The sequence below is a fragment of the Vibrio sp. 10N.247.311.47 genome (assembly GCF_041467535.1).
Taxonomy (GTDB): Bacteria; Pseudomonadota; Gammaproteobacteria; order Enterobacterales; family Vibrionaceae; genus Vibrio; species Vibrio crassostreae_C.
This window is the reverse complement of the sequence record NZ_JBFSUR010000005.1, coordinates 1-115,343: the sequence shown is the minus strand read 5'-3', so window position 1 is coordinate 115,343 and position 115,343 is coordinate 1. Positions and strand designations below refer to the sequence as shown.

General features: G+C 41.3%; 96 protein-coding genes and 18 pseudogenes. 66 read left to right on the top strand and 48 right to left on the bottom strand.

What is annotated here, in order from left to right; all coding sequences use genetic code 11:
* Window positions 1–309 precede the first annotated feature (309 nt).
* From AB6E51_RS05285 to aroG, 4 genes are all read left to right on the top strand, one after another.
* Window positions 310–663 (top strand): hypothetical protein, encoded by a 354-nt coding sequence (locus AB6E51_RS05285; protein ID WP_017068634.1) that lies wholly within the window; start codon window positions 310–312, stop codon window positions 661–663.
* Window positions 664–763: 100 nt separating this feature from the next.
* Complete coding sequence (locus AB6E51_RS05280; protein ID WP_017068633.1) at window positions 764–1,435, top strand: DUF3313 domain-containing protein; 672 nt, start codon at window positions 764–766, stop codon at window positions 1,433–1,435.
* Between the two features lie 13 nt (window positions 1,436–1,448).
* The gene (locus AB6E51_RS05275; protein WP_004730103.1) at window positions 1,449–1,664 is read left to right on the top strand and encodes a DUF3820 family protein; all 216 of its coding nucleotides are present in this window, start codon (window positions 1,449–1,451) and stop codon (window positions 1,662–1,664) included.
* Window positions 1,665–1,977: 313 nt separating this feature from the next.
* A complete protein-coding gene (gene aroG / locus AB6E51_RS05270; RefSeq protein ID WP_017061746.1) occupies window positions 1,978–3,030 on the top strand; it encodes a 3-deoxy-7-phosphoheptulonate synthase AroG in 1,053 nt (350 codons plus the stop codon).
* A 110-nt stretch (window positions 3,031–3,140) separates the two neighbouring features.
* Here aroG and AB6E51_RS05265 read toward each other — a convergent pair whose 3' ends face one another.
* The 3 genes from AB6E51_RS05265 to AB6E51_RS05255 all read right to left on the bottom strand — a co-directional run bounded on the left by AB6E51_RS05265 (window position 3,141) and on the right by AB6E51_RS05255 (window position 7,372).
* Window positions 3,141–4,565 (bottom strand): phosphomannomutase CpsG, encoded by a 1,425-nt coding sequence (locus tag AB6E51_RS05265; RefSeq protein WP_102332022.1) that lies wholly within the window; start codon window positions 4,563–4,565, stop codon window positions 3,141–3,143.
* 15 nt (window positions 4,566–4,580) lie between these two features.
* The gene (locus tag AB6E51_RS05260; protein WP_017061744.1) at window positions 4,581–6,116 is read right to left on the bottom strand and encodes a mannose-1-phosphate guanylyltransferase/mannose-6-phosphate isomerase; all 1,536 of its coding nucleotides are present in this window, start codon (window positions 6,114–6,116) and stop codon (window positions 4,581–4,583) included.
* Window positions 6,117–6,202: 86 nt separating this feature from the next.
* Window positions 6,203–7,372 (bottom strand): mechanosensitive ion channel family protein, encoded by a 1,170-nt coding sequence (locus AB6E51_RS05255; RefSeq protein WP_065585022.1) that lies wholly within the window; start codon window positions 7,370–7,372, stop codon window positions 6,203–6,205.
* 186 nt (window positions 7,373–7,558) lie between these two features.
* On the opposite strand from AB6E51_RS05255, the gene AB6E51_RS05250 reads away from it, so the two are divergent.
* Together AB6E51_RS05250 and AB6E51_RS05245 are read left to right on the top strand one after the other, a co-directional pair.
* Window positions 7,559–8,215 (top strand): TrkA family potassium uptake protein, encoded by a 657-nt coding sequence (locus tag AB6E51_RS05250; protein ID WP_019820412.1) that lies wholly within the window; start codon window positions 7,559–7,561, stop codon window positions 8,213–8,215.
* Between the two features lie 19 nt (window positions 8,216–8,234).
* The gene (locus AB6E51_RS05245; RefSeq protein ID WP_017065604.1) at window positions 8,235–9,602 is read left to right on the top strand and encodes a TrkH family potassium uptake protein; all 1,368 of its coding nucleotides are present in this window, start codon (window positions 8,235–8,237) and stop codon (window positions 9,600–9,602) included.
* Window positions 9,603–9,700: 98 nt separating this feature from the next.
* On the opposite strand, the gene msrB is transcribed toward AB6E51_RS05245, so the two are convergent.
* Complete coding sequence (gene msrB, locus AB6E51_RS05240) at window positions 9,701–10,843, bottom strand: peptide-methionine (R)-S-oxide reductase MsrB (protein WP_102332024.1); 1,143 nt, start codon at window positions 10,841–10,843, stop codon at window positions 9,701–9,703.
* Between the two features lie 200 nt (window positions 10,844–11,043).
* Between msrB and AB6E51_RS05235 the strand changes: the two genes are divergently transcribed.
* A complete protein-coding gene (locus AB6E51_RS05235) occupies window positions 11,044–11,442 on the top strand; it encodes an OsmC family protein (RefSeq protein WP_017064824.1) in 399 nt (132 codons plus the stop codon).
* A gap of 173 nt (window positions 11,443–11,615) precedes the next feature.
* Here the strand turns inward: AB6E51_RS05235 and AB6E51_RS05230 are convergent, their stop codons facing one another.
* The 4 genes from AB6E51_RS05230 to phnW all read right to left on the bottom strand — a co-directional run bounded on the left by AB6E51_RS05230 (window position 11,616) and on the right by phnW (window position 16,562).
* Window positions 11,616–12,686 (bottom strand): OmpA family protein, encoded by a 1,071-nt coding sequence (locus AB6E51_RS05230; RefSeq protein ID WP_017064823.1) that lies wholly within the window; start codon window positions 12,684–12,686, stop codon window positions 11,616–11,618.
* Between the two features lie 440 nt (window positions 12,687–13,126).
* The gene (gene phnX / locus AB6E51_RS05225; RefSeq protein WP_102332026.1) at window positions 13,127–13,945 is read right to left on the bottom strand and encodes a phosphonoacetaldehyde hydrolase; all 819 of its coding nucleotides are present in this window, start codon (window positions 13,943–13,945) and stop codon (window positions 13,127–13,129) included.
* A 92-nt stretch (window positions 13,946–14,037) separates the two neighbouring features.
* On the bottom strand, window positions 14,038–15,459 hold the full coding sequence (locus AB6E51_RS05220) for an aspartate aminotransferase family protein (RefSeq protein WP_102332027.1): 1,422 nt from the start codon (window positions 15,457–15,459) through the stop codon (window positions 14,038–14,040).
* Window positions 15,459–16,562, bottom strand: a complete 1,104-nt coding sequence (gene phnW / locus AB6E51_RS05215) for a 2-aminoethylphosphonate--pyruvate transaminase (RefSeq protein WP_102332028.1) — start codon at window positions 16,560–16,562, stop codon at window positions 15,459–15,461. The genes AB6E51_RS05220 and phnW overlap by 1 nt, the downstream gene beginning before the upstream one ends.
* A gap of 350 nt (window positions 16,563–16,912) precedes the next feature.
* Between phnW and AB6E51_RS05210 the strand changes: the two genes are divergently transcribed.
* The 6 genes from AB6E51_RS05210 to AB6E51_RS05185 all read left to right on the top strand — a co-directional run bounded on the left by AB6E51_RS05210 (window position 16,913) and on the right by AB6E51_RS05185 (window position 24,436).
* Window positions 16,913–17,923, top strand: a complete 1,011-nt coding sequence (locus AB6E51_RS05210; RefSeq protein WP_372058055.1) for a putative 2-aminoethylphosphonate ABC transporter substrate-binding protein — start codon at window positions 16,913–16,915, stop codon at window positions 17,921–17,923.
* A 200-nt stretch (window positions 17,924–18,123) separates the two neighbouring features.
* Entirely contained in the window at window positions 18,124–19,545 is a 1,422-nt protein-coding gene (locus AB6E51_RS05205) for an FAD-dependent oxidoreductase (protein ID WP_372058054.1), read from the top strand.
* A 227-nt stretch (window positions 19,546–19,772) separates the two neighbouring features.
* On the top strand, window positions 19,773–20,882 hold the full coding sequence (locus AB6E51_RS05200) for a putative 2-aminoethylphosphonate ABC transporter ATP-binding protein (RefSeq protein WP_017067332.1): 1,110 nt from the start codon (window positions 19,773–19,775) through the stop codon (window positions 20,880–20,882).
* Window positions 20,883–20,903: 21 nt separating this feature from the next.
* The gene (locus AB6E51_RS05195; RefSeq protein WP_372058053.1) at window positions 20,904–22,613 is read left to right on the top strand and encodes a putative 2-aminoethylphosphonate ABC transporter permease subunit; all 1,710 of its coding nucleotides are present in this window, start codon (window positions 20,904–20,906) and stop codon (window positions 22,611–22,613) included.
* Between the two features lie 67 nt (window positions 22,614–22,680).
* On the top strand, window positions 22,681–23,385 hold the full coding sequence (gene phnR / locus AB6E51_RS05190; RefSeq protein WP_029235340.1) for a phosphonate utilization transcriptional regulator PhnR: 705 nt from the start codon (window positions 22,681–22,683) through the stop codon (window positions 23,383–23,385).
* Window positions 23,386–23,521: 136 nt separating this feature from the next.
* Window positions 23,522–24,436, top strand: coding sequence for a multidrug transporter (locus AB6E51_RS05185; protein ID WP_372058052.1), 915 nt, complete (start codon window positions 23,522–23,524; stop codon window positions 24,434–24,436).
* Window positions 24,437–24,558: 122 nt separating this feature from the next.
* Here AB6E51_RS05185 and AB6E51_RS05180 read toward each other — a convergent pair whose 3' ends face one another.
* The 3 genes from AB6E51_RS05180 to AB6E51_RS05170 all read right to left on the bottom strand — a co-directional run bounded on the left by AB6E51_RS05180 (window position 24,559) and on the right by AB6E51_RS05170 (window position 28,806).
* Entirely contained in the window at window positions 24,559–25,341 is a 783-nt protein-coding gene (locus AB6E51_RS05180; RefSeq protein WP_372058051.1) for a siderophore-interacting protein, read from the bottom strand.
* A 200-nt stretch (window positions 25,342–25,541) separates the two neighbouring features.
* Window positions 25,542–27,020, bottom strand: a complete 1,479-nt coding sequence (locus tag AB6E51_RS05175) for a peptide MFS transporter (protein WP_069601584.1) — start codon at window positions 27,018–27,020, stop codon at window positions 25,542–25,544.
* 415 nt (window positions 27,021–27,435) lie between these two features.
* Entirely contained in the window at window positions 27,436–28,806 is a 1,371-nt protein-coding gene (locus AB6E51_RS05170) for an L-serine ammonia-lyase (protein ID WP_102393582.1), read from the bottom strand.
* A gap of 356 nt (window positions 28,807–29,162) precedes the next feature.
* Here AB6E51_RS05170 and AB6E51_RS05165 point away from each other — a divergent pair, with 356 nt between their 5' ends.
* Window positions 29,163–30,041: a YdcF family protein gene (locus AB6E51_RS05165; RefSeq protein ID WP_372058050.1), complete on the top strand. Its 879-nt coding sequence runs from the start codon at window positions 29,163–29,165 to the stop codon at window positions 30,039–30,041.
* A gap of 4 nt (window positions 30,042–30,045) precedes the next feature.
* Here AB6E51_RS05165 and AB6E51_RS05160 read toward each other — a convergent pair whose 3' ends face one another.
* Entirely contained in the window at window positions 30,046–30,168 is a 123-nt protein-coding gene (locus AB6E51_RS05160) for a hypothetical protein (RefSeq protein WP_017059520.1), read from the bottom strand.
* A gap of 38 nt (window positions 30,169–30,206) precedes the next feature.
* The gene (locus AB6E51_RS05155; RefSeq protein ID WP_017059521.1) at window positions 30,207–30,467 is read right to left on the bottom strand and encodes a DUF333 domain-containing protein; all 261 of its coding nucleotides are present in this window, start codon (window positions 30,465–30,467) and stop codon (window positions 30,207–30,209) included.
* A 302-nt stretch (window positions 30,468–30,769) separates the two neighbouring features.
* On the opposite strand from AB6E51_RS05155, the gene AB6E51_RS05150 reads away from it, so the two are divergent.
* From AB6E51_RS05150 to AB6E51_RS05130, 5 genes are all read left to right on the top strand, one after another.
* A complete protein-coding gene (locus tag AB6E51_RS05150; RefSeq protein ID WP_017059522.1) occupies window positions 30,770–31,288 on the top strand; it encodes an NUDIX hydrolase in 519 nt (172 codons plus the stop codon).
* A gap of 228 nt (window positions 31,289–31,516) precedes the next feature.
* Window positions 31,517–33,280: an ABC transporter ATP-binding protein gene (locus tag AB6E51_RS05145; RefSeq protein WP_017059523.1), complete on the top strand. Its 1,764-nt coding sequence runs from the start codon at window positions 31,517–31,519 to the stop codon at window positions 33,278–33,280.
* A complete protein-coding gene (locus AB6E51_RS05140; protein ID WP_372058049.1) occupies window positions 33,274–35,058 on the top strand; it encodes an ABC transporter ATP-binding protein in 1,785 nt (594 codons plus the stop codon). The genes AB6E51_RS05145 and AB6E51_RS05140 overlap by 7 nt, the downstream gene beginning before the upstream one ends.
* 235 nt (window positions 35,059–35,293) lie before the next feature.
* Window positions 35,294–35,560 carry a hypothetical protein gene (locus AB6E51_RS05135; protein ID WP_017059525.1) on the top strand — a complete coding sequence of 89 codons (267 nt, stop codon included), beginning with the start codon at window positions 35,294–35,296 and terminating at the stop codon, window positions 35,558–35,560.
* Window positions 35,561–35,676: 116 nt separating this feature from the next.
* Window positions 35,677–36,111: a hypothetical protein gene (locus AB6E51_RS05130; RefSeq protein ID WP_017064806.1), complete on the top strand. Its 435-nt coding sequence runs from the start codon at window positions 35,677–35,679 to the stop codon at window positions 36,109–36,111.
* Between the two features lie 80 nt (window positions 36,112–36,191).
* On the opposite strand, the gene AB6E51_RS05125 is transcribed toward AB6E51_RS05130, so the two are convergent.
* Entirely contained in the window at window positions 36,192–36,707 is a 516-nt protein-coding gene (locus AB6E51_RS05125; protein WP_082151303.1) for a cytochrome b, read from the bottom strand.
* 276 nt (window positions 36,708–36,983) lie between these two features.
* Between AB6E51_RS05125 and AB6E51_RS05120 the strand changes: the two genes are divergently transcribed.
* Window positions 36,984–37,823, top strand: a complete 840-nt coding sequence (locus AB6E51_RS05120; RefSeq protein WP_017067625.1) for a tetratricopeptide repeat protein — start codon at window positions 36,984–36,986, stop codon at window positions 37,821–37,823.
* 161 nt (window positions 37,824–37,984) lie between these two features.
* Complete coding sequence (locus tag AB6E51_RS05115; RefSeq protein ID WP_065584577.1) at window positions 37,985–39,250, top strand: peptidoglycan DD-metalloendopeptidase family protein; 1,266 nt, start codon at window positions 37,985–37,987, stop codon at window positions 39,248–39,250.
* A 201-nt stretch (window positions 39,251–39,451) separates the two neighbouring features.
* Here the strand turns inward: AB6E51_RS05115 and AB6E51_RS05110 are convergent, their stop codons facing one another.
* Together AB6E51_RS05110 and AB6E51_RS05105 are read right to left on the bottom strand one after the other, a co-directional pair.
* On the bottom strand, window positions 39,452–39,772 hold the full coding sequence (locus AB6E51_RS05110; RefSeq protein ID WP_004730185.1) for a heavy metal-binding domain-containing protein: 321 nt from the start codon (window positions 39,770–39,772) through the stop codon (window positions 39,452–39,454).
* A gap of 36 nt (window positions 39,773–39,808) precedes the next feature.
* Entirely contained in the window at window positions 39,809–40,756 is a 948-nt protein-coding gene (locus AB6E51_RS05105) for a LysR substrate-binding domain-containing protein (RefSeq protein WP_017064800.1), read from the bottom strand.
* A 91-nt stretch (window positions 40,757–40,847) separates the two neighbouring features.
* Between AB6E51_RS05105 and AB6E51_RS05100 the strand changes: the two genes are divergently transcribed.
* Entirely contained in the window at window positions 40,848–41,873 is a 1,026-nt protein-coding gene (locus AB6E51_RS05100; RefSeq protein WP_372058048.1) for a DMT family transporter, read from the top strand.
* Between the two features lie 42 nt (window positions 41,874–41,915).
* Here AB6E51_RS05100 and AB6E51_RS05095 read toward each other — a convergent pair whose 3' ends face one another.
* Complete coding sequence (locus tag AB6E51_RS05095; protein ID WP_372058047.1) at window positions 41,916–44,939, bottom strand: HD domain-containing phosphohydrolase; 3,024 nt, start codon at window positions 44,937–44,939, stop codon at window positions 41,916–41,918.
* Window positions 44,940–45,260: 321 nt separating this feature from the next.
* On the opposite strand from AB6E51_RS05095, the gene AB6E51_RS05090 reads away from it, so the two are divergent.
* From AB6E51_RS05090 to AB6E51_RS05075, 4 genes are all read left to right on the top strand, one after another.
* The gene (locus tag AB6E51_RS05090; protein WP_017059533.1) at window positions 45,261–46,007 is read left to right on the top strand and encodes a phosphatase; all 747 of its coding nucleotides are present in this window, start codon (window positions 45,261–45,263) and stop codon (window positions 46,005–46,007) included.
* A 144-nt stretch (window positions 46,008–46,151) separates the two neighbouring features.
* A complete protein-coding gene (locus tag AB6E51_RS05085; protein ID WP_017059534.1) occupies window positions 46,152–46,547 on the top strand; it encodes a cytochrome b562 in 396 nt (131 codons plus the stop codon).
* Between the two features lie 301 nt (window positions 46,548–46,848).
* On the top strand, window positions 46,849–47,199 hold the full coding sequence (locus AB6E51_RS05080) for a hypothetical protein (RefSeq protein WP_017064798.1): 351 nt from the start codon (window positions 46,849–46,851) through the stop codon (window positions 47,197–47,199).
* 111 nt (window positions 47,200–47,310) lie between these two features.
* Window positions 47,311–48,846: a PepSY-associated TM helix domain-containing protein gene (locus AB6E51_RS05075; RefSeq protein ID WP_372058046.1), complete on the top strand. Its 1,536-nt coding sequence runs from the start codon at window positions 47,311–47,313 to the stop codon at window positions 48,844–48,846.
* A 94-nt stretch (window positions 48,847–48,940) separates the two neighbouring features.
* Here the strand turns inward: AB6E51_RS05075 and AB6E51_RS05070 are convergent, their stop codons facing one another.
* Window positions 48,941–49,324, bottom strand: a complete 384-nt coding sequence (locus AB6E51_RS05070; RefSeq protein WP_017067620.1) for a VOC family protein — start codon at window positions 49,322–49,324, stop codon at window positions 48,941–48,943.
* Window positions 49,324–50,256: a LysR family transcriptional regulator gene (locus tag AB6E51_RS05065; RefSeq protein WP_017059538.1), complete on the bottom strand. Its 933-nt coding sequence runs from the start codon at window positions 50,254–50,256 to the stop codon at window positions 49,324–49,326. Before AB6E51_RS05065 ends, AB6E51_RS05070 begins: the two co-directional genes overlap by 1 nt.
* A gap of 455 nt (window positions 50,257–50,711) precedes the next feature.
* On the opposite strand from AB6E51_RS05065, the gene AB6E51_RS05060 reads away from it, so the two are divergent.
* The 3 genes and pseudogenes from AB6E51_RS05060 to AB6E51_RS05050 all read left to right on the top strand — a co-directional run.
* Entirely contained in the window at window positions 50,712–51,905 is a 1,194-nt protein-coding gene (locus AB6E51_RS05060; RefSeq protein WP_017064793.1) for a glycine C-acetyltransferase, read from the top strand.
* A 110-nt stretch (window positions 51,906–52,015) separates the two neighbouring features.
* Window positions 52,016–53,047 carry an L-threonine 3-dehydrogenase gene (gene tdh, locus AB6E51_RS05055; RefSeq protein WP_017059546.1) on the top strand — a complete coding sequence of 344 codons (1,032 nt, stop codon included), beginning with the start codon at window positions 52,016–52,018 and terminating at the stop codon, window positions 53,045–53,047.
* A gap of 139 nt (window positions 53,048–53,186) precedes the next feature.
* Window positions 53,187–53,327, top strand: a pseudogene (locus AB6E51_RS05050) (L-threonine 3-dehydrogenase); the annotation flags it as partial.
* Window positions 53,328–53,438: 111 nt separating this feature from the next.
* Here the strand turns inward: AB6E51_RS05050 and AB6E51_RS05045 are convergent.
* Complete coding sequence (locus AB6E51_RS05045; RefSeq protein WP_102332073.1) at window positions 53,439–54,476, bottom strand: tyrosine-type recombinase/integrase; 1,038 nt, start codon at window positions 54,474–54,476, stop codon at window positions 53,439–53,441.
* A gap of 133 nt (window positions 54,477–54,609) precedes the next feature.
* Here AB6E51_RS05045 and AB6E51_RS05040 point away from each other — a divergent pair, with 133 nt between their 5' ends.
* The 4 genes from AB6E51_RS05040 to AB6E51_RS05025 all read left to right on the top strand — a co-directional run bounded on the left by AB6E51_RS05040 (window position 54,610) and on the right by AB6E51_RS05025 (window position 59,633).
* On the top strand, window positions 54,610–54,990 hold the full coding sequence (locus tag AB6E51_RS05040) for a hypothetical protein (protein ID WP_102332045.1): 381 nt from the start codon (window positions 54,610–54,612) through the stop codon (window positions 54,988–54,990).
* A 315-nt stretch (window positions 54,991–55,305) separates the two neighbouring features.
* On the top strand, window positions 55,306–57,432 hold the full coding sequence (locus AB6E51_RS05035) for a P-loop NTPase fold protein (protein ID WP_102332046.1): 2,127 nt from the start codon (window positions 55,306–55,308) through the stop codon (window positions 57,430–57,432).
* Between the two features lie 443 nt (window positions 57,433–57,875).
* Window positions 57,876–58,718, top strand: a complete 843-nt coding sequence (locus AB6E51_RS05030; protein ID WP_102332047.1) for a hypothetical protein — start codon at window positions 57,876–57,878, stop codon at window positions 58,716–58,718.
* Window positions 58,719–59,234: 516 nt separating this feature from the next.
* Window positions 59,235–59,633: a hypothetical protein gene (locus AB6E51_RS05025; protein ID WP_235612476.1), complete on the top strand. Its 399-nt coding sequence runs from the start codon at window positions 59,235–59,237 to the stop codon at window positions 59,631–59,633.
* A gap of 331 nt (window positions 59,634–59,964) precedes the next feature.
* Here the strand turns inward: AB6E51_RS05025 and AB6E51_RS05020 are convergent, their stop codons facing one another.
* On the bottom strand, window positions 59,965–60,591 hold the full coding sequence (locus tag AB6E51_RS05020) for a phage repressor protein CI (RefSeq protein ID WP_102332048.1): 627 nt from the start codon (window positions 60,589–60,591) through the stop codon (window positions 59,965–59,967).
* 91 nt (window positions 60,592–60,682) lie between these two features.
* Here AB6E51_RS05020 and AB6E51_RS05015 point away from each other — a divergent pair, with 91 nt between their 5' ends.
* The 5 genes from AB6E51_RS05015 to AB6E51_RS04995 all read left to right on the top strand — a co-directional run bounded on the left by AB6E51_RS05015 (window position 60,683) and on the right by AB6E51_RS04995 (window position 63,785).
* On the top strand, window positions 60,683–60,895 hold the full coding sequence (locus AB6E51_RS05015) for a hypothetical protein (protein WP_029203682.1): 213 nt from the start codon (window positions 60,683–60,685) through the stop codon (window positions 60,893–60,895).
* 114 nt (window positions 60,896–61,009) lie between these two features.
* Window positions 61,010–61,558 (top strand): phage regulatory CII family protein, encoded by a 549-nt coding sequence (locus tag AB6E51_RS05010; RefSeq protein ID WP_102332049.1) that lies wholly within the window; start codon window positions 61,010–61,012, stop codon window positions 61,556–61,558.
* 335 nt (window positions 61,559–61,893) lie between these two features.
* On the top strand, window positions 61,894–62,211 hold the full coding sequence (locus AB6E51_RS05005) for a hypothetical protein (RefSeq protein ID WP_102332050.1): 318 nt from the start codon (window positions 61,894–61,896) through the stop codon (window positions 62,209–62,211).
* On the top strand, window positions 62,208–63,374 hold the full coding sequence (locus AB6E51_RS05000) for a replication initiation protein (protein ID WP_102332051.1): 1,167 nt from the start codon (window positions 62,208–62,210) through the stop codon (window positions 63,372–63,374). The genes AB6E51_RS05005 and AB6E51_RS05000 overlap by 4 nt, the downstream gene beginning before the upstream one ends.
* 174 nt (window positions 63,375–63,548) lie before the next feature.
* Window positions 63,549–63,785, top strand: coding sequence for a hypothetical protein (locus AB6E51_RS04995; protein WP_102332052.1), 237 nt, complete (start codon window positions 63,549–63,551; stop codon window positions 63,783–63,785).
* Between the two features lie 11 nt (window positions 63,786–63,796).
* On the opposite strand, the gene AB6E51_RS04990 is transcribed toward AB6E51_RS04995, so the two are convergent.
* Window positions 63,797–64,369 (bottom strand): DUF2913 family protein, encoded by a 573-nt coding sequence (locus tag AB6E51_RS04990; RefSeq protein ID WP_102332053.1) that lies wholly within the window; start codon window positions 64,367–64,369, stop codon window positions 63,797–63,799.
* A 140-nt stretch (window positions 64,370–64,509) separates the two neighbouring features.
* Between AB6E51_RS04990 and AB6E51_RS04985 the strand changes: the two genes are divergently transcribed.
* The 3 genes and pseudogenes from AB6E51_RS04985 (at window position 64,510) to AB6E51_RS04975 (ending at window position 65,360) form a co-directional block, all read left to right on the top strand.
* The gene (locus AB6E51_RS04985; protein WP_102332054.1) at window positions 64,510–64,767 is read left to right on the top strand and encodes a type II toxin-antitoxin system Phd/YefM family antitoxin; all 258 of its coding nucleotides are present in this window, start codon (window positions 64,510–64,512) and stop codon (window positions 64,765–64,767) included.
* Window positions 64,755–65,048 (top strand): annotated as a pseudogene (locus AB6E51_RS04980) (type II toxin-antitoxin system RelE/ParE family toxin). Before AB6E51_RS04985 ends, AB6E51_RS04980 begins: the two are co-directional and overlap by 13 nt.
* A gap of 54 nt (window positions 65,049–65,102) precedes the next feature.
* Window positions 65,103–65,360, top strand: coding sequence for a hypothetical protein (locus AB6E51_RS04975; protein WP_102332055.1), 258 nt, complete (start codon window positions 65,103–65,105; stop codon window positions 65,358–65,360).
* A gap of 576 nt (window positions 65,361–65,936) precedes the next feature.
* Here AB6E51_RS04975 and AB6E51_RS04970 read toward each other — a convergent pair.
* Entirely contained in the window at window positions 65,937–66,152 is a 216-nt protein-coding gene (locus AB6E51_RS04970; protein WP_102332057.1) for a Fic/DOC family N-terminal domain-containing protein, read from the bottom strand.
* 190 nt (window positions 66,153–66,342) lie between these two features.
* Here AB6E51_RS04970 and AB6E51_RS04965 point away from each other — a divergent pair, with 190 nt between their 5' ends.
* From AB6E51_RS04965 to AB6E51_RS04955, 3 genes are all read left to right on the top strand, one after another.
* Window positions 66,343–67,116 carry a ParA family protein gene (locus AB6E51_RS04965; RefSeq protein ID WP_102332058.1) on the top strand — a complete coding sequence of 258 codons (774 nt, stop codon included), beginning with the start codon at window positions 66,343–66,345 and terminating at the stop codon, window positions 67,114–67,116.
* A 16-nt stretch (window positions 67,117–67,132) separates the two neighbouring features.
* Window positions 67,133–67,432, top strand: coding sequence for a hypothetical protein (locus AB6E51_RS04960; protein WP_102332059.1), 300 nt, complete (start codon window positions 67,133–67,135; stop codon window positions 67,430–67,432).
* A gap of 494 nt (window positions 67,433–67,926) precedes the next feature.
* Window positions 67,927–68,436, top strand: a complete 510-nt coding sequence (locus tag AB6E51_RS04955; RefSeq protein WP_102332060.1) for a hypothetical protein — start codon at window positions 67,927–67,929, stop codon at window positions 68,434–68,436.
* Window positions 68,437–68,645: 209 nt separating this feature from the next.
* Here the strand turns inward: AB6E51_RS04955 and AB6E51_RS04950 are convergent.
* Window positions 68,646–68,846 (bottom strand): annotated as a pseudogene (locus AB6E51_RS04950) (IS3 family transposase); the annotation flags it as partial.
* A complete protein-coding gene (locus AB6E51_RS04945) occupies window positions 68,797–69,087 on the bottom strand; it encodes a transposase (protein WP_102332062.1) in 291 nt (96 codons plus the stop codon). The pseudogene AB6E51_RS04950 and the gene AB6E51_RS04945, both read right to left, overlap by 50 nt.
* A gap of 96 nt (window positions 69,088–69,183) precedes the next feature.
* On the opposite strand from AB6E51_RS04945, the pseudogene AB6E51_RS04940 reads away from it, so the two are divergent.
* Window positions 69,184–70,339, top strand: a pseudogene (locus tag AB6E51_RS04940) (IS110 family transposase).
* Window positions 70,340–70,564: 225 nt separating this feature from the next.
* On the opposite strand, the gene AB6E51_RS04935 reads toward AB6E51_RS04940, so the two are convergent.
* The 12 genes and pseudogenes from AB6E51_RS04935 to AB6E51_RS04880 all read right to left on the bottom strand — a co-directional run.
* Window positions 70,565–70,753 carry a transposase gene (locus tag AB6E51_RS04935; protein ID WP_372042840.1) on the bottom strand — a complete coding sequence of 63 codons (189 nt, stop codon included), beginning with the start codon at window positions 70,751–70,753 and terminating at the stop codon, window positions 70,565–70,567.
* Between the two features lie 23 nt (window positions 70,754–70,776).
* The gene (locus AB6E51_RS04930) at window positions 70,777–71,166 is read right to left on the bottom strand and encodes a hypothetical protein (protein ID WP_133154268.1); all 390 of its coding nucleotides are present in this window, start codon (window positions 71,164–71,166) and stop codon (window positions 70,777–70,779) included.
* Between the two features lie 5 nt (window positions 71,167–71,171).
* Window positions 71,172–71,432 carry a hypothetical protein gene (locus AB6E51_RS04925; protein ID WP_102332064.1) on the bottom strand — a complete coding sequence of 87 codons (261 nt, stop codon included), beginning with the start codon at window positions 71,430–71,432 and terminating at the stop codon, window positions 71,172–71,174.
* A 190-nt stretch (window positions 71,433–71,622) separates the two neighbouring features.
* Window positions 71,623–72,331: pseudogene (locus tag AB6E51_RS04920) on the bottom strand (IS3 family transposase); the annotation flags it as partial.
* Window positions 72,303–72,783 (bottom strand): annotated as a pseudogene (locus AB6E51_RS04915) (ATP-binding protein); the annotation flags it as partial. The pseudogenes AB6E51_RS04920 and AB6E51_RS04915, both read right to left, overlap by 29 nt.
* 10 nt (window positions 72,784–72,793) lie before the next feature.
* Window positions 72,794–73,894 (bottom strand): annotated as a pseudogene (gene istA, locus AB6E51_RS04910) (IS21 family transposase); the annotation flags it as partial.
* Window positions 73,895–73,927: 33 nt separating this feature from the next.
* A pseudogene (gene tnpC, locus AB6E51_RS04905) lies at window positions 73,928–75,455 on the bottom strand (IS66 family transposase).
* 59 nt (window positions 75,456–75,514) lie between these two features.
* Window positions 75,515–75,868, bottom strand: coding sequence for an IS66 family insertion sequence element accessory protein TnpB (gene tnpB / locus AB6E51_RS04900; protein ID WP_102332065.1), 354 nt, complete (start codon window positions 75,866–75,868; stop codon window positions 75,515–75,517).
* Window positions 75,865–76,176: pseudogene (gene tnpA, locus AB6E51_RS04895) on the bottom strand (IS66 family insertion sequence element accessory protein TnpA). Before tnpA ends, tnpB begins: the two are co-directional and overlap by 4 nt.
* An 801-nt stretch (window positions 76,177–76,977) precedes the next feature.
* Entirely contained in the window at window positions 76,978–77,313 is a 336-nt protein-coding gene (locus tag AB6E51_RS04890; RefSeq protein ID WP_102332066.1) for a hypothetical protein, read from the bottom strand.
* A 517-nt stretch (window positions 77,314–77,830) separates the two neighbouring features.
* Window positions 77,831–77,966, bottom strand: a pseudogene (locus AB6E51_RS04885) (site-specific integrase); the annotation flags it as partial.
* Window positions 77,967–78,541: 575 nt separating this feature from the next.
* Window positions 78,542–78,838 (bottom strand): annotated as a pseudogene (locus tag AB6E51_RS04880) (IS3 family transposase); the annotation flags it as partial.
* Window positions 78,839–78,968: 130 nt separating this feature from the next.
* On the opposite strand from AB6E51_RS04880, the pseudogene AB6E51_RS04875 reads away from it, so the two are divergent.
* From AB6E51_RS04875 to AB6E51_RS04845, 7 genes and pseudogenes are all read left to right on the top strand, one after another.
* A pseudogene (locus AB6E51_RS04875) lies at window positions 78,969–79,831 on the top strand (transposase).
* A gap of 1,101 nt (window positions 79,832–80,932) precedes the next feature.
* The gene (locus AB6E51_RS04870) at window positions 80,933–81,142 is read left to right on the top strand and encodes a hypothetical protein (RefSeq protein WP_102332067.1); all 210 of its coding nucleotides are present in this window, start codon (window positions 80,933–80,935) and stop codon (window positions 81,140–81,142) included.
* 94 nt (window positions 81,143–81,236) lie between these two features.
* A complete protein-coding gene (locus tag AB6E51_RS04865) occupies window positions 81,237–82,160 on the top strand; it encodes a hypothetical protein (protein WP_102332068.1) in 924 nt (307 codons plus the stop codon).
* A 3-nt stretch (window positions 82,161–82,163) separates the two neighbouring features.
* The gene (locus AB6E51_RS04860) at window positions 82,164–84,191 is read left to right on the top strand and encodes a cysteine peptidase family C39 domain-containing protein (RefSeq protein ID WP_102332069.1); all 2,028 of its coding nucleotides are present in this window, start codon (window positions 82,164–82,166) and stop codon (window positions 84,189–84,191) included.
* Window positions 84,178–85,299: an efflux RND transporter periplasmic adaptor subunit gene (locus tag AB6E51_RS04855; RefSeq protein WP_157938690.1), complete on the top strand. Its 1,122-nt coding sequence runs from the start codon at window positions 84,178–84,180 to the stop codon at window positions 85,297–85,299. The genes AB6E51_RS04860 and AB6E51_RS04855 overlap by 14 nt, the downstream gene beginning before the upstream one ends.
* Window positions 85,299–87,197 carry an ATP-binding cassette domain-containing protein gene (locus AB6E51_RS04850; RefSeq protein WP_102332071.1) on the top strand — a complete coding sequence of 633 codons (1,899 nt, stop codon included), beginning with the start codon at window positions 85,299–85,301 and terminating at the stop codon, window positions 87,195–87,197. Before AB6E51_RS04855 ends, AB6E51_RS04850 begins: the two co-directional genes overlap by 1 nt.
* A gap of 92 nt (window positions 87,198–87,289) precedes the next feature.
* Window positions 87,290–88,546 carry a TolC family protein gene (locus AB6E51_RS04845; protein WP_162299043.1) on the top strand — a complete coding sequence of 419 codons (1,257 nt, stop codon included), beginning with the start codon at window positions 87,290–87,292 and terminating at the stop codon, window positions 88,544–88,546.
* Window positions 88,547–88,642: 96 nt separating this feature from the next.
* Here AB6E51_RS04845 and AB6E51_RS04840 read toward each other — a convergent pair.
* Together AB6E51_RS04840 and AB6E51_RS04835 are read right to left on the bottom strand one after the other, a co-directional pair.
* Window positions 88,643–89,253, bottom strand: a pseudogene (locus tag AB6E51_RS04840) (hypothetical protein).
* Window positions 89,254–89,420: 167 nt separating this feature from the next.
* Window positions 89,421–90,281 carry a LysR family transcriptional regulator gene (locus AB6E51_RS04835; RefSeq protein WP_235612483.1) on the bottom strand — a complete coding sequence of 287 codons (861 nt, stop codon included), beginning with the start codon at window positions 90,279–90,281 and terminating at the stop codon, window positions 89,421–89,423.
* Between the two features lie 135 nt (window positions 90,282–90,416).
* On the opposite strand from AB6E51_RS04835, the gene AB6E51_RS04830 reads away from it, so the two are divergent.
* Together AB6E51_RS04830 and AB6E51_RS04825 are read left to right on the top strand one after the other, a co-directional pair.
* Complete coding sequence (locus AB6E51_RS04830; protein ID WP_102333157.1) at window positions 90,417–91,934, top strand: arylsulfatase; 1,518 nt, start codon at window positions 90,417–90,419, stop codon at window positions 91,932–91,934.
* A 54-nt stretch (window positions 91,935–91,988) separates the two neighbouring features.
* Entirely contained in the window at window positions 91,989–93,284 is a 1,296-nt protein-coding gene (locus AB6E51_RS04825) for an anaerobic sulfatase maturase (RefSeq protein WP_102333156.1), read from the top strand.
* A 631-nt stretch (window positions 93,285–93,915) separates the two neighbouring features.
* On the opposite strand, the pseudogene AB6E51_RS04820 reads toward AB6E51_RS04825, so the two are convergent.
* Both AB6E51_RS04820 and AB6E51_RS04815 read right to left on the bottom strand, forming a co-directional pair.
* Window positions 93,916–95,057: pseudogene (locus AB6E51_RS04820) on the bottom strand (IS4 family transposase).
* 148 nt (window positions 95,058–95,205) lie between these two features.
* A pseudogene (locus AB6E51_RS04815) lies at window positions 95,206–95,753 on the bottom strand (transposase); the annotation flags it as partial.
* Window positions 95,754–96,006: 253 nt separating this feature from the next.
* On the opposite strand from AB6E51_RS04815, the gene AB6E51_RS04810 reads away from it, so the two are divergent.
* Window positions 96,007–96,708, top strand: coding sequence for an EAL domain-containing protein (locus AB6E51_RS04810; RefSeq protein WP_102333155.1), 702 nt, complete (start codon window positions 96,007–96,009; stop codon window positions 96,706–96,708).
* 12 nt (window positions 96,709–96,720) lie between these two features.
* Here the strand turns inward: AB6E51_RS04810 and AB6E51_RS04805 are convergent, their stop codons facing one another.
* The 6 genes and pseudogenes from AB6E51_RS04805 to AB6E51_RS04780 all read right to left on the bottom strand — a co-directional run bounded on the left by AB6E51_RS04805 (window position 96,721) and on the right by AB6E51_RS04780 (window position 101,167).
* Window positions 96,721–97,665: a helix-turn-helix domain-containing protein gene (locus AB6E51_RS04805; protein ID WP_102333154.1), complete on the bottom strand. Its 945-nt coding sequence runs from the start codon at window positions 97,663–97,665 to the stop codon at window positions 96,721–96,723.
* 106 nt (window positions 97,666–97,771) lie between these two features.
* Window positions 97,772–98,419 (bottom strand): annotated as a pseudogene (locus AB6E51_RS04800) (transposase).
* Window positions 98,420–98,681: 262 nt separating this feature from the next.
* A complete protein-coding gene (locus tag AB6E51_RS04795) occupies window positions 98,682–98,951 on the bottom strand; it encodes an Lpp/OprI family alanine-zipper lipoprotein (RefSeq protein ID WP_102333153.1) in 270 nt (89 codons plus the stop codon).
* 321 nt (window positions 98,952–99,272) lie between these two features.
* A complete protein-coding gene (locus tag AB6E51_RS04790) occupies window positions 99,273–99,578 on the bottom strand; it encodes a hypothetical protein (protein WP_102333152.1) in 306 nt (101 codons plus the stop codon).
* 377 nt (window positions 99,579–99,955) lie between these two features.
* Window positions 99,956–100,573, bottom strand: a complete 618-nt coding sequence (locus tag AB6E51_RS04785; RefSeq protein ID WP_102333151.1) for a response regulator transcription factor — start codon at window positions 100,571–100,573, stop codon at window positions 99,956–99,958.
* Window positions 100,574–100,981: 408 nt separating this feature from the next.
* Entirely contained in the window at window positions 100,982–101,167 is a 186-nt protein-coding gene (locus AB6E51_RS04780) for a hypothetical protein (RefSeq protein WP_102333150.1), read from the bottom strand.
* A gap of 301 nt (window positions 101,168–101,468) precedes the next feature.
* On the opposite strand from AB6E51_RS04780, the pseudogene AB6E51_RS04775 reads away from it, so the two are divergent.
* A pseudogene (locus tag AB6E51_RS04775) lies at window positions 101,469–102,030 on the top strand (transposase); the annotation flags it as partial.
* 39 nt (window positions 102,031–102,069) lie between these two features.
* On the opposite strand, the gene AB6E51_RS04770 reads toward AB6E51_RS04775, so the two are convergent.
* Complete coding sequence (locus tag AB6E51_RS04770; RefSeq protein ID WP_268811442.1) at window positions 102,070–102,201, bottom strand: hypothetical protein; 132 nt, start codon at window positions 102,199–102,201, stop codon at window positions 102,070–102,072.
* 352 nt (window positions 102,202–102,553) lie between these two features.
* Between AB6E51_RS04770 and AB6E51_RS04765 the strand changes: the two genes are divergently transcribed.
* From AB6E51_RS04765 to AB6E51_RS04720, 10 genes and pseudogenes are all read left to right on the top strand, one after another.
* Window positions 102,554–105,919: an Ig-like domain-containing protein gene (locus tag AB6E51_RS04765; RefSeq protein WP_372050126.1), complete on the top strand. Its 3,366-nt coding sequence runs from the start codon at window positions 102,554–102,556 to the stop codon at window positions 105,917–105,919.
* An 842-nt stretch (window positions 105,920–106,761) separates the two neighbouring features.
* A complete protein-coding gene (locus AB6E51_RS04760; RefSeq protein ID WP_102333148.1) occupies window positions 106,762–107,304 on the top strand; it encodes a hypothetical protein in 543 nt (180 codons plus the stop codon).
* A gap of 108 nt (window positions 107,305–107,412) precedes the next feature.
* On the top strand, window positions 107,413–108,057 hold the full coding sequence (locus AB6E51_RS04755) for a hypothetical protein (protein ID WP_102333147.1): 645 nt from the start codon (window positions 107,413–107,415) through the stop codon (window positions 108,055–108,057).
* A gap of 1 nt (window position 108,058) precedes the next feature.
* A complete protein-coding gene (locus AB6E51_RS04750; RefSeq protein ID WP_102333146.1) occupies window positions 108,059–110,815 on the top strand; it encodes a CS1-pili formation C-terminal domain-containing protein in 2,757 nt (918 codons plus the stop codon).
* Window positions 110,816–110,830: 15 nt separating this feature from the next.
* Entirely contained in the window at window positions 110,831–111,583 is a 753-nt protein-coding gene (locus tag AB6E51_RS04745) for a hypothetical protein (protein WP_102333145.1), read from the top strand.
* Window positions 111,584–111,585: 2 nt separating this feature from the next.
* The gene (locus AB6E51_RS04740) at window positions 111,586–112,665 is read left to right on the top strand and encodes a hypothetical protein (RefSeq protein ID WP_102333144.1); all 1,080 of its coding nucleotides are present in this window, start codon (window positions 111,586–111,588) and stop codon (window positions 112,663–112,665) included.
* A gap of 3 nt (window positions 112,666–112,668) precedes the next feature.
* Entirely contained in the window at window positions 112,669–113,430 is a 762-nt protein-coding gene (locus AB6E51_RS04735; RefSeq protein WP_102333143.1) for a hypothetical protein, read from the top strand.
* A 54-nt stretch (window positions 113,431–113,484) separates the two neighbouring features.
* The gene (locus AB6E51_RS04730; RefSeq protein ID WP_102333142.1) at window positions 113,485–114,108 is read left to right on the top strand and encodes an AcfA family outer membrane beta-barrel protein; all 624 of its coding nucleotides are present in this window, start codon (window positions 113,485–113,487) and stop codon (window positions 114,106–114,108) included.
* A 575-nt stretch (window positions 114,109–114,683) separates the two neighbouring features.
* Window positions 114,684–115,040, top strand: a complete 357-nt coding sequence (locus AB6E51_RS04725) for a hypothetical protein (RefSeq protein WP_102333141.1) — start codon at window positions 114,684–114,686, stop codon at window positions 115,038–115,040.
* Window positions 115,041–115,078: 38 nt separating this feature from the next.
* Window positions 115,079–115,343: pseudogene (locus tag AB6E51_RS04720) on the top strand (hypothetical protein); the annotation flags it as partial.

Below are 115,343 nucleotides of genomic sequence, written 5' to 3'. Positions count from 1 at the left end.
TGTAGCCAACCAGTTTTATAAATGCGAATCAATCGATTGAAATGTGGAATGCCAATCTCGAACTTTTAATTCTTGATACAAATTAACTTGCTATATGTTTAGTTCGTTAACGTATAAACTATTGATATAAATAAAGAAAGCATTTGATCTAATCGTTTTAGTGAATGACTTTGGGTTGTTTCGCTTCGCTCTGTACAACAATTGTGCACATATCAAAACCAAACCTTTGGTTTCCACTAACCGAACCCTGACACGCCATGTATGAAAAACCGGACAATTGATTGGTATGAATTATATAAAGGAGCCAGTATGGAATTCACAGAACTAGACAGAGACGCGTTGTATCAAACGTGGATGTCACAAAAATCGAGAATGCGAATTACGCAGATGGAGTTTTCAAAAAAGCTAGGCATGAACCAGCTTGATTTCTCAAGAGTGCTAAGAGGGGAGACGCCATTAACCATGTCTTTCATTAGTCATTTTTGTCGTTTACTTCATTTGGAACCAAGGAATGTATTCCCCTCGCTAAAAGAGGTCAATGAATCGGGGCCTAAAGTGGTCTACCTGAAAAGTAGAATGAGTGTTGATGGTGAGATCCAAAATGCTTATATTGAAGGAAATCAGGTAATTGTAGAGTACGCACACACTGTTCAACATGATTAATTTTAGAGTTAGCTCTGATTTTTAACCCCCTTTTTCTACAACCTTTTCACATAGGGTATGTCATACTTAATTAGATTCCTTAATTTTGACTAAGTGCGTTATGAACCCTTTAAAAGTCCTTTTGCTTGTTGCAACCAGCATTTTCTTGCTTGGTTGTGCAGGCGGCCCAATTAGAACCGCTACTAAATTTACCAGCTACGAAGATTTTCAGGCTGGGCCTGACGGAGGCGTCGACTTGGTTTGGGCAAGGGTTGGGCTACGTGACGCGCAGCGTTTGAAATCCAAGTTAGATGACTACGATTCTGTAGTGATCGACCAAATTTTTGTTTTAGCAGAAGAAGGTTCGTTGGATCAGGAAGAGATTCAGGAACTCACTGAGCACATGGTTGCGCGCTTGGAAGATAAAATATCGCCTCATAAAACGATTGTCGATGAACCGACAGGAAAAACGCTCCGCTTGAGTATCGCTCTGAGTAACGTTGAAACGCCCAATCCGCTCTTAGCTGTAACGAGCAGCGTTCTGCCGTTTGGCCTTGCGATGTCAACCATATCTAAGGTCACGACTGGTGAGCACACCAATGTTGGGAGTGCGAGTGTAGAGTTATTGGTCAGTGATGCTCAAGAGGGCACACCACTGTTTGCAGCCATCGACCGTGAAGCGGGTAACAAAGATTTTTCAACCATGATTGATTCGCTGGATGATGCCAAAGACGCGATCAACTATTGGGTTGAACGTTTAGGTGATACTCTACACAACATAGATGACGCATAGTAAAGACCGAATAATGCTAGAGAAAGAGAACCTGATTAAGTTGGCTCGAATGCAGATGCCATTTGGAAAGTACGCGGGTCGTACACTGATTGACTTACCTGAAGAATATTTGCTGTGGTTTGATAAAAAGGGATTCCCGTCTGGTGAACTCGGCGATTTATTGAAACTGTGCCTTGCTCTGAAAATTGAAGGGCTTGATAGTGTCGTCAAGCCATTGAAAAGAATGTAATTAAATAAAAGCTCACGCTGATCACGTGAGCTTTTTTGTTTTTGAGTTCGACACAATTTTACATGCATGATGTAGCTTGAAGAATGGCTCTTCTTACCTTGCTATAAAATACGCAATCGATAGTGTGTAAATAATGGTATACAGGGTGTTTTAAATATAAAACACAAAAAAAATTGCGTTTATTTTTAATTAGTGATTGAAACTAGAGTTTTTACTAGTTAAGTTACAGGGAACAAGAAGATTAGTGCTGATAGAAAGTGACGTGAGACAACGTACATTCAGCTCAAGGATAGAAAAAAGGAAGAAGTAAGCAATGTTCCAGACTGATGATGTAAGAATTAACAAAGTAAAAGAGTTATTACCCCCTGTTGCTGTTTTAGAAAAGTTTCCAGCGACAGAAGTTGCTTCTTCTACAACCTTTGAAAGCCGCAAAGCGATCCACAATATTTTAGAAGAGAGCGATGATCGCTTGCTTGTTATTGTCGGCCCATGTTCTATTCATGACACAGAAGCTGCTCTTGAGTACGGTAAACGTTTGAAAGTGTTGCGCGACGAACTTGGTGATAACCTTGAAATCGTAATGCGTGTTTACTTTGAAAAACCACGTACAACTGTTGGTTGGAAAGGTCTAATAAATGACCCGTACATGAACGATACGTTCAAGCTAAATGATGGCCTTCGTCTAGGACGTAAGCTACTGCTGGACCTAACTGACATGGGCATGCCAACGGCAAGCGAATTCCTAGACATGATCACGCCTCAATACGTTGCTGACCTAATCAGCTGGGGTGCAATCGGCGCACGTACTACAGAATCTCAAGTTCACCGCGAACTGGCTTCTGGCCTATCTTGCCCAGTTGGATTTAAGAATGGTACTGATGGCAACATCAAGATTGCAACAGATGCTATTCGCTCTGCTAGCGCTTCTCACCACTTCTTATCAGTAACTAAGTACGGTCACTCAGCTATCGTTGAAACAGCAGGTAACCCTGATTGTCATATCATCCTACGTGGTGGCAAAGAGCCAAATTACAGCGCAGAACACGTTGGTAAGATTAAAGAAGAGCTAGCAGCTTCTGGTCTTCCACAAAAAGTGATGATCGATTTCAGCCACGCAAACAGCTCTAAGCAGTTTAAGCGTCAAATGAACGTATCTGATGACGTAAGCGCACAAATTTCTGGTGGCGACAAAGCTATCTTTGGTGTGATGATTGAATCTCATCTTGTTGAAGGTCGCCAAGACCTGGTTGAGGGCAAAGCTGCAACGTACGGCCAATCTGTTACTGATGCGTGTATTGGTTGGGAAGACACTGAAACAGTACTTCGCCAGCTGGCAGACGCTGTTGAAGCTCGTCGTAACAAATAGACTAATTACAGTCAGCGATTAAGCTACTGAAAATTCAAAGCCCTTAGTTAGCAACAGTTAATAAGGGCTTTTTTGTGGATCTTAGTTGAAAACTGGAAGTGTCTGTATTCTTAAATGAGAAAAGACAGTAACTCGTCGACTTTAAGTGACAGTAAAGCTTTATCTTGTTTGGTTTCAACGTTAAGGCGTATTAATGGCTCGGTATTGGACTTTCTTAAGTTGAAGCGCCATGAGCCCATATTCATGCTGATTCCGTCTGTGTGATCGATCTCAACGGCATGATCTTGGTAGTGCGATAACACGCAAGCCATGACCTGCTCTGGGTCTGAGACTCTTCGATTGATCTCCCCGGAAGAGGGGAATCTATCTATACTAGTACTCGTTAATTGGTGAAGAGATTGTTGAGTTTTCGACATCAGCTCGATAACCAATAGCCAAGGAATCATGCCTGAATCGCAATATCCAAAATCACGAAAATAATGGTGTGCGCTCATTTCGCCCCCATAGACGGCATTCGTTTCACGCATCTTCTCTTTGATCAGTGCGTGTCCTGCTTTAATTCCAATCGCTTTTCCACCATGCGTTTTTGCGATTTCAATTGTGTTCCAGGTCATGCGCATATCGTGCAATACAGTCGTGTTAGGCTGTTTGACCAAGAATGCTTCAGCAAGCAACCCTACAATGTAATAACCCTCGATGTAATTGCCTTGCTCATCAAAGAAAAAGCATCGGTCGAAGTCTCCATCCCAAGCAATTCCAAGGTTGGCAGAATGCTCTAAAACGGCATCTCGAGTGGCTGCTTGGTTCTCTCTAATCAAAGGGTTTGGAATACCATTTGGGAAGTTTCCATCAGGGTTATGATGAACTTTGATGAAGGTGATAGGGACACCGAGTTCGTTAAATTTATTATCTAAAGCATCAATGATATGTCCTGCAACACCGTTCCCAGCATTAACCACAATCTTCATCGGTGACAGCTTTGATGGGGTTATGTACGAGAGTAGGTGCTCGACGTACGGAGCAAGAATACTGTTCGATCTACTAGAGTTACTTGGTTGTGCATGAACGAACGGTAAATTGCAGTTCAGCTCTTGATTAAGTTCTTCAATGCGTCGTTTGATTTCATCTAAACCACTGTTTTTACTGATAGGGCTAGCGTCTACACCGACCATTTTCATGCCGTTGTAATTGATTGGGTTGTGGCTGGCTGTGATTTGTATTCCGCCAATCGCTTTTAGGTAACGAGTCGCAAAGTAGACCTCTTCAGTGCCAGTCATACCTAGATCAATGACGGTAATCCCTGACTCGATTAAGCCTTTGGTCATGGCTTCTTGTAATGACAGGGAGGTTTTGCGGTTATCACGACCAATCACTACCTGCGCCAAACCATCGAGTGAGGTTTCAGGCTTAGCGGATAGGACGTATTCGCCAAATGCCTTACCGAGCAGGTAGGCGAGTGGCTCATTGATTTGTTTACCAATGACGCCGCGGATATCGTTGTTCTTAAAGCAGTTTAGGTCTAATGTTGGTTTCATCGATTTGTCGCTGCTTTATTTCGTTTGGTTGTGCTTTGATGAGTGGACTTGTTGCTTGCGCACGTCTCGCCTATAACTGTCTTGATATCGAATGATGTCGCCTTCACTTAAATGACTGCCTGTTTGTACTTCAATCATCTCGAGTGGGAGATCCCCTGGGTTCTCTAGGCTGTGAATATGACCTAAAGGGATGTAAGTGGATTGATCTTCTTCAACCAGATAGGTTTTCTCATTGTTGGTCACTTTCGCAGTACCCGCCACGACTACCCAATGTTCCGCTCTATGGTGGTGCATTTGTAACGACAACTTGTGACCGGGTTTAACGGTGATACGTTTAACTTTGTCGCGCTTGCCTAGGTCGATAACATCGTATTTACCCCAAGGTCTAAACACCTCACGATGATGCACATGTTCTGTGCGACCCGCTTGATTTAGTTGACTGACAATCGATTTAACACCCTGAACCTTGTCTTTATTTGCAACCAATATAGCGTCTTTGGTTTCGACAATAATCAGGTTGTCGACACCTACCGTCGCAACCAGCTTATTTTCAGCATGGATGTAGTTGTGTTGAGAGTCGACGGTTAACACATCACCTTCAATGACGTTATTGTGCTGATCTTTTTCGCTTACATCCCAGATCGCGGACCATGAGCCAATATCGTTCCAGCCGACATCCATCGGGATCACCGCGGCGTGCGAGGTCTTTTCCATCACGGCGTAATCGATTGAATCACTTGGACTGCTTTTGAATGCTTCAGCGTCTATACGGATAAAGTCGAGGTCGGTATTTTGCGTTGCAAGAGCGAGTTTACAAGCCGCTACTATCTCAGGGTGGTGTTCGGCGAGTTCTTCAACATAGCGTGATGCCTTAAACATGAACATGCCACTGTTCCATAAGTATTGTCCTGAGCGGATGTACTCTTCTGCTGTTGCTGTGTCTGGCTTTTCTACAAAGCATTCTATGGCGAAGGCGTGATTGATTGGCTGCTCTGTTCCATTAGTATCAGTTTGAGCACTGGAGGAAAGAGGCTCTCCCTGCTTGATATAGCCATAGCCAGTCTCTGGGGAGCTAGGTGTTATACCGAATGTCACCAGCTTGCCTTGTTTTGCATAATCAACACCACGACTAATCGCTTGTTGGAATTCAGAGGTTTTCGCGATGTGATGATCAGCAGCCAGCACTAACAAGATAGGGTCGGATGCGCTTTGTTCATTAAGCGGTGGTTTACTTAAAGCCTTTAGGGCGGCAAGCGCAATGGCTGGGGCTGTATTTCTACCGACTGGCTCTAGCAGAATACCACTATGTTGAATGTTAGCTGATCGAGCTTGTTCAGCGGCAATAAAGCGATGCTCTTCATTACAGATAATGAATGGGGCATCGCATTTACTATCCATCAAGTGCTCTTCAAGGCCTTGCAGGCGTTGAAGTGTGTGCTGAAGCATTGACTGGTCGCCGGCAATATTGAGAAATTGCTTAGGGTAAAGCTCGCGAGACAGTGGCCAGAGACGACTTCCGGAGCCGCCGGCTAGAATGACAGGTAAAATCATAGCGTGGTAATTAGGTGCATTAGAATACTGCCATCATATTACCACGCTTCACGCTTATTACTTATCGATAACCAAGAAGGATATGACTATCGATGACCTTCCGTAGGGGAGTTCAACATGTCTTTGGGATCGCTAATATTCTGATTATCACCTAGGCTTTGAACGCTGTTATGATCTTGAACATTAGAAAAGTCTTGAGGGTCAATCTTGAGTGTCTGTGTTGGGAACGCGATGTCTGCATTGTGTTTATGAATAATCGCCAGAACCTGTAACAGAACGTCTTGCTTCACTTTGTGGTACCTGATCCAGTTGACTGTTTTTGTGAAGGTATAGATAAAGAAGTTGAGCGTTGATGGCCCAAATTTGTCAAAGTTAACGATCAACGTCTGTTTGGCATCAATATCTGGGTGGGTCTCGAGCATGGTTCTTACATCATCAACAATGAGCGCCAATTTGTCTGCATCTTGATAACGAAGACCAAAGGTTTCATTGATTCTACGATTCAACATTCTCGATGGATTCTCTACCACAATACTACTGAACACCGAATTTGGCACGTACAAAGGACGCTTATCAAAAGTGCGGATGATCGTCATGCGCCAACCAATGCGTTCGACAGTGCCTTCGATTTGACGATCGGGAGAACGTATCCAATCACCGACTTTAAAAGGGCGGTCGAAGTAAATCATCATGCCACCGAAGAAATTCGACAGTAAGTCCTTAGCCGCTAAACCGACGATCAAGCCACCAACACCACCAAAGGTGAGTAAGCCTGATAGGCTGAGTCCAAACGCTTGCATGATTGTCAGGCCGCCCATGACCATAAAGAACAGACGAGCTACTTTTGCAATCGCCTGTACAGTTGTCTCATCCCTGTTTTTTTGCTCTAAGACGTATGCTTCAGCATTGGTGATCATTCGTAAGGTGAACCAAACGAAGGTACATATGATCAATATGTGCTTGAGAGTTTTTAACCAGTTGATTTCATTGCCAAACTGATCTTGAAGAATCAACCCGATAGATACGGTCGCTGGCCAACACCAAAGTAACGTACTGACAGGGGTTTTCAGTGCCTCTAGTAGTAGGTCATCCCAGTGAAAGTGGGTTCTCTGTACCAGAACTTCCAAGCGATTATGGATAATTCGCCAAGCTACCCAAGCGAGAAAACTCGCAATAGTGATGCATAGGACGCTGTTTGCCCAATCACTATGGCTCTGGTTGATGTAGGTTTGTACTTGGGTTATGAATTCATTCATTGTGTGTGCTGCCGCAGAAATTATGAATTGGAAATTAGCAGAAACTCGAGTTGTTCTCTACCTTTATAAATCAAGCGATTATGACAATAGTATAACCTTATTCTTGCAGAACTAACTTTTTTTGAGATAGAAACTAATGTAGGTTTGGCTATCCCGTGTAATTAAAATTTCTAAACAGGATTTCAAATGAGCGACAAACAATATGCAGTTATCGGTTTAGGGCGATTTGGTCTGTCTGTTTGCAAAGAGCTACAAAGTTCAGGGGCACAGGTACTGGCCGTCGATATTGATGAAGAGCGAGTGAAAGAAGCAGCGGCTTTTGTTTCACAAGCGATTGTTGCGAACTGCACGAGCGAAGAGACGGTGAAAGAGTTAAGACTCGATGATTACGATATGGTGATGGTGTCGATAGGCTCTGACGTTAACTCAAGCATTCTAACGACTTTGGTGGTGAAAGAATCTGGAGCAAAAGCAGTCTGGGTTAAGGCGAACGATAAGTTTCACGGCAAGATTCTCTCTAAGATTGGTGCTGACCATATCATCATGCCTGAACGAGATATGGGCATTCGTGTTGCGCGTAAAATGTTGGATAGACGCGTTCTCGAATTTATCGACCTTGGCAGTGGCTTAGCGATGACGGAGATTGTTATTGGTTCTAAACTGTTGGGTAAGAAACTTGGCGATCTTAAGCTGTGTAAAGAAAATGGTGTTGAGGTACTTGGCTTCAAGCGAGGGCCGAACCTCACTAAAGCACCAGAATTGGATGTGAGTTTAGAAATTGGGGATGTGGTGATCATCGCTGGGCCGAAAGAGACCTTATCTAGAAAGCTACGCAATTGGTAATTGGCAATAAGGTAACAGTATGAATTCGTTAAAACGAAAAGGTACTTTCTACACGCTTAAGAGTGATAAAAAGCCACGTAAAGGCTCTGAACCTAAGATTATCCTTACGAGCTTCTTAGGCGTACTTATCCCCTCTGCAATATTGTTGACGATGCCTGTATTCTCTGTGACAGGCCTAAGTTTTACGGATGCACTGTTTACAGCAACCTCGGCGATCAGTGTGACAGGATTAGGTGTTGTCGATACCGGTGAGCATTTCACCTTGGCGGGTAAAATCTTACTGATGTTCTTGATGCAAGTCGGCGGGTTAGGGCAGATGACTCTATCTGCGGTACTGCTTTACATGTTCGGTGTTAGGTTAAGCCTTAAACAACAAGCACTCGCGAAAGAAGCGCTTGGCCAAGATCGTAAGATTAACCTTCGTAAATTGGTTAAGAAGATCATCATCTTTGCATTAGTGGCTGAATTTATCGGTTTTGTATTGCTCTGCTTCCGCTGGGTACCTGAGATGGGATGGTCAACGGGCAGTTTTTATGCTCTATTTCATGCGATATCTGCATTCAATAACGCAGGTTTTGCACTGTTTTCAGACAGTATGATGAGTTTTGTTGATGATCCGCTGGTGATCTTCACCTTAGCTGGCTTGTTTATTTTCGGTGGGCTAGGCTTCACAGTCGTCGGCGACCTATCGAGTAACTGGCGTAAAGGTTTTCGACATCTTCATTTACACACCAAGATTATGCTAACCGCCACTCCGACTCTATTGTTGGTAGGTACGGTATTGTTCTGGCTGCTAGAAAGAAATAACTCAGCAACCATGGAAGGGTTATCGACTCAAGGACAGTGGCTAGCCGCATTTTTTCAGTCGGCAAGTGCTCGTACTGCTGGCTTTAATAGTGTGGATTTGTCTCAGTACACACAGCCTGCGTTGCTGGTAATGATTGTACTGATGTTGATTGGTGCAGGTTCTACCTCAACAGGTGGTGGTATTAAGGTTTCGACCTTTGCAGTAGCCTTTGTCGCAACGTGGACCTTCCTCCGTCAGAAAAAGCACGTGGTGATGTTTAAGCGCACTGTGACTTGGCAAGCGGTAACAAAGTCATTGGCCATTATTGTGGTAAGTGGGGCGTTATTAACCACCGCGATGTTTTTGTTAATGCTTACTGAAAAGGCAGCGTTTGATCGAGTCATGTTTGAGGTGATTTCAGCCTTTGCAACGGTTGGCTTAACCGCTGGCTTAACCGCGAACCTGACTGAGCCAGGTAAATACATCATGATTGTTGTTATGGTGATTGGACGTATCGGCCCCCTGACCTTGGCTTATATGCTAGCTCGCCCAGAACCTTCCTTGTTGAAATATCCAGAAGACACGGTGTTGACTGGTTAATTAGGTTCACGGGCTGATAAATAAAGCTCTGTAAATAAAAACAAAGCCAGCGATATGCTGGCTTTGTTGTTATAGGCTGTTCGTTAAATGCTGAATGCTTAGCCCTCAAACATCTCAACGTATTCCTCATAGCCTTCTTCTGCTAATTTATCCGCTGGGATAAAGCGCATTGCGGCTGAGTTCATGCAGTAACGTAAGCCTGTTGGTTTTGGACCATCTTTAAATACATGTCCCAAGTGAGAATCACCAAACTTACTGCGAACCTCTGTTCTTGGGTAAAGCAGTTTGTAGTCAGTAGTTGTGACGACATAAGCCTCGCTGATTGGCTGTGTAAAGCTCGGCCAGCCTGTGCCTGACTTGTATTTGTCTTTTGAAGAGAACAATGGCTCCCCAGTTACGATATCAACGTAAATACCTTCTTGCTTGTTATCCCAGTATTTGTTGTCAAATGGGCGCTCAGTAGCGTCTTCTTGCGTTACATCGTATTGAAGTGCTGTAAGCTTCGCTTTGATCTCTGCATCAGACGGTTTTACGTATGTTTTAGCATTCGCTGTCGCATTCTTACTGTCGATGATCTGACGTAGTGTTTTAGGGTTGTCCTTTCTATCATCACCGAAGATCTTATCTAGGTACTGATCGCGGCCAGAAGCATAGCGGTAGTAGTTATAACGAACCTTACTCTTCTTGTAATAATCTTGGTGATAATCTTCTGCTGGCCAGAACTTCTCAAATTTTATCAGTTCTGTTTTTAGTGGTGCACCAAAGATATTAGCTTTGTCGATCTCCATCATGAAGTTCTGAGCAACATCTTTTTGTGCTTGGTTATGATAGAAAATAGCCGGTCGATAATGACGGCCTCGGTCTACAAAAGAACCTTTGTCATCGGTTGGGTCGATGTGTCGGAAGAATTGGTCAAGAACCTGTTCGTAGCTAACCACATCAGGGTTATAGGTCACGTTGATCACTTCGATGTGACCTGACTTACCCGAAGAGACCTGTTTGTAGGTTGGGTTTTCCAGTTCACCACCAGAGTATCCAGAGATAACGTCGGTCACGCCTGTCAGTTTTTCTAGATCGGATTCTGTACACCAAAAACAACCACCAGCCAGTGTCGCGATTTCAGTTTTACCTGAACTAGCCGTTTTATCCATTGTATTGGCAGTGCCAGTCTGGCTTACAAACAGCGAAATCAGTGGTAGTGTAACCACGAGTGATACCAATATTTTAGATAATTTATTCATAGATACCTCATCTTGACGTTTTTCTCATTCGATTTTGAATGTACGAATAGAGACAGGTTTTAGATGGAAAAAATTACACTATTCATGAAAAAAATATCTCAAATAGAAAATCTTGCTCATAAATGCCGCCAGTAGTAGGGTGTAGGCATTGATATAAAATACCAAATAATGATGACGTTTTCGTACATCTAAGGAACAACATGCAAGCAGAAGTTAAATGGGTCGAAGGCTTTAAATTCCTCGGTCAATCTCAATCAGGCCATTCTATTGTTATGGATGGAAGCGGCGGTGCTACTGCGCCAAGCCCGATGGAAATGGTGTTAATGGCTGCTGGTGGCTGTAGCTCTGTTGATGTAGTGGACGGTTTGAAATCTGCGGGTCAAAGCATCACTGGTTGCAATGCAAAGCTTGAAACCAAACGTCGTGAAACAGCGCCGAAAATCTTTACTGTGATTAATATTCACTTTGAAGTGTCTGGTGACAACCTTGATCCTGAGCAGGTCGCTAAGGTGTGTGCGGATTCATTAGAAAAGTACTGTTCTGTATGTCTAATGTTGGGTGCTGGCGTAGAGATGACTCATAGTTGGGAAATCGTCTAGTCTTCTGATTGTACAGCTTGGCGGTAGGCTAATCTTTACGGCTTACGGCTTACGGCTTACGGCTTACGGCTTACGGCTTATCGCTTACGGTTTTTAGGCATAGCCAGACAAAGAAAAGGGCGGAGCACTTTAAAGTGCTCCGCCCTTATTATTTTAACTAAGGTAGAGTGCTATTATTCAGCAGCTTCTACGATAACTTCTTCAACTTTGACTTCTTCTTGGTATTCAAAACCAGGGATCGTTGCGTCAACACGACGGTTTTGAGCACGACCTTCAGCTGTAGCGTTTGATGCAATTGGATTCTCTTCGCCTTCACCTGACGCTGTAATACGGTCTGCTTCAATGCCTTGCTCTTCGATGTATGCGGCTACAGCAGCAGCACGTTTCTTAGAGATCATTAGATTATACTCAGCTGCACCTGTTGAGTCGGTGTGACCAACAACATCAACTGATGATTGAGGGTGAGCTTTAAGTACTTCAACTAATGGCATTAATGCAATTTTACCATCTGTAGACAGTTCAGTACTGTTTGTCTCAAACATACCTTGAGAGAAGCTCTCAGTTTGCGCTTTAGTAACAACCACGGTTGTCTTCTCTTCAACAACAACTGCTGGTTCTGTGATTGGCTCAGATGGCGCTTGAGTCACTGCTACTGCAGAAGCTGTTGCAGCCGCCGCTGATGCTGTTGTGTTGCCAGTACCGAAGTTGTAGCTAACACCAACTGATAGTAGATTCGAGTTCAGGTCTTGAACGTAGTTGTCGTCGAAATCATCAAAGTATTGGTATTCAACACGTAATGCCCAATCAGAAGATAGTTGCTTCTCTACACCGATACCAGCAGAAAGAACGACGTCATCCTCGCCACCGTGTGAAATGTAAGCAGGACCTGCTTTAAAGAATACGTCAAACTCTTGTTGTACTGCTAGGCGGTACATTGGAGTTAGCGAGATTGCGATCAGTGGATCGCTGAACGCAGCTGTTGTGCCGTTCTTTGAAAAGCTTGTCTTGTAGTCGCCAAGGAAGTCTGAGCTTAGCTCAATACCAAACTTGTCATTAAAATTGTAGCCAGAGTAGATGCCTGCACCAATTGCATCATCATCACACTTTTCACCGCTTACGCATGCGCTGTCTAGCCAGCCCACGCCCACTTTTGCACCCACGTAAGTCGTTGCAGCAATAGAAGGCGCTGCTGCTAGGCCTGAAGCGGCTACAACAGCACACATGATTTTTGACAGTTTTTTCATAATTTTTTCCTTGGATTAACTCTTATTTTTATCTGAACTTACCAGTAAAACGATCACTTATTGGGTTACGACACTGCTTATAATAAGTAAATCAAGGTGTTGGTTCAGGTGAACCTGTTTCTTTCTCAGTACTTATATTGTTAATCTGATTGCGTATTGGAGTCAATGAAATTGTTAAATATTATATATTTAAGATGCCTTTATTGTTGATTTTATCATTTGTTGGAATGTTTATGTTTAAGCTATAGCCTAGCCTCGTCTATTTACCAGTGGCGCTACGGGTAATAAGTAAAAAACTTGCGCTTTATCATGCTTATAAAACAAAAATCCCCACCCAATATGTATAACTCGAATGAGTACATGATTGGATAGGGATTTGAATTAAAGCGATTAGAGATGTTTTTCACGTACTTTACGTCACGTGAACATCTCGCTTTTGCTTATGGGCGCTCTCCTGCCAGTAAACGCTGTTCAATATCTGCAATGACGCCTGGTAGGTCTGCAATGGTATCGATCAAGTAGTGCGGGTTTGATTCGTTTAGCCTAACGCTTGCTTTTTCACGTGCAGCTGTAAGTGTTGTCTCGTCTGCATCTAAATATTCTTGATACGTTAAGCCTGCTTCGTTCCCCGATAATACAAGTCCAACTGTCCACATGCCTGCGTTGTGACCCTCATCGATCCCCGGTGCTGCGTCGTCTACTTTTACACACGCAGCAACGCTAGTTACACCTAGATCGATTACGTTTTTCAGTGCCATAAATGGAGCAGGGCGACCACCTTGAGGTAAGTCATCGGTCGCTACCACGTTATCTGGTCGGTAACCGTAATCTGCAGCAGCAGGAATTAAAACATCCATCACTTCACGTGGGTAACCTGAACAAGACCCGATCTTCACGTTCTTCTCTTTTAGGTTATTGACCACTTCTATCGCATTCAAAATAGGTGCTGCGTGATCGGCTACTTTCGCTTTTTGAAGAGGCATGAATGCCGCGTAGATCGCGTCAACGTCTTCACTTGTCATGGAGCGTCCGAACTGAGCCTTCCAACGAGCGTCAACAGCTGGAATTCGACCCACTGCTTGGATGTGGTCCCATTTGCCGATCCCCATAGGTTCACGCGCTTCAGCTAAGTCGATGTCAAAGTCGAAACCTTGTTTGAATGCTTCAACGAAGATGCTAGTTGGAGCAAACGACCCAAAATCAACGATAGTGCCGGCCCAGTCAAAGATAACCGCTTGGATAGGTGATGTCGTGTTCATAATAGTGTCCTATTTTTGTGTCACTCCCAGTTCAAAGTTCTGGGAAACAAATGGTTGTTTAAGGTTATTGGTTTAAATGTTGATTTCGAGAATTAAAGGTATTCAAAATCTTTGCAGACTTTGGCTATCGCTTTTTCGAATACAGACAGAGCGACTTCTAGCTCGCTACGGCTGATGATCAATGGTGGGCTCAATTGAATCACGTTACCTTGTGAAACCTTAAAGCTCAGGCCATCGTTCAGACATTGGTAAAGTACTGCTTCTGCTTCATCGAACGCTCGGTTTTTGGTGATATGGTCAGTGACCAATTCCACTCCCCAAAGCAGACCGATGCCGCGAACGTCACCAATGACTGGGTATTTCTCTTTCATTTGAAGCAGTTGTTCACGCACGAATGCGCTGTCCGCTTGTACTTTTTCAAGTAGATTTTCTTGCTCAATCACTTCCATCGTAGCCAGTGCCGCTGCGCAGCCAATAGGACTTTTCTCGTGGGTGTAGTGACCAAGTGATACTTGCGCTGCCGTGTTGTATTTGTCTTTAGTGACCATGGCTGCAATTGGAACCAAGCCCCCGCCAAAACCTTTACCGATACAAAGAATGTCAGGTTCGATATCAAAGGCCTGGTGAGTGAACCATTCGCCACTACGACCCATACCGTTTGGAATGTCGTCGATGATCAACATGACGTTATGCTTATCGCAGATCTCACGGATGCGCTTCCAGTAAGCTTTGCTTGGAACCTGAACGTCTGTGTTACGCACTGCTTCGGCAATGAAGGCTCCAATGCCACCTTCTTTTTCAATCACATACTCTAAATAGTCGGCATAGTGAACGTCGCATGCAGTTTCGTTTGCATTGACTGCGCTATTCTCGTTAAACGGGAAAGCGCCACGATAAGAGACGGCTGGTGGAATGCGTTCTACGCCAGCCATTAACGGGCCCATGCCTTCGCGGAAACAAGCTTCACCACCCACTGAAATTGCGTCCAGTGACGCGCCATGGAATGAGTCCCACAGTGAAACGACCTTGAAGTTGTTGGTGACATGTCGAGCCAGTTTGAGTGCCATGCCGATAACCGAAGTACCACCCGGTGCAAACAACACGCGGTTCAACTCACCACCGCAGATCTGTGTCAGCTTTTCAGCGCATTGAACGGCTGTTTCATTGGTAAAGCGACGTGGTGAAAACGGCAATGAAGCCATTTGTTGAGTCACTTTATTAATGATATGTGGATGGCCATAACCCAATTGATGAACATTGTTACCGTGAAAGTCCATGTACTTCTTGCCCGTCGCATCTTGAATGTAGATGCCTTCAGCTGCTTCAAGTGTGTCTAGACAAGGCGTTGACATCGCTTGATGAAGAAATACGTCAGAGTCACGTTTTAACATCGCTTGAGTCGCATCATCGTTTAGCGACTCGTTCCATTTCTCACGCGCTGGCGTGGTGTTCACATCGCCTTCGCTTCGAAAGTGTGTCGCCTTTAGAACAGAATCTTGATTGGCCATCGTCATTATTTGATGTCCCAGTACATAGCATTCTTAATTGCGTCAATTAGAGCTTCAATGTCTGACGGATACACTTCACCGATGTTACCGATTCGGAAGCAGTCGGCGTTTGAAACCTTGCCCGGGTAAATCACAAAACCTTGTTCTTTCAAACGGTCATAGAATTCCTTGAATTGGTAATCGCTATGAGTTGGAGAATAGAAAGAGGTGATAATCGGTGAATGAAGTTCATCATTTAACAGAGGTTCAAAACCAAGAGAGCGCATACCTGCAACCAGTGTGGTTTGGTTTGTTTGGTAGCGATTATGACGAGCTTCGATACCACCTTCCTGTTCCAATTCAAGTAGAGCTTGATAGAAAGCACGCACTGTATGCGTCGGAGAGGTAAAACGCCATTTACCGAGGTTGCTTTCCATGCAGTGCCATTGGTCAAACAGATCAAGGCTTAATGAACGAGCTTGGCCTTTGCACTTTGCCAGTTCCGATTGCTTAGCAATAACAAAGCCGAAGCCCGGTACACCTTGGACGCACTTGTTTGCAGAGCTGATCATGTAATCGATACCTAAGTCAGCGATATCCATAGGGATGCCACCAAAGCTCGACATTGCATCGAGAATGACGGTTTTGTTGTGCTGTTTTGCCAATTTGGCAATGTCTTCAATTGGATTCAGCATGCCTGTCGTGGTTTCACAGTGCACAATCGCAACGTGAGTAATGTCTGAATCCATGGCCAATGCCGTTTCCATTTCGTTCAAGTCAGGCTGTGATGTTTCACCTGGGGAAACGACATGGCATGGAATGTTTAAGTATTCTGCGATTTGAGCAATACGAGCGCCGTACGCACCGTTATCAACAACAAGAAGCTTACCGTTGTTAGAGATAACGCTACCGATTGTTGCTTCTACCGAAGCGGTGCCGCTACCTTGCATTAATACGCTTGTATATCCCGCTTGCTTAGTCGCTAAAGTCACTAGCTTGCTACGAATCACTTCAACAACGTCTTTGTTGTATTCATCATCCCAAGTACACCAATCTTTTAACATCGCTTGGCGAACGGTTTCAGAAGTAGATAAAGGGCCCGGTGTCAGCAGTAAGTATTCGTTTCTCATGTTCAATTCTCGTGATTTGTATTTTGGACTATACCAGTATTTGCAATTACTTTAACAACCAATTTAAACGGTCGTAAATAGCCCAAACGTTATTTTCACAAAAGCTTCATATTCAAATTTGTCACTTGTGTTGAGAAATTTTCCGATCTTTAAATTGCCATTTTTTGTTCATTTAATCGTCATAAAAGCCAGTTAGCTTAATACTCGAAATCTGGTACATACCAATGCAAAGGTGTGTGTTAACAACCTAAATGAATTTATGGATATAGAAGCCTCTAGATGGAGCTTCTAGCCTTAACAACTTTAACCTTGGCAATTCCTAACCTTGGCATCGGGCCTGACTGGAGAAAATGATGAAAAACCGTTTTATGAAAGGATCACTTGCAGCTTTAGTTACTCTATTGGCTGGTAATGCTTATGCAGCACAGGAAGTGACGGTTTACACCGCTTTTGAAACTGACATTTTAGCGAAGTACAAAAACGCATTTGAAAGTGAAAACCCAGACATCAACATCAAGTGGGTACGTGATTCAACTGGGATCATGACGGCAAAATTATTGGCCGAAAAAAACAACCCGCGTGCAGAGGTAGTTTGGGGACTTGCTGGTTCTTCAATGGCACTGCTTAAAGAAGAGGGCATCCTGAAACCTTATATGCCTCAAGGTGTAGAAGCATTACGCGCTAACCTTAACGACCCACAGTCTACTCAAGCTTGGTACGGTAATGATGCATTCTTCAATGCAGTTTGTTTCAACGAAGTGATGGCTAAGCAACTTAACTTACCTGCACCTAAATCTTGGGATGACCTAACCAAGCCTATCTATAAAGGCCACATTGCTATGCCAAACCCAGCATCTTCTGGTACGGGCTACATGCAGGTTTCGGCTTGGTTACAAAACATGGGTGAAGACCAAGGTTGGAACTACATGCAGAAGCTAGACCAAAATATTGCTCACTACACGCACTCAGGTTCTAAGCCATGTGTTCAAGCGGGCATGGGTGAAGTCGCTATCGGTATTTCTATGGCGAGCCGTGGCGCTAAGCTGAAAACTCAAGGCGCTCCACTTTCAGTGATTACACCTGAAGGCATCGGCTGGGAATCTGAAGCGGTAGGCCTTGTTAAGCCTTCTGATGCAGCACAACGTGTTATCGATTGGTCTATTTCTAAAGCGGCAAATGAGCTTTACATCGAAATGTACCCAGTTGTTGGTCACCAAGATGTGACAGGCAAAGCAGAGAACTTCCCTAATGTAGAAAAGAACATGGCAAAAATGGACTTCGCTCGCATGGGCAGTGAACGTGCAGACGTTCTTAAAACATGGTCTGAGAAGTTTGACGCTAAATCAGAGCCAAAATCTTAATCTGCTGAGCTTTTTAGTTCATGAGCTCCTTGGTTAATTATCTACCGAGCTTATTAGACACATGGTTTATTAGATATATGGCTTATTAGACACGTAGTCCATTAGATATGCAGCTCATTAGAAGTTAGAGATCAGTAAAGGAAGGCTTCGGTCTTCCTTTTTTAGTTTTACGCCTTTAGGTTTTAAGTAAGGTACAACAAATGACAAAGCACTACTCATATTGGTTCAAGCAAGCGTTAGAACAAGAGTTTGGCAACATCAATGAGGGGCTAGATTCGGCGAAGTCGCTCCAAAAAGACGTCAACTGTGATATCGCCATTGTTGGCGGTGGCTATACGGGTTTATGGACGGCGATTTTAATCAAACAACAGCAACCCGAAAAGCATGTTGTCGTGATTGAAAAAGGTCTATGTGGTAGCGGTGCTTCTGGTGCGAACGGCGGTTGCATGCTGACGTGGTCAACTAAGTATCCGACGCTGAAAAAGCTCTACGGAAAAGAACAAGCGAAATGGTTGGTTAAGGAATCGGAAAAGGTTATATACGAGATTGAAGCCTTCTGTAACGAACACAAGATTGACGCGCATCTATATCGAAGCGGTACTTACTACACGGCGACCAATGAAGCGCAAAAGGGTGGAATGGAGCCTGTTGTTAATGAGCTGGTTAAGCAGGGTATCAATAGCTGGAAGAAGTGCGACAATTCTTTGGCTGATAAAGCGGGATCTGATCGCCACATTGAGGGTTACTACTCAGAAGCTGCGGGTAGTGTGCAGCCAGCGTTATTGGCGAGAGGCTTACGCCGCGTTGCGATCGAATTGGGTGTCGAAATTTACGAAAATACAGAAATGACTTCTCTTGATTACGGCTCACCAGTTCGCGTCCAAACTAAGGGTGGGACGATAACTTCCGATAAAGTGATCTTAGCGCTCAATGCGTGGATGCTCGATCACTTTAAAGAGTTCAAACGCAGCATAGTGGTTGTCTCTTCCGATATGGTGGTGACCAAGCCTATTCCTGAAAAGCTCAAGCAGTTTGGTCCAGAGAAAGGGGCAGCGGTGGTAGATTCGCGTATCTTTGTCCACTATTACCGAGATACCCAGGACGGACGACTCATGTTGGGCAAAGGCGGCAATAAATTCTCGTTTGCGAATCAGGTTGAAAGCATGTTCAACCAAACGACTAGCTACCTACCGATTCTCAATCAATCGTTCCAAAAATTGTTCCCTAAATTGGAACAAAGTGAATTCGATTACAACTGGTCTGGCGGCTCAGATCGTTCGGTCACCGGATTGCCATTTTTCGGTAATCTAAAAGGCCAAAGCAACATCTATTATGGGCTTGGTTACTCTGGAAATGGCGTTGCTCAAACCCGTATGGGCGGGAAGATTTTGTCAGCAATGGTACTCGATATCGACAATGCTTGGACGCGAAGCGGTTTAACTAAAGGCCCATTAGGACACTTCCCGCCAGAGCCATTCCGTTGGGTAGGTGCGATGATAGTGCGTGATGCGGTACGAAGAAAAGAGAACGCGGAAGATTCGGGTAGCACGCCATTGTGGCTAGATAAACAGTTATCCAAACTCGCAGGTGCGGCGGGCAAAGCCGACAAGGTTGAATCATAGATTAATCTAGCGTTTAAATTAGAAGTTTACATTGAGGCTCTCAGTGATTTATGGGCAAGTCACTGAGGGCTTTCAACGTTGAACTAACTTTCAATGTTGAACAAATAGCAATTTTTAATGCTTATTATATCTGCAATATAACTGTCATTTAGCTTCTATAAATTTGTCACTCAACTGCAATATTCTCAGTATAAATTTGGTATATACCATGTAGAGAGTGCTGTAGTATGAGCAACCAAACTTATTTGAATATTGAAAACGTTGTAAAGCAATTTGGCCAATTTACAGCGTTAAAAGACATCTCCCTATCGATAGATAAAGGCGAGTTCGTCTGCTTCCTTGGCCCATCTGGCTGTGGAAAAACCACCTTATTACGTGCGATTGCAGGCCTAGACTTACCAACGTCAGGTTCTATTGAGCAGAACGGTAATGATACGACCTTCTTGCCACCAGAAAAGCGCGACTTTGGCATCGTGTTCCAGTCTTACGCTTTGTTTCCAAACCTCACTGTGGAAGAAAACATTGCGATTGGGCTGAAAAACCAAGGCATGTCGACCAAAGAAGCCCTTGAGACGGTTGAGTCTTGGTTAGAGACGATCGGCTTACCAACGTCTGGTCAGAAATTTCCAAATCAGCTATCTGGTGGACAGCAGCAGCGTGTTGCTCTGGCTCGCGCATTAGCCTTGTCTCCAGGCTTGTTGCTACTCGATGAACCGCTTTCTGCGTTGGATGCGAAGGTAAGAACACACCTACGTGATGAGATCTGCCAACTGCAACGCAAATTGGGTATCACCACTATTATGGTGACGCACGACCAAGATGAAGCGTTAACGATGGCAGACCGTATTGTCGTGATGAATCATGGTGTTATCGAGCAGGTCGGTGCTCCTCAAGAGATCTACCAAAAACCTGTCAGTCGTTTTGTGGCTGAGTTTGTTGGTAGCATGAACTTTATTCAAGCTTCTGTTGCGGCTCAAGGCAAGATGCGTATTGCTGAGTCAATGCTGCCGTTACCTGGCTTAGATAATCTCACGCCAAATCTGGGTGATGTTTTTGATATTGCCGTTCGTCCAGAGCAAATCCAGTTTGTTGATCGTTTTAGTGAATCCTTGCCAGTGAGAATCGTATCAAGCGAATTCTTAGGGGCGTTTTATCGTGTTGAGTGTCAATTGCAACATGACTCAACGGCGAAAGAGATCATCGTTGATGTACCCGTCAAAGAGTTCAACCGATTGAAGCTGCGTCGCAGTGATATTCGTTACGTGGCGTTTGATCAAGAAGGCCTTAGAGCTTACTCATCGAAAAGCCTGCAAGTGATGAAAGACGAGGCGGCGTAATCAATCATGGAATCGACTCAAATGATGCAATCTAAGCTGCTAATTCAACGACGAGTACAACCTTTTTTGGCTCGGTTAAGCAAAGACAACGTAATTCTATTTGGGCTGTTGGCCTTTTTGTCTGTGGTCATGACGTTGTTTATCCTGATGCCACTGTGGGCAATGTTGAAAAAGAGTGTTCAGAACGCAGACGGTGAATTTGTAGGTTTACAGAATTTCGCTACGTATTTTGCGTCTCAAAGCCTGTGGCAGTCGGTAGGCAATACCTTCACGCTTGGATTGCTAGTGACCGTAGTCGTGGGTGTCTTGGCGTTTGGTTATGCCTATGCGCTAACTCGTTCATGCATGCCTTTTAAGGGGCTTTTTCAAGTACTGGGTTCTGCGCCTATTCTTGCTCCGTCACTGCTTCCTGCAATCAGTCTTATCTTCTTATTTGGTAACCAAGGTATCGCTAAAGAAGTCTTGGGGGGCAACTCGGTTTATGGTTTGATTGGTATCTCACTGGGCTTGATATTTTGGACGTTTCCACACGCCTTGATGATTCTGACCACCTCATTAAGAACCTCTGACGCTCGCCTTTATGAGGCAGCACGTGCACTCAATACTTCATCGTTAAAAACTTTCTTTATGGTGACGTTACCTGCGGCAAAATACGGCTTGATCAGTACCCTGATCGTTGTGTTTACGCTGGTGGTTTGTGACTTTGGTGTGCCAAAGGTGATAGGTGGTAGCTACAACGTGTTATCGACTGACATCTTTAAGCAGGTGGTTGGTCAACAGAACTTCTCTATGGGTGCAGTAACCAGTATCTTGCTGCTATTACCTGCGTTGCTTGCGTTTACCGTTGACCGCTGGGTTCAAAAGAAACAAAAGAGCTTGTTTGATACTCGTTCTGTCGCGTACCAACCTGAACCTAGTTCACTACGTGATGGCTTATGTTTCCTTTATTGCACCATCATCTCTGCTGCTGTGGTTATTGTGTTGGGCATGGCGATATACGGTTCGATGGTCACCTTCTGGCCTTGGAACAAAGCGCTGACGCTAAACAACTACAACTTCGCAGAAATGAGTACTTATGGTTGGGCGCCATTCTTCAACTCCTTAACGCTTGGTGCTTGGACTGCGGTTATTGGTACTGTTCTGATTTTCTTAGGTGCATACTGCATTGAGAAAGGTCGCGCCTTCGGTCCTGTTCGTCAAGCGATGCAAATGCTCAGCGTTGTTCCGATGGCCGTTCCGGGTATGGTGCTGGGTTTGGGTTATATCTTCTACTTCAATGATTTGAGTAACCCACTTAACTTCTTGTATGGCACGATGGCGTTCTTGGTGATTAATACCGTGGTTCACTACTACACGGTAGGGCACATGACGGCGTTAACGGCATTGAAACAACTGCCTTCCGAAATTGAAGCAACAGCGGCTTCGGTAAACTTACCGCAATACAAGCTGTTCTTTAAGGTGACGTTACCTGTTTGTCTGCCGGCGATTTTAGATATTGCGACATACCTGTTTATTAATGCACTTACCACGACATCTGCGGTAGTATTCTTGTATTCTACCAATACGATTCCAGCGTCAGTATCAGTACTGAATATGGACGATGCAGGTCAAACCGGTGCAGCAGCAGCGATGGCGGTGATGATCATGATATCTGCAGCGAGTGCGAAGTTGATTCATATGCTAATCAACAAGTTATTCGATAAGCGCACCCAAGCTTGGCGTAAACGCTAGCGAACCACTTATATTGCAGTTGGCCAAGGAGTGGCTGACGACAAGAACAAGAATGAAAGGAAATGAAGTGCAGTACGTAAAAATCAAAGATGTCATCGTAGAGCAGATAGAGTCGGGGATGTTAACACCACGACAGAAGCTGCCTGCGGAACGTAAGCTGGCTGAATCGTTTGATACGACTCGAGTTACCTTACGCGAAGCCTTGTCTTCACTTGAAGCGGAAGGGCGCATTTATCGAGAAGACCGACGTGGTTGGTTTATCTCTCCCGAGCCGCTTCGTTACGATCCAACACAAACGCTGAACTTCACCAATATGGCTCTATCGCAGAATCGACAGCCGAAAACTGAGTTGGTGGCGGCGAAAGGAATGTTAGCAACCAAGGAGGCGACTCGGCTTCTTGAGTTACAACCTTTCTCGGACGTTTATCGAGTAGACAGAGTTCGTTATCTTGAAGATAGGCCGGTTGTGTATGTGACCAACTACATTCGACCAGAGTTGTTCCCTAACTTGCTTGATTATGACTTGTCTAAATCGTTGACGGACATCTACCGCGAACACTTTGGTGTGGTGTATCAGAAGATCCGTTACCGAGTGAGCACAACGTCTTTACTTGGCGAGACAGCGCAAGCCCTGCGTGCGACTTCTGGCTCACCTGCAATGGTTGTTGAGCGTGTTAACTACAATCAAAACGGCGATCTGATTGACTGTGATATTGAGTATTGGCGTCATGACGCGATCAGTATTGAGTCAATCGCGCAGCTAGAGCGCTAGTCATACGTTAGAACGTTAGCATATCTGCAATTATGCAGGATTGCCCAATTGAAAAGTTCAAAGGTCTCTTATTCGGAGGCCTTTTTATCACCTGTTGTCAGCCGTTGTGCTAATTCATCTATAATTTAGGAATGAAATGGAATTCTCTGCCATCGTCATCGTGACTATTTCGGCTTTGCTTCACGCGGGTTGGAACGTTCTAGGTAAATCGAATCAAGGATCGGGCTCGTCTTTCTTCTTAGCCTCTGGCTTTGCCGCTGCTGCGATATTGACTCCCTATTTGATTTGGTTCATTTACAGTGTCGGCTTTGTGGATATCACGCTTTTATTCTGGAAGCTACTTCTTTTAAGTGGTATTTGCCAAATCATCTATTTAATCGGCTTAGGTGTAGCCTACAAGCAGGCCGATATTGGGGTGATTTACCCGATGGCACGAGCGCTGCCCGTGTTGATGGTGGGTTTAGGCACGGTGTTGATAGGCTATGAGCTGTCACCTAATCAATGGTTTGGCTTCACCTTGATTACCTTGGGTTGTTTGTTTGTACCACTTAAGAAGTTTTCAGATCTTAGGTTAAAAGCGTATCTCAACCTTGGCGTACTGTGGGCGTTAATCGCGGCCATTGGTACCACGGGCTATTCCATCATTGATAAAGAAGCGCTTCTGTTACTCGATCCTTTGAGCACACCAGTTATAACTAACAAGCACACCGCGATTTTCTACCTAGGCATTCAGTTTTGGGCGATTGTGATTCCGCTGAGTGTTTGGTTATTCGTAACCAACCAAAGAATCGAGTTTACTAATGCGTGGATACTACGTAAGAAAGCCACAGTGGCCGGTATCATGATGGCTTCGACCTATGGCTTAGTGCTGTTTGCGATGACCATGACTGAAAATGTCAGCTTGGTTGTTGCTCTTAGGCAAGTGAGTATCATTTTCGGCGTAGTGATGGGGATCTACTTTTTAAAGGAAAAGTGGCACGCGACTCGCGGTGTAGGCGTATCTCTAATTATTGCTGGCTTAGTTATCTCATTGACTAAAAAGATCGCCTGAGTGATTGGGGATTTGTGAATAGGTATCTCTATTAAGTTAAATGAAAAAACGCCCTTAGCGAAACAAACTTCGTTAAGGGCGTTTTCTCTTTATCTAGTAAAAAGCTGTAGGTAGTAAAAGACTTACCCCGCTAAATCTTGAGCATCTTGCTGTTTCAACACTTTGTGGCCATCTTCAGTGACACCACGTTTCCAGTAGCTGCTGATGTAGATGTTCTCTTTCGCGACTTCTTTTTCGTTGCGGAAGTATTGTCTTAGCTCACGCATGCTTTCAAATTCACACGCTGTCCATATTGAAACCTGACCTTCTAACCATTCTGTGTTGCGCACGGTTTGTGAAAGTGACTCTGAGGTTTCATCTTCAATCAACCAGGTTACTTTGATACCTTGAGGAGTCTCAAGTACCTGCTTATCTGCTGCTGAGTTGATCTGAATGATAGCGTGACCAGTTGCTGTTTCTGGGAGCGTTTTTACTTTTGCAGAAAGCGCAGGTAGGGACGTCATGTCTGCAACTAAGAAGAACCAGTCTGACTCTAGGTTAAGCCCCTGAATTAAACCAGGACCAGCCACTGAAATAGTGTCACCCACTTTCGCGTTCATTGCCCACCTTGCAGCAAAGCCACACTGCAAATCTTTAGTGATGTGACGAACGAAATCGACTTCAATCCACTGCTCTACAGGATTGTACTGATGAATGGTGTAGGTACGCATGGTTGGGCGCTCACCTTCGTTTAGCTGGCTTAAATCAGTCGTGCCAAGTGGCGAGAATAAAAGCTTGATGTAGCCGCCGGCACATTCTGTTGGGTATTTACTTAATCCCTCACCGCTAAGCGTTATGCGCTGCATGTTTGGAGTAATTGTTGAGGTTTGAGTAACGGTTAATGTGATAGGGCTAGGCTTGCTCATATAAGGCTCTCTTAGATTTGGATTTCCACATCATAATCCTGAACTAAAAAACACTCAATACTAATAGTTATCATTTACTTTTGTTTACACATGTACTACCTAACTTATACGACAGATCCTATTGAGAAACGGATCCTACAAAAAAGAGCCCTTTAGAAAACTAAAGGGCTCTTAGGATTGGTTTGACTCAGCGAACAGAATTAGCTGTTTGCTTGCTCTAGTTCAATCGTTTCTTCAGCGGCTTTCGCAGCTTCTAGCATCTTACGAATAATGAACGATGCTGCCATTGCGATACCTACCATCACGACGGCAAGAACAGTCAGCATTTGGAAGTAATCACCGTAAACCGTTTGCACGATCTCTTGTGTGATCTCTTGACCTTTCTCTAGTGCAATAGACGTTGAGAATACCGCGCCAACAATGCCTGATAGTGCGATAGCAACAGAGAACAAGCTTACTGAGAAGTTTTCAATGTGCTTAGGTGCAACAGACAGGATGAAGGCTACAACCATTGAACCTACAATCACTTCACCGAATGCTAGGAAGAAGTGAATCGCTAGGAAGACTTCTGGGCGGATCAGAACATCGTCACCCACTGTCGTTACTGCCATCGTAAGGATACCGAAAGCGATAGCCGTAAGGATGAAAGAGAAACCGACTTTGGTTGCAGTTGAGAAGTTAATGTTTTTCTTTTCTAGGCTAGAGAAGATACCCGCGATGATAGGACCAGCAACCATACACCATAGTGGGTTCATTGCCATTGAAGCTTCAGGTGCAACAGGGATAAAACCAAATAGATCGCCACGCATTGTGTTGATCGCTACCATTGTCATCGAAGTCATCATCTGACCGTAGTACACGAAGAAACATGTCGTCAGGAATGTGATGATTAAAATAGTGCCCATTTTCAGCATGTCTGATTTCTTCGATTTCAACATCAAAGAAACAAAGTAGACGATTGCTGCACCGCCAATTGCGTATACGATGTTTTGGCCAATATCCATGTTCGAGAACATGAAGAATACCAAGCCAATCATAGCGGCAGAAAGACCAAGGAACGCTGCCCAGTTTTTAGTGCTTACTGGTTTTTGGTCGATTTCAGCACTTGCTTCAACAAGGCCTTTGCGAACAAAGATCATCATCAGAAGCGCAGCACCGGCTAGAACCGCTGAAAGAAGGAAACCACCGTGGAAACCAACAACAAGTACTAGCATTGGGAACAGGTATTGGCCTAACAGAGCACCAATATTGTTTACTGAGTAGTTGATTGGGTAGCAGTTCTCAAAATCTTCTTGAGTTTTGAACGTGCGTTTGTAAAGACTTGGGTAAGAAGGGGACATCAAACCACGTGCATAACTTGCTAACGCAATACCACATAATGCCATCGGAACATTGGTTGCTGCTGCACCAAGTACCAGTAGAACGTAACCACTTGCGAACCCTAGGAAGGCAATGGTTAAAGATCGGTAAGCGCCTAAAAACTTGTCGGCGATAAAGCCACCTGCGATAGCAAATAGCGGTCCGATTGCAGAGAAAGCACCAACAACCATCATGGTGTCGGCTTCATTGTAGTTCAGATCTTCAAGGAAGAAACGAGTCAAGATCACCATGACGCCATAGAACGAAAGTCCGAACATCATTTGGCAGAACATCATTGATTTGTTTAATCTATTCCACATTATTTTATTCTCACGTTTGTATTAATATGTAGTGTAATTACCCGATTATAATATCATTAGTAGTAATACATAAACTGAAACATCTGTCCCAAACAGAACTATACTCGATATATCTTTTCTTATGAGTGCATTCATATTTCTCATGAATGAGATTTGCAACGTTAGATTTTGCAAGTGGATGCATGGCGGTATGAAATTTAGCCATCATCATTTGTGGCTAAGTAATGAACTAATAAAGGGAAAGTTAGAGGTAGTCATTCTGTAAGTTATTTTGAGTGAGTATCACTTTCAATTAGCTGTTGGGCTTTAGCCAATAAAAAAGCCAGCTTGGTGGCTGGCTTTGTTGAGATATTGAAAACTAAGTTTACAAGCATGCTGTCTCTATAGAGGCTTTCTCCACTCGTGTTCCTGTCTTTTATTCACAAGGTGGTGCCATGTGGATCACGGCTAGGCCGCCTAGAGAAGTTTCACGGTACTTCTTGTTCATGTCTTTACCTGTTTGATACATGGTCTCGATAACCTTGTCTAACGAGATAAGACACTTGCTGGTACGTTTCAACGCCATGCGCGATGCATTGATGGCTTTCATTGCACCCATTGCGTTACGTTCGATACATGGCACCTGAACAAGGCCACCGATCGGATCGCATGTCATGCCCAGTGAGTGTTCCATCGCGATCTCAGCGGCAATACAAATCTGTTCGTTGCTACCACCACGTAGGGCAGTTAGGCCTGCTGCGGCCATTGATGAAGAAACGCCGACTTCACCCTGACAACCTACCTCTGCGCCAGAAATCGAAGCGTTGGTTTTGTATAAGATGCCGATTGCGCCAGAGACTGCCAAGAAGTCTTTAAGCTGCTTGGTGTCTAGCTCCTTGATGAAACGATGGTAGTACATCAATACCGCAGGTATAACCCCAGCCGCACCGTTGGTCGGTGATGTCACGACCTGACCGCCCGCTGCATTCTCTTCACTCACGGCAAAGGCAAATAGGTTAATCCAATCCATGATCTCCATTGGATCGTTTTCAATCGAGGCATTCGCTTCAAGCTTTTTAAGCAGAGCAGGTGCTCGACGAGTGACTTCTAGGCCGCCATCAAGGATGCCTTCTGTGTCAAAGCCACGCTGCATACACAGAGACATCACCTTCCAAATTTGGTCGGCTTTCCGGTCAATCACATCCATACCTTGGAATGAAACTTCGTTACGTAGAATTAAGCCACCAAGGCTCAGTCCTTGTTGTTCGGATAGTTCAAGTAACTGATCAGCGGAAGAGAAAGGGAACTCAACTTGTGTTTCTGCTTCCTGTTTGCCGTTTTGTAGCTCATCAGCGGTTGCGATAAAGCCACCACCAATCGAGTAGTAGGTTTCCATATCCAGAAGGCTGCCGCTTTCGTCAAAGGCAGAGATAGTCATGCCATTTTCATGCAACGGAAGGTTAGTTTTGTGGAAGAGCAGATCGCTTTCTACATCGAAATAAATTTCATGGTTACCGCTAACCAATAGAGATTTATCTTCAATCGCCTTACGCATTGCTTGGTTAGCACTGGTGATTTTAATGGTGTCGGGGCGGTTACCTAGCAAACCTAACAAGGTCGCTCTGTCTGTGTGGTGACCAATACCCGTCAATGATAACGAGCCGTATAAGTCGATTTGAATACGCTTCACTTGCTTAAGCTGAGCATCAATTTTTTGGGTAAAGTTAAACCCAGCGATCATTGGTCCATTTGTGTGGGAGCTGGATGGTCCAACCCCAATTTTGTAGATATCAAAAATAGACAGCATAGTAACTTCCTGTGAAGACGGTTCGATGGACGAACTCTGTGTAAAATTTGTATTTGGTTAGTTGCACTTCTTTGAGTGAACCTGTTCTGTGGTTGAAACAGTTATGCGATAGAGCGTATTCATTGATTGAAAGGGCTCTTTTATCGACTAGTGCTAACAAGCATAGAGCGATGAAATACAAGAGCGTGCTATGTTTGCTGTAAAGCGACACGTTTATTCTTGTATTACCTAAGATGTCGCTATCAATAGTGAGCATTATTGCGAGCAACATATAAGAATTTCAAAATACTTTTGTTAACAAGTATTGTATACATAATTCACTCCATCTAATCCCCAAAACGAGACTTGAACATAAAATGAGCATTAATCACCTCCTTATTGTGCTGGGTAAGCGACTTAATGAGAATAAATTGACTGATGAAGGAATCAGTCGAGTTGATGCTTTGGTTGAGTATCTGGCGGAGCCTTTGGTAGAAGAGTCGAATCAGCAAACTGCGGTAGCATTTTGTGGTGGGCTAACAAAAGGGCAAACACTGTCTGAAGCCGACGCGATGCACCAGTACTTTAGAAAGCTTGAAAAGCAGCGTGAACATCCGTTTTCTTTAGGGGCGATTTTGCTCGAGCAGCACTCGACCAACACTGTCGAGAACATACAGAACTTGGCCTCAGAGTTGATTGCAAGCGGGCTGTTTACTCGCGGGCAAAGTGTGCAAGTGACATTCGTTTCGAATGACTACCATTTACAACGTATATTCGAGATTCAATCGCTCATGGGCGAGCAAGGTTTGCTTAAAGTTCTCATCGAGAAGTGTTCCGCACTTGGGGTAGAGCAGCAAATAGATCGCAGGTTGGAGGCTCATGTTGCGGTGCCATACCCACATCAAAGTGCTCAGGGGCAATTGTTTCTGTTGATGGACGTACTGACGACCTACCGAGTTTATCTTGAAGGTGTTTGTGCGGGCGCATTTAAGCGAGATTTAGAGTTGGTTAGACGAGAGCCAGAAAGACTGTCTTTGGAAGCATTGATCACTGCCAAAGAGCTCGTTGGACGTTCATCTGACTTTGACATTGTGGAGAGTTTACTCCCAGCATTGGAGCGCTGTATCCAGCAGACTTCAGTGGGTACCGATGTAAAAAAAGTCAGGGAATACCTAGCTCTACTAGATACTAACCTGACTTTATTGAACCGTTATTTAGATCCGGAATCGGATCACACACATCGCTGGTGGCGATAGGTGATTATTTCTTTCTCGTGATGCCAATAACGGTCTTTAAACTCGCAAAGGCAATCAGACAGTAAGCTAGAAGCTCAGTGCCTTCTTCAGCGATGTTTTTAACCGCTCGAACGTAATCATCGCCCATAACATTGTGCCAGAAGGCTCATGTGTTTTTTACAGTGATTAACTTTGGTTTTCTGAATCTTGCTCATGGTTATTGCGGTAGTACTCCCACTGTTCAATGCGCTCGCCGTCATCGAATACACAGTAAGTTGTACGCTGATTGTTTTCAGTAACCGTGTCTAATTCACCGTCCTGTTGAACACAATAAACCGCTGCTGGGTTAGCGACTGAAACACGTTGGCCCTCGCTATATTCTGCATAGTCGTTTGCACAACCGCCTAATACAACGGCACATACAGCCATCAAACCAATTTTCTTCATGTCTATCTCCTACGTGATAACTCTATAATCGAATGCGTTAAGTTCTACAGAACCAAATGAGAAGCTCTATGAAATTAGTATATTTTAGATTTCAGAAAAGGTTGTCCTAATTTGGTCAAGATATTGAAATAGGTTGATATTTCTTCATGTTTAACGACTTTTTGAGTGTTAGATCAAGCTAAGTGGATTCAAGTTACCGTAGGAATATCCCCGTCCGATCCGTTCTGGTTAGCGGTTGTGAACCTCGAATCTATTGATGATTATGATATGATGCCGCCAAATTCAGTAGAGCAGTCAGAATCATGAGACACCTAAAAACAACCATCCATCCTGATATCGACCATCTAGACAATAAAACGGTCTATAAGCGCAACGCTGCCCGTGCCATTGTGTTAGATGGTGAAGACATTCTGATGCTGTATACAGAGCGTTATCACGACTACACCATTCCTGGTGGTGGTTTGGATGAAGGGGAAGATGTGATCGCAGGTATGGTTCGTGAACTCGAAGAAGAGACTGGCGCGAAGAATATCCATAGCATCAAGCCGTTCGGCATTTTTGAAGAGTTTCGTCCTTGGTACAAAGATGATGCAGACATGATGCACATGATTTCTTACTGCTACTCATGCAAGATCGATCGTGAGCTTGGTGAAACGGCTTACGAAGATTATGAAGTGAAAAACGGGATGAAACCGGTGTGGATGAATATCCATGAAGCGATCGCTCATAACGAAAAGACCATGGCAGAGAGCCCTAAGAAGGGCATGAGTATTGAACGTGAAACCTTTTTGCTGCATTTGATTGCCAAAGAGATGCTTTAGCCGTTATCAATACTAGCCTGCTAAGCTATTTATTTGCCGCCACTTTTGGCGGCAAAGTTGTTTCTAGCAATGCTAAAATTTAATACCCGAAACTAATTATTGAATATGGTTGATATTGTCAACTAAGTGTTTTTGATGTATCTTTACCTCAGCGATGAACCTATCTAGCTTAACTGCCCGGTTATATCGTTAAATCTCGCTGTGAGCCTGCCCTAAACAAAGAATACTATGAATAAAAGACAGTTTATTGCCCATTATCTGCGCATGAATCGCACCTCGTACTTATTGGCGATTGTGTTCATCTTTCTCGTTAACTGGTTACAAGTAGAGATCCCTCGCTATATCCAATTGGCGATAGATTTGATTGATGATGCCTCTTCAACTGGCCACCAACAGCTTCAAACCTATGTTTGGATTGTGGTCGGGATGTCGGTTGCCATGGTGGTGGTGAGAATTCTGTCTCGTATCTATGCGCTTAATCCGGGGCGAATTACAGAGGCCGCACTTAAAAGTACACTTCTACAAAAGTTGAATCGCTTACCGAGCAGCTTTCACGAACGCTTTGCTTCGGGTCGACTGATCTCGATTATCAACAATGACCTTAGTGGCATTCGACTGCTGTTTGGTGTCGGCTTCTTGCAGTTCTTCAATGCCTTGCTTGCGTTGTCGTTGACGCCTCTTTACATGTGGCGTATCTCACCAGAATTAACGCTTTATTCGATCATTCCTATCTCAATCGCTTTTGTGATTTTCCGTGTGGGCTTCAAGCGTATGAAAACGCTGCATTTAGAGCACATGAAGCGTCTACAAAACCTGTCTGCTCAGCTAATGAGTTACCTGTCTGGGATTGATCTCATTAAGAGCCAGCAGATGTCACCTTGGGTGAAAGCCGAAACTGAAAAGCTGAACCAGTTATTGCTTGAATGCCGCCTTAAAATTACACGCATTCAAGTCTTCTTTATGCCGGTACTCGACTACGCCAATGACCTGATGAAAATCATCATTCTTGGGCTTGGTGGCTACATGTTAATGAGACAGGAACTCACACTTGGTGAGATTACCGCCTTTCTGACTTACTCGGTTTTGCTCGCTATGCCATTGATGCAACTTGGCAGAATCGCGACCATTTATCAGCGAGGCATGGTCGGTATCCAAAGTGCACAAACCATTCTTAATGCCAAAGTCCCAGAGCTAGATGAAGATAAGCTGACTGAACTAGATGTTGAATCACTGAAGGGAAAAACGTTTTCTGTTCGCAACCTCAGCTTCAGCTATTCAGGTGAAGAACGCGTGATTCTCGATGACATCAGCTTTGATATTCCAACAGGTAAGAAAGTGGGTGTGTTAGGCGGGATCGGAGCGGGTAAAACGACATTAGTGAACTGCTTAAACCACCACTTGGATGTACCACAAGGTTCTGTTTTCCTTGGTGAAAGAGATGTCACTAGCTTCTCACGCAGTGACTTACGCCGTTACGTGAAAACCGTGACTCAAGACCCTTACCTGTTTTCAGCAACCGTCGAAGACAATATCCGCTTTGGTAGCCTAGATACCGATTTGGCAAAGAGTCAGGTTGATGAAGTGCTAGAGCTCAGCCAGTTGGCTAGTGATGTGACACGTTTTGAACACGGCGATCAAACCTTAGTCGGTGAGAAAGGGATCATGTTGTCAGGTGGTCAGAAGCAGCGCTTAAGTATTGCGCGTGCTTTATTGCAACCCACCGACCTGATCATCATGGATAACGTTCTATCGGCTGTCGACTATGAAACAGAACGTAAGATCTTGGAAGGTTTGTTTAAACGTTTGGAAAATCAATCGGTTCTTGTGGTTTCACACCGCGTTAATGCCCTTGAATATATGGATGAAGTCATCGTGTTGAACGAAGGTAAAGTGATCGCGAAGGGCGACCACGCCACGTTATTGAAAACCTGTGATTACTATTACGATACATGGCAACTACAGCAGAATGAAACGGAGGCAGCAGCATGTTAAAACGTGTTGATCTCAAGTACCTCAAGCACTTTTTTAAGTTTGCTAAGAAATACAAAGGCTCTGCGATTCTGGGCATCGCTATGCTTCCTCTTTCTGTCATCACGAGCTTGTTGTTCCCTTGGCTGATCATTCAAGTGATCGATGTTCACCTGAGTCACGGGGATATGGATGGACTGCTCGAGTACGTCTTCTATCTCGTTGCCGTGCTGGTGGCGAGCTATGTGGTGGATACCACCTATTCGTACAACCTACGTAAAACCGGGCAATACACGATAACTGACATGCGCTCAGTGTTGTTTGCTCGCGTGCTCAAACTGCCACGCAGCTATTTTGATAACACACCGATTGGCGCAACGCTTTCACGATTAACCAGTGATTTGGAAACCATCGGCGAGACGTTTGTTCAGTCGGTTGTCGGGCTAGTTAAAGACAGCATCAATACCATTGCTCTGTTAGTGATGATGTTCTTTATTGATTGGCAGTTAACGATGATTGTATTGATCATTATGCCACCAGTGATGTACTTGACGGTGTATGTGAGAAACCGACTTCGTGCTTTGTATAAGGTGACTCGTTCTTCTTTGGCTCGCAGTATTGGCTTTTTACAAGAAGTCTTATTTGGCATGAAAACCGTTCAGATGTACCGAGCAGAAGAGCAAGTCGAGCAACGCTACCAAGGCTATACCGATGAGTTTTTAAGAGCGCAGAAGAAGATCAATAAATACGATGCGATTTTGTTCTCGTTTATCTCTGGCATCACCTCCATCACTATCGCGATTATGATCTGGTATGGCTCTGAGCAAGTGTTAGAAGGGGCGCTCACCTTGGGTGTGCTGATTGCGTTCATCAACACCTTAGAGAAAGTGTTTGTTCCGATTCGTGACTTTACTTCGCAGATCGCTTCGATTCAGAGTTCATTTGCAGCGTTTGACCATATTGAAGAGCTGTTTGTTGAGCCGACTGAAGAAGAAGGGCGCAACCTGTTGTCATCTAACAAGGTTGAGAAGCAGCTTGAACAGTTTGTGAGCCTAGAGTTTAAGAACGTAAGCTTCCGCTACAAAGACGACTCTCCCTACGTTCTAAAGAATGTCTCGTTTGTATTGGAGAAAGGGCATCAAATCGCCCTTGTGGGTTCGACGGGTTCGGGCAAGTCGACGATTCTGCGTCTGATCTCTAAAACCTACCAAGATTATGAAGGCAGCATTTTGTTGAATGGAATAGAGCTGTCACAGATCTCAAGTGAAGACTCTGCTCATTTGTTCTCAATGATGATGCAAGACGTGCACTTATTTGAAGAGACCATTCAATTCAATATCGCGCTGGGCAAAACGCATCTATCTAGAACTGAGGTTGAACAGGCGGCGCGCTATGTTTATGCCGATAAGTTTATTGAACAATTGCCACAAGGTTATGACTTCCACTTGGAAAAGAACGGCTCTAACTTGTCTGTAGGGCAAACGCAGCTTATCTCGTTCGCTCGAGCGGTTGCACAGGGTGGTCAATTGATGATGCTTGACGAGGCGACCAGTTCGGTAGATTCAATCACCGAAGACCTGATTCAAAAAGCAATGCAGCGCCTTTTCAAGGAAAAAACTGTGATTGCGATTGCACACCGTTTGAGTACCGTTCGTCACTCAGATACGATTTTGGTGTTGGAAAAGGGTGAAATTGTTGAGCAAGGTAATCATCAACAGCTGGTGGCACACAATGGTATTTATGCTGGCTTGTTACAAGAATCGATTGTAGAAACGGGCGATTCTCAAGTAACGGTTGCCTGATCACCTCAAATCAGGTTTACCGTTATCGATACTATGAATTGGTGTTGCTTATGTTTCACCAATTTCTATTCTTTTCTAGTATTCCCAGTAGCTTAGGGAAAATAAAACATATTTTACGATTATTAATATGTTATGATCTCCCTACTACTAAAGGGGTGTCTTAGGGCATCGGGATGTATGCAAGCAAAAAGAACCGGCTTGTGTCAGTCACTTTCTGGCGAATATGGAATCGAAAATGTTGTTGGAAGAAGTTGTAGAAATTATCGAATTAACCGACTCAGACCATTTATCTCAAGCAATGGAACTGTTTAACGAGCATGGTTTTGTTGATGCTGAGTCTTTACCTTTTATGAATGTTGTTTTTGAAACAGCACCAGATCAACTTGCGAAGAAGCTGTCGCAGATTGGTTTTAAAGGTTTAGTGCAAGTCGAAAAGAATGAAGATGCATCAGGCTTCACCATTATTGATGCTGACCGTGTTCTGCTAAAAGATTCTGCTTAGTCGAAAGGCTCTGCTTAGCTGCAAGATTCTTCTTAATAACAAGAATAAGATTCAGCTTAGTGAAAAGACTCTATCCAGTTCAGTAACACCCGTTATGATTATTTGAGGTTAACACAGTGACAACAGCAACCGTTTCATCAACAGAACAACATATTTCCAACGAACATGCACTTTTAGGTGCATCGTTATTAGCGTCTCAAAAAGTTGAGTTGGCTCTGTTCAGTGTGATCTCTAAATTAGCTAAAGCCCTATCAAAAGAGCAGCAACAGTCATTAGGTTTGGATTTGGATACCTTTTTAAGGGAGAAGCCAAGTGAACAAGCCTCGACTCTGAGCCGCTACGAAAATACGTTTGGTGAACAACTTCCTTTGAAGGCTAATGAACTCAACGATTTTATTTATCATCGAAACTTGGTCACTCGTGGCTTTTGGCGTGTGACTGGTGCTGATGTTAAAGGCGGTGAGAAACTTGCTAACCCAGAGCTTTATTTAAAAGAGTTCTTGGCTAAATGTGAATACTGGCAAGTGATGATTGATACTCAAACCAAGTAATCAAATTGAAATAAGAAAGCCATAGCGAACATGCTATGGCTTTTTTGTTGTTTGTGCAAATTGTCTTGAATTCTTTGAATCTAGAGCATCATCTTCAATACATAGTTCCTAGAGACAAAGTGATGTTTAAGTGCGGCACTGATATGCAGCACAATTAAACAGGCTAGGGCAATACAACTGGCACGATGTAAATAGAAAAAGAAGCCGTTGATTGCAGAGTCGGTAATTAGATTATTTACGCTCACTAACCAAAATAAAGAGTACGGTTCTTTTAGCATTAAGTAGCCGGTGCTGAAAACCATAAACATCACAAGATACATCAAAGAGTGTGCAAGCTTGGCAACGCATTTTTGCCCTTCAGGCACAGAGGTTGGCATGCTTGGCGACGAGCGAAAGTGGCTCCAGATATAACGAACCACAAGCAGTGGCGTCGCAACGGTCGCCAATGACATGTTGAGCACTGACAGAAAAGAAAACAGCTCTGGATGACTGGTGACATAGTGCATCACATACCCTGCGATCGTTGCATAGATGATTACAGAAGCCATTACCCAGTGCAGTACACGGCTTACTAAATCGTATCGTGGATTATTCAAATTAACCTCGTTCTGATCGTTATTAATATAAGATTCATCTCGATGCAATAAACCATTTTTCGGTATATTCGCATCGCGAATTAATCATATAGAACAGTATTACGCGGTATTTTTATAATTTAGAAATTAATGATGTTGCTTCAGGTGTTTTATAATTATCAATGATGTTTTAGAGTGTTAATTCCAATATGGACATAGCAAACTTGTCGACTTCCTAGCTTGTATGCCTATTACGAGATACAGTTAGTCTAAATATAAACATATAAGGAATGTATAATGCTTCGAATCTTATTGGTTGCAGTTATCTCGGTGTTCAGCACGATGAGTTTTGCAAGCGAAGATGTTAAGTACTCGGAACAAGAGTATTTGGATAGACCGCTGATGGAACGCTATATCTTGGATGAGTTGAAGCAGCTTCGAATGGAACAGCAGGATCTTGAAAGACGCTTGACCATTCAGATGACTGACCGGGAACTGACTGTGGCAGACAAGTCTCTGAATTACGCCAATGTAACCGTAACCTACTTCTTCTACATTATTGCTGGTGTGGCCTCTCTTATCGCGCTGGTGGGTTGGCAATCCATCAAAGAGCTTAAACACACAACTCAAGACATGGCTGATAAGCGACTTAATTCTATCGCTCAAGACTATGAGAAGAAGTTTAATGTTCTTGAACGGGATCTTAAGCGCAAGACCAGAATCATTTCCGACAACAACCGCGAAATTGAAATTATCAATGAGATTCATAACCTATGGTTGAGAGCACAGAACGCACAAACGGCAGAGCAAAAAATTGAAATCTACGATGAAATACTGAAGGTTCGTCCTGGAGATTTAGAAGCACTTACTGCCAAAGCTGACGCTGCTATGGATATACAGGAATACCACTGGGCAATGAGTCTTTGTAACCGTGTATTAGAAGTCGATGACCAAAATGCTCATGCCTTGTATCAACGTGCTTGCGCCTATGCTCGATTAGGGGCAGAAGGTCAAGCTATCGATGACTTAGAGCGCGCTATTGAAGCCAGTGGGTCCATGAGAGAGCTGCTAACTGAAGAGCCGGACTTTGAGATGCTGCGAGGCTTAGAACGCTTCGAAGTACTTCGTGAAGAGTAATATGAGGTAAAGATCCGTGTTAACTAAGGTGGTGGGCTTTGCATGCTCACCATACTTTCACACCTATCGCGCTATGGTTTCTTACATTTCATTTATTTTTTTGATTTAATTGTTATGTTATAACACTTTCTAAGTTCCTCGTTATAACCGCTAAGTATTTTATGAAGTTCCTCCGTATTGGTCTGATCGTTACTGCGATCAGCGCATTTTCCCTTGCTGCTTTGCTCTCTTTTCACTCCAAACCAGCACCAGAAATCTCTATCAAAATAACACCTTACCAAGGTTCTCAACCTAATGATAAGGAAGTCATCGACTCGCAAGCGACTCCCAACTCTTTGGTTAAGGTCCATTATTTTGTGAAAGTTGGCGATACGCTAAGCAACATCTTTTCGTCATGGCAACTGCCATATGGAACCGTTCAAAAGGTGATGGAAGCGGATCTGGAGTCTTTGAAACTCGACACAATAAAACCTGGTGACCATCTAGAGTTGCTTTTGGATAGTGACTCAAAACAGCTTGTGGAGCTGATTTATCACGAGAGTTTGGTTGAGCAAGCAGCCTTTACTCGAAATGATGATGGAAGCTTTAATTACCAATTCCATGAAATGCCTGGCGAATGGAAAGAAAAGCTCTATACGGGCACCGTTCATGGCAGTTTTTCAACGTCAGCATACAAAGCGGGATTAACAACCGCCCAGATCGCCAATATTACTCGAACGTTAAGAGACAAGATTAACTTCTCAAAGCAGTTAAGAGCGGGCGATGAGTTTAATGTGTTGGTCAATGAGCAATACACAGGCGACCATCTAACAGGAAAAACAGAGATCCAGGGCATATCGATTAGGTTACGAGGTAAGGAAGTGGCCGCGTTTCTTGCTTCAGATGGACGCTTCTACGACAGAGAGGGTAACAGCCTTGAGCAAGCGTTCAATCGCTACCCAATAGACAAACAATTCCGAAGAATTACTTCGCCATTTAACCCATACCGTAAGCACCCAGTGACCGGACGTATATCTCCGCATAATGGTACTGACTTCGCAACACCCGTAGGGTCGCCAGTTTATTCAACCGGTGATGGTCGAGTTATTGCTATTCGTAACCACCCGTATGCGGGGAAATACATAGTGATTGAGCATAACAGCGTTTACAAAACTCGCTATCTGCACTTGAGCCGATTCTTGGTTAAGAAGGGGCAACAGGTTAAGCGTGGGCAGAAAATTGCGTTGTCTGGCACGACTGGTCGCGTAACCGGGCCGCATTTGCATTTTGAAGTGCTGGTGCGTGGAAGAGCGGTGGATTCGATGAAAGCGAACTTACCTTTAGCAAGTTCTATCTTACCTGAAAATAAAGGTGCATTCTTGGCGAGAGTTGCCTCGTTTGATGACATGCTCTCCGGGCAAAAGGTTGCACGAGTAACATCAAGCTAAGTATCAGCTTATAACTGTTCTAACCCTTTGGTGGCTAGTCATCAAAGGGTTGGAACGAGTTTTCATTAGGCTGCCTGATTGCTCAATAGCTTAATAGATTAAGTGCTCAACATCTTATGTGCCCAAGTGCTCATGTGTTGAGATCTTAAGTGACTAAGTGACTAAGTGACTAAGTGACCAAGCGATTGAGCGACTAGGCGATTAAGCGACGACAACCGCCGTGCCACTAGCAGAGACCATCAACATGCCATTACCTGTTCCCAAGACTTCGTAATCAATATCTACGCCTACCACCGCGTTGGCACCCGCTTCAATCGCTTTCTGTTCTAACTCTTTGAACGCGTAGTTACGTGCTTTTTCCAGTTCTTTCTCGTAGGTGCCAGAACGTCCACCCACAAAGTCACGAATTCCTGAAAACATATCTTTGAAAACGTTCACCCCTAGAATGGCTTCTCCGGCAATAACCCCTTTGTAATCGACAATGCGCTTGCCTTCGACTGATTGTGTGGTGGTAATAATCATAATGGCCTCTTGTAAGCTTGCTGAGCTGTCACTCGCTTATTGATTGATAGTTTGGTCTTGCTCTTGAATGTCATCGTTCAGTGCTGTCTCTGAGCGTGTGAATTCATGTCTTAACCATGTTCTCAGTTTTAGCACACTTTCTTGTTTTAATTTGTTTTTTGGGCAAACAAAGTAAAAATCTTGGTGCGGGTTAGCAACCGGTTTACCCAGTTCGACAAGCATCCCATGGCTGATATCATCTTTCACAAACAAGCGATGCGTTACTAGTACGCCTAACGAACGAATTGAAGCTTGCACCGCTTGAATGGAGACATCGAATGTCAGGTTGCTATGGAATGTGGGCATTGGGATTTGGTAATTGTCGCACCACACTTGCCAGTCGTGTTGTCGCCTGAGGTTAAAAACGCCAATGGTCGGGTTTTGTTTGACGAGTTGTTCGACGCTCAATCCGGTCTGGTTTTTTAATATCGTAGGGCTACACACCAAGACTAGGTCATCGTCGCCCAGTTTCTCGCTGTAATATTGTTCCCACTCGTTGGGTTTGCCATGTACAAGCGCAACATCGACCCCTTCCTGCTCGATATCGAAAGGGCCAGTTAGCGTCGAAATGCGGATATCAAGTGAGGGAGCGAAGGCTTGGAAGTCGGGAACTCGTGGGATCCACCAGTGCATCGCTAGCGAATTGACCATGTTGAGGGTAATGCGGTGGTCGTTAGGCGTTCTGGCAAGCTCTTCGGTCGCCTCTATCACTTGCTCAAGTGCGGGAGCAACTTTGCGGTAATATCGCTTACCTGCGGCATTAAGAACAACACGACGACCGACTCGTTGAAACAGAGGCTTGTTGACCAGTTGTTCTAACGACTTTATCGCTTGGCTTACCGCAGAGTGACTGACGTACAATACCCGCGCGGCGTCGGTCATGCTGCCAGTCTCAGCAACAGCAATGAAAGCATAAACGGATTTAAGCGGAACGAGTTTTTTCATTGGTAAGTTTTCCTTACAGTTATAGTTAATATTACTCGCTATTTTTCATTACGTCACGCCTCTAAAATAGATGTCATAGGAGGTGATAATTATGTCTGATATTACCAAGGCGACGACTTTCATGTTGTTGTCGACGTTCAGTTTGTCTTTAAGTGGCTTGATGGCCAAGTATCTATCTGAAGTGATGCCCACTTCGTTACTCAGTTTTGTGCGTTTTTTGTTACCCAGTCTGTTTTTATTTCTTTTCCTGACCTTTTACAAAATCAGCAAGCCGACACGAGAAATGTGGAAACCTTTGGTGATGCGGGCGATCTTTATGGTGGCGTGTCAGTGGTGTTTCCTTACTTCACTGCAAACCTTAACGCTTGTTGAAGGGGTTGTGTTGTTCAGTACGGGGCCTCTGTTTATTCCATTGTTAGAAAAGTTAATATTTAGAACCAAGATTCATACAACGACGATAGTGTGTTTAGCTGTCACCTTTGTTGGCGTAGTGATGATGGCGGGGGATTTGTCGCAGTTTGAGTTGGGTTCGGAGTTCTTTAGACCTGCGCTTCTGCTTGGGCTTCTCGCGGGGGTATTTAATTCTGGCTCGCAAGTGAGTTTGTACCGAGCGTCTAAAACCAGCCTGACTCCGGCAGAGCTTAACACGTGGACCTTTTTAGTTGCGGCAATTATTGTGATACCAATGGTGGTGTTTACTTCACTTTCTGCGGTGCCCGATGTGCTTGAAAGTGCTGAAAAAGGCTTCGTGTCGGCGTTACTGTCTTTTGACGATTTACGCTGGATTGTTCTCGGATCACTTGGTCTTGCAATGTTTACCATCAATACCCAAATCTTCCGTTCCAAGGCGTATAAGCTTGCAGACAGTGGCTCCCAGTTGGCACCTCTGATTTTTACTAACATGCTGTTTAGCGCGCTTTGGCAGGGCTTGTTCTTTGATGATGTGTTTTCTACACAGCAGATGATTGGCATTAACCTGATTGTTGTGGCGAGCATTACCAACACACTATTAGCGAAGAGACACAGCAAAGAAAAAGCCAAGCAAACGCCGCGAGTCACAGGGGCTGTAGCGACTGTAGTGGACGTTGCGGTGTTGGATTCTGCGGCTAAAAGCTAATCATTGACCTTATAGCCTAAAGACTAAATGGTTAGCTCAAACTTAAAATAATGAGCGTATGTACTCTTTTACTCGGTCGATGTGTTCGTGCGGGTCAATCTCGCAGCGTTGGTTCATTTCTAGGAATCGCTCAGCGTATTTATCGTAGATTTTGTTTTCCAAAAACAGTAAATACAACTTGGGATCGATATGACCGCTGGTGGCCATGTCGGTCATGATGTTGAGTGATTCGCTTAAGAGTTTACCTTTCTTATAAGGGCGATCACTAGAGGTGAGCGCTTCAAAGACATCAGCAATTGCCATTGCTCTCGACGGCAGAGGTAACTGGTCTTCGTTTAAGCCTCTTGGGTATCCCTTACCGTCGATACGTTCGTGGTGTCCGCTGGCGATATCCGGAATGTTTTGAAGGTAAGGCGGGTAAGGCAACTTGTTGAGCATGGTGAAGGTTTGGATAATATGATCGTTGATCATGAAACGTTCTTCATCGTTTAGCGTACCACGGCGTACTTTCAAATTGTGCAGTTCACCTTGGTTGTATTTAACTTCTCCGGGCTTAAGTACAAACGCTTCTTGCCATACATCGGCAGGGTTAAAGCCATTGTCCCAAGGTATTTTATGCTCCGGTTTGTCGGCAAGCAGAGGCTCCATGACAGGCAAACCCTTTTCCTGACTTGTTGGCTCAGTTCTCTCTTTCTCAACCGACTCTTTTTGGGTGTTAAATCTCTCTTTTTCAGACCAAGACAAACCCAATTGATCATCCAGTGTACGTTTCCATTGGCGTTTGGCTATTTGATCTAAGCGTTCTAGCTGCTCTTCCGTCATAGATTCGCCGCCAAGATTACACTCAGCAACGAAGGCAAACTCCTCATCCAGTTCAGACAGGCTTTGTTCGAGTATTTTGAGTTGTTCTTCTTGTAGTGCACCGTTCGCCATCGCTTTCCAGTAATCGGTTTCCGCTTGCTGTTTCAACAACTCAAAACGCATTCGCACTTCGTGGATTCGGTCGTAAATGGTTTCCAGTTTTGTTGCCTTATCTACCACATATTCAGGCGTGGTCACCTTGCCGCAGTCATGAAGCCAAGCGGCGAGCATCAACTCTTCCCACTGTTTACTGTCCAATGAGAATTGCGGGTAATAGCGGTCATCATCTATGGTTGCTTGAGTTAGCCATTTGGTGAGCTCAGGCACTCGTTGGCAATGCCCGCCCGTATAAGGTGACTTGGTATCAATCGCCGATGCAATCAGCTCAATAAAGGCATTAAGCATGTCTTTTTGTTGCTGCATTTGGTCGATGTTGTCTTTCGCTATTTCCGCAAAGCTGAGCAACTCTCTTAAAAAGGCGTGCTTGTCTGCCTGCATCTTGGTAATTGGTCTCTCATAGCCAATTGCCACAATCCCTACCAACAGTTTCTCTCGGTTTAATAGTGGAAATAGGTACAGGTCTGAATTGAAGATCGAATCTTGGTAATAGTTGAGAACATTGTCTTTTCGGTTCAAATGGATCGTCTCACCAGATTTAAGCTGACACAGCAACCAAGGCGTGTGTTTGATGAAGTCATTGATGTCGGCCTTAAAAGGAAGAATGGCAAGGTTGGCTGCCGTATCAAACACGTCTTTCTCTTTGGATTGAGTGAAAAGGACAATGGTTTCTGCTTTGGTAATTAAATAGCTTTGATGAGCAATGTTCTTGGCTAAGATCGAAAACTCCTGATTCCCGGCGGTGTCTCGAAGTAGGGTAATCAGATCATGAAGCGTGTGTTCCATTAGCTCAATCGAGTGGGCGAGGTTAGCCACTTCTTGAATCATGCTTTTGGGATAATGAGTACGCCTGAAGTCGAACCGAGCGATGTTGTCGGTGAGTTGCATCAGCGTATTGAGCGGCTGAGACAGTCGATTAGCAACAAACCATACGATAGCGAAGCAGATGAACAACATCCCAATCGCGACCGCAACTTGCTTGTCTCGCATCGAGATAAGATCAGCGAGCAGCTCATTGTGTGGCGTCGCTTCTGCCAAGTATAAGGTGACATTTTGAGTCAGTTGAACCGGCGTTAGCGTTAGTGCCCAAGTGTTTAAGTTGTACTCAACGTTTTTTAGATTGAGGTTAAACTTCTCTTCATCAGAGATAAGCGGCGCAATAACGGACGCTTTCAATGCTTCCATCTGTTCACGTTTGGGCACATTAAAGAAGCTTTGGTCTTGCTCACTGCCAGAGAGATTCCCCGTCGTTTGGTTGTTCGTTTGCTCAGTTTTACTTGTGTCATCAGATTGGGAGTCAGGCTTGGGTACTGATAGCTCAAGTTGATGCTGACCGAGAAGATTAAAATGTTGATCGAACAAGGCGAGTCGGGTTTGCGGAGAATAAGCTAATTCACTGATCTGAGAAGAGAGGGAACTCAACGTAAAGTCGGCACCAACCACATGCTTGCCATCGGCAGAACGCCTAGAGAGCGTAATACCATTGGTTTGCAGGAAATAGAACAGATAGGGTTCAGAGAATTGTATTGAGCCGTCAGGCTTTGCGTTACGAAACCAAGGACGAGTTGTGGGGTTGAACTTACTCTCTGCTTGTCGAGTACTGATCACTTGATGTGCGCCATCAAGATAGGTAATAAAGTTTTCACCGTCTAGATTGGTGCTGCTGACCATCATGGTCGCTTTAGCGGGCGCGCTGTTTTCGGCTCTCTGTTTATTGGTGCTTAATGGACGAAAGATTCTGAAGTCACCATCTTCAGAACCATAAAATAGAGCGACCAAATTGGTGTTTTGCTTGAAGATGATATCGACCGAAGCAAGCCAAGAGTCTTTTTCGACAGCGGAAGCTTGATGAGCAACAAACGGGCTCACCGCCATCACATTTAAGGTTGTGATAACAGGGGCAATGGCTTGTTTAAATACTGATTCCAGTTTGTCGCGGTGCTCATTACTGATCTCGCGCACTGTGCCTAGCAGCAGCTCTTGGGAGTGCCGATAACTAATCGAAATCAATACCGCACCGACAAGTGTTGTCAAAATTAGGAAAAGGCTAGTGATGTGGATACTCAGCGGATATCGTCTTCTTCTCATCTAACACTCCAGTTTGTAGGCTGGTTTAAGTATTGACGAACTTGGGTAGGTTGCAAAAAATTGGCGCAATTACCGAGTGTGTGCGGTTCGACTTAGATAAGACCAAGCGCTGGCTGGCTCTGGTTAGCCACGTATTCCCGTGTCGTGTAAATGAACCAGTAATAAACCTTTATGTTTGGGTGCTAATTGTCACTTTCAGCTGATAAACTGGCCGAATTGTTGCCATTAGGCATTCATTTTCTGAAGTATTCTTTTCCTGAAAGAGATTCAGAGTTACTTTCTGAAAAACGTATTTTGACCGAGCGAAGAGGGCATTGATTCATGGAACTCAAAGTAGATACTCACACCCACACATACGCAAGTGGTCATGCTTACAGCACATTGATCGAAAACGCCAAGTCGGCAAAGCAAAATGGTTTAGCCATGTTTTGTACTACTGATCATTCAGAATCAATGCCGGGCGCGCCACACTATTGGTTCTTCAGCAATCAGCGTGTGCTCCCTCGTTTTATTGAAGATGTCGCAATTATTCGAGGTGTTGAGTCAAACATCATGAACACACAGGGTGAAATCGACATTCATCCGAGTGTGGATAAGAACTTGGATTGGGTGATCGCGAGTTTTCATGAGCCAGTATTTCGCCCATCGGATGTCGCTACCCATACAGAAGCATTGTTGAATGTGATTAAGGGCGGTCGAATTGATGCGCTTGGTCACTTAGGCAATCCTAATTTTGATTTCGATTTCGAAGCTGTTATTCAATGTGCGGTTGAGAACAACGTGGCGATTGAGATCAACAACACCACACTCAAAGGCAATAGCCGAGTTGGCAGTGTTGACCGCTGCTATGAGATTGCAAGAATAGCGAAAGCGAAGGGTGCATTTATTACAACAGGCAGCGATGCGCATTTCTGTTTAGATGTCGGTGGCTTAGACTTAGTCGCAGCATTGTTAGATGAAGTGGGCGTAGATTCGAGTAAAGTGATTACCCATTCGCCAAAGCAGTTCCTAGCCTTTTTGGCCTTGCGCGGTCGTAATGAAATCCCAGAATATTCAGATCTTGTTTAAGAGAATGTCGGCGGGTTTGCATTTCGACACAATCAATTTTTGTGCCTGAAAGATTTTTGTATACACTAGCCGAAAATAATAAAGTCGAAGTGCCACAGTAATGACGGCTCTAACTTCAAAGACACCGCTTCACTTGGAGAAACAATGAAAACTCGCTCAATCCTTTTATCTGGCTTAATCGCTGCTTCAGTATTGTCTGGCAACGCATTTGCTAATGTAGACCTTAAGAAAAACATGCAAGAAATGAAGCTTGCGTTCAAACAAGCGGCAGAAGCTCAAAGCATTGAAGAGATGCAAAAGCCTATCGTTCGTTTAGATACGCTAGTGGCAGAGCTGAAAACGGGTGTTTACCCAGTCGAGAAAGAAGACAACTTCATGGAAGGCTTCAAAAAGATCAGTGCATCACTGGATAGCATTGAGCAGAAGCTAGACCAAGGTGACTTAGCGTCGGCACAGCAAGAACTTCGTACTATTGATGGCCTTCGTGAAGAGTACCATGAGAAGCGTAACCCAAGCATCTGGAGCAAGATCTTCGGTTAATTCGTTAATCATGAACGTTTGCTAGATAGGTAACAAAGAGCAAACCTCAAGATTCGATTTCTAAAACGCCGCCTTACATTACCCTCTTTCGAGGAAGGTGTAAGGCGGCGTTTTTATTGTCTCTTTTATCGAAAGCCTGCTGCAAAGAGATGAGTATTACTTTCTTAGTTTTAGTGTTGTAACCAGTATTTAACGAAAAAGAGTGTGCGTTAGCTTCAATTTTTTAACTTGCTGTTAATCTTTACGTTTACCTATATTCCAAGTCCCTCATAATAAGGGAAATTTATAAAGACTTGGAATAATGCGCCGAACCTCGTTCAACTTCTTCATGTTACTTGCAACAGCATTAAGCTGGGCGCTAGTGACATTAATGCCTGTTATCAATGCTCATGGTAATAGTGCGGGAGTATGGGCGTCGTTATGTACGGTCAATGGCTTTGAATTGGTTCAAATCGAAGAAGGCGAACCTAATACTCATAAAGGAAAGCCGTGTCCGTTTAGCCATTTTTCCACGTTTCACCAAGATGAACTTCCCACTACACTGCTGACAACTCGACTGAGTTCTATTGTCTCCGACAGCTACGCTTTTTTGGCTCTAAGCGAACGCTACACGAGGCAAGCCCCGCGCGGCCCTCCCTTTGTTATTGCTTAAACCTAACCCATTAAAATAATTAAAAAATAAAGTATTAAGTAAAGTTAAACATGCTCAGATTACTTTCTGATTTTTCAGAAGGTATGTTTGCGTGTGTCAAAGGAAATTATAATGTTGAGAAATGAATCTCAAACCCCTGCGAAAGCACAAGCAACTTCGCAGTCTAAAAGCAGTGCAACAACCGGTTCGGAAACCAATATAAAAAGCAAAGACCGCAATAAAACCCTCTATTTCCTCACATGGCGCTGGCACTTCTATGCTGGGCTATTTGTTATCCCGTTTATGTTAATGCTGAGCATTACAGGTTTGGTGATGCTGTTTGATGATGAAATCGAATTGACTTTCCACCACGAAGCCCTAGAGATTGTTGCATCGGGCGAGCCGATTAAAGTGTCACAACAGTTAGCTGCAGTACAACTTCAATACCCACAAGGTTCGGTTACCCAGTTTGTTCCGAGCAAAGCTCCTGATCGGGCTAACCGCTTTTCGGTAGCACTTGTAGACGGCACATCGGTCTTCGCCACGGTAAATCAATATACGGGCGAAGTGGTCGGAGAGATTCCGCGTAGCGACAGCCTGTACCAACTCGCGAATGACATTCACGGCACTTTGTTGATTGGTGATTGGGGTGATTATCTAATTGAAGTCGCAATAAGCTTGTCTATTCTGTTGCTCATCAGTGGTATTTACTTATGGTTACCTAGAGATAACGCGAGCCGCGCTGGTTTTCTTAAGCTTCGATTTGGTTCAGGAACGCGTATTTTAATGCGTGATCTGCATGCGAACATTGGAGGTGTGTTATCGCTCGTTCTGTTGTTGTTTATTCTGTCTGGATTGGCATGGACAGGTTTTTGGGGCGGTAAGCTTGTTCAAGCATGGAGCACTTTCCCTGCTCAAATGTGGGACGATATTCCGTTGTCTGATAAGACGCACGCTTCCCTCAACCATGGCTCAGAAGAAGAGCTACCTTGGAACTTGGAGCAAACACTATTGCCTTTGTCTCAAGATAAGCCAGCAGAACACGTTCATCATGTGGAAGAGGCGACGGAACCTCATGATCACTCTAAGATGGGTGAAGATCACTCTCAACATGTGTTGTCAGCAAGCAACTTCGACATTGATGACGTTACTGAAAAAGCATACTCACTTGGCTTTACACGATACAAGGTGAATTTCCCGCGTTCAGAAACGGGTGTTTACACGGTCACAGCCAACACTATGGGCGGTGACATCATTGATCCAACGCAGGACCGTACTACGCACCTCGACCAATACTCAGGTCGTATTTTGGGTGAGGTGACATGGCAAGATTATAACTTCATTGCCAAAACGTTAGCGGTAGGTATTTCATTGCATCAAGGTGACATCAGCATCATTAACAAGCTTCTAAATGCTTTGTTTTGTTTGGCGTTCATTGTTGTGTCCGTGACTGGCGGTGTGATGTGGTGGATACGTAGACCTTCAGGTCAAAGAAAGCTTGGCACGCCACCGAAGTTTGGCGATGCAGGGCTTTGGAAGACAGGTTTAGTGATCGTGATAGTTATTTCAGTACTGTTTCCACTGGCGGGAGCGACGATCGTGACAGCAATGCTGCTGGATTGGTTACTATTTTCACGCGTTGAGAAATTCAAGACGGCATTGAGTTAATTGATATACAAACTGACCTCCTTTTTGAGGAGGTCAGTTTCATTATTCAGATGACATGCTCTGTTTATTAAGAAGACGTTAGACTTGTACAGCTCTATATTTGATAAAGCTCTAACGGAAGCCCGTCAGGATCGGCAAAAAAAGTAAATGCTTTACCTGTAAATTCATCAATTCGGATCTGTTCGACTTCGACTCTTTGTTCTTCCAAATAGCTTTTGATTTGTTGAACGTCATCAACACAAAAAGCTAAGTGTCTTAGCCCTTGAGCTTCAGGAAAGCTAGGTCTTTCCGGTGCGTTAGGGAAGCTGAATAGTTCTATCTGAGCACCATTAGGTAGCGCTAAATCAAGTTTGTACGACTGGCGAGCCTCTCGATAGTTTTCGGCAATGATCTCAAGTTTTAAAATCTCGGTGTAAAAGTGCTTCGATGCGTTGTAGTTTGAACAGATTATGGCTGCGTGGTGTATTCCTTTCAACATCAGTTTATTTCTCCTGCCAACTTGTCACCTAAGTGCTCCATGGCGTAATCAATGAATACACGCAGTCGAGCGGGCATGTACTTGGTTTGAGCAAACTGCATCGCAATCGCACCATGGTAATTACTCTTGATGGTCCAATCTTCCAACACTTGTACTACAGACCCTTCAGCCAACGCATCTTGAATCACGAAGTCATGGAAAATACCGACGCCTAGACCTTCTTTCACACCTTTCAGTCGCATCTGCGAGTGGTTAACTGCGTAACGTCCACTGACGGGTACTGTGTGAAATTCATCATCTTTAAGAAAATCCCAAATGTGATCTTTGTCTGTCTCTGCAAGATACAAACAGTCGTGTTCAGACAGCTCGGTAGGGTGGTGAGGAATCCCCTTGGCATCTAAATAGTCAGGGCTTGCACACAACACGAGGTTTGTTTTTCCTAACTCTTTCAATACTAAGCTTTCGTCGGGCTTATCAGTCAGGCGGAAAGCAATGTCGATGCCTTGACGTAAAATATCGATGTCGCCGTCAGCCGCTCTCAATTTAAGTTGGATTTCTGGATACTGATTTAAGAATGGAACAACGAAAGGCTGCAATACCGAATTCAAGAAGGCTTCAGGCGCCGCTACCGTTATCGAGCCTGCAGGTTCGGTATGGTCGGAGGTAGACAGTTCAACGGCTTGTTGCGCTGCGTTGATCATCACCACACTCTGATCATAAACCAATTGACCCGCTTGCGTAATGATAAGGGTACGAGTGGTACGCTCAAACAGTTTCACCGATAGCGCTTTTTCCAAGCGGGTGATGAGCTTACTCAAGGCTGACGGTGTCACGCCTAACTGTTTTGCTGCAGCCGTAAAACTACCTTCGTTAACCACCAAAATGAACGAGGCGAGATCCGGAAGCAGGGCGATGAGTTTTGGGTTAATCATAAGTATCCAGTTAAGCTAGTTTCAACGATGAACTTAATGGTAATTGTGAGCGATTTACTCTGATTTGTGAATCAATTTCATTAATTGATTGACGTGATTGCTCTGATAGGTTGTTGTGTTTGAAGCTCATCTGTATAGCGGCGTTGCTGCTGCGCATTCTGAGATGAAAAATTGAGATTTGATATGAAAGCGAAATTAGACGGAAATTATAGCTAATTTGGCGTTTAAAAAAGCAGGTGAAGGGCGTTAATGTGCCCTATGTCACTGGGATGAACTATTATTAGTGCCTGTGATTCATTAATGTTTTTCCAACTAAAGGGATAATCGGAACGGGGATGTTCAACTAGAATATAGGCATAAGTTTTACAGTGTAAATGATCGTGTTGAGATCGTTTACATCCCTACATAAAGCGGCGCGCGATGCTGCTAAATTATAACTAGGAAGGAATGAGACAATGTCTTCTGCATTTTACCAACAGATTCAAACTCAAATCGAAGAAGTTAAAGAAGAAGGTCTTTACAAGTCTGAGCGCATTATTACTTCTGCACAAAAAGCAGCGGTTTCTATCTCGACTGGTGAAGAAGTACTAAACTTCTGTGCAAACAACTACTTAGGTCTTGCTAACCACCCAGCTCTTATCGAAGCAGCTAAAGATGGTATGGATCAGCACGGTTTTGGTATGGCTTCAGTACGTTTCATCTGTGGTACTCAAGATTCTCACAAAGAACTAGAGCAAAAGCTTTCTACGTTCCTAGGTAAAGAAGACACTATCCTTTACACATCTTGTTTTGATGCAAACGCTGGTTTGTTCGAAACAATTCTAGGTAAAGAAGACGCAATCATCTCTGACGCACTAAACCACGCATCTATCATCGATGGCGTTCGTCTGTGTAAAGCAATGCGTTTCCGTTACTCGAACAACAACATGGAAGAGCTAGAGCAGCAACTTATCGCTGCTAAAGAAGCTGGCGCTCGTCACACACTAATCGTAACTGACGGTGTGTTCTCAATGGACGGCGTAGTGGCTAACCTTCCTGCTATCTGTGACCTTGCAGACAAGTACGATGCACTAGTAATGGTTGATGACTCTCACGCAGTGGGCTTCATGGGCGAAAACGGAGCGGGTACTCACGAGTTCCACAACGTTGTAGACCGTATCGATATCATCACTGGTACTCTTGGTAAAGCAATGGGTGGCGCTTCAGGCGGTTACACTTCTGGTAAGAAAGAAGTGATCGACTGGCTACGTCAGCGTTCTCGTCCATACCTATTCTCTAACTCTGTTGCTCCTGCAATCGTATCTGCGTCTATCCGCGTTCTAGATCTTCTTGCGGAATCTGGCGACCTACGTACTCAACTATGGGAAAACTCTGCTCACTTCCGTACTCGCATGGAAGAAGCTGGCTTCACTATGGGCGGTGCAGACCACGCAATCATCCCAATCATGCTTGGTGATGCAAAAGTAGCGGCTGAGTTCGCTGAGCGCGCACTAGAGAAAGGCATCTACGTTGTAGGTTTCTCTTTCCCTGTAGTACCAAAAGGTCAAGCTCGTATCCGTACGCAAATGTCTGCTGCACACTCTCGTGAGCAACTAGACCGCGCAATCGATGCGTTCATTCAAGTTGGTAAAGACATGGGTATCATCTAATTTTAAAGGGATGCCACGAGCATCCTTTAATTAGATAGAACAACACCCAGTAGAACATATAGATTTTTGATTCTCGCCTTACAGTTAGGCGAGATGAACTAGGTAACATTATGAAAATTAAAGCACTTTCTAAGCTAAAGCCTGAAGAAGGCATTTGGATGACCGAGGTTGAAAAACCTGAAATGGGTCATAATGATCTTCTTATTCGTATTAAGAAAACCGCAATTTGTGGTACTGACGTACATATCTACAACTGGGATGAGTGGTCACAAAACACAATCCCAGTACCTATGGTAGTAGGTCACGAATACGTGGGTGAAGTTGTTGGCATTGGCCAAGAAGTTCGTGGTTTTGAAATCGGCGACCGTGTATCTGGCGAAGGTCACATCACATGTGGTCACTGTCGTAACTGTCGTGGCGGCCGTACTCACCTTTGTCGTAACACAACAGGTGTTGGTGTTAACCGCACTGGTGCGTTCTCTGAGTTCCTTGTGATTCCTGCGTTCAACGCATTTAAGATCCCTGCAGAAATCTCTGACGATCTAGCTTCAATCTTTGACCCGTTTGGTAACGCAGTACACACAGCACTTTCTTTCGACCTAGTTGGCGAAGACGTGCTAATTACTGGTGCTGGCCCAATCGGTATCATGGCTGCAGCTGTTGCTAAGCACGTTGGTGCTCGTCACGTTGTAATCACTGATGTAAACGAGTACCGCCTAGATCTTGCTAAGAAAATGGGTGTGACTCGCGCAGTAAACGTGATGGAAGAGAAGCTTGAAGACGTAATGTCTGATCTTGGCATGACAGAAGGCTTCGATGTAGGCCTAGAAATGTCTGGTAACCCATCTGCGTTCAACAGCATGCTGACTAACATGAACCACGGCGGTAAGATCTCTCTACTAGGTATTCCACCATCAGACATGGCGGTAGACTGGAACCAAGTCATCTTTAAAGGCTTGGTTATCAAAGGTATCTACGGTCGTGAGATGTTCGAAACTTGGTACAAGATGGCTTCTTTGATTCAATCTGGCCTAGATCTAACACCAATTATTACTCACCATTACAAAGTGGACGACTTCCAGAAAGGCTTCGACATGATGCGATCTGGTATGTCTGGTAAGGTGATTTTAGACTGGGAGTAGGTTACTACCGGTTTTGAATATCAGAAGGCAACAGGTAAAACTGTTGCCTTTTTTGTCGCCATTCTGTAGCCATTCTGTAGCCATTTTTAATTGGTGATAAATTTAATCTATTGATATTTAATGGTTATTTTTGTTTTTGTATATAGTGGCAAGTTTGATTCAGTCAGGGTTAGACCTGTCACCAATCATTACTCATCACTTTAAAATTGATGATTTCCAAGCAGGCTTCGATGCTATGCGTAGTGGGCTTTCTGGCAAGGTTATTCTTGATTGGGAATAGATAAACTCAGGCTCTAAATAGTAAAAGGCGACAGTGAAAACTGTCGCCTTTTTGACTAATAAAACCGCTAAATAACGGTCGATTACAGTGTGTGTCGCCATTTTGTCGCCATTAATTTTCTAATGGGTTGAGGTGTACCGCTTGTATCAAATGTTCTGGTGCAAAATGTGAATACGCCATTGTTTGCTCAATTTTAGTGTGTCCAAGAATACGCTGTAACACCAAAATATCCCCTTTGTTCATCATAAAATGCGAAGCAAAAGTATGCCGTAAAACATGCGTCGCTTGTCCACTCGGAACGTGGCCAGGTAGAGCCCTTTTAATGTAGCGCCAGGCATCCTTGTAAGTAGTGTTGAAAATTTCATGGTTGCTCACCGCGATATCTAAGATCTCTTGATATAAAGCAGGTGAGATGGGCACACTTCGATTTCTCTTACCTTTTGTCTCGGTGTAAGTCAGTTTAAATTCAGCTACCTGTGAACGGGTAAGAGTTAGAGCTTCACTTATACGGGCACCGGTGGCTAAGCAAATCTTAGAGATTACAATGAGCTGTGGAATTGAGACTGTAATGACTCGATTGCAATTTTTCAGGTTAACTAAGAACTCTTCAATTTGTGGCTTGGTTAGATATGCTAGGTTCTTCTCACTTGTTTTGATTGTTTCGATAGCTTCAAGTGGATTGGGGTATTTCCATTGATTGTACTTAATTAGTTTCTTGAACATTCCCTTTAGATAAATCAATTCCGTGTTATGTGTTGTTGGTGAAATCTTAATAGATTTATTTTTGCCACGGTAGGGTATTCGCGCTGCACGATAGTCTAAGTAGTCTCGTTCTTTAAAGTGGGAGGCAATTGGATTTCCTAATTCTTCAATTGTCTTGGCTATTAGATCCCGAGCTTGTTTACCCGATTTCAACGTATGACCGTGTATGGTCCACCAAGTGTCTAACAGTTCGCTCATTCTACGGTGATCGGGTTTACTTCCCATCCATGGCTTATCGTCAATCTCCTTCATAGTGTGAAGCTCAAAAGCCTTTGCTTCGCCCTTAGTCGTAAACTTTTTACGAACACGCTTCCCCGTTCGCCCATTCGGGTAACATTCGCAGAGCCAAGATTTAGTAGAACCATCTTTTAAATTGCGGATAGACATAATAAAGCCTAAAATTACTGTATATAAAAACAGTATAATTGGGGCTAGAACGTAGAACAATGTTTTATATCGGACAAAAAGCACAGGTTAGGCTCCTATCTCAAAGTGCTAAGAAAGCTAATAGGTTATTGCTATGTATCAATCAATTCATGTGACTGCTGGATACAGTCACTTCAAAATTAACAGTGATGGTCCAATTGGGGTAAGTAAGAAGAACCAAGGGATGATTGATGCAGTTTTGAAGCTAGGTAACCGTTTTACTGCGCCATTTGGTGGGTTTATAGAAGCAGAGAACGTGATCGGTTTGAAATGGGTGAAGCTAGTTGATATTAAATATCTGTGCACCGATGAGGAAGCCGAAACTATCGAGTACGTGATACAAAAAGACCACTATGTAGTGGGGACGTATCAAGACCGGAAGTTGTATATTTTATTGTTTGGTGGAGAGCCAAAACACCATCAGATTAAAGGTCTTGAACAAGATGGGAAAAACAATGTGTTTGGGTTGTTTTAATGTAGAGGTGATAATTTATAAATCAGTTAGACCAGAAACTTACAGTCCGTACTGTCGGCTTGATCTTCTAAATTAGCAAGTTGGCTAGCTCATTTTTGCCCCAAACTTGTTTAGAGTAATTGCTCGTAACATTTATTTTGTAATCTGTTTGCTCTAATTTTTCTCACGCATACTTATGTACTTGGTTGTGCATGTTACTATGTTGAGCTGCTTAGTTCTGGATATGCATATCCAGTCACTGAACTTTTTATCGAAAACTTGATAATTGCTTTAATGAGATATTAAAGCTCTTATACTCCTTATTTTGTGTGATATATGACTAGTTATAACAATGACCAACCTATTGCGTCTGAATGCGAAGATAAACTAAATAGACAACATTTTGCAAAAGAAATAGCTAGCCTTTTAGTTCTTGAAGCCGATGCTCCATGTTTGACGGTTTCTCTGGAAGGGAAGTGGGGACAAGGAAAGACCTCAATATTGAACATGGTGCAGGAAGTCTTTAGTCAAATGGATTTTCCCCCTGTTTTAGTTCAATACAACGCTTGGGCGAACGGTCAATCCGAGTCGTTACTTCAGGATTTTTTAATTCAGTTTACTTCTCAATTGGGCCTTGCAGATCATGCAGAAGAAGGAAAGCGAGTAGCTGAAGAACTTCTTTCTTATTCTAAGTTGTTTAGCGTAGCTAAATTGGTTCCTGGTGTGGAGCCGTGGGGCAGTTTAGTCGAAAACGTATTCAAGGGTGTCGGAGATGCAACACAATCGCTTAGTGACTTAAAGGAATTAGATATTGCAGGTAAAAAGGCACGAGTAGAAGAAAGCTTAAGAAAAATTGATAGGCCAATCGTGGTCATTATCGATGACATAGATCGTTTAACTCCTAAGGAGTGCTTTCAAGTTCTTCGTCTGGTAAAAGCTGTGGCTGACTTTCCTAGAACAGCGTTCATTTTAGCATTTGAACCTAATTACCTAGAGTCGGTATTGGCTTCTAATAATATCGACAATGCAAATGAGTATATAGACAAGATTGTGCAGTTGAGGATTCCACTACCAACAATCACAAGTAAAGATCTAGATGCGCTTGTAGATAGACATTTTGATATGATGGGAGATAACTTCTCTCTTGCCCACTACCAAGACGAACAGAATCGATTAGCATATATTTATCAACGATATCTACGATACATAATCACCAGCCCGCGTGACGTTAAGAGAGTGTTTAACCACTTTAAATTCGTCTACAACCTTGTTCAAAATCAAGTGTGTGTCACTGATCTCTTTGTTTTATCAGTTGTCGCAACAAAAGCCCACAAGATATATAGCCATATAAAGTCAAATCCAGCTCTGTATGCAGGTAAACGCAACTCTGGCTATTTTGATTATGGGTCACTTGACAAGGAAAAAGCGGCAGACCTTTGTAAGCAGCAACGCCTTAGTATCTATAATGCACTTTTGATTAATGAAAACAACGTATATGAAGACTTACTGAAGGAAATTTTCCCTTCGCTAGATTCAAAAAGCTACCAAACTTACGAAGTTTATGACGCTGATGCTTCAGGAAGAGTGGATCATATCAGTAGACTCTCTACAGCGCTCCATATTAGTACACCAAGAGGCTCGGTTTCAGACCAAGATGTGGCAACTTTTATTGAAAGCTCTGGTCAACGTATTGATATTCTTGAAAGCGCAATCTCCAATGGAGCTATCAAAAGGTTTCTTGAGTTATTCGAAATGTTTTTGGACAGAAGAAAGTTTAATGATGATGAACTTCTCCTATTAATTCGAGTTATTGTGGACACATTGTTGTCAGAAGATCTACTTGATGGGTTTGGTATTTTACACTCAGGGCTATTTGCTGAGAGCAATCTTTACGGCAATATCTGTAGGTTACTCAACCGAACTTTACGCGAATCAGAGAACAGAGAAGCTTTTGTTTGCTCAGTCATGCAAGAGTGTGTTCTGTTACCGTTTGTAGCTAGTTCAATCGTTCTGCTTAAAGCTCAATATAATGAAAGAAATTATGAACCTCCTTGGCTAGATGAAGAAACAATTAACAAAATGATTAAAGAATATATTCCTAAAGCTCGCGCAGTTTTACTTGATGATGTATTTCAATCAAAAGCTTTGGAATATCAAGTAATTAAACCATTGTGGCGTTATGATGAGGATGCAGCACTAAGTATTATTAAGGAAATAGGCCAAGACAATGTCTTCAGAGTTGGCTGGTTCCTTTTAGGGCAGATTGGTTCAGATAGTGTGAAAGGCCATTATCTCTCGGTAAATCTAGATAAAGCATGTAGTGTACTCAACTTAGATAGGCTCAAAAAAGAATCTCAGACTGTGAAAGAAAGTGAATTGTCTCGAGAAGATATCGTCATTGCACGTTCAATTGTTGATGGAAAAGCACACTACTTAGCTGACGGTGAGGTAGTTATAGATTAGCTACACAAGAGTTCAAGATCTCACTTCCCTCATCTTAACCAACCGAGCTAGAGCTTCTAATCTAGCTCATTTTTGTCCAAAATGTCTGAATCTGAATCTGAATCTGAATCTTAATATTTGTCATTCTCTAGCTCGAAAATGCCCCAAGATCGTTCAGAGTTAATACTCTATATATTTTAACGGCGTGTATTTCCCCTATCAAATCTAATCCAATTCATCAGGATTAGACCATGCGTACTTGAGGCATGAATTTGTTGAAAATCATATTGCTCAATATCGCTGGAATCAATTGAGAACTTACTTCGGCAAGTTCTGAAGTTCACATCCTAGGCGCAAGGCAATACGGGCATTAGATTGAGCGTGAGTATCATTAGCGTTATGATTGGTTGCATATAATTACAGAAAAAGTCCGTCGATAAAGCGCTGACTGTATAGGAGGTTTCGTGGATAGAGAAAAACTGTTTTCGTTTTATGAAAAAATTTACTTTCATGAAATGGAAACACGCGAAAAAATATTTACCCGTATTCAAATAACTTTTGCTCTATTTTTTACTGGGTATTCAATCGCCAGTTACATGTTAAGAATGCTTGATTTCACCTCATATAAGGAGGTGGCAACAACATTCGCAGCGTTAACAATTGTAAGTGGTTTTATTTCTCTAATCGGTGTTCGACATTTGGTTATTGCTTTTTGGGGAAGTGAATACAAAGGAATGTCGAGTCCATTAGAAACGGATAATTATCGCCTAGAGGTGCAAAAGTACGCGTCTTCGATTTTCGAATATAATGAACAATATCCCGATAATAAGCAGCCGATAGTCGATGTAGATGACATGGTTTCACAATTCATCTATGAACAATTGAGAGATTGTTCTTCTCACAATACCAAAGTGAATGATTCTAGGTTCGCACACACCCACAACTCTATTAGGTGGCTTTTAGTTTCAGCTATTCCTTTTTTAATAGCGAGCGCGCTATTTGTAAGCTTTGACCTTGATACATCATCACCACGTAAAGAAACCCTGATATATAATCGCTCGCTTGTTGAAGAAGTTGATAAACTGAGTCATAACATAGAGCAGGCAGCCTCAAATAACCAAAATTTCCAGGAGGATCAGAGAGAATGGCTACAAACTCAAAATCAGGTGTTACACCACCTCCGCCAAATGCACCAACAGCTCCAAAACCAAGAAAAATTATTGAAAATGGTAAACCACCAAAACGCTAAAGAGGACTTGAACAATGTCGAACAAGAAAAACCCACCACCACCGCCGCCACCAAGTAAGCCAGATACACGTTCAGTATTAGGAAGTGTCCCGCCTAGAGACAAAAAATAATACAGTTAACGAATAAGGATTTAGCGTTGCGTAGCCAACGTTAAATCCCAGATGTTTAACAAGCCCGAGTTGCTATATAAGTAAATTGTGCAATCTGCTCTAAAGGTTGGCGGCCTTGATGCTTTTCTCAAGGCGAGTAAGCTCACCGAATGGCAGAGACTTCATAGACCTAAAGTTTTACTTATGGCACTTTTCTAAAAAGTGCTAGCTCAGATCTGCCCCAAAATCACTTAGATTAAAGACTCTACACTATTAAGAGGGCGTGCGTTTACCCTACTAAAACTTATTCGATTGAGCTGATAACTCATCATTCCGTTACTAGGTGACATCTTGTACGCTAACTCCCCTTTATGTGGCATAAGGTATTGATTGTCAGTTGAGTTAATATGAAAATGAATGCCTCACCTAAGGATGAAAGACAACAATTTGTTGTCTAATAAGCGTTAGGGCTCTAGGAGAATACGGTGTTAAACAAAGATATCGCTAAATTTTCATACAAGTGCATGTCCGATTCTAAATGGAGAAAACTGTTCGGGGTTGTTAATGACTCAAGTTTGAAAATGGTACAATGTACGTGGAAACTTGTGGGTGAACAGCAATGCCGAAATGGCTTCGTTCCCGATTTAGAACAACTTGGTGACAATTACGTAGGCGACTGCGGCGCTTTGAATGGTCCTTTTGAATTCAGGCGTATTGAATGGCTTTTATTGCCTTATCGAGTTGAGTTTAAGCCATATAAAAATGCACCAACGCAATACAAAACGCAGGATTTAACGCCAATATTAGAGCATTTAAATATGCTCGGGAGTTTCGAAGTAGAGATGGACAAGGTAGGGTTGAGAATATATGGCTACAAGCCCTAACAAATAAGGATTAAGCGTTGCGTAGCCAACGTTAAATCCCAAGTGTTGAACAAGCCCGAGCCTCTATATAAGTAAATTGTGCGCCCTGCACTTATTGATAATTTGCTAATTTAGAAAAAGTGCTAGCACGTTTCTGTCCAAAAATGTTTCAGAACTACTTAGAGATTGCACAACGACCAATACTGGGCCAAAGAAGAAGACTGCCATAAGGTAGCCTTTTTCTTTGCAAGTGCCACTCCCCAAGAGGGGAGGCTGATAAGAGGCTCGTTAAGTATCGGTGACGCTATTAATCAAATTAGCTGCAGTGCTCTCAAACAGGTGAGTGCAACAGTTAACGCTTTTCCATTACTAACGCGACTCTACCTACAACCCTTACTTCATCTTCTTCGACGGTTAGAATCGAACCGTTAAAGCTGATTGCTAGTTTTTTGCCTGGTAAGCGCTGGATGTCGTTTAGCGAGAGTAGGCCGTCCATATTAACTAGGTATGTACCGCTTACTGCTTGGTGAGATTCTTTATTTATAAGGAACGTAGTAGTTCCATCTTTGATTGCTATTACATTACTCACATCTAACTCGTCTAGAAGAGTTTTATCGAATGCAAGTATCCCTTTCCCAACCAATTTACCGTCGTCAATAGAGAAACAGTCGATATCGAAAAGAGTTTTCGATTCGTTCTTCTTATTAATATGCTTTTGGGTTGGTGTTTTAGGGTACGGTTCGCCTTTATCGAGAAGTAACCATTCAAGTGAGACTCCAGTGCTCAAATGAGTCCTCACTGCAATTTCAAAGGGAGTAAGGTTTCTCTGTCGCCAAGTCGCGATTGTTGATTTTGGGATGCCAAATACGTCTGCTACATCCTGTTGGCGGTCTGAATTCGTGATATCTATCAACTTCTTGATAATATCCCTACCTCCCAAATACGATATTTGGTCTATTTTAAGTTGCTTGTTATTCATATGTGATCAATAATCGCAATTGAGTTCGGAATGGTGGGGTGCAACTCGTCATTCCGAAATTAAACATTCAATGACTAAACAGGATATCATTATGCTCTCATATCAAGTAGTCCTAAATACGCCTTTCATGACGTACGATCAATACTCTCAGTTCTCTGGAATGCCGAAGCGCACCATTATGGATTGGGTCGCTGATGGTCGCTTACCTATTAAAACTAAAGCAAAAGGTAAAGAAACCCCTCTCATCAATATGGTCATGTTGCTAGAAATGGCAACGCGTGAAACGTTGGAGAGAATGGGGTAAGTAGCCATGTGTTTATCTTTCATAATTTCGTCCAAAGATTTTTGTCCGTTGGGGCTAAACATTCTTGGTTGGAGTTTCGTTGTCGTCTCGTTTGTCTTCAAGTGAGTATTGGTTATGAACGGAACTGACTCAATAGGCGAGTTCTCTCGCACAAAACAAGGGGCCTTTAATGAGGCGTGTTGCGTGTTTGCTAGGTCAGAGAATATGGCTAGGCTGGCAGAGGTTATAGGGATGAGTCCGACCATGCTGCGGAATAAACTTAACCCTGAGCAGCCTCATGTCCTGAGTTGTGTTGAAGCCATCACTCTCGCCAAAGTGAGTGGCAATCATACCATCGTAAACAGCTTGCTTCTTGGGTTGGGGGTGGTCACCGCTCATATAACATCTGATAGCACGGAAGACACCTTTGTTCAAAGCGCATTAGAGAACTCGATCTATTCGGGTGAATTGTCTCGAATGGCGTTGGAGTATGCAGGAAATCATCGCCTAACTCGCACTCAAAAACATAAGATTATTCATACCGCGCACACCAGCATCAGCATTCAGGTAAAACTCATCAGGAGCCTGGAAAAACTGAATCAAGGTGGTTGTCTGCTTAAAGCCATAGAGGAGGCGGCAGACGCTAATGGTTTATTTGTTTCAAACATCAATTCGGAGCAATGATGTCTATTACTCCGTGCGATAAGTCATGTCCTGAAACGTCTGGTCATGGATTGACGGAGGAAGATAAGCGTAGAGGCCTTAGGTATATCAGGCGTATTCGACGCGAGTTATGTGATCGTCAACTTTCTTCATTATGGGTTGAGCAGGCGAGGTTAATGACCCAATTAAGGCGTTCGAACCATGTGTTTGAACAAGTACGACTGCGAATTCGTTTATTCGGCCTTGAGAAGCGAATACAAAGAATCAGACAACGTTGGCTTTGACGCATTTTAATTTTCCAGAGTTGCGTTATTGGTTTCTCAGAAGGTGAGCGTTATTTAGCCGAGGTCAACTTTATGAATCATCATGTGTTTGCGGTCGTACAGGGTAAAGTTATTCAAACCAGTATTGAAGCAGTCTTCAATTTAGTCTTAAAAGGTAAAGAAGAGTGGCGTGATGCAGTCTGTTGTCCTTCGAAAAGGCGTTCGATAAAAATTGACACCCGTGGCGGCTACGAAAGCTCGAAAGGAATGGCTTTGACTGGCTCTCAAATCTTGTCAGAGAGAGTCAAGAGGACTGATTCAGTAACGGCGCTCAACGCTCAAGACAATCTCTCTTGCTTTGTTTTTTCTAAAGGTGAGTATGGGCAAGGTGCACCGAGGGTGATGAGATGACGGCTCACTCTGAATACGCTGCGTCTTCATCCATTTCGTGTTTGAGTCGGCTACTTGAGGAAGCGCCTTATTTTTCGAGGTGCAGTGACAATAAAACCGCGATGCTCATCAGACCTCGAAACTATGCGGTCAGATGGCCGTATATGCAGGTTAATCGTAAAGATATGCAGGCGTGGATGGTGTTTGACATCGATCATGACCATCGAGCTGTCCCCAACCTCTATATTTGGCAAGATGAAGGCTTGCCACCCCCTAATCTAATCGTTCGAAACCGCACCAGTAATAAAGCCCACCTTTTTTACGCTATTGTGCCGGTTTGCACCAGCGATCAAGCACGATCCAAACCCATTCAGTACCTCAAAGCCATTTATCGCGCCTTAGCATTACGACTTGAGGCGGACTTGAGTTATTCAGGCCCTGTTGCCAAAACGCCCTTTCATCCTTGGTGGCAGACGACCGAACTCCATCGGAGTGTCTATGAACTCAATGAGTTAGCGGATTCTCTTGAGCTGGAGACAACGCGGCCATGGCTTCGTCAAGATACTGATGTCTCTTATTCTCGAAACTGTACTTTGTTTGAACACACTCGCCGATACGCGTATGACATTGTCGACGAAGAAAGAGAAAAGGGCAGTTATACGAGCTTTAAACGCCGTGTCGAGAGTTTCGCTCATTATAAAAATACCGGCACCCCGGATAAGCCGCCTCTGAAGTGCTGTGAGGTGTTGGCGGTGGTGAAAAGTGTTTCCCGTTGGACCTGGGATAAATATTGTGCTCGGTCAGACTGCCAACGAGGTGTGATGAGGTTGGATAGTGGATTAAGTCTGCAGGAAAAGCAGCGTAGAGCGGCCAGAAGAACCCATAACCTTCGTAGGACGAAGACCACTCGCCGAATTATCCGCACATGTCAGGTTTTGTTACGCAAAAATCAGGAGCTCACCATTGGTTTGGTGGCGCGTAATGCGGACCTGTGTCGCCAGACCGTCAGTCGTTACATCTATTTGTTTGAATGGGTCAAGTCTGCTTTATCCGAAAATAGGCAAAATGGGCCAGAGCATCGTGGTGATTATGCTGTTCATCAGATATCTGCCCCTATAACGTTATACTGGGCGGAGTATGAAGTAGGGAAGAAGAAGGCGGTGCTTGAGTCAGCTTTTCCTTGAGTTGAAGAATAATGAGTAACTATCGAGTCAAAATAAGATCTCTTGGTAAATTTAATAATGAGTTTGAGTCGACATAACCCCATTTTATGCGATTAATGTCTCAATTCGTGCAAATATGGATTTACACACCCCAGATTGCTGTATATCTATACAGTACATAAAGAGGGGGGATTTATGTCTTTTAAAGATACAGAGACACTGTCAACAGGAATTGAATTCATTGTTGAAGCCGTGGCGGTGAAGACAAATGGCCAAGATCATTCAGCGTTAGGCTTATACCTGATCAGCTTACTGCTCGAAGATCAAAAGATTTCCCTTGATTGTGATGATAAAAGGAAAAGGCCGGTAGTACCACTTGGTAAGTCGCGTCAAACACATCTTGATATGGGTTGGAAGTGCCCTGCTTTTTAGATTTGGTTGTGTTAGCTAATTGGGTGAACTTGATAGTGATAGTTCTTCAACTCTTCACTTGTTTGGCACAACTCAAATGTGAAATAAGGCTGGGTGACTAAGCACTGAGTGAACCTGTCTAATTCATTCGTATGTATAAACAGCGAAATTGGTGCAATCTGACGGTTTTCATTATCGAAGCAGTTATCGATATGTGCTCTGTCGATATAAACAACGTCCATTTCCTGTTTAGGGGTCTCTTCAATAAGTTTTGTTTCTAATCCGCTCTTCTCGAAGTGTTCTAACAAGGCGTAAAGCTTATCAACGTCGTTTTGACTTTCTATCGCTGAATATTGAGATAAAACGCTCTCTAAGTGTTTTTCGATTGAACCAAACTTATTCTTCATCAAACAAACCGTTTTAAGCTTTTTCTTGATAATGCTATATCGAGCTTGTTTGATTTTTGGCTTCAAGAATTCAATGATGATTTTGTTTCGTTGCTCTTCTTTAACAAAGTGACTGGCAACGTTTACTTTGAAGTAAAGGTGGAGAAGAGTGTTTTCGAAGGTCGACTTAAGAAGTTGATGATATGAATGTTCTGACATTGTTCACATTGACTATTTATTGGTGAGGGTATCTTATCATAAGAATAGCAAGGCTCTAAGGTCGAAACCAAAGTGACGCAACTTGCTACAGTGAAAACGATACAATATATCACTTTATTGGTCTGCTTTTTGAGTAACTTATGAAAGTCGAGCTCGTTACTTCCCTTAAGCGTCAAGCCACCAAAACCCTCGCGGAACTACACGATACCAAAGAGCCTGTGTTAATCACCGAATATGGCAAACCTTCCGCGTATTTGGTTGATGTGGACGACTATCAGTTTATGCAAAACCGTTGGGCTATCCTTGAAGGGATCGCTCGCGGTGAGCGCGTCATCTCAGAAGGCACGTCACTGAGACATGATGAAGCTAAGGACAAAATGTCTAAATGGCTGAAGTGATTTGGAGTGAGCCCGCGTTATCTGACCTTAAGATATCGCGGAATACATTGCCCTTGAAAATCGGGTTGCGGCCAGGCAATTGGTTTAAAATATTTTCGACGAAGTTGAAGGCCTCAATGACTTTCCGGAGTCTGGGCGCCAGCCTCCTGAGCACCTTAATTATAGTAAAGTCGTATCAACCCTTGTCGCGTTTTTTACAAGCAGAGGGTGACAAGGTGTACATCTTGTTTGTAAGGCGCGCGGAGCGAGGTTTACGTCGATTTTTGCTGAGCAAACAGTAAAGCGTTTGTGCCACTTCTGATAAGCTGATGGCCTACATCTATTAAGGCATGAGCGTGGCGAAAAAGAAAAAAGCACTCCAATCTAGACGCATCACCCAACCAGGACCTTCGTGGACGGAGGCCAAGCTAGTCACCATTCGACGACATCGTATCGAGGGCACATTAAGCTTCGGGGTGTCGACCATCTCTAGACAGCAAGTCTTACCCGATTACGAACGTGTATGGGAACAAACCATCGTCGAAGAAGCTTACCAACAAGCGATTGTCGAGTTGTTAGATCAGGGCGAGGTCGTGTTAAGAGTAGAAGACTAAATGGGCTGCTCATTGGGATGTTTTCTTTCGGGGATTGCCTTTCAAAAAATTTTTTCCGAAACTTGTAGACTACAGCGTAGTCAACCTTAGTACCAGAGAATCGGGTGTGGGTGGTCTAAATACTCAATGCGTTTATTTACTATATCCGCCGTCTTCCCATTCTTTGCAATACCGTCTTATTAATAACCGAAATGAGAAATCGATGGTGCTCAATGGCGAGCCAGCCAGGTGCTCCTGAGTTTGGTTGTTAAATCTATGGGGTAGAAGGTTCACTCCTTTTTCTTGGCACTCTGTAATAGTCGCAATGAACAATGGGATTTCACTTCCAGGGTTTTGTCAAATTCTGCCCAAGGCGCGATTTGTTGGGGCGTGACTCAATTTTGCTGTGGCGCTCAACCTGTTGGCGATGCTTCTCACGCCAGTAGGTAAAACTGAGCAATTCTTTGGGATTAAGTTCGCGCGCGGTCGACATTGATTTTAAAATCATCCCAATGATGCTCCAGCGGTAAATAACCATGCGCGAGAAGGCTGTTTATTCCCTGGGTTATCCTTATTACTGGTGGCGTGTAAATGCTTTCACTCGTACGTTGATTCTTTAAGCTCGTTCTTATGATCTACGGACGTCGACTTGTTTGTCGATATGCTCGCTCCAAATACGGCACTTGAGGAATCAGATTTATGCTTAAACAGTGTACCAGTCGTAGTTACAATATTTTCAATTTCAGAACTCGACTTTGATTCTAGTCTTGAGGTTAGGTTAAACAACAGGTATTGGTTGGTGAGAAGCCTAATAACTTAATTCAACGTGGATAGAGCTCTCGCGGCTGGTGCCATCTTCTTTAGGGTTTTTATAGCCTTGATATTATTGATTAGTAACGGCTGGATAACTTTTAATGAAAAGTGTATTACATATGTAATACATTGACAGGGCGATGTATGTTTATTATTGTGTATTACACATGTAATACATTAGGTGTCTACTATGAAAACAAAGATCATCAGCGCAGCGAACCAAAAAGGTGGTGTTGGAAAAACCACGACTCTTGTCAATTTAGGAGCTGAGCTTGCACGAAAACGAAAAGTGTTAGTCATTGACCTTGATCCTCAAGGGAACTGCTCCAAAACGTTAACGGGACAACGTGATTTTAAGTTTGAAGATACGGTTGCTGCTTTGTTTGATAAACCTAAAGTTGTGTCCATTGTCGATCTAATTCAACCTGCAAAGCTTAATGGGAACTCCATTGAAAACCTCTATGTTGCTCCCGCTGATGTTCAGTTGTCACGTGTCATCGAAACATCACTGACAAAGATTAATCGTGAACGAATTTTAGAGAAGCAATTGGCGAAGTTAGGTGATACCTATGATTTCATTCTTCTTGATACTCCACCAAACTTATCCCTAACGACTCTTAACGCAATCCAGGCCTCAGACCTTATTTTGATCCCTGTTGATTCTGGTGCATTTTCACTGGACGGCATTAGTCCTTTACTCGAAGCTGTCTCTGAAATTAAGGATGACGAGGGCAACTATCTGATTCTGAGGAACGAGGTCGATTCAAGAAACGCTATTATTAATGAGTTCATTGATGAGGAATTGGAGGTAGTACAAGATAAATTGCTACCAGTATCTGTGCGTCGTTCTGAGCATGTCGGACAAGCTAATGCCGTTTCTTCTCCTGTGCGCTTTTATAAATCGGGCTCTCTTGTTAATAACGATTACCGAAAACTCGCTGCGTTTCTTTTAAATTTAATGTAATACATAGGTAATACACATGAGCAAGTTAAAGAAACGAGGAGCTATAACAGCTATCTCTAGTGACAAGAACGAGGGTTCAAGTAAGTCGACTGGAATTACGACTGTCAAAAAGAAGGTGACGACATCTTATAAGGTGCCTCCTCTGACTCTTAGAATGTCACTGACTGATAAAGAACGGATAACTGATTGGGTAGCAAATCTGCAAGAGCAGACAGAGAGAAATGTGTCTGCAGCGAAACTGTACCGAGCCTTGGCTTTATATCGAGATAAGATCGATGATGAAGATCTCATTGAGTTGATCAACAAAATGAATTAAATATGTATTACATATGTACTACATATCTTATATAAAGGCTCGTTATAGACTTTAAGCGTTGTCATAGGGCCTACCTCGGACTTAACTTCAAACACTGATGAACATGACACTTGAAGAGTCTTGTCACCTGTTCTGAGCCTCATTTCCTTGTAAAGACAAACACTTTAAATGTGTCTTATCACGACTTTTATCGTTGCCTTAGGCGTCACCCTATGGGCTAGGCCTGACTGCCCTAAGAGTCTTAGCGCCTTGTCGCTCCCTCCTCGTTGATCTCTCTGTCTTTGAATAAGTTCGAATAAGGGCTTGTTTTCTTATGCGCCGATTTCTTTCACTCGCCTCATTTTCGGGCTCGCAGGCTGTTAACCGTCTCTCCCCACAACCTGTTTTTCAAGGGAGGCTTCGCCGCTGCGCGCCCTTGCAAAGCAGAACGATGTTGAGATAGCGGACAGCCAAGCGGCTCCGAAAAGTGATACTCAAACAGAAAGGAAACTCTCATGGCGCAACAAAACTCAACCCCAACTCTCTCTAATTCAAATTCATCGACCAGCGTTTCGCCGCTGGGGCACGAAAGCTCACCAAAAAATGATATCTCTAGTCCTTTGGCGGTATTGAAGTTGCGCTATCAAGTCAAAAAGTGTCGTGATGAGGTAAAAAGAAAGTCTGATTTTGTTTCCAAAATCCAGCGTTTGAAAATGTTCAGTCGTCGTCAGTCGCTAGAGCAACTGGCTGATATCGCAGCGTTAAAAGACCAAGGGTTCGTTGACGCTATCAAGCAGCAGTTTCCGCAATTGGTGTCGCGTCGTTTTGCTTTCCATGAAATACGTGACTTTTTCATCGAATTAAATGGCGCTGGCTTTGGTGAATGGTTTCTGCACGAGCGAGTGGATCGCATCATTATGTACACCACTTACGGGTCTGTGTTTCCAGCGTTGCGCTTTGTGACAACAGGGGAGGGAACGTTTAAGTGCTCAGGATTTTGTTTCGATGTGCGTTTTGGCGCTTAGGGGGTCACATGGCCGTTCGTTCTACAGTATCCGCTGACATATCCATGCACGTGATTTGGGTGAATTCAACCGACTTTTACTCCACCGTAAAGGCCGTCAAGGTTCATGAGATTTTGGTGAATGAGTTTGGGTATACCGACTCTTTAATACTAGAGGAAGGCAACCGAGGGAAGGGGGAGAGTATCAGTGTGTGATAACACTTGAAGTGGTCAAGTAAAACTGGCCACGGTTTTATGGGTAAACCAGAATTGTCGCTCTGATTCATTTGGTGTTAATCCACCATTGTATTGATGTGGCCGATGTTGGTTGTAATAATCAACCAGATAATCTGTTATTGCTTGGCACGCCTCTGTAAAACTTCTATCGCCATTCGTTGGCACCCATTCCGTTTTTAAGCTTCTGAATACTCGCTAGATCTTTCAGTATTAACGGGAATAGCTCTCTCGCTATATAACGTTTTAAGATGCGAGTTATTTCCTTAGTTGATAACTCTTCTGCTGTTCTTCGTGCAACATAGTCTTTTGTTCTGGGATCACTACGCATTCTAACTATTGCCACGGTCCAAAGAGAGTTATTCGCACTACGGCTACCTCCTCGATTCAACCTATGCCGGGTAGTTTTCCCCGATGACACTGGAATTGGATTAGACATAATGACCCACACGAGGTGCTAGCCTCCAATTTCGTGGGTTAGCGTAAAGCCAGAGCCATAATTAGTGTGTTCGAACAACTAAATTTGGAGGCTAGCATGAATAACGATAGCATAATTTTCATAGGCTTAGATACGCATAAGTCATTTATCCAAGTCGCCGTCTTGCAAGAACAACGCGGGACTAAACTTGAACATTTGGGACTGATAAAGTCTAACAAGTACGCACTCATTAAACTCACACAGCAACTGCAATCTAAATACCCAAAAGCCACCCTCCATTTTGTCTACGAGGCCGGGCCTTGTGGATACTGGACATACCGATTGCTCACCAGCCTTGGGCATTGCTGCTGTGTCATCGCCCCTTCCCTTATTCCTAAGAAGTCAGGGAATAGAGTCAAAACAGATAAGAGAAATGCTGTAAAACTTGCCCAGCTTTTTAAGGCTGAAGAGCTAACACCTATTTATGTTCCTGAATCTGAAGACGAGGCGATAAGAGATTTATCAAGGGCTCGAGAAACCGCGATGAAAGACCTTAAAGATGCAAAGTTCCAATTCAAAGGCTTTCTTCTAAGCAATAATGTACAAGCAACTGTGAATGATAACTGGTCTAAAAGCATCTACGGTGGCTAACCGACCTCATTATTCCCCATCACAGCCAACAAATTGTATTGCAAGAGATGATCATCACCATCAGTGAGAGGATGCAAAGATTACAACGGTTGGATAACGAGTTATTACACCAAGTCAAAAACTGGCGTTACTACCCTGTTGTCAAAGCCATCCAGGCCATGCGGGGGGGAGGCGACTACTTGTTGCTCTCGGCATCATTGCCGAGCTAGGCGATCTACGTCGCTTCGACCATCCAAGAAAACTTATGGCTTATGTAGGCCTCGTACCGACGGAAAGCTCAAGTGGCGGAAAAATGAAACGAGGGAGCCTAACCAAATGCGGAAACAGCCGAGCACGACGATTGATTATTGAGGGAGCACATACTTATAAGCACAAAGCTAATATCTCCGTCGAACTGCAACTGCGACAAGAAGGGCTGCCCAAAGAAATTGTCGATATTGCTTGGCATGCTCAGCAACGATTATGTCGCCGCTATCAACGATTACTACAAAAAGGCAAACATCGAAATGTCGTCTCCGCCGCTATCGCAAGAGAAATGATCGCGTATATCTGGGCTATCGCGAGAGAGGTGGTCGTGAGCGCAGTCGATCCAAAAACACGGATTGCAAGGCTGCCTGCATGAGAAAAGAATTAGTGTTAACGCATTTGATGGAGCATCGGGTGTGGCACAAACACCGACGGCGTTAGGATGGCAATAAAGCTCGCGCTTTATTGAACCATGAGCATAGACTGAAGACAGGTGCCACGACGAAATAAGTAAGGTAGGCGCTACTCATCACGCGATGAGTAATCCACGTATATCAGCATGAGAACCGACGAAATTACTTGCTTCATCTATGCGTTAACACTATCTCAAAATAAACAAAAGGCTCTGAAATGTGGGAGCAGAAACTTCTACGCTCTTATTGACAGTAGGGGTCATATCAACGCCACACAAGGCTGCAAACGATGATTCTTTCCTTAATCGGTTGGCGTTGTCTACAGTCGCAACTAAGAGCGTTGCAGCCACATTTGTGCCGACCCCAAACCTTGACACAAGGCTTTGAGCTGTGTTCAAAGTCAGTTTTTCAAAGCATTATCAAGAGATTTTACTTGGTCATTAAGGAAGTTCCAACGTTGTGCCAACAGCACAAGCGAAATCATTAATGGCTCGCTACTATTAGAGCACCGAGCTAAGCGTGCGGTTGCACACGCACTAGGCTTTGGCTGGTAAAGGGACTGTTTTAGCTCATCAGGACCTGATACAAGAAGAGCTCGTATATGATTCATCGCCTGAGTTCTTGCTTTGACAGCGCTATTGCGGGTCATTAGCAGGCTCCGTAATGACTCGACTGGTCCTGCATGGTTTTTAGGAACGACTGCTGCTTCTCCAGATAATACGCTTCTAGCCGCATTCTCTGAATCTATAACGTCTGTTTTGCCTTTCAGACGTATCTCCATTCGATTCATTCGTATCACTTCATATACATCAATACCATTCTTATCAAGAATTTAGTCAGTTCAGCACCAGAGCTTCCCGTACCTTCGATGCCAGCTTTTTGAAGGAACCCGTAAGACTTACACCATGCTAAGTGCTCACGATAACCTGCAAGATCGACACTAAATGACTTACTTTTAACAACCTGACTAAGCTCATTGATAAGTGTTGCAACATGAAGACCCAAATGAGTATCTACACCTAAATACAATTTGTAGCGGGGATCGTTACTGTTCATTTAATCACTCTCCTGTGTGAATCGCCCAGCAGGACGGGACACTGGAGATGCAATACAAAGCTCTTATTAAGTTACAACTGAGTCGATAGAATTGAATAGACTCTTTGAAAGACAGGTCAATACAAAGACATTTCAGCCAATCCCAGCACGGGTCAGTACAAACAGTCTGTACTTATATTCTAATCTCAGTATCCCAATAGTTACCTCGACGGCCCATGCTTTGAGTGATTCTATATCTCCATAGTAGTTGACGATATTTCTTACTCGTATAGTGTGGCAACCTTAGTCCGAGTGGAACATCACGCCAGGTGGTCTCCCTCAGCTCTCATAAGCCATGGTTAACGCCTTCCCAGTCAATGCGCTATCTGGTGAGTGATATATTGCACAACCAAGGATTTTTTGAGCGAATAAGCCAATGACAACAGCTAGATAAGGCCATCGTTGCCCCGTCCAGATGTAGGTCACATCGCCACACCAGACTTGGTTTGGCTCAGTTACCGCGAACTGACGATTAAGATGGTTAGGTATAGGAGCCTGCTCCTGCTGTGTTTTTCTGTACGTATGTTTTGGCAACTGACTAACTCTAGTTCTTTCATGAACTTACTCACACGGTAACGACTAAGCGGAATACCTTTTGTTGTCACTATGTCTGCAATGGTTCTCGCTCCGGGGGAACCATTGCTAATCTCATGAGCTTGTCGAACTTCGGCGCGAATAAGTACACGCTCTGACGCTAGAGCTTTAGTTCTATTTACCCAATAACGATAACTACTGCGATGAACCCCGAACACTTCGCAAAGCTGTTTCACCGCATAACTCTTCTTGAGTTTCTAGATCATCGAGAACCGTTCAGGGAGTCTGACATCAAGAGAGCAGTAGCGCTTTCTTAGCCAACGATTGAAGTTGCTTTTGATAGCTACCATCCAGGCGGCCTGCGGTCAGATCATCAAGCAAGCGAGTTAATCGGTAGTATCTGACCGTTTGTTGTTGGTCGCAGGAGCTGGTTGCAAGTGCGCAGCCAAGATACGTTTTACCTGCTCCTGTTGGGCCTGTGCTCAAGATGTTCTGGTGCTTGTGCGGATAACTCCCCGTCAGAAGTTCGCTCATCTTTTTGCGATTGAGGTTTCGTCCCTCTTTGTAGATGAGTTGGCTCGGTTGCGCATACACTCTCAGTTTAGCTTGTCGTTTTAAGCGTTGGATTTTGCTCTGACTACGGTTCAAGATCTCGCTTTCCAGAAGAAAGCTTAACCTCTCCTTGAAGTCCAGCTCTGCGTAAGTAGTCAGTTGCTCTTGTTGCTGTCGCCGCATGGCTCAAGCGGAGGTTTTTGAGTTGATGATTGAGTGCGTTCATATCCTTTCTCCTAGTGATAACAGTTTGGGCCTCGAACATTACTGTGAACAAGGTTCGGCGTATTCGCTTTGTCTTTACTCAGTTGCCTTTCACGATTGTTCTTGAGTAGATTGTTGACGAAAGTGTAATTGGGTTTTGTCAGTATTAGTGAATCTTTACAGGCTTGCTTTAGGCGCGACTCTCCATGGGCTTTGCTTAGGTTGAGTAAGCGCTCAGGCGACCACTTTTGATTTTGATGATTACTCGGCATGTGCTCTGGTTGAGGGCTGTTTCCGCGCTCCCTTTGGCTACGTGGGTGCTGGGCGACCAAGTTACCTTGATGGTAAATTTGCACCAGACGGTTGGAGGTTTCTAGCTCAACATGGTGACCAACAAGTTGATGAGGAACCGAGTAGTAGTGACGGCGATATTCGATGTGATAGTCAGGCCCGACTTTGGCTTGTTTGGTTTCGGTATATAGGTATCGCTGCTTAGGTAGCGGCTTCAATGCAGGTTTATCGAGTTTGTCGAACAGCGCTTTAAGACTTGCACCATACTGTTTCATCTCACGTTGGTTTAAGTCATTCATAAGCTCACGAATGGCGAGGTTCGGTTCTTTGAAGGTATGGAAGGTTTGGTGTCGTAGCCGCATCATGATCCAGAGTTCAACTAGGGGCACGGCATTCTCTGCTTTGGCTTTGTCTTTCGGTTTGTAGGGGCGAGCAGGCATCACAGCGGTTTGATAGTGATTTGCCAGTTTTTGATAGCTGTCGTTAAGTCTCGGCTCATAGCGATTGGTTTTGGTGACCGCGCTACGCAGATTATCGGGAACCAAGATCTGTGGTATACCGCCGAAGTGTTCGAACGCATTCACATGCGCCTCTAACCAGTAAGCCTTACCTTGACTAGGGAAGGCTTCAACATAGGTGTAATTTGACGCGCCTAAGGTCGCCACGAACACTTCGGCTTCGCGCACTTCACCTGTATCAGGGTTTACCACTTGAAGCCGAGGCCCGCAGTAATCGATAAACAGCTTGTCACCTGCGACATGGAGCGGACGCATGTTGCGCTTTTTGGTTTTGAACCAGCGAGTGAAGTGCTCGCAGAACTGAGTGTAAGCGTAAGCTTGTTCGTATGCGCCCCATGAACCCACGGGGCGATGTTGTTAGTGTTTGAAGTTCCAAGGTAGGAGCGCATCGATATCTGGCTCAGCCTTCGCTAGCTCTTTCATGCACTTGACCATGTAGTCGTAAAGGATAAGGCCATTGGCTTTCGCAGTCTCGACGATACTGTAAAGCATCGCGCTCGCGTCAGCGCCATTTGCAGTGGTCGAGAACAACCAGTTCTTCCTGCCAATGACCAGCGGTTTAATTGCCCGTTCAGCTCGATTATTATCGATAGATAGATGACCGTCATCGATATAGCGGATAAGTTTCGGCCATTGGCCGAGCGTATACTTAATCGCTTTACCCAACGGGCTAGACGCTATCACTTGTTGAGTTGTCATCCATTCGTACAACTCGTCCAGTATTGGCTTAGCGTACTGTTGACGTTCTGCTTTTCGTGTCTCGAGAGACGCACCTTTTAAGCGGGATTCTATCCCATAGAGCTTCTGGATTTTAGCCAGCGCTTTATCTGCTTTACCTGACTTACCTTTACCTTGAAGCTTCTTAGCATCCATGAACTTACGACGTGCATGCGCCAAGCAGCCAACATTGGTCACTTGGTGAAGGCCGTCATAGGCACCATAGCCATCGGTTTGCAGATAACCACTGTAATCCCCCAAGAAGGCAACAGGGCACGCCCTCGCGCGACTGTTTTGAGAGTCGTACAAGGCGATATTTTTCACTTTGGGAAGTGCGGCTTCTGGCGAGTCTGCGCCCGAGCAGTAGAGCCACATATAGCACTGCTTATTTTCCTTGAGCACATTGAACGGTGTTTCATCCGCTTGAACCACTACTTGCTCTAATAGGTGTGTTTTCAAGGCGGCATAAAGCGGTGCGAACTTCTCACTGACTTGGATAACCCACCTCACCATAGTAGTGCGCGATAGTTCGATACCCGATTGGGTAAATAGCGACTCTTGGCGATACAGTGGCATTGCGTATTGGTATTTGCCAAGGATAATATTGGCCAACAAGCTTTCTGTGGCAAAGCTTTTAGGGATAATGCTTTGGCGCTGGCTTTTGAACGATACGGCTGTTGTCTTCAGTTTGCTCGCACTGACGACAAGCATATTTAGGACGAACATATTCCAGCACTTTGAGTACCGCTGGCGAGAACTCTAGCTTTTCACTGCGGTCTTCACCTATTTTATGCAGGCTATGTTGGCAGCAAGCGCACTGTTTTTCGTTGTCATCTAAATCGAGTTCGATAACCTCACGAGGCAAGGTCTTTGGAAGTGGCTTACGTTTACCGCGCTTCTTCGTTGTGGTGCTCGTCGTAACCTCAACCTCTTCTTCCTTGGCAGCTTCACATTCCACTTCGTTGAAGAGGTCACCTTGAGATGCATCGTAAGGCTTTAACACCTCCGAGCGTTTAGCGAACTGGCGATCGAAGGCAAGCTTGAGTTGTTCAAGTAGCGACTGACGCTCTTGTTTCAATCGGCTTTCTGACGCCATTAGCGCTTTCACCATCGCTTGTAGCTCGGCAACATTTTGACTTTCTGGGTTGATATTTGGCGTCTTTTTCATGGCATTTATTATACTAAAGTCATGCCGTTAACGCTTGGTGGATAAGGCTTTATTATCGATTAAGTCATTGTGAAATCATTTATTCGAACGGGTTTATGGCCGATAATCGTGAAGGCAGAAAGCAGTCTATCAAGCTCGAATTGAGTTAGGGTAAACACCTCATTTTTCTCTTTTGATGGCCACTTGAACTTGGCTTTTTCGAGGCGTTTATACCAAAGAGCAAAGCCAGTTTTATCCCAGTACAATATCTTGATTTTGTCACGCTGTTTATTGGTGAACAGGAACAGTGCGCCGCTTGCCAAGGGTAAGTCGGTGTCACTTTCGATAATCGCAGCAAGACCATTGATCGACTTTCTAAAATCGACGCTGTCACGATATAGATAAATCTCTGGAGCGCTGAGCATACGTTTCATGATAGCGCACCGATGAGTTCTGCGAGATAGACCGCTGGCGTGCCTTGTGGAATGCTCAGCTCAACATCATTGACTAGCAGCGTCATGTTAGCCGTTGCTACTTGAGCTTGATACTTTGTTGTCTTTTCGACGACTTCAGCTCGGATAAAGCCTAGAGATACGTCCGTTTTATTGAGTTGCTGGCGCTTGGCATAGAACGTTGAGGGATTGAGTTCATTGAGCTTACAAAACGCGAGTGTCGACAGTGAACTCGATTCAGATTACTCGATAAGCGTTTGCCATTCTTGATTGGTGCGTCGTTTTCCCATTTCAAATCTCCTTATGGTTGGAGACTTGATCTTATTCTTCGCGCTAGGCGATTAGAATGCGGGGTTTATGACGCGCTTACGATTTTGTTCATTGGAGTTCTCTTTTTTGCCACGGTCGCTTCCTTACTTTTTTGTTTAAGAAGTAAAGAATAGCGAGCTATTGATTTAAAAGAGAAAAAGGTAGGGTTTCGGACATTCCGACCGCGGTTTTCGCTATTCCGAACACCGATTTCGGAGATAAGTTAAAAGTGACCGGATAATCGCGGAATCAGTGATCGGTTTAAACCGAAATGGGTGATCGGATAATCCCGAAATATGCAAAATCTAAAACGTGCATAACCATTTAATGTGGTTGTTGTTGCTTTAGTTAATAAGCTCGCAAAAATAGCGTGGTCTGTTTTGGTCACAAATAAAGAATTCTCACTAAAAATTTAAACCAGATTTGCAATGATGATAAGTGATGACAAAATGGTTAGACCACCAGATTGAAACCTGTTGAGTGGACAAGCAAATTAAAATGCTTCGATGGTTATGAAGACAATCTGGCGCGGATCTCATCGCAGAGCGAAGTTGTGTAGTGACTTCATAAAAACCCTGAATACATTGGCGCAAATCAGCACGTTATTATTTACAGGGTCGGGGCGTACCATACCTTCAGTCACTCTTATAGTGGTGAACAACGTTTCATACGACTTCAGGTCGCACGGACATAAACGAGTTAATGATGTTTAATTACTCTTAATTTTTCTGCTCATATTTTTAGCTATCCTGCGCTAAATCAGAAAGTGTCAAAGTCCAAGATTACTGCTTTAAAGAGCGTAAAGCCTCACCTAGTAGGTTTTCTGGCGAAAGGTTAGAGTGAGTCTTTATTATACTTTCGATTCTCCTTGTAGACAAAATTTCACAAGCCTTTCCTTTACCATCAAAGTCCTCTTGTCTTTTGCCGTATGCAATATACACATTAATGAAAGTGCATTCCTTTTCTCTCTCTGAGCAGTTAATTTTGCGGAGTTTTTTTTGAAGACCTTCAAACATTCTATCGAGGATTTGGTCACTATTTGCCTTAGTAAAGTGGCTATAGACTTCAGAGATAGTGCTATTTATTGATAGCTCAAACCTATGTACTTCTGGTTTCATTTAAAATAACTCAAGTATTATTGGGATTTGTCTTACACATACTATAACCAAAAACACTAAAAGTTATTGGTTAATTAATTTAGTCAACTTTGGCTCTCTTTGTTATTAGCTCTTGTCGACAAAGTTAACTGCTTCTAGTTATAAAATACATCATTCCCAAAGCATTGCATTCTTTTTAGTTGGTATCAATGAGATACCAACTTTCTTTTTTAGAGCCTCATGTTGCAACAAAACTGACTTCCACACCCATGGTTTAGGGTGTATCAACATGAACAGTTAAGTGTAACTATTGCCATGTCCTCAGTTTCTGTGCATCAGTTTTTTTACTTTATCCTCTTTGATTCAGTCAGTTCTAGACATAAAGCGAATTCTTCAATATTGATAATTTCCAAGAAGGCTTTGATGCTATGCGTAGCTGGCTTTCTGGCAAGGTTATCCTTGATTTGGAATAGATAAAATGATGCTCTGAATAGCAAAAGTCGACAGTGAAAACTGTCGATTACTACGTTTGCCGCCATTAATTATCTAAAGGATTGATGTGTACAGCTAGTATCAAATATTCTGGAGCAAAATAAGAATACGCTGTAACAACAAAATATCCCCTTGTTCATCATAAAATGCGAAGCAAATGTATGCCGTTGAACATGTGTCGCTTAATACAGTGTTCGGTCTGACTATTAGTGTCCTTTGACTTTGAACGTAGTACGACAATGTCTACACATGTATTTTGCTTTTACACCTAGAAACTTTTCTATCAAAGTCCGGCGTATCCTTACAATCCATTTTTTCTTACAACAACATGTCATAACAATAACTAAAGTTACATCTGATACAAAAAGTCAAGTGATGAGATTATTGACTAAAATATCAAGAAGATAGTTAGCACCGAGAGATTTTTTGATTAAGAGTTGCTTATAGAGCAAGTGTCTTTAAATGGACTCATTGATTTTCAAGCATCAACACAGATACGCCAACTAATACGGTGTCTTTCATTCCTATCGATCTTTGGACGGATTGTTATTAGTTCTTTGCCGCGTTCCAAGCAAGAAGATGACTATAGTCCTCGCTGCTCATTTGTATTCGCTAAATCATCTTTTTACAACTTAGCTTGATATACTATATTGGCCGAACATCGATTCTTGTCGATAAAGAGATCATGCATAGTGATATTTTATCGCTACGATTTGCGCTAATAGAGAAGGGCGACATCAATAAGACGGTATAACGATTTCGGCGTTAATTCCTGACACTTCATACTGGTGGTAAGGTTTTAGCATTACGGATCTCCCCACTATCAGCCAACTCTTTGTGGATACGCATTGAGCCACCACGACCTTTACTATTGTCAAAAGCTATTTTGAATTTTTTATCAAGCTTTTGGTGTATTGCCTCACGCTGGGTGACCTTGTGGCGATGCTTAATTCAGTAATAAAATCCACTTCGTGAAGCTTCTAACACCATAGCTATGCGGAGAACATTGTAGGTATTCGAACATAAACTCATCGTAATCTACTTTAGTTTTTTGCGATGTATGGGGTCCACTCATTCTCTGCCAAACTTAAGCATCGGCAGGAAAAGTAAAATGAGGTGTCATCATGCTAAGAACTAACGGAATCGGCATAGACTTAGAGAAAAATCTATTTTAGGTTTGCAATATAAGCCCCCAGGGAGAGTTGCTCTGTAACAAAGCTATCAGCGGGCAGAAGCTTAAGGAGCTCTTTGCTAAAGCCAAACCATCCCTTGTTGATCTAGAAGGCTACTTATCACTACAGGGGGAGATACGCTGAGTCCTTCGGCCACGAAGTGCGTATAATTAGTCCTAAAAAGTGAAGGCCTATGTTGAGGGTCATAAAACTGGGGCCAATGATGCGTTTGCTAGCGCTAATGCAACATTTCAAATAAGAAGAAAATACAGCAAACCCAAATCGATTGAACAACAAACTTTGATGTATCTTGAAGCAAATCGCCAGTTTCTTTCGAAAACTATCGTGTCGTTGGGGTTGCACATGCGAAATATCATATAACGAATACGGTATTGTTAAAGGCCTAGCTGCATTAGTGACTTCAACACATTATGAAAGGGATGTTCTACCTGCAAGATGAGTTAAACCATATTCAGAAATAATGAATGCGACCACTAGCCAAATAGAACCCTGTAAAAGACTCATGGCTCTTGAAGGTGTTCGTGAGGTAACCACCACCATGCTTTATGCTAATTTGGGTGATGGGACACAATTTACTAGCGGTCGACAAGCATCAGCGTTTATCAGGCTACCACCTAAGCAATACAGTTTAGGTGGTAAAATGACAATGAAGGGACTAATAAACTTGGCAGAGTTAGGGCTCTTCGCTCGATGCTGTACCTTGGTGATATGGCATACATATATCGACAGCCATAGCACCTACTAACGAAAAACAGACGTGGCTTATCTAGTTTGTCAATAGGGTCGGTTTCAAAAGGGCTTGTATCGCATTAGCGAACAAAACAGTCAGAACAGTTTGGGCAATGCTACGCTAAAACACAAAACATCAGTCAAAGGTATTTTACTTGCTTGCAAAATGAATTAACAGATTACAAATAATTATGTTCAATGGTTAGATCAGCCTACTGAGGCCCTGACTACTTCGCAATGTTATAAAAAGTTTTTTCGCGCCAAGGACAGTAGATACGCATGCATCAAAGGTTAGAAGGTCGTTCCTTGAATGAAAAACCGAATATACGACCGGATCTTACTCCATTGCACATTCTTATCTTGTAAACTCGTAGATTCCATATACGAAGCAGGTGGCAGACCTCTTTACGATATCTTGCTCTTCAGCTTGCTCAGCCAATTGCCTTTTGAGCTTAGCAACTTCAGCTGTTAGGGTTTTTCGCACTGACTGGTATTGGTGGTTTTCCTGACGCCATTTCGCTAACCCTGGCTGTTTCGCTGACGCAGCGACTCGGCTTTGTTATGTAATTCAGTGGAACTAAATTAAGAATCTAGGGCGCATCATTACTAACGAAGCTAATAAAAACGGAACATTATTTTTATGGAGAAATTGGTACAAAAGGGCTATTGAATAGAACTAAGGGTTTCGTTAATCAAAAACTAACGTAGTTCAAAAGTTTAAAATAAAAGCAAGGAAATATAAAAATCGTAGGATTAATGTCCTATTAATCTTTGGTGAGTGTATTTAATTTCTTACATTCAAGATTTGTTGGCAGGTAGAAAAATATTTTCGGCGAGATGCTATTGCACTGACTTGGGTTTGGGATTTAAAATTAATCTAATTAGCGATAATCAGCTTGCGTCTGAAAAGTTGGATGGAAAATTCTTTTGTGTTTATTCAGTTACCAATGTTTGCATTTGCAAATGGAAGTTCGGTTACGACAATGGAAGAAAGGTGAGCGTTGGTTTGAAGGTTGATAAAAGTTAGCTGTCAATTTTCATTTTCATTTTCATTTTCATTTTCATCTTCGACTCATACGCTTGGTGAAAATAAAATTCATTGCAAAAATATTAGTTAATGAAGGTGTGTATAAATGATTTAGCAATGGGTTGTGGTATGTGCCTGTTCTTTCTGTTTGTACATTAAATGTTGTAAAATGTAAAAATGTAAAATGTAAGGTGGAAAAATGAAAAATGTAAATTTAGATGAATCAAGAATGATTGTTGGTGGGAAGTGGGAAATAAATTGTTACGCTCCTAGTTATATTAGTGGTGGGCAAGTTGTAGAACGTGGGTATAATTTCACTAGATACTCCAATGACAAAAAGATGAGCAACAAAAAAGCTAACGACGTTTGTGGTAGCGGTAATTATTCTCAAGGTTATAAAAGTATTTAGTATTTAATCATGGTGGCGTTTTAAAGAAAGGCGCCACCATTCTTATGGAAGTGAAATTTTGTTTTGTATTTATTCACTATTGGAACTGGGTGTTATGCTTTTAAAGAGGATGGCGGCTTTTTTTTATTTGATTTTTAGGGTAATCATTGGGTCTTGTAATACTTCATTTCCTAAAGTGTGTTTATATGTTTGTCTTTCGTTTAGTGCTTTATATTCACTTATTTTTTGTTTGGGTGTTAATGGGTTTAGTGTTAGAAGTAACACAAAAAAAATCGTAGGTAAACATAGTTTTTTACCTAACAAAGCATTTTTTGATATGTATTGTAAACTGTATGTACAGATGATGTGTTATGGCAATAAAGTTATTTGTAATGAAATTAACTTTTGTTCTGAAAAACTTGAAGAATCTAGAGTTGAATATAAGAACCAAACTGGCTGTGATGTTATTTTATATCCGTTGCATGTTTTTTCTGATGAAATAGCAGTGATTGTTGGCTTGGGTGCGTCAAATAATAGATTATATGTTATTAGTGATGTTGATGAAGGTGATTGGAAAAAGCGTTGGGGGGATGTCGTTGAAAAATGGAAAAAAAACAATCGAGATTTGTATTTATTCAATCCCTTTGTGAAATCGAAAACTGACGCCTCACGAGGTATAAGAAAAATAGTAAAGAAAGTAAGAAATAATACCGCTGATTTTGCAGTTTTTCCTGACGCACTACCAGAATACACCAGGAGGAGTGGTCAAAGTCACTCTTATAAAAAATCAATATTGTTTGGTAAAGAATCTAATTTACATGCTGGCCCCTTTAATTTTCCTTCTTTAATGCGAAAAGATGTATTACCATATTATATTTTTTTAAAAAATGGGCGTTTGAAAATCGAAATATTACCTATTATTGAAAAAAATAATGTTAAGCATGATCTTCCATTATTGATAGAGCATGTAATTGGAGGAATGCATTACAAGCAGTGGTTACTTTGGCATTTTCCCTCATTCTTCTATCGACAAGGTTAAATAATGAATACAGTGTGTTTACAAGGTGAAATGGCTGAGTGTGGGTTGGCTTGTGTAAGTAGTATAGCTGAGCTCCATAATAAAAATGCGCCTTTGAGTTATTTAAGAACATTATGCAGACCATCAGATCTTGGGACTAGCCTTTATGACTTAACTGAACTCTTTGGGAAATTAGATCTTAATGCTCGTGCAGTTTTATTTAACATTCAACTAATTCAAGAGTTGCCTACTCCTTGCATTCTTCATCTCAATGACAGCCATTATGTCGTATTGGAGAAGGTTAATAGTTATTGTGCAGTTGTAATGAATCCCGCTTTAGGTAGGCAGGTATTAAAACTTGGAATATTAAAAATGAGCTTATCCGGATACGCTATCGTATTGGATGAAGAAAAGAAGCTTAACGCTAATAATTCCTTTTTTAACATTTTCCAGTTTAAGAATAAAGTCATAAAACTTGACGCTCTTTTATTAATTTATGGTTTATTATCCACATTACTATCTTTGATATTGCCGGCAATAATGTTAAATATAAATAACGGTTTTAAGAACTTTGAAAACCTAGATTTTCATATGTTATTTTATCTGGCAATAGCGCAAATAATTTCTGTGGTTATAATTAGGCAAGGCTATAAGCGAACTATGATAATAGAAGGCGCAACTATGGCCAAAGAAAGTAATAAAATGTATGCTCGATTTTTAAATAATAAGATGTCTTTTTTTGAGCGTCGGACCTCAACAGATGTTGCTAATAGGGCACTTAAATTTGTAGGTGCGCAAGTTGCAAAATCGACTATTTATAACACTTTAATTATCTGTATTATTCAACTTATAATTTCATTTTTAATTGTTGGTTACATTTCCCCATATTTGGCCTTTTTTTTACTATCTGTATCTTGCATATCATCATTCTTAGCTTGGGTGTCGAGGAAGAATTTAAGTCAAATTAGCATAGTTGAAGAATCTTATCGAGAAAATATATTTAAGCATTTTGTGGAATCTTTTAATTCAATTTCTGACATAAAGTCAAAAAAGGCAAGTAAGAATCTTTGCGTAGTAAATGATTCGAAAGTGAATCAACTCGTAGACTTTAACATTGAATCTGGTTTAAAGCATCTGAAATTCCCAATAATGCAAGAAATTATTGGGATATTTGATATGATATTGACATTATGTTTGTGTTTTTGGTTGATTCAATATAATAACACCCCTTTATCATCTGTATTTTTGTTTTTTTATGTTAAGCAGGTGTTTTCTACTTCTTTTAATCGTTTGATTGAAATAAATGACTCGTTTGGCGCTTTTGATGCAGCACAGGAAAGAGGAAAAGACGTTATTGAATTTGAAAAAGATAACAGCATTCACCAGTTCGATAGCGATAGAGTCGGAGGGCTCCATCATGTAGGCATTGTCGAAAAAAAGTCTGATAGAAATTCAATTATTTTCCCCGAATTGATAATAACTAAAGGGCAGTTAGTTGCTGTTACTGGTTGCTCTGGTTCGGGTAAAACTACGTTATTAAAAATATTGTCTGGTTTATATTGTAATATTAAGTTGTTGAATGATGATGGGGGCGAGATGGATAATAACGTGATTATTTCATCAAATTATTATCATGCTACCAATCAAGACTTTATTAGTGGTTCTGTACGTGAGAATATCACAATGTTTGATGCAAATCATAGTGACTCTGATATCCTTACTTTAATAGAAAAGCTTGGTTTGGGACAGGTTATAGCATCATTACCCCAAGGTATAGATACGAAAATTAATGATTATACAAATCCCTTTTCTTCAGGAGAAAAGCAACGTGTATTATTATGTAGAGCATTACTTTCAAATAAGAATACTTTATTGTTAGATGAACCTATGAGTAATTTGGACGAGTTGAGTTGTGATTTAATTATGAGTACATTGAAAGGAACAGGAAAAACGATTGTTTTTACTAGTCATAACCCTTCTTCAATTAGGAAGGCAGATAAAATCATTGATCTTAATATTAAAAATCAGGATCATGAAAGTGAATTCTCGTGAAATTGCAACTAATAAAAAAAACACTTTTTTGTTACTTTTTATTCTAATTTTATTATGTTTTATTTATGTGAACATCATTGGCAGTCCAAATAAGTTTCAGGGACGGAAGACGCATGTTGTTTCGATTGGCAGTATCACTCGTAATGTAGAGTCTATCGGTGTGATTGAGGCCGCTAAAATGATTGATGTTGGTGCCAGTGTTTCAGGGGAAGTTACCGAATTAATGGTTGGTGTAGGCGATAAAGTTTCACAAGGTCAATTGTTGATCGAAATTGACCCTACTGTAAGTGCAAACGAGCTTAAAACAGCACAGAATGAACTGAAGATAGCTGTAGCAAATTTTGATGTGAGTCGCGAACGGTTTCTATATGAACAAGAACAGTTAGAGCTCATTGCACATTTAGTAAAGATTGGAAGCAAAACATCACAAGAGTTGAAAGAGCAAAATCTTGTATACTTGGAAAGCAAAGCGTCCTTGCAAAGTAGCAAACTTTCTAAAGAGACAGCGATGTTGGCGGTGGACTCAAAAAAAGCTCAATTGACTTACACAATGATACGTTCTCCAATTGACGGAACAGTGGTGTCAATACAGGTTGATAAAGGTCAAACTTTGGTTTCAACTCAGCAAGTAAGTAACTTGATAAAAGTTGCAAGTTCTGACCAATATATTGTGAGAATTCCTATATCGGAGTACGATATTTCGAATATATCTATTGGAGATGTTGTGGATTTCCATATCTTGGGTGTTTCAAATGAGACATATAAATCAAAAATATCGAATATTGATTTGACTCCATTAAGTAACAGTTCAACCTCAAAAGGTGTTATTTATAATGTTTCTTTCCATGTTCCCCGAGAACTGTCAGAACACGTTCGTATTGGTATGTCAGTAGGTGCGAAAATAAAAATAATGGAAGAAATAAATGTTGTTATTGTTCCTAGCCATTATGTTCGATATGACACAAATGGAGTTGCGAATATTACTGTACTAGATAATGGTAATGTTATCACCAAAACAGTCGAATTAGGTTTGTATGATTTTTTAAATTCCGAAGTGGTTTCCGGAATTGAAGTTGGTGATGTTTTGATTTTAGAAGGAATCGATTAATGCCTTTGATTAAAATTAGAAATCTAACTAAATCATTCCATAAAAATAGTAATAATACTGTTGTATTAGACAAGATTGACTTAGATATTCATGAAGGCGAGTTAGTAGCTATAGTAGGGAGTTCTGGTTCGGGAAAGTCTACATTAATGAATATTATTTCTGGCTTGGATTCTAACTGGAGTGGAGATTATCATTTAGATAGTTGTGATATGCAGTCTTATGACAATGAACAATGGGCTAAGATTAGGAGTTGTTATTTTGGTTTTATCTTTCAATCATATAATTTAATACCTTACCTTAGTTGCTTAGAGAACATTAAATTACCATTGTTATACTTTAAGTGCAAAAAACATTACTATTCGAATACCCTTGTAGAGACTATAAACCGGTTAGATATTAAAGAAGTGAGTTCTAATAAGCCAAGTGAGCTATCGGGCGGGCAGCAGCAACGGGTTTCTATTGCGCGAGCTTTGGTTAGTGAACCTCGAATTCTTTTGGCTGACGAGCCAACTGGTGCATTGGACATACGAAATAGTGAAGAAGTAATAAATATTTTAAAGGAAATAAATAAAGATGGAACTACAGTAATAATAGTTACTCATGATATGAGTATTGCTGAGTTGTGCGATAGGCAAGTTTCAATTTCGGACGGTAAGGTTATAAATGGTATTAATGAGGATTCTGTTGTTAATGATAAAATTAATCATAATGAAATACAAGGTTATAATTTTCCGTATCGTATGAAAACCGTGTTGTTAAACTTATTTTTTTTGTATAAAAATAATAAGATAAAGCTTTTTTTAAGTCTCATAGGAGTAATAGTAGGTATTGCAACTATTGTACTTAGTTTGTCTGTATCTGAAAGTGTAGAAAAACAAGTGATATCAGAGTTGTCACGAATGGGAAATAATACGGTTCAAGCTGCATCTTATGGAGAGCAAGATGGACTGCTAATAGAAGATACGTTCAATAAATTAAAAACATTTAAAGAAATTAAATATATTTCGCCATATTTACGCACGCAAAAGAAAATAAAGCGAGCCTTCAAAAAATATGATAATAATATTTCAAATGATGCCAGTACAATACTTGGCGTATCTCATGAATTTAAGAATCTAATTAAGTTACAGCTTTTAATTGGTCGGTTAATGAATCAAGAAGAGGTGGAACTTGGTCAAACTGTTGTTGTGATTAATGAAATTCTAAACAAACAACTATTTGGAACGCATGATTCAATTGGCAATAAATTGATTATCGATAACATGGTTTTTACTATTATAGGTATAGTAAAACAGAGTGACGTACGCACACCACAACCTATTGCCTGGATCCCGTATACTACATTTATCCATCGAATTAGTAATTCAAATGTTATTAACGAGTTTCACTTTACAGCAATTGAGTCTGATTTAGAAAAAATCATTATTGATTACTTATATAAGATTACAAAAGGTAGTTATACATTTTGGTCAGATAAAGAGTATGTGGAATCTCTTAATCGAGTGAAAAATTTATTTTCAATTTTTATCTTGTCAATTTCTTTTATTTCTTTGTTTGTTGGAGGATCAGGAATTATGAATATAATGTTGGCTTCGGTTAGTGAACGGTATTCAGAGATTGGATTGCGTCGTGCAATTGGAGCATCAAAAAAAAATATACTTGAACAGTTTCTGATTGAGTCCCTTTTTGTTACATTGTTAGGTGGTTTTTTAGGTGTTCTATTGTCCGTTGGTACATTAATTGTGATGAAAAATATATTAATTGATTTTGAGATTATATTGTCTTCTTATTCCATTTTTGTTGGCGTGACATTTTCCTTATTTACTGGGTTATTATTCGGCTTGTTACCTGCCATTAAGGCTTCGAAATTAAACCCTATAGAAGCGCTTTCTCGATGATTTTTAAAAAGTGTTTATATTTGTTTTTATTGCTTATCATTGGTTGTAGTAATATTAAAAGTAATTACTTTGATTACGAAAAAAAAACGAAGGTGGAAAATGAACAGGGTGATTGGTTATATGATATAGAAGAATCTAATTTGTTAACTGCCCCTTACCTTAATGAATTGTTAGCTAGTGTCATTATCAATAATTTCGAGTTAAACTTAGCTATACTAGACATCAAAAAAGGGGAACTAAATACAAAAAAGAAAGATGATGAACAGGGTGTTCAGATGAATATTAATGTTAGTTCTTCTCATTCAAAATATTTGGACCACGGAGATGAATCTAGTGGTAACTATAGTACCTCTTTTGGTTTGTCTTATGATGTTGATTTTTTTGGTAAAAAAAATATTGAAGATAAGTTGATGTCGATAGACCAAGAGTTATCGTTTTTAGACTTTTTAGGCCTTAAGAATGACATAACCACTTTAGTTATTAACGAGTATGTGTCAATATCTTCTAACAAGTTGAAGCTCGATGTATATAAAAGAATCAAAGATATCCGTATTGATATCTTGAAAATTGAAAGGGAACGATTAGACTCTGGCGTTTCTGTTGGTTCTGAGGTCCTGTCCGCTCAACAATCTTTAGACTCCGCGGTGGCTATAATTGAAAATATCAAGGAAGAAATTTTCAATTCAGTTAACAGAATTGAATTTTTTTCTGGGAATACTGAATTTATCGATATAATTAAAATTAGCGAAGTTGATGTCATAAATTTACCTGACGTGACATTTTCTGATTTGCCAAAATTCGCAGGTACACATCATAGCGTATTAGGTTCTATGCTTCAAATTAAATCTAGTGAACTAAATTTCGAACTTGAAGAAGTTGCCTGGTATCCACAATTTTCGATATCTGGGAGCATTGGTACTCAAGGTGAAAAACTGCGTGAAATTTTTGAAAATCCGTTTGGTTCTATGTCTTCATTATTGATTTTTCCTGTTATTGAGTGGCATAAGCGGACTACTAATATGGGCTTAGTTAATGCTGATTTAACAACGGCACATTTAAATTATGAAAATGTAATTAGTTCGGTCGTAGACGTTATGAACAGTTCTTTAATTAATCTATATGCAGCGCAAAGGCATTATGAAATTAGTCAAATTGAGTTATCGACAGCTAGGTTGACTAGATATTACAGTTTGAATAATTATAACGCAGGCTTTACATCAAAGTATGCAGATCTTCTTACAGAATTTGATTTTCTGAATTCCAAATTGACTGAAATCGATGCTCAGTATAATTTAGTGACTGCAAAAGTTGAGTTATGTTCAGCACTCGATTATCGTGGTTGTCTTTGATTGTCTTTGATTGTCTTTGATTGTCTTTGATTGTCTTTGATTGTCTTTGAGGCGTAATTAAATTTAGAGCTAATGCCACCCTGTTTCGGGCATTTCTTAGTTAATACGATAAGTTTCAGGCATACCTAACCCAGTAAGCTTGTTCAACGCTTTTATCATCGCGTAAGTTTCACCTACTTGTGCATTGTAATTTCTTAAACTTAAACGACCACCAAGCAACTGTTTAACTCGATATATCGCTGTTTCTGAGAGGGAGCGTTTGTGGTAACTATAACGCTCTTTCCAATACTCATTAGAGCCATATAACTTCTGGTTACCTACTGTGAGATTTCGGGGATGACCCCGCTCCCAGAAAGTAGCCCCTTCTCTTGGAGGAATAAGCGCAACGGCTCGCTTAATCTTAATCGCATCGTGGCAGGCTCTCGTTTTTGTCTTAAATGTGACCTCAACTTGCTTTTGTGTTCGGCTAACAAAAGTGTTGTATTTAATACTAAACGGAATATGAACCTAAACATCGAGTCGGTGAATCATTGCGGCGTTCTCGGTGGTATAGAAAATGCTCGTTTTCCCATACCCCTGAGGGCAGTCGTGAAGGCTAAGTCACTGAATCGACTCGCCACTTACCCCCAAAATAGCAGAGAACCGCGGTTAATGAGAAATTGGTTGTATTGCTTCCAGTTGGTTTTTTTGTAAAGAGATTTAGGAATAAGATTATGAATGGAATTAGCTAATCAGCTCTTATGTTATGGATCTAGTTTGGATTACGCAACAAAGCAAATTGAATCAGGCTCTAAATACTTGTTTGTTCGTTGTAATATAGTTTGTCAGTTTCTGTGAGGAAGTTCATTTAACTATGTCGTCATGTGCCGAAATATTACAATGCCAAAGGGACGGAGTTAAAGTTGTTGATTTGCATCTTAATGTGTTCGCGTAACTTCATATGAGCGGGGTTATGCGTATCACGTTTATGATAGATGAGTTTATAAGGAATTTCGTAAATATCGATGGGGCATTCGATTATTTGTAGATCGAGACTCTTGCTCCACTTTGTTGCAAATGATTTGGACATGAGCCCTAAGTAATCATGTAGCGCGACGTTCATTGCCATCCCTGCCAGCGAGCAAGTAACTACACCGGTTTTACGCTCTTGCATCGCTTCTTTAGCTAGTTGCTCAAAACCGGTAGCGTTTTGCCACCTTCCAGAAAACAAACAATGAGTTTCATTGTAAAACTCTTGTTTGGTTAGCGAACCCTGAATTCGAGGGTGTTTACCACGACAAATAACTACAGCAGGCTCTTGGTAAGCTTCTTCGATAACAAACGCAGGGTCTTTGGTGGTCACTGTATCTACGATTAGGTCCATTTCCTGACGTCTAAGTTGCTCAAATAAAAAGCATTTTTCCGGGGGGGATTCGTGTAATACTGCGCCATTTAGTGATTTGATTTTGTGCAAAATAGATTCTGAGCAATACACTTCAAATACTTTTTCTTCTAATACTGCGCTTTCGATAATGTTAATGGCTTGTTGAAATTGAGGGACCAGTTGATACGCTGTTGAAGTCAGCGTGATACCTCTGCCTTTCTTTACAAACAGTTGTTTATTTCCTACTTGTTGTTCTAGGCGCTTCATCGATGCGCTGACTGCAGGCTGCGTAAGTTGCAGATGCTCTGCTGCTTTAGTGTAAGATTGGAGATCCGCTACGACAAGAAAGGTTTGAATTAGGTTTAAGTCCATTATCGTTCTCATAAATTGAATTTATACATTAACAAAATTGCACTATATTTATCTCGTTTACTTGTTAGTTTAACCTAACCTGTATGGGAGTTTAAGATGAACTTCCTATAATTTCTGAGAATTAATGGAGATGGTATGAAAAAGGCAACCAAAGAAAAAGGGAGAAGACTGGTGCTTAACGCCTGTACGCTCGCGTTAGGTGCTGCTTCTGCTACCGCAAACGCGGCTGACAAACCCAACATCTTGGTGATATTTGGCGACGATGTAGGTTACTGGAATTTAAGTTCGTATAACCAAAATATGTTAGCTTACAATACGCCAAACATCGACACTCTTGCTCAAGAGGGCGCTAAGTTTACAAACTTTTACGCACAGCAAAGCTCTACCGCTGGCCGCTCTGCTTTTATTACAGGCCAAATGCCTAAGCGTACTGGCTTATCAAAAGTCGGTTTACCTGGTGCGGTTGAAGGTATCTCTAAAGAAGATCCAACCATCGCTACCATTTTAAAACAGATGGGTTACGCGACAGGTCAATTTGGTAAAAACCATCTAGGTGACCGAGATGAACATCTTCCAACAGCCCACGGTTTCGATGAGTTTTTCGGTAACCTGTACCATCTGAATGCGGAAGAAGAGCCAGAAAACGTGGATTACCCAACGGACCTTGAGTTCAAGAAGAAGTTTGGTCCACGCGGCGTTATCCACTCGTACGCTGACGGAAAAATTGAAGATACAGGCCCTCTAACACGTAAGCGCATGGAAAACATTGATGGCGAATTCCTCGACGCAGCTGAAAGCTTCATTGAAAAACAAGTCAAAGCAGATAAACCGTTCTTTACTTGGTTCAACGCCACTCGTATGCACAACTTCACTCATCTACCAGAAGAGTACAAGGGTAAAACAGGTGCGGGTTTCTACGCTGATGGTGTGAAGCAACACGATGACCAAATTGGTGATCTACTAAATAAAATAAAGGAATTGGGTGTTGATGACAACACCATCATCGTTTATACCACAGATAACGGTCCTATGATCAACTTGTGGCCAGATGCGGGGATGACGCCATTCCGCTCTGAGAAAAACACGGGGTGGGAAGGTGCTTTCCGTGTGCCTATGTTGATCAAGTGGCCTGGTAAGATAGAAGCGGGTAAAACGTTCAATGGTATGATGTCTCTAGAAGATTTTTTTCCAACGTTAGTCGCGGCCGCTGGTAACGATAAAGTGACTGATGAGTTGCTTAAGGGAAAAAAAGTTGGTGATATGAACTACAAAGTTCACTTGGATGGATACAACCAGCTACCTTACCTAATAGGTAAAACAGATAAGTCTGCGCGTAATGAGTTCGTCTATTGGAGTGATGACGGCGATCTACTCGCTTTACGTCAAGGTAAGTATAAGTTCCATTTCTTGATTCAAGAGAATGAAACTGGTTTAGATATTTGGAAGAAACCATTTACTAAACTGCGCGTTCCGCAGTTCTATGACTTAAGCATCGACCCATTCGAACGTGGTGACACAGGTATGGGTTACGACCGTTGGATGTACGAACGTACGTTCTTAGTTATGCCTGCAATTGCGAAGGTTAAAGAAGTTATGGACACCTTTATGGAGTACCCTCCTCGAATGGAAGCTGCTTCATTTGTTCCTAAGTAACGTATAATTACAAGTGGCGCTCATAGGGGTGCCACAATCCGAAGAGAGATATGCATGAGCAAAACTTCCCCACGTCACTCTACCACTATGCCAATTGTGCCAATGAAAACGGCGTTTAAATCCTTACAAGGAAATGAACGTCGGTTCCACGTGATGGCAAAACCCGGCGGTGCAAAATGTAACATTGACTGCCAATATTGCTTTTATTTACATAAAGAAAACCTGCTTCATCAACCAAAGCAACCTAAAATGGATGATGAAACATTAGAATTATTTATTAAGAGTTATATTGAGAGTCAAGACGGAGAGCAAATCGTATTTTCTTGGCAGGGCGGTGAACCAACACTGCTTGGATTAGACTACTTCCGCAAAGTGGTTAAGCTACAAAAGAAATACCAGCCAGAAGGCATACGTATTGAAAACGATCTACAGACCAATGGCATTCTACTTAATGATGAGTGGTGTGAGTTCTTACATGTGAATAACTTTTTAGTTGGATTGTCGATTGATGGTCCACAAGAGCTGCATGACAAATATCGCAAAACTCGTAGCGGTAAGCCTACTTTCCATTTGGTAATGAAAGCAGTTGAAAAACTGCAGCAACGTCAGGTGCGATTCAACGCTTTGGTGACGGTAAATCGCCACAACGTGAAGTATCCATTGGAGATCTACCGTTTCCTTACCCGCGATCTTGGTGTGGCTTATATCCAGTTAGCACCTGTGGTCGAGCCAAATGATTTTCATACGACCGCACCACAGTTCTGGAATGAACAGATGATCCCAGAGCTGGGGAGTGAGTTAGCTAAACCGGGACATCCAATGTCAGTTGTCACTGATTGGTCAGTTGATCCTGATGATTGGGGGGAATTTCTTAGCACCATGTTTGTCGAATGGGTCAACAATGACTTAGGTCAAGTGCTGGTCAACCTATTTGAAACTGCTGTCGCTCAAGTGATGGAAAAGCCTTCTCAGCTTTGTATTACCGCAGAATTCTGTGGCAAAGGCTTAGCGATTGAACATAACGGTGATGTATATAGCTGTGACCATTATGTGTATCCCGAATACAAGTTGTCGAACATTCACGACCAAACGTTGAATGAAATGGTATTTTCTACTCGACAGTTTACTTTTGGTATGGCAAAGCGTGACTCACTACCAGAATATTGTAAGCAGTGTCCCTACCTAAAATATTGTTGGGGCGAATGCCCGAAAAACCGTTTAATCATGACCCCTGACGGTGAACAAGGGCTTAATTACCTTTGTTCTGGTATCCGCCGATTCTTCGATGATACATTGCCTATGTTGGTTGGTTTATCGCAGATCTTGCAAAAGCAAAACAGTAAATATTAAGTATAGTTGGTCATTAAGTATATTTTGCAGTTGAGCATAGTGTGAATTTAGCAAATCTTTACGTTGTTATTTATCTGGATTATTTAATTATTGCTTAGCCAATTTTTAACTCAATGTATTATATTTTTTTATAGTAAAGGTTTTTGGACAGTCGGTAGTTTTTTAATCTTATTGGAGTATTCTAACTTTTGACAGAAAATTAGGAGATTTCTTGTATTACTACGATCTCGAAGGTTGCTCAATAGCTTGCTAGTTGAGTCGGACAGAGGACTTGCACAAGGTCCTTTTGGGATGGCTATTTTGGCCCTTTGATGCCATAAAACAGTATCTGAATACCATTAGTTGTTGTTAGTTATTTTATTTAAGCCATTGAACTAAAAGTTTGATTAACGTCACTTACGCTGAATCCCACCGGTAGTTCTGACCTTCTTGTTTGCCGGCGCAATAGCGGCTATTCTTTTACCATGTCGCTTTATCTTAGGTTTAGGCTGTCGTTTTTATAATATTATTGTTTAATTCTGTCTAAAGATAGGTCGGTCTGTTCTGTATTTTTTATCAATACAGTAAGTTTTCAGGTATACCAAGCTTGTAAGCTTATTCAGTGCTTTACTCAAGGCACTGACGGATCTCTTCATAATTTCCCTAGTCCTGCGTTGTGTGTGAGCCTTTGATATTCGAACATTCCCCATTGATATTGGATTCATTAATTTGATATCGCCGATGATTTCGTACCTCTCTCCCTAGACGAGGTATGGATAGAACTCGGCGGTGTTTAATGCTGTTGGCTTGGAAGTCAAAATGCCATTTGGCCTGTACTGCAATTAGGCCATTCCATCACATCAAGATTTCAGCGAGCAACGCAATAAGAAGCTGGATATCCAATCGCTTAGTACCGCGAGTTCTGTTGTGACGAAGTGCGATTCCATAGGCGGTACTCTTAGATCGCGGAATGCCTCTTCTATCTGCATACGCTTGGTGTACAGATTGGTAATTTGTACTTCATTTAAGATATGTCGAGGGACATTAGTCGCGAGTAGCCACGGCTCCTTTGCACTGCGTTGATAGAGATATGTAGCGGAGTGTTTTTGGCTGGTTCTGCTATGGCGCTGGGCTTTTCTGCCTTTTTCTAATCCCTTATAAACATAGGCTTCACAAGATATCGGTGATCTCTTTGCTAATAAGCAGTGGCCAATATATTTGGGTTTATGGACAGCGTTTGGATAAAAGGTTTTATTTGAGGCCCAAGGTTTTTGAGGTTGTTTGATTGATACTTCACCTCGGACACGACCTAACCAAAACCAACTTTTCTCCTGTACTTGGCGGAACCAAGTATTTCTAAAACCCGCATCAGAAATGATGATTGGACTGATTTTATTCGGCAAAACACTTTGCAATTTATCGAGGAATGTTTGGTGACTTTTCGGTGAATTGTATTGGCCATACTCAAAAACTTGTTCAAAGATTGTGATGGCTCGACCATCAAGTGCAACGGATGTACTTAACGTCATATAACAACAAAGTTGTTCACGAACATCAGACCAATCAACAAGGATGACAAGGCATGGGTTAGCCCCCGTTATTAAGTAGGCATGCCATTTATAGATAAGGTCTTTTTCACGATGTAGTTTCCAGTTTTCGACCTAGTTTAGTCAGCGTTGAGTCTGAACCGTCAAGTACACTTTTTGTAGCAAGTATCAGAGAACTCGAGCGTTTTTTGTGAATGGAGGGGCATTGGTCTTGTATGGTTTGTTGTAGAATCTGAATGTCGCGCATTGTTAACCCACTTGTTCGAAATGTGTGTTCAGCGATATTCATTAGATCAAAGACGGCGATGCGCGTCTACCTCATTGTTTTTACGCCTGATTATGAGGGGATTCGCAAGCTCAAGGCGTAAGTTTCCACCACGGGGCATTGTGATTTTTCTAAAACTTAAACAACCTCCAAGCAACTGTTTAACTTTGTACATTACTGTTTCTGAAAGTGAGCGTTTGTAGCAACCATACCGATGTTTCCAATACTCATTTGAGCTGTATAATTTTTTGCAGCCTACTGTGAGGTTTCCGGGACGAATACATTCCCATAAGTGCCCCTTGCCTTGGAATAATAATCGTAACAAGACGCTTAATCCTAATGGCATCGAGATAGGCTCTTGTACCATAAGCGCAATCATCAGGTACCTCAAAGATGCTTCGGCGGTTTTGTTTTAAGCAAGAACCAACATGCTTTGTTCTTGGCTGAATACAAGTGTGTGCGGACAATTTAGTGGAACATGGGCTAGCCTAAATATCGAGTAGATGAATACTTCAGCGCTCTCGGTGGCATAGAAAACACTCGTTTCACCATGAACACTATTGTGTGGCTAAATCACAGAATCGACGCGACCTCCTACGCTTCAATTTAGTCATTTACCGCGTGTTCATCAACCCAAAAGGTCAGAGAACTGCGGTAATTGAGTGAACGGTTGTACAGGTTGTTTTGAAAAGAAGCTTAGGCATGAGGCTACAAGAGGTAGCGGACGTAGCTGTTCAGATCGTAGGTTATGGATTTAGTTGCACTGAATCACGTAATAAAGTCCGCTCTACCTCTAAGTGAAGTCACGCTACAGAGTCGTATTCGGATGTTTATAGGTTGTTAGCATTTTTGCTTGAGTGGGTTTTGATATGATAACGTAATTTTCACTTCCGCCGGGTAAAGTTAATGGTTTAATTTGCAAGGGGTTGGAATGTTTTTATATGATGGTGTGGAGGTTAATATTGTTTATCAACCTAAGTATTGCTTGATAAATAACAAGGTAAGTGGGTTGGAAGCACTGACTAGAACGTTTGAGGGCGGTTTGAAGATTGATCATGAATTGTATTTGTCGAATTTAAATAATAGGTGTTTAATAAATGATTATACAATTTTATTTATTGAAAGTTCATTTTTAGAGTTAAATAGAAATGACTTACTTGATGTTGAGGTATCATTTAATATATATTCAAATCAATTGTTAGATGATGTTTTCGTCTCTAAAATGTTAAGCGTTAGAAAATGTTATAAAGGCATTGTTACATTGGAGATTTCTGAGAAGGAAGCTGTGGATTCTTTAAGGCTACGGGAAGTGGTCATGAAGTTGAAATGTCATAATATTAAAATATCATTAGATGATTTTGCAAAAGATTCGGCAACTATATGTAATCTTTTGAGTGTTGACTATGATGAGGTTAAAGTTGATAAATCCTTAATCGATATGTTAGACGCAGAAAAGACAAAAATGTTTATTAAAATGTTAGTTGGGTTTGCTTCGGATGTTAATTTAAAGTTGGTTGCGGAAGGGGTCGAATCTCAATGCCAAGTGCAAACGTTAAAAGAGTTGGGTGTTGATTTTGTGCAAGGGTACTTTTTCGCTAAGCCCACTTCAGCTTGCGAGCTAGCGTTGGTATAGATTATATCTGTATTATTTTAGATATTTTATTTCTATTTTGTTATCAAGCGAACTGTAGATCGCTTCAAAGATGGGTATTTGTTGGACCATTTTATTAAAGGGTATTAGTATGCCGACCCATTTGTAAGTCTTATTGAAGTGCTTTAAGCCACTTTTAGATTCATCCCCAAAGTTGGTGACGGTACCTTCAAGTGATTCTAGATACTCTTTGAAAGCCGTGCGAGATGTTTGTATATATATATACTCTGCAGTGAAGTTTCTTTCTAAGCAGAATGATATGCTCTCTAATATGCTAGAGCAAAATATTGTTGTTGATGAGGAATAAGTGCTTGGTGTGGAAAGTACATTATCATGTACTAAGTTATTCTGCATAATGCGTGGCCTATTTTTGTTGACCTTGATTAGCTCGCGTAACGTAGTTAGATAAATTACATGATGCGCTCGAAGTTCGCCTTCACAATTATGATATTCAAGAAGTAAATAGTTTGAATTGTCAGGGTTGATTAGTTTTTGAAAGTCATTGTACCGTTGTTCTCCCCATTCACGCATTAATATCTTGCTTATTTTAGGGTCGGCATGCTGTGGGGTTGTTATAGCATTACAGTTTGTTGAATAGTTTAGTTCATAATGAAATTCACTTATTTCCTCTGTTAGGTCGGAATGACTTACATTAGGAAACCTTTTATCAAATAATCTTTGTTCAATGTCTGCCTTTGATTTCATTAATGTCAGGCCTGCAGCTTCCCTTGCTATTGATAGCGCATCCTTTAGCGATGAATTAATTAACATTATTTGTATTTGTCTTTGGGTTGATGGTACCGTGCGGCCATTCTCCCAGCGTGAATAAGTACCTTTATCTAATCTTTCAAAGCTTGGATGTGTGGATAACAGGTCTATCATGTCTGTTTGACTAAGGTTTTTCCCTTGCCTCGTTTTCTTTAATAATTCTTTAAACATTGATTCTTCTCTTTGGTTAGATGCGTGCTTTAAAATTCTAATGCTTTCTAGTGGCGTTGTTGATCAAATTAGGTAAGGAATGCAGTTCCTCTGCATTATCTAGCTGTTAGTTTATAATAGGTATACCTAATCCTAGGGCGTTGTTCAATACTAACTATGACCTCTCCAATTTGGGAGTTGTAACATATCAAGCTCAATGTATCGATAGTCAGCCCCTTATATAGAGACAACGGTCGTGATATAAGGGCAGTTTTGCACTAAGCTAACTTATCGTTTTTGAGCGTTTCAACGGCTTCATTTCCTTTGCTGGGTTCAGTAATATCGGATGAACTCTACTGAACCAACGTTAACAAGACTTACTCAGCACTAATCACATTATGGGTATCAATATCAATCGCAGGGTAAAGTGCAATTTACTCCAAGTCCTAACTTTTCAGCTTCAGGTATTTTAATTTTCTATTCACCTTCCCCAAAGGCTTTCAGGCCTGTTGAATCTATCGCGATGTGTCGAATTGGACCTTTGGAACTGTTCCTATATTTAACCGCTTACTTACGCTTGTGTAATCAAAAATGGGGCGTCAACCAATGATCAATGCAAATATAGAGTCTATAAAGCCTTGAGGCACGCGTAAGTGTAAGGCGGCGTTAAAACGGTTTCGATGTGAGCATCAGAAAACGGAAAGCCTCTACTTCGTTTGTATAGAGTTTTATTATATTCACTCCGGTCAGTTATTTTCTTTTTTGACTTTCCTATGTCGCTACTATTACATCAACTACATGAGGTTAGGTTACAGGATTTAAGAGCGGTTCAACTGATTTAGTATACCAACGTCCTTTCTTGTTATTAATTAACAGTAACATTACTTCGGGAAATAAAGGTGTAAGCAACTGTATGATGTTTATATTCTTGTATATTTTCATAGAGTGTGTTGCTTAATACATAGCTACTTCAGTGAGCGAATGCTTGTGATGCGAATATACACCTCCCCGAGGGAGGTGTAAGCACACTGACTGAACTATTTGTTGCAAGACTGTGTTATGTTGTCGATTCGTTCGTTTGCGCGATCAGCTTCTTCTTGGGCTTCTACTGCTGTGCTTTTAGTTAATTGAGCTTCAGATGTTAGTGTTACTTTTTGCTCCTTAAGGTCTTGTAAATCTTGGTTTAACAGACTTACCTGGTTATTAAGATTGTTTATTTTCGTCATTGTTTCTTCATCTGGACTTGAAGAACAACCTCCGAGTAGAAGTGCTGAAGAAGTTACTGCTGAGACTAGCATTTTATTCATATATATCCTTGAATATAAGTAAATATCAAAACCGATGCGACTTTATCGGTGAGGTTGGCTACACTTGAGATTTGGTCTGTTATGTAGAATTAAAAATAATAATGATTTAATGTAACTTGCACTTGCACTTGCACTTGCACTTGCACTTGCACTTGCACTTGCACAAAAGCCGCAAGACCGATTCTGTTTATATGCGTGATTTATAAAAATAGTTTCAAATTTTGAAGTTCTAGTTTGTGGTTCTTTCCTTAAATTATTTCTTTCTCGGGTTGATCGCTCTCCTATTTAAGGCTTTTAGATTAACGAATTGCGCGTCTATTTCTAAATGTCCAGGAAAATGCTTTCTCTTAATCGCGTGAATTTATCTAAACTTGCTGGCTTATTCCGTAACCGCCACTCATTTTGATAACTACCCGCCACCTCTTGGTAACACAATTTACAACAATGATGCTTTGCAGAAAAGTGTGCTTTGGGGGTTTGCTCAAACTCTTGTTGATGCTTCTTACAGATAATAACAATTGGTGTCCGACTGTTTACATATTGAACAAGAGAGTAATCGTAGTAATTACCCCATTTTGTTATTGCTTTTTTAATAAATGTTCTGTTCGTATCTTTAGGGAAAGGCATATAACTCTTCAATATTTATATCTTAAGAAAAATACATTTTTCTTAAAGTTGGTTAATTCTCAGTCTCATCTAATACTATGGATAATAGCATGAAAAACTAAGATTTCTTCTGATATTCATACATTTTAGCCACCTTTTTTTAAGTCAAAAATCAAAAGTGTAAGATCCAAGATTGCATGTTTTAGATTTATTTGCTTCCAGTGCAAAATTATCAAAAAAAATTCCGTTTCAACTCTTATCTGCAGATTTTCGGTTAGTTTTACAAATTCAAATTTTATTTATAGGTACTATGTTATACAAATCCTGTCAGACGGACAATTAACTTAAACATGATGTATCATAACCAGTTTGTATCATTACTATCACCAAATATAGAATTACAAAAAAATACTAAAAGTTTTTGTGTTCTCTGATTCCGCAAACGTATGTAAAAGCTCAATCAATGAATTTGCATGGTATTTTTTCAAGATTCTCGTTTTATAAGTGCTGACCGTTTTCGCACTTAACGATAACTGTTCAGAAATTCGTTTATTCGAATAACCTTGAGCTAAGTAGTGAAACACTAAAGCCTCTTGTTTTGACAATGCAGGGCTGCTTGAAAACTGTGAATGGTCAAGATCAAATACAGAATAGCCACGAACAATACTAATAATCGCGTCCTTGATTGTGTTCTTACTTCGGTTTTTGTGTAAAAAACCATTGGCACCTAGTTCATAAGCGGCTTTACTCAAGCTAGAGTAATCTTTGGAGGAAACAAAAAGGATCTTCCCTTGATATCCGCTAGCCAAGATGTTTTTAGCTAAACGCATGCCATCTCTATCACCGATAACAACATCTAAAATAATTAAATCAATACTTTGATTGCGAACTAATGCCATTACTTTTGCACAGCTAGTCAATTGTTGTACGTCAACAGTATTTATTACATCAATTACAAGATTAGCAAGTGCTTCACTGTAAAGTGGTTGTGAATCAACAATAAGAACGTTTTTCAAAATCTACCTCATTTGGTCCCAAATTTTATTTGCTCACACCAATAAAACTTCAGTCAATTCCTACAAAAAAGTGAATTGATTTTATCTATTGGCAGTTGAAATAGCGTTGTCATATTGAAATTTACTTAAGTGAAGATGCTAACAGGCTGAAAATGTTAATGTATATCAGAGACGACTTTGTTGCGTGATTCACTGGAACTAAATCCATAACCTACGATCTGTTCAACTACGTCCACTACTTGTCATCACTTGATGCTTGAGTTTCTTTAAAAAACAACCAACTAAAAATAACACACCGTCCTTTGGGAACGATAGATAAGCAGTAAATGGTTAGGTTCAAGTGCGAGAGGTCGCGTCCATTCAGTGACTTAGCCATACCAATAGGTTGTATGGCGAAGCGTGTGTTGTTTAACCCGCTACAGGTTTTTTTTCAGAAAACATCATCAGTATAAAGCGCTGCTCTTCTTCACTTAACGTAATGGCGTTTATTTTCATCTGGTCGCCAATTAATCGTTGAAGTTCACTCCGTTGTAATACGGTTAGTTGATTTAACTGTAACGTTCTTTTTAACTTTTCAAATTTTTTCGATTCCACTTCATTCTCCCTGATAAATAATTGCAATCAAATTCAATATAAAATAATGGGCTTTACTGGTAAGTAAGATTATTCGTAAAAGCATGTAAGCTCTTTCTTGTTTATTGCTTAGATCGATGAATATAAAGAAGCTAGGATTTGCGATAACTACTCCCATTAATCTTGGTTTTGTTGCGTAATTCAGTCGAACTAAATCAAGAACTTACGATCTGATAAGCTACGTCTACGACCTGTTGTAGCCTATGCTAAATTTCTTAACGAAATAATCAGCTTGAAGTACGGCAACCAATTGCTCATTAGCCGCGGGAATCCACGTTGGTTCAGTGATTTATCTATCACGACAGCGCTCATGGTGAAACGAGTTTTTTCTATGCCACCGAGAGCGCTGAAGCATTCATCTACTCGATATTTAGGCTAGCCCATGTTCCACTAAATTGTCCGCACACACTTGTATTCAGTCAAGAACAAAGCATGTTGGTTCTTGCTTAAAACAAACACGCCGAAGCATCTTTGAGGTATCTGGTGATGGCGCTTATGGTGCAAGTGCCTATCACGATGTCATTAGGATTAAGTGTGTTGTTACGATTATTCTTCCAAGGCAAAGGGCACTTATGGGAACGTGCTCGTCCCAGAAATCTCGCAGTAGGTTGAACAAATTATACAGCTCAGCTAAGTATTGGAAATAACGGTATGGTTACCACAAACGCACACTCTCAGAAACTGCGATGTATTGACTTAAACAGTTGCCAGGAGAACGATTGAGCTTAAGAACTACAATGCACCGGTGGGTAACTTACGCGATGACAAAAGCGTTGAACAAGCTCACTGGCTTAAGTATGCCTGCAACTAGTCGTATCGACTAAGAAATACACGAAACAGATAGGCTCTACTTCTAAATTTAATCACGCAACAAAGCCCTTAACACGGTGTTTACTTGGAATAGTCATCATTAATGCTAAATGTGTAACACCTTTCAGGGCGGGGATTTTTACTAATTCAATGAGGCAAAGAGCCACTTTAATTAATGTTAACATATTAATACTCTTAGCGAATTTACTGTTTGATCTGAGTGCGATGCTAATTATATTAAGGACGAAATATTGTGAACGATAAAATTTCAAAGCTTAATTTAGCTCTATCAAATTAAGCGAAGGTCCATCCTTCCGTGTAGGAAAAGTCTTAAATTTTCAATGTTTTTATATTTCTGCTGTGTTTTTTTTTTTTTGTCCTTTATATTTCAAACAATGGTTGAATGTTATCAGTAAAAGCAATATTAGGATTGCAACTAATTTTCTACATGTAACATCTCGGCCTTTGTAAACAATTTATCTATGATTAATCGTTCATAGATGTAAATAAATCAAACATTAAATTGGTCATGTTAGAATGAGAAAAGGCAAACATAGATTGTTATATAATTCAAAAGTTATTTCTATTGGTCTTGTTACACTTGCATTAAATGGGTGTGGTACAGGCGAGGAGGAACCATCTTCTCCACAAGATTCCATAGTGGAAGTCGTTGCTCAAGATGCGTTGCTTAAAACTGAAATTAATGATAGTGGATATATTGTAGATTTATCCACTATTGTATTAGCTAATCAATCTGAGAATGTCTTTAGGCTGTCTGACGTGTCCGTTATAAATAGTAATTCATCATGCAGCCCTATCTCCATCGAACAGCAGTCTTTTACGATTAACCGTAAGCAAGCTACAGTTTGTGATTACGCGTATGCTGTTATTGCTAACAATCAAACAGATGTAAACGAACATAGTAGTGGTATGGTGCGCGTTGTTGTGAGTGATGGCGACATGTTTCAACTGCCAGCACTTTCGCATGTTGCAAAAATCAATGAAGTAAACACAACAACAGATCCAGACTATAACTACGAACCAATTCAAATTAATCTAATTAATGAATTAAGCTTAGTTGGAACCGATGTGTCTAATTGGACGCTCTCTCCTTCAATCACGCAGCCTTATACCAAAGGCTCTTTAGTTAACGTTGATGTTACAAATCACCTTATTGAATATATACCAGCTCCAGGGACCAGCGGTATTGACAGACTAATGTACAGCTATATTGATGACTCTGCTGGTCAAGCATATAGTGGTGTTATAGACATTGCAGTCGCTGAAAATGCGAACCAAGGGATTGAGTTGTTAACTCCCAATGCCATTTATGGTTTAAACGGCAAAACTTATGTCCCTCTTAAGGACGCGATTAATGGCATTGAAATCGACGTTAGCCCCTATGTGAATTCATTGGATGGGGACGATATTCAACTTATTTATGTGAAATCATTAACTGCCCCTCAAACAAGCATTGATGGCGCAAATCAAAATAATTTAACTAATACTAAATTTACATTTAAAGCATCAACCCAAAATGTCCATTTCGTCACTTATGCCGTCAGTGATCATAAAGGTAGTTATCAAATTGGCCATATTAGTGTAACCGTGTTGGATGAAAATGATATGGCTCCTTGGGTTGATGTAACTGACGAACAATCCAATACATTGTTTTACGCACCAAAGACTTTAAACGTCGCAATAGCAAATAGTTATACCTTTGACGAATCAATCACCACTCGTGTATCTGGAATAAATTACTCTGTAGCTGGATTATATAGCGATAGCGTTATTGAATATTGCTCTCAACTAAGTGCAGAGTTAGCAACAAGTGAAGAACTAAAATCACTAGTAGATAGAGGTTGGTTAAACACAGCACTTTGGCCCCAAAATAGTGAATATTTAGTTTTAGACCGTATTTCTGGAGACATTAAAATTCTCGATATTTCAGCTGGTGCGTATACTATAGATATAACAACGTTAGATAACCCTCTTTCGGATATCAGTTACTATCCTGCATGTGTCGAGAAAAGTGATGCGACAGATCGTATGTTAGTGAGTTTACAATTATCAGCCAAGTTACGCTCTGGTACTACTTCCATTTCCGTGCCAAATGGCAAGTCAATTAATACAACGCTGACCGGCTATTTTAACGACGGTTCGGTAGAGAATGACATGCTTTTATTCGATAAGTCATTGACCACGTTCGTACAAAGTAGTCAGCTTTTGACTCAAGATAGCTTTGGATTTATCGCACATACTATTGGTAACACAGATTTATATGGTCAATATAATGCTAATAAAGACCCATTGCGGTCTAATATTATTGATATTGAAGTTACAACTGCTGTAGTTACAAATGGTACGCTATCCGTGTCTTCGAGTACGGTACCGCAAGGTTCAACGATTACTCTTGATGGACAAATAGAGTACAGTGATAATTCGAGTTCCCTAGTCAGTGATGAAGCGAGCATTACATGGATGATTGATAAATCCGAATATACTGGTACGGGGTCTCACTATTATGTTGATGATATTACATATGACGGTTCAAATTGGACGTTAAAGTCAAGTGTAAATCAAGGAACTTTTGAGATCTATTGGATGATTGACGGTGTCGAGTCTAACCCAAAAGAAGTGACCATTGTTGAAGCTGTCCTGGTCAACCTAGAAAGTATCGTAACGAAAGATAGTACCTCGCACTTAGTAGCGAATGAATTTGCTATAGGCCGTCCGTTTTATTTCACTGTTATGGGTATATTTACAGATGGTGTGTCACGTGATGTAACATCAATGATTGAACAACAAAACTGGGAATATGATAGTAGCTACGTTAATCAATCAAGTACGTCATTCAACCAATTTACTGGTCATGCAGTTAATAGAAATCCCAATGATTGTGGATACGGTCAGCCAATTAAAGCTTGGTTGAATGGGCTGTCTATATGTAAAAGTGTCATAATAGCAGAACCCTATTTGATGTCTGTTACACTAACGCCAAGTCACCACATCTTACCCAGAGGTACTAGCGTGGATCTCACTGTTATTGGTACATATAGTGATGCCTCATCTCAAACCGTCAGTGGGTGTACTTGGGCATCTTCAAACTCAAACCGAGCAACTGTGGATGTCAATGGTAAAGTCTCAACAAATGCATCCAGCGAATTAGGCGACGTTAACATCACTGCTGAGTGTAATGCGCGTTATGGTACAGGTACATTGTCTAGTAGCACGAAAATTTCCGTGACAGGTCCTTCTCTTGTTAGTATAAATGCTTCGCCAGATTCATGGCGAATGAGTAGGTTAGAAACTGAAAAGTTAACCGCAATTGGTACGTACTCAGACGGAACCACCGCAGACATATCTGATACAGTATCATGGTCTAAAACTTCTTCTGGATACGACAGTAGTTTGACCATAAACGGGGCGCAAGTAACGGTTGGCGTTGGATATACAAGAAGTGGAAGTTTGGACTTTGTTGCCAAATTAAATGGGATTACAAGTGACACTGTTACATTAACGTTGTACAACTCATTTTATGTATCATCTAACAACATGAGAATTTCATTTCCTTCTAGGAGCGAATTAAATTGGTCGGGGTCGAAATGGTTTTGTGGAAATGTAGCAAGTGTACAAGGTGAAGATTGGGGCGGAAGAGATTCTGATTGGGGTGCTTTAAGCCTTGGAACCTCAGAGCAAATTTATAACGCTGGTGTAGCTAAAGAAATTCATGACATGTTTGTAAATCAGTTAAACGATGATGGCAAGCCTTATGGCACATACTATGGGGTGTGGAACGAGAAGAGTGGTAGCGAACGGTACTTATATAATATGAGTAATAATTCTGAGTCCTTTACTTGGAAAACAGATACTAGTACTTTTCTCTGTGGCCAATCTTTTTAGATTATAAATACCCGCCTTCTTAGAAGGTGGGTTTTCCTCATAATTCTCTAAAAAATGGTATCCATGCTGTTAGGTATTCAATAACTGGAATTGGCGATCATACTCTATGTCCTGTTTACCTTTATGTCGTACATATCGTTAAATTAATTTTTTCATTCCAGCAGTCCTTGTCTAAAAACTGTCCTCGCCCCAAAATTTTATTTCCTACCCCTTTTCGTATTCGAGGAGATTTATTAAGGCGTATTGATCTTTTTTGTCAATACAATAAATCATTGATATGTTGGCATGGTTTCCCTCTAACTTGTAATATCTACTTGAAATTGCCGTATACCTAATTTTCGACCAAGCGACTTTAACGCCAATCTATACAATCTTTGTCTATACCTTTCCCACTATATGCGGTAAATAAAAAGCGCGGAAGATTTAGCATCATCAGTTAATTAACCAGAGTCACCACTCAGATGCTGGTACATCCTTTTTAAGGACCTATAAGTGCTTAAGTTGCTTAGCCAGAGAGCTAGTGCTCGTTTTTTAAGAAAATATTCTGGTTTCCGCTTTTCGAGAGGTCTTGCATATTTAGCCCTCTAAGGGAGCTTGATCGATAAGGGACATATCCCTACAGACGTAAATATTTCCAGGTTAGCATTTGTAGTGGGATAAAATTCCATCTGCTAACTAGATGCGCGTTATTTAATGTAAAATACGTTTACAAATTGAGGCTTTTTTTAGTTTTAGTTTTAGTTTAGTTTTGGTTGTAATATTTTATTTTTGAATTATTTTTAGTTTATTTAAATGCAAGCAAAACGTTTTTATTTGAAAAAGAAAGGAAAAGGAAAAGTAAAATGAAAAAAATTACTGCATTATCGTTAGTTATTATGAGTGCTTTGACTAGCCAAGTTGCATTTGCCGATGCTACAGCTGTATTAACATGGAATGGTCAAGTTGGAGCGAATTTGGCTGATAATGATTACATGATTACTGGTAATAATGGTTCTACATCTGCTGATGCATTTAAAGGGGCGTTTTTAGATATTCAACCTAATGCAACATTTGATTCTGAGCATATTGTATTGGAAATGCGTGCGAATAGTGGAGACGCTACAAGTCCTGTAGCTGGTGATCTTTGGTCTGGCGGTACTGTTACTTGGACGCTTGATAATGTAGTTGCTGATATTGATGGTGTTGACTTGCAAGCACAAACAGGTGGTGCGCTTCCTATTGTCGTGTCTATTAATGGTGAAAATGTAAGCAAAGGCGCGAGTTACAGTGATACATCATTTAATCGAATTGGTGTTAAAGTTAGTAATCAGCAAGCACTGGATCCAAGTGTAGTAGCCGGTCGTGATATTGTTGTGGAAGTAAATTTATCGGCGACAGCCGCTTAAGATATTAGGTCTCTAGTCAATGATATTGTTGATCGTGTGATCGTGTGATTGTGTTAATAGTACAAGAGTACGTAAACTCTTGTGCTATTTTTATTATAGAAAAAAATAATGAGATATCTGGTTTATATAATGTGCTTGATTTTGTTGAGTGCTAATTGCTTTGCAAAAACAAAATATTTCAGAGGTAGCACAGATGTTACTACAAAAATTGAAATTTATAATTTGTATACAGAATCAATCACTGGAGTTTCTATTGTCCCAAATAAAATCAATTTGAAATTATTGGCGGATAAGAGCGGTTTTGAAAGAGAAGATGTGCATTTAATTATAGAGACAGATATTCCTTCAGGTATTGCTAATGTGCCAGATGTTAGTATTGATGTTCCTTATTCAATTGAGTTAGTTCAGAATGACGCTCACTGTATAAATAATAACTTTTTAAATGACGCCGTTGATTTTTCAGCTACACAATCAGCAAATCCTATATTTGTTTCCACGTTAATTAACAACGTTGGTTCTGGCAGTGATAATTATCAGTTTGTTGGAGTCGGAAGTTCGAATGGTTCAGTTGTAGTTGATGATTTCGCTGAAACAGATTCGCTATCTAATGGGCTATTGGTTAAAAAGAATACGCACAAGGTTGAATTGAGCTTTTTAACAATATCGGATATTGCACAAGCGATGCCTAGTGGTAGTGCAATGAACACTGAATGTGCTGGTAGCCTCTCTTTTTCTGTTACTATAGGTTTATGATATGTTATTTCGACTTGTCAAAATAAAAGCGATGATAGCAATTTGTTTACTTCCTGCATTGGTTGAAGCAAGCTCTTTGAAAAATAACATACCTAGTGGTTTTGATGAATTCTTTAGAAATAGTATTAACGAAATAAAACTTAGAAATTTAGATGGTAGCTTTACAGATCCTATTTTGCTTGTGTCTAATTATCAAACAGTTAAGCTGACAACTGTAGAAAGTCATTCTAAGATTCGTGACTTTTTAAACGATAATCGTATTGATGCCAAATATGTAGATGAAATAATCCAAGCATTGTCGGATGGAGTTTCTAACCAAAGTTCATGTCGCGGGTATATTACTGAGTGTGTATTATATCCTGAAATTTTCGAGTTTGTTTTCAATAATAGAGATAAAGAATTATATTTGTTTGTTCACCCTAAAGTTTTAGATTTAGGAAAAGGTCCGGATTCGATTTCTTATCACTCAGCTTATAGCGAGCATTCTGGGATTGTAAATAACGTAAATATGTATTTTTCATCATATTTGGATCAAGATACATCTGTGTCGATTAATGATCAGTTGGTTGCGGGTTTACCTTATGGGTATATCACATCTAATGTTGGCACTAATGTTGGTTTTGGAAATAGTAATAAAGAAAACGATCTTACTTTGTATGATATTTCTTATAATTTAGACTGGGATGACAAGCTCATAAAAACCGGTTATTTTCAATACTTGCCGAAAGTAAACTCCACTGACTTTCTCTCTGGTTCTAGTTCAATTATGCCACAAACTTCATTTTTTCTAGGTTCATCAAAAAATATGATAGTCGGCGGGAGTAATGCGAATAAACAGTTTAACTTTTATTCGGCTCAAAGCGGCGATGTTGAGCTTATTCGAGATGGTCGAATTATATATCAAGGAAATGTTGAACAAGGTCAAAATTCTATTAGTTACAATGAATTGCCATCAGGACGTTATGAAGTTGAGTTGGTTTTGCGTACAGGGGGAGCTCCGGTAAATCAGGGTGTTTACTTCATCTTTAATAGTATTGAAGATAGCCTAACTCAGGGGCAATTTGATTATTTAATTTCAGCTGGAAAAACGTCATCGGGCAATGGAATTTCAACAATTGAGTATGAAAACGGTCAAGAAATAGAAAGCAAAGCGTTTGTTCAAGGGCGTCTTAGTTATCAATTATTACCTAGATTACTTATAGGCCTTGGTACGAAAGTAATTGAAGATGAAGCCGCATTTGAAGTTGGCATGCAGTATTCACTTGGGTCTTTCGATGCTGATATAGTCTTAAATAGTCATGTTTTTAGCGATGGTCATTTTTTGAACACGACGTTTTCATCCAATTGGGGTAGTCTAAATTATGAAAAAATGAACAGTGAAGGAGGATATTTATCTACTTATCTCTATAATTCATCAAGTTATGAAAAGTTGTTTTGGTCATCTAACTACAGATTTGATAATGGTTCTTCTTTATATGCTGTGTATACGTTAAGTAAAGATGAAAACTTGGAACAAGGTGAGCGTATTTATGATGATGTATTGTTAGGTTATAGATTTGGTTCTTTTAGCCGTTCGTCATTCGATATCACTGTTCAAACTGATAGTGACTTTGAAGAGGGTTCTTTTTCGATAATGTGGACTTTACCATTATCTGATACTGTCGATTTGATATCGTCGGTAATGGGTGACAAGAGTTCAGCTAATCGCTTCTCTAATACGCTAAATAAAGCTGATTTATTAGAGTCTGACCTGATTAATAGTTCATTAAATATAAGTAATTTGTATGACAGGCGCCAAGGCACAGTTTCTCAAACAGGTATGATTACGGCTAATGGTATTGGTGATAAAGCACATTTTGGTGGTTCGCTTTATGCAAACAGTGACGGTACTATTGGGGCAACGGGTACTATATCTTCTACACAAATATTTTCTGATGAACTATATATTTCATCAAAATCGGCTTCATCTTATTTAGCATTGGATATTAAAGAGAAAAATAAGAATTTAATCGATAAAGAAGTAAACGGTTTTGTGACGGTTAATCAGGATGGGCGTAATCTAGTTAAGAAATCCACAACGGATTCGCTTAATATCATCCCGCTCTCGAGCTATAGTCAATATCGAGTGAATTTTGATGCTGAGAGTGTTGGATTAAACAATACCGGAGATAAAAATGCGATGTTTTTTTCTACGCCAGGTAAAGTTTTAAAATTTGTTCCACAAGTACATAAAACGGTTTCATTTATTAGTGGCTTTAATAATATTAATAATAACTTCGTCTCTAACGTAGAATGCTTAGGCGACGGATGTATATCGGTTGTTCAACTTATCGATGGTGTTTATCGTGTCACTGTTTTAGAAGGGTTTGATTTTAGATTAGTCAGTGATGGGAATGAGTGTTTTATACCTAGAAATGAACATAATGTATATATGAACTTTGGTAAGAATTATTGTTTGCCAACGGATACGGACGGCGTATTTGCTGTAAATGTTGATGGGAGAGGTTATGAAGCGATTTATGTCGGATTATTTACTAATGCAGAATTAGAGCAAAGCGGCATAATTAAACAGTTAGAGAATTATAGTTATCATATTATCACTAAACCAGTTGGTCAGTTAAACGCTGTTTATATAGCCAACAATAGAGTAAAAATGACGGATTTGCTCGTAAATCATATAGATTCAGTAGAGAAATTAAAAGAAAATGCTAAAAGAAAATATATTAACAATATTTTTTTTCCAGTGGCGAAACAATAATTTAAGAGGTCAAATATGAGATTTTTAAAAGTAAGTTCTGTATTGATTTTTGTATTTTGTCAATTTTTATCTTTGGCCCAAGCGTCAGGGTTAGTTGTGGATAAAATGTTTATTATTGCAGACGAAAAAAAGAATGGATTGTTAACATTAACAAATACTAGTGACTTGCCTTTGTTTATTTCGGCGAATATTGATGAATTTCATGTAAACGAAGACGGATCTGATTTTATTAAAACGCCCTATAACGCTAATAATGTAGAAAACTGGAAAATTAGTACAACTCAAAATAAGCTAGTTCTCCATTCTGGTGAGTCAAACAATGTAGGTATTAGAAGTCTTTGTTACAATGTGACATGTGATAGTTCCCGAGATTTAATGTTTTTCGTGACATTTATGCCATCGCCGTATCGAGATCCGGGCGATAGCTCTGATATGAGTTCCGCTATGCAACTTAATTATGGTTTTTCTCCAGTTTTTATTATTCCAACAGACAAACCAGATATAAAATACAAAATTAATCGTACAGATGATAATTTAGTAGTTGAAAATAAAAGTAACACTCTAATATATGTTTCTGTTAATAGTTGTGATAATGATAAAATGTATTCTGGTTGTTTTGTTAGATATATTGTAATTGCAGGCCGAACGAAGGTCTTTCAATTACCATCTGAAATAGAAAACAAAGAAATTACTGTTGATGTTGCATCCTATGACAATTCATTTAATAAACATGGTAAATTAAATATAAACGATGAGTTTAAGGATTAACAATGAAGTTATTCTATCTAATTTTTTTTCAAATTGTTATTTTTTCAAGTTCAGTAGCACAGGCAAAAATAGAATATCGAGTTAAAGTTGGTGCTAACGGCATTCAATGGGAAAACGCTGTCGATATTTCCGCGGATGAAAAGGTGATCTCTAATTGGCATGAAGCCAGTTCATTGGGATTGCCTACGGTAAAAAGTTGGGTGCCAAGCACGTTTGTAGTCCCTCCTGCGAAAGGAATTAAATTTTTTGGCTATTCGACTTTAAACGGCAGTGATTCAATTGAAGTTTCTAGTTTTTCTGTGACGGGGATGCAATACAACACTATTGGTATTGCAAGCTCAAAAGTTTCTTCTGGAATTGGTAGTGGTTGTAACTCTCAACTTATTTCTGGATCTGTTATAGATGTTCGGGGAGATAATTGTGTATCAAATATCCGTATAGATAATGATATATTATCCGTGCCATTCGTTTTGTATCGACCAATCATTTCTATTGATAATGCTGAGCTTCTAGGTGCATTAGATGGTTCTAATCAAGGTGTTTACTCAGCATCCGTGCCTGTTTCAATTAAAGTACCTTATTATATCGGGTCGACACTAACTTACCGTCAGTTCAGTGACGTCATTATTATTGTAATAGATTATGATCCAGTTTGGATTACTAATGTTGATTTGATTCCAGAAAACGTGGTTTTACAACCTATTTATTACCCAACTAGTCGACTTGTGTCGAGTAATGAAGCTGCTGTTCAAGTTAAAGTTGATGGTTATTTTAGTAATGGTATTCGATTATCTCTTTTAGATAATAATTACTTTTTAGAAAACACTAATAATGTCAATATTAAAATACCATATTATATTCACTGTAAAGGTTGTGGTGCTAATCGAAATGAAAATAAAGTGTTGGTTAATGATAGTGGTACGATTTTAAATCAATGGGTCACTATCGGGAGTGGTGTCTCTCTAATAAATGATCCAATTATATTTAATTTAGCATTTGGCTATATAGATGTAGATGGTACAACTCTAACTTCTGGAGAATATATGGATACTGTCAACTTTGCAATTGAACCAGAGATATAGATAATGAGAAAATATAATCGAGCAGTCTTTTTGATGTTTTCTATTCTTGTAACGAGTAAAGTGTTTTCTCAAGAAGATAATGTTACTGTTAACGATAACATTAAGTTTGGCATTGGTTATGCTGGAAGCTTAATTGAATCAGGTGAAGGGTATGATGAATATCATGGTTATGAGGTTTCTTTCGGCTATATATATCAAGACAGATTTTTGGTAGAAACGGGACTGTCAAAACTTAATAGTAGTAACGAATTTAATCCTGACAATTATTTTTTAAGATCTAGTAGGGTATTTCCTTTAAGTGATTATGCCTCTTATTATGTGGGCGCAGGAGTTAATTATCTTAATAAAGAAATCTATCCAGGAATCAATGTTGGTATCCATTTTGAGTTTCACAAGGATTGGTATGTTGATGCTGGTTATCAAACCTTAATTTCGGATATAAATGACAATATATATTCATTACTGTTGTCAATAAATTATAAGTTTGAAATAAATCCAATTCAAGTTGATAATGTTAAGGATGATTTTATTGTTCTATCTCGTCCGACAACAAGTATCAAAAATTTTGATGGTGATAAACGCGTAAAAAATACGTATTATAAAAAATATTCCGTGATAAAAGGTGATAATCTTACATTTATTTCACGTAAGTTAGGTGTTCCATTACATGAATTAATATTATCTAATCCGCAACTAGCGCTAAAAAGAAATTCAATTGACCTTATTTATCCAAGCGAAATTATATATTACCCAAGTCGAAGGTAAGAATTTTTTTAAATTTTAAGGTTATAGGTTTTAATTTAAATTGTGTAGGTTATTATGCAAAAATTATTATTAATTGCCATTTTTCTGGCTCCATTAACATCGTTAGCTTCACCTTATATAGGCCTGGAATATGGGTTTAGTTTTCACAAGAGTCAATTCAACGCAAACTTTTCTGATGGCGTCACTTTAAAACCTGAGTTTGATTATGGTATTGTTAGTGCAACGTCGGGATTTTCATTCAATGAAAAATGGGCCGCGGAACTCAGCTATAGCCAATATAAAATAAGTGAGTCCCGGAAAGATATTAGTGTTGATACCCCTGGTCTATATTTCGATAAAGAGTGGGATGCATCTATGAACGTTAAGCAAGTAGAATTATCTTCAGTGTATACGCTCGCATTAGATGGCCAATGGAGTGCTAGACTTAAAACCGGCGTCACATATAATCAATATCGTGCAAAATCTAGAAAAACTGACAATCAGAATGTAAATGGCGAAGAACTAAGTGAAGTACTTTTGAGTCACAAGTTAGAAGAAAATCATTTTGGTGGTGTAATTGGTGGGGCTATAGTTTATGATTTTTCGCCCATGCTATCACTTGGGGCTAGCATCAATCATCAAATGGACAAATTTAATGCAATGACAAGTTTAAATTTGATGACTAGATATTATTTTTAATTTTATTCTGTATATACAGAAAACCACGGGTTTACCCTTGGATGAATGCTTTTGGAGGCGGTACGATGGATAAATGCAATATTATCCATCGCCCTACAGTGTTTATTACACGAAATATCACGTAGTTTGGGTAGCTAAGTATCCTCGGAAAATCCTGAATCCTGGTATGTGCAGCTACCTACGAAAGGTTATGCCGTAGTTACTGCGAAGTTTATTTGGTGTTGAGATAGAGACGATAGGTTTTGATGAAGATCATCTGCATACGCTGTTTTTCAAGCAAGCTGTCGTCTTTTTTACAATTTAGTAACATGAATGATTACGCTGCACACTTTTCAGGGTTCAAGTACACCTCCTCTCGCGATAACTTATGGCACTGTTATCTGACATTAAGTAATCACCCAACGCCTCCGCTACTGCGTAGCTGTGCTTCGTCGTGCCTCCTTATTGCCTTTCACTGGCTTCAATTAAGGTCGAGTAAGGGCTTGTTTTCTTATGTGCCGATTTTCCTTTCTACTCGCATCACTGGATGTCGCTCGCAGACTGTTCACCATCCTCAAACAGAAAGGAAACTTGTCATGGCACAACAAAACCCAACCCCAACTATCTCTAAATTGACGCTCAGCGATCAGCGTTTCGCCGCTGGGCACGAAAGCTTACCAAAAAATGATATCTCTTTACTGCGTACTCCTCAGCGAACAGAGGGAGAAGAGCACGGCTTTTCTCTTACGCCGTGTAGCGACATTACATTAGCTGAACTCAAAATTGCGGGATTTACTTCGCGTGATTCTAAGTTCTACCCATCCACTCAGGCTGAGGTTGAGGAGAGTATCTTACACCACTTTAAAATAGCGGACTTAACTGACAATTTTATTGTTAAGGATGTATCAGCTCCTTCAAGATCCCTCTTTTCGTTTCACCGTTGTCCGTTTTAATTACTGGGATATTTTTGTATTAACGTAAGGAGTAAGCCATGAAATATCTCTCTCACTATATTCAAGCCAAACAAACGCAAGCATTTAATGAGGCGGGGGCGTTCTTTGCTTTGTCTAATAAGTAGTTCGATGGAGAAAAAAAGAGGGCGTGAAATATGCGTCGTTAGGTATGGGTTTAATTTGCCCTGTTGATAATGCGAAGCAATTAATGACCCGTTTAGATTCTATTGCTCAAGAAGGGATCGCCAAAGACATCGAAGAGAATGGTAAAAAAGCGATCATTCGCCGTGAGCTATTCAATCA

Bases quoted from the DNA above. Each gene is read 5' to 3' on its own strand.
- AB6E51_RS05285 (WP_017068634.1), top strand. From the start codon at position 310: ATGGAATTCACAGAACTAGACAGAGACGCGTTGTATCAAACGTGGATG.
- AB6E51_RS05280 (WP_017068633.1), top strand. From the start codon at position 764: ATGAACCCTTTAAAAGTCCTTTTGCTTGTTGCAACCAGCATTTTCTTG.
- AB6E51_RS05275 (WP_004730103.1), top strand. From the start codon at position 1,449: ATGCTAGAGAAAGAGAACCTGATTAAGTTGGCTCGAATGCAGATGCCA.
- aroG (WP_017061746.1), top strand. From the start codon at position 1,978: ATGTTCCAGACTGATGATGTAAGAATTAACAAAGTAAAAGAGTTATTA.
- AB6E51_RS05265 (WP_102332022.1), bottom strand. From the start codon at position 4,565: ATGAAACCAACATTAGACCTAAACTGCTTTAAGAACAACGATATCCGC.
- AB6E51_RS05260 (WP_017061744.1), bottom strand. From the start codon at position 6,116: ATGATTTTACCTGTCATTCTAGCCGGCGGCTCCGGAAGTCGTCTCTGG.
- AB6E51_RS05255 (WP_065585022.1), bottom strand. From the start codon at position 7,372: ATGAATGAATTCATAACCCAAGTACAAACCTACATCAACCAGAGCCAT.
- AB6E51_RS05250 (WP_019820412.1), top strand. From the start codon at position 7,559: ATGAGCGACAAACAATATGCAGTTATCGGTTTAGGGCGATTTGGTCTG.
- AB6E51_RS05245 (WP_017065604.1), top strand. From the start codon at position 8,235: ATGAATTCGTTAAAACGAAAAGGTACTTTCTACACGCTTAAGAGTGAT.
- msrB (WP_102332024.1), bottom strand. From the start codon at position 10,843: ATGAATAAATTATCTAAAATATTGGTATCACTCGTGGTTACACTACCA.
- AB6E51_RS05235 (WP_017064824.1), top strand. From the start codon at position 11,044: ATGCAAGCAGAAGTTAAATGGGTCGAAGGCTTTAAATTCCTCGGTCAA.
- AB6E51_RS05230 (WP_017064823.1), bottom strand. From the start codon at position 12,686: ATGAAAAAACTGTCAAAAATCATGTGTGCTGTTGTAGCCGCTTCAGGC.
- phnX (WP_102332026.1), bottom strand. From the start codon at position 13,945: ATGAACACGACATCACCTATCCAAGCGGTTATCTTTGACTGGGCCGGC.
- AB6E51_RS05220 (WP_102332027.1), bottom strand. From the start codon at position 15,459: ATGACGATGGCCAATCAAGATTCTGTTCTAAAGGCGACACACTTTCGA.
- phnW (WP_102332028.1), bottom strand. From the start codon at position 16,562: ATGAGAAACGAATACTTACTGCTGACACCGGGCCCTTTATCTACTTCT.
- AB6E51_RS05210 (WP_372058055.1), top strand. From the start codon at position 16,913: ATGATGAAAAACCGTTTTATGAAAGGATCACTTGCAGCTTTAGTTACT.
- AB6E51_RS05205 (WP_372058054.1), top strand. From the start codon at position 18,124: ATGACAAAGCACTACTCATATTGGTTCAAGCAAGCGTTAGAACAAGAG.
- AB6E51_RS05200 (WP_017067332.1), top strand. From the start codon at position 19,773: ATGAGCAACCAAACTTATTTGAATATTGAAAACGTTGTAAAGCAATTT.
- AB6E51_RS05195 (WP_372058053.1), top strand. From the start codon at position 20,904: ATGATGCAATCTAAGCTGCTAATTCAACGACGAGTACAACCTTTTTTG.
- AB6E51_RS05185 (WP_372058052.1), top strand. From the start codon at position 23,522: ATGGAATTCTCTGCCATCGTCATCGTGACTATTTCGGCTTTGCTTCAC.
- AB6E51_RS05180 (WP_372058051.1), bottom strand. From the start codon at position 25,341: ATGAGCAAGCCTAGCCCTATCACATTAACCGTTACTCAAACCTCAACA.
- AB6E51_RS05175 (WP_069601584.1), bottom strand. From the start codon at position 27,020: ATGTGGAATAGATTAAACAAATCAATGATGTTCTGCCAAATGATGTTC.
- AB6E51_RS05170 (WP_102393582.1), bottom strand. From the start codon at position 28,806: ATGCTGTCTATTTTTGATATCTACAAAATTGGGGTTGGACCATCCAGC.
- AB6E51_RS05165 (WP_372058050.1), top strand. From the start codon at position 29,163: ATGAGCATTAATCACCTCCTTATTGTGCTGGGTAAGCGACTTAATGAG.
- AB6E51_RS05160 (WP_017059520.1), bottom strand. From the start codon at position 30,168: ATGGGCGATGATTACGTTCGAGCGGTTAAAAACATCGCTGAAGAAGGC.
- AB6E51_RS05155 (WP_017059521.1), bottom strand. From the start codon at position 30,467: ATGAAGAAAATTGGTTTGATGGCTGTATGTGCCGTTGTATTAGGCGGT.
- AB6E51_RS05150 (WP_017059522.1), top strand. From the start codon at position 30,770: ATGAGACACCTAAAAACAACCATCCATCCTGATATCGACCATCTAGAC.
- AB6E51_RS05145 (WP_017059523.1), top strand. From the start codon at position 31,517: ATGAATAAAAGACAGTTTATTGCCCATTATCTGCGCATGAATCGCACC.
- AB6E51_RS05140 (WP_372058049.1), top strand. From the start codon at position 33,274: ATGTTAAAACGTGTTGATCTCAAGTACCTCAAGCACTTTTTTAAGTTT.
- AB6E51_RS05135 (WP_017059525.1), top strand. From the start codon at position 35,294: ATGTTGTTGGAAGAAGTTGTAGAAATTATCGAATTAACCGACTCAGAC.
- AB6E51_RS05120 (WP_017067625.1), top strand. From the start codon at position 36,984: ATGCTTCGAATCTTATTGGTTGCAGTTATCTCGGTGTTCAGCACGATG.
- AB6E51_RS05115 (WP_065584577.1), top strand. From the start codon at position 37,985: ATGAAGTTCCTCCGTATTGGTCTGATCGTTACTGCGATCAGCGCATTT.
- AB6E51_RS05110 (WP_004730185.1), bottom strand. From the start codon at position 39,772: ATGATTATTACCACCACACAATCAGTCGAAGGCAAGCGCATTGTCGAT.
- AB6E51_RS05105 (WP_017064800.1), bottom strand. From the start codon at position 40,756: ATGAAAAAACTCGTTCCGCTTAAATCCGTTTATGCTTTCATTGCTGTT.
- AB6E51_RS05100 (WP_372058048.1), top strand. From the start codon at position 40,848: ATGTCTGATATTACCAAGGCGACGACTTTCATGTTGTTGTCGACGTTC.
- AB6E51_RS05095 (WP_372058047.1), bottom strand. From the start codon at position 44,939: ATGAGAAGAAGACGATATCCGCTGAGTATCCACATCACTAGCCTTTTC.
- AB6E51_RS05090 (WP_017059533.1), top strand. From the start codon at position 45,261: ATGGAACTCAAAGTAGATACTCACACCCACACATACGCAAGTGGTCAT.
- AB6E51_RS05085 (WP_017059534.1), top strand. From the start codon at position 46,152: ATGAAAACTCGCTCAATCCTTTTATCTGGCTTAATCGCTGCTTCAGTA.
- AB6E51_RS05080 (WP_017064798.1), top strand. From the start codon at position 46,849: ATGCGCCGAACCTCGTTCAACTTCTTCATGTTACTTGCAACAGCATTA.
- AB6E51_RS05075 (WP_372058046.1), top strand. From the start codon at position 47,311: ATGTTGAGAAATGAATCTCAAACCCCTGCGAAAGCACAAGCAACTTCG.
- AB6E51_RS05070 (WP_017067620.1), bottom strand. From the start codon at position 49,324: ATGTTGAAAGGAATACACCACGCAGCCATAATCTGTTCAAACTACAAC.
- AB6E51_RS05065 (WP_017059538.1), bottom strand. From the start codon at position 50,256: ATGATTAACCCAAAACTCATCGCCCTGCTTCCGGATCTCGCCTCGTTC.
- AB6E51_RS05060 (WP_017064793.1), top strand. From the start codon at position 50,712: ATGTCTTCTGCATTTTACCAACAGATTCAAACTCAAATCGAAGAAGTT.
- tdh (WP_017059546.1), top strand. From the start codon at position 52,016: ATGAAAATTAAAGCACTTTCTAAGCTAAAGCCTGAAGAAGGCATTTGG.
- AB6E51_RS05045 (WP_102332073.1), bottom strand. From the start codon at position 54,476: ATGTCTATCCGCAATTTAAAAGATGGTTCTACTAAATCTTGGCTCTGC.
- AB6E51_RS05040 (WP_102332045.1), top strand. From the start codon at position 54,610: ATGTATCAATCAATTCATGTGACTGCTGGATACAGTCACTTCAAAATT.
- AB6E51_RS05035 (WP_102332046.1), top strand. From the start codon at position 55,306: ATGACTAGTTATAACAATGACCAACCTATTGCGTCTGAATGCGAAGAT.
- AB6E51_RS05020 (WP_102332048.1), bottom strand. From the start codon at position 60,591: ATGAATAACAAGCAACTTAAAATAGACCAAATATCGTATTTGGGAGGT.
- AB6E51_RS05015 (WP_029203682.1), top strand. From the start codon at position 60,683: ATGCTCTCATATCAAGTAGTCCTAAATACGCCTTTCATGACGTACGAT.
- AB6E51_RS05010 (WP_102332049.1), top strand. From the start codon at position 61,010: ATGAACGGAACTGACTCAATAGGCGAGTTCTCTCGCACAAAACAAGGG.
- AB6E51_RS05005 (WP_102332050.1), top strand. From the start codon at position 61,894: ATGAATCATCATGTGTTTGCGGTCGTACAGGGTAAAGTTATTCAAACC.
- AB6E51_RS05000 (WP_102332051.1), top strand. From the start codon at position 62,208: ATGACGGCTCACTCTGAATACGCTGCGTCTTCATCCATTTCGTGTTTG.
- AB6E51_RS04995 (WP_102332052.1), top strand. From the start codon at position 63,549: ATGTCTTTTAAAGATACAGAGACACTGTCAACAGGAATTGAATTCATT.
- AB6E51_RS04990 (WP_102332053.1), bottom strand. From the start codon at position 64,369: ATGTCAGAACATTCATATCATCAACTTCTTAAGTCGACCTTCGAAAAC.
- AB6E51_RS04985 (WP_102332054.1), top strand. From the start codon at position 64,510: ATGAAAGTCGAGCTCGTTACTTCCCTTAAGCGTCAAGCCACCAAAACC.
- AB6E51_RS04965 (WP_102332058.1), top strand. From the start codon at position 66,343: ATGAAAACAAAGATCATCAGCGCAGCGAACCAAAAAGGTGGTGTTGGA.
- AB6E51_RS04960 (WP_102332059.1), top strand. From the start codon at position 67,133: ATGAGCAAGTTAAAGAAACGAGGAGCTATAACAGCTATCTCTAGTGAC.
- AB6E51_RS04955 (WP_102332060.1), top strand. From the start codon at position 67,927: ATGGCGCAACAAAACTCAACCCCAACTCTCTCTAATTCAAATTCATCG.
- AB6E51_RS04945 (WP_102332062.1), bottom strand. From the start codon at position 69,087: ATGTCTAATCCAATTCCAGTGTCATCGGGGAAAACTACCCGGCATAGG.
- AB6E51_RS04930 (WP_133154268.1), bottom strand. From the start codon at position 71,166: ATGAATCGAATGGAGATACGTCTGAAAGGCAAAACAGACGTTATAGAT.
- AB6E51_RS04925 (WP_102332064.1), bottom strand. From the start codon at position 71,432: ATGAACAGTAACGATCCCCGCTACAAATTGTATTTAGGTGTAGATACT.
- tnpB (WP_102332065.1), bottom strand. From the start codon at position 75,868: ATGAAACGTATGCTCAGCGCTCCAGAGATTTATCTATATCGTGACAGC.
- AB6E51_RS04890 (WP_102332066.1), bottom strand. From the start codon at position 77,313: ATGAAACCAGAAGTACATAGGTTTGAGCTATCAATAAATAGCACTATC.
- AB6E51_RS04870 (WP_102332067.1), top strand. From the start codon at position 80,933: ATGAAAAATGTAAATTTAGATGAATCAAGAATGATTGTTGGTGGGAAG.
- AB6E51_RS04865 (WP_102332068.1), top strand. From the start codon at position 81,237: ATGCTTTTAAAGAGGATGGCGGCTTTTTTTTATTTGATTTTTAGGGTA.
- AB6E51_RS04860 (WP_102332069.1), top strand. From the start codon at position 82,164: ATGAATACAGTGTGTTTACAAGGTGAAATGGCTGAGTGTGGGTTGGCT.
- AB6E51_RS04850 (WP_102332071.1), top strand. From the start codon at position 85,299: ATGCCTTTGATTAAAATTAGAAATCTAACTAAATCATTCCATAAAAAT.
- AB6E51_RS04835 (WP_235612483.1), bottom strand. From the start codon at position 90,281: ATGGACTTAAACCTAATTCAAACCTTTCTTGTCGTAGCGGATCTCCAA.
- AB6E51_RS04830 (WP_102333157.1), top strand. From the start codon at position 90,417: ATGAAAAAGGCAACCAAAGAAAAAGGGAGAAGACTGGTGCTTAACGCC.
- AB6E51_RS04825 (WP_102333156.1), top strand. From the start codon at position 91,989: ATGAGCAAAACTTCCCCACGTCACTCTACCACTATGCCAATTGTGCCA.
- AB6E51_RS04810 (WP_102333155.1), top strand. From the start codon at position 96,007: ATGTTTTTATATGATGGTGTGGAGGTTAATATTGTTTATCAACCTAAG.
- AB6E51_RS04805 (WP_102333154.1), bottom strand. From the start codon at position 97,665: ATGTTTAAAGAATTATTAAAGAAAACGAGGCAAGGGAAAAACCTTAGT.
- AB6E51_RS04795 (WP_102333153.1), bottom strand. From the start codon at position 98,951: ATGAATAAAATGCTAGTCTCAGCAGTAACTTCTTCAGCACTTCTACTC.
- AB6E51_RS04790 (WP_102333152.1), bottom strand. From the start codon at position 99,578: ATGCCTTTCCCTAAAGATACGAACAGAACATTTATTAAAAAAGCAATA.
- AB6E51_RS04770 (WP_268811442.1), bottom strand. From the start codon at position 102,201: ATGTTAACATTAATTAAAGTGGCTCTTTGCCTCATTGAATTAGTAAAA.
- AB6E51_RS04765 (WP_372050126.1), top strand. From the start codon at position 102,554: ATGAGAAAAGGCAAACATAGATTGTTATATAATTCAAAAGTTATTTCT.
- AB6E51_RS04760 (WP_102333148.1), top strand. From the start codon at position 106,762: ATGAAAAAAATTACTGCATTATCGTTAGTTATTATGAGTGCTTTGACT.
- AB6E51_RS04755 (WP_102333147.1), top strand. From the start codon at position 107,413: ATGAGATATCTGGTTTATATAATGTGCTTGATTTTGTTGAGTGCTAAT.
- AB6E51_RS04750 (WP_102333146.1), top strand. From the start codon at position 108,059: ATGTTATTTCGACTTGTCAAAATAAAAGCGATGATAGCAATTTGTTTA.
- AB6E51_RS04745 (WP_102333145.1), top strand. From the start codon at position 110,831: ATGAGATTTTTAAAAGTAAGTTCTGTATTGATTTTTGTATTTTGTCAA.
- AB6E51_RS04740 (WP_102333144.1), top strand. From the start codon at position 111,586: ATGAAGTTATTCTATCTAATTTTTTTTCAAATTGTTATTTTTTCAAGT.
- AB6E51_RS04735 (WP_102333143.1), top strand. From the start codon at position 112,669: ATGAGAAAATATAATCGAGCAGTCTTTTTGATGTTTTCTATTCTTGTA.
- AB6E51_RS04730 (WP_102333142.1), top strand. From the start codon at position 113,485: ATGCAAAAATTATTATTAATTGCCATTTTTCTGGCTCCATTAACATCG.
- AB6E51_RS04725 (WP_102333141.1), top strand. From the start codon at position 114,684: ATGGCACAACAAAACCCAACCCCAACTATCTCTAAATTGACGCTCAGC.